Genomic DNA, 115,343 nt, shown 5'->3' on the forward strand with positions numbered 1-115,343 from the left:
AAAGCAGAGAAGTGATCATTTTTAACTGATCCCACTTCAATACTACCGCTATCCCGATAAACAACAGAACCAATGGAGTCATCATGTCTTTCATCATCAGAATAGATTCTGTCATAAATCCAGGAAGAGATTCCATATTCAACCCAAACAACAGAAAAGTTATCGCCACCAAAATGACCAAGTTTATCGGCTCTTGCAACATGGCCAAAAGCAGCTGCTTTATCTTCTGTCCATTCGATTGGGATACGAGTTCTTGATGCCTGTAAAACATCGACATGGCAAGCAAATAAGCAAAAATCAGGACGAACAGCTTATTTCCAATATCAGCAAGTGCTGCCCATGCCAAAACATCATCTCCCAAATAAGCTACTACAAATGGAAAACAAGTAAGGCCAGGTGCCAGTGAGGGCATCATCAGCATCATGGTTCTCATGGCAGGGGTTTTTGCTTCGATACCGAAGAATGGCATCAAGTATTTCATCGCACCAAGCATGATCAGATTGAACACCAAAGCCAAAACAGGTAAAAAGAACAGGTCCACATTGATTTCAATCTTCATCAAGGCCACAAAGATCATAGCTGGCAGCGCCATGTCCAGGACAATGGTTTTTATACCTTTTACCTGGTCTTCATTGACGATTTTCCTCTTTAGAAAAACTCCCAAGCCTATCAACACAATCAGCGAAAGTGTCTTTTGTAAAGCTAAACTCATAATAAAAAATCAGGCTTTTAAATTTTTGATAGTGCTTACAAACAACTCCATTTCTTCCATTGTCCCTACACTCACACGACAATAAGGCTGGTCTTCTATGGTAAACACCCTTATACCAACTCCCTCATCATACATATTTTTCATAAATGATTTTCCTTCCATTGAAATAGGGAAAAGCATAAAGCTTGTATAAGATGGTATCACCTCATAACCCATGGCAAACAGTTCACTTGAAGCGAAATCCCTGCATGCTGCATTTTTTTCTTTACAGCTCTCCAAAAATGACGTGTCCTGCAAACTGGCAATCGCCCCTTTGAGAGAAGTTACGCACAGCCCCATGGTACTTCGCACCTTATTGGTAATACTCTGGATTCTTTCTGGTTGAGCTACGATATACCCTATCCTCATCCCTGCCATACCGTGGATCTTGCTGAATGTTCTAGCCACAATCACATCTTTACTCTCCGAAACGAGCCCAACCATGGTATGGGATTCGGGATTATCCAGGAACTCCAGATAAGCCTCATCCACAAATACGGGAGATTTGGCAGAAACTTTTGAGCAAAATGCCCTTAATGCAACAGGATCTGTAATGGAGCCTGTAGGATTATTTGGATTGCAGACATATACCAATCGGGTATCAGCATCCACAGCTTGTTCCATGGCCGAGAGGTCATGCGAATAGTCCCCTTTCAGCTTGACAGGCTTCCAATTGGCTCCAAGGGATTCAGCGGTATGGATAATAGACATATATGCAGGATCAGCAGAAACTATATTCCCTTTTCCGTCCATAAAGCGTACAAAGGCTGTTTTTTCTAGCAGGTCTGAAGACCCAGGCCCCAACATGATGTGATCAGGGGTCACACCTTCTTTCTCTGCAATCATTTTGATCAATGTGGCCGCATCAGCATGCCCATACCTATTGCCGGAAGAAAGGGACGAAGTTACGGCTTCCAACACCTTAGGGGATGGACCATATGGATTTTCATTGGCCGAGAGCCGTGCAAGAATTCTTGATTCATTGAAAGAAAAGTCAGGAAGAACCTCCTTGATCACTGACCTGGCCTTTGATGATTCTTCTTTTGAAAATGAAATGGAAGGACCTACCGCAATGGCCCCTAAAGTCATTAAACCGGATTTGATCCAGTGTCTTCTATTCATGGTAATACTCATATTATTGATGTTTATAGGTATTTATTAAGCTATTCCAAAATCCGAGAAAATACTCTTTTCCTGTCCCATCACAGAACAGTCAATAGAAGTAAATTTTATTTTGGGTTTAGTTAATTTTGAATAGAAGGAATAAAAATCCCTGATTTTTCCTGATTAAATTCAGACAGGTATGAAGGGGACCTGTTTGAACTAAAATCGAACCTAATTTACAAATTAAGGTTAATAAAAAAACCAATAATTAAAAAATCATTGGTTTTTATTTGTTTATTGGTTCAAAATTTAACTCAAATCTTTAATCACAGGGATTTAAGAAAAAATCGAAAATCATTCGAAATTAGTTTTCCGGGAACATCCTTGATTGGTATTCCAATACACATCGGATAATTTAGTCAATATATAAAAGATCTTAGGCCGGATCAAAAGCAACTGTGACCAAGTAAGTTCGGGGACTTCCTTCTGTAGAAAGCTGCAATTCATTGTTGTTTTGGTCTCTAGCTTCATAATCATATACCCTACAACCGGTATCTTCTGAAAAGTTCACGATATAATTTAACTGTACCTCATTGTCCGGATTTAGCCTTATCACAAAGTCGTGAACCTCAGAAATACTCAAAATGGTCATTTGCCTCGAAAAAATATAAGGTGCTCCAATACTGCTGTTGTAAACCATGAAATCCACCATTTCCTCTTCATTTTCATCGTTTAAATAATAAATCTGGATTTCACTTGGATCAACTTCTTCAAAGGCCAGAATATTCTCGCCACTTTGGTCCACTACCTGCAATAGAAAGGGTGTAAAGTTTTCATTGCCGCAAGGATTCTCATCTTCGTCGTCTGCAGTACAGGAAACAATACAAATTACAAATAGAATTAGGGGTAAATAACTTAATAATTTTCGCATAAGAGCATTTAGTTTGAAATATAAAATGAGTTGAAAAACAACAATTACTGAACGGCAAAAGTAAGAAGAATGCTACACAGATCTTAGTTAAAGTATTTTAAGATAGACTGGATCATAAAAATTGACTGACTTCAAAGAGGCAGATCATCAGCCAAGACCGGTCTTAGCTCTAAGCATTTTCGGCCAAAGTAATCCGCATTGAAACTTTTCTCCTTTCCATCACAACATATTCAATACCCTCCCTTTTCGATTTTATGGAGGTTAAAACAAAACCGAAATTTGAATAGAAGTCGATCCGATCAGAACTTGCATAACACCATATTTTGGAAATATTCCTTTTCTCCATGAATGCAATCATAAACACCAGCAGTTTCGACCCATAACCTCTTCTTCTACATTCTGGCAGTGTGCCAAATTTTCTAAACTGTACTATTTTTCCTGTCTCGAAGGTAGATACAACTGATACCAACTCCCGGTTCACAAAAAGTCCAAAATGCATCGCCTTATGGTCATCAGGCAACATGACCAAATCAGAATCATTATCCTCCCAAATGGTTCTTTGCCTCACTGGCAAAGCGTCTTCCAAACAAATTTCCCTTATCAATATTAAATCTGTTAAAATTAGAATATCATTTTTAGGTATTATTTAATGTTATAAATTAAAACGAAATATTTATATTTTGTTTAACCGCTTAAAATACAGTTAGACCATAAATCAAAAATAAACCCGCAAAATTAGTTAAATAAACCCTTTGCCTTATGGGGTACTGTAAAAACATTGAATTGCAAAATACTCTCCACTTGCCAAACTGTACCTCAATTCAAACTTAAGAAGCTTGAAAATTTCTCTTTCAATTAAGATATCATATCGACTTAACTAAAAAGACCCACCATTATAATTTTTAAGATCTTTCCCATTTATATCATTAAACCATTCACTATCCCTCTTGGGAAATTTTTAATTTTGACTTGTCAAACAAATACGAAATTTTTTTACCATCAATAATATATTTTATTTAATTTCATGAGCTCAAACCTATGAATAACCTTATTGACACCGAAGTCCGTAGCCTGGTTACCCTTGTAAAGGCAGGCGATGAAAAGTCATACACAAGACTTTTCGATATGTTTGCTCCCAAGCTCATACATACTGCACAGCGTATGCACGTTTCCAAAGAAGATGCAGAAGGAATGGCCCAAGAGATTTTTTTATTTATTTGGAAAAAAAGAGAGCAGCTCAATCCCGAATTATCTTTCAATGCTTACTTGCTAACCATCCTAAAGTCAAAACTGTACCGACAGATTAAAGCTGATGCAAGAAAGATAGCTTTTCAAAAATACGCCATTCATTTTTCAGAAAATCTTTCTGTGCAAACTGAAAACCAAGTGAATTTTGATGAGTTGGTGGAGATTTCTTCCAAAGTCATTGAAAAATTGCCAAAACAGCAAAAGCAGATTTTTCTATGGAAGGGTTTTGAAAATTTCAGTTCAGATGAGATTGCAAAAAAATTGGGACTATCTAAAAGAACGGTTGAAAATCACTTTTACCAAGCATCCAAAAAATTAAGGGCTGAAGTGGAAAAAGAATACCAAATACCCATCAAAAAGCTGTTTATGCTTATTATGACATTTATCTCCAATTTTCATTGACTCATTAAATTCCGTTAAAGATATTTTTTTACAAATTTTATAACTTTTTCTATCACAGGACTGAGTAAATATTCCCCCATCAGACTATATACAATATAATATAGCTGAGAATCATATGCAGTTCAGATACGAGGATTTTGAAAAATTTCAAAAAGGATTGATGGAAAAGCAAGAGGCTGAACGCTTTTTGAATTGGATCAACAGCCCCGAGGGGGAGCAGGCAGCACAGGTTTGGATAGAAAAAGAATGGGAAAATTTTGACCATAAGGATGGAGCTACTGATCAAAAAATAACAAAAATACGGTCACTTCCTACACCTTTTAAGTGGAAAAATATTGCTGCAACTGTTTTGATCCTACTTTCCGCTGTTGCAGTATTTTACTTCAACAGCCAAAGTACACCTCCAGTAGAATACCAGCTCAGTGAAATCCCAAAAGAAATTACCAGGACCTCCCCGAAAGGAAAAAAACTAAAAGTCACTCTTTCTGATGGTAGTACAGTTCACCTCAATTCAGAGAGCAGTATTAGCTACAAATCCAATTTCAATGAGTCAAGGGTCTTGGAATTGACAGGAGAGGCATTTTTTGAAGTAATGTCAGACAGCACCAGACCTTTTAAGGTCATTACTAGAGACATTGCTACAGTTGCCCTTGGCACCAGCTTCAACATAAATGCATATGAAGAAAAAGAAGAAATCCTGATCAGTCTCTCAAGTGGAAAAATCAAAATCGAAGATACTGAAGACAATAGCAAAGAATCATTTTTTGTACAACCGGGACAATCAATCGGCTATGCCCATAAAGACAGGATTCTACGAAATAAGGACATAGCTATAGAAAAGGCCATTCAGTGGAAGAGTGGCATCCTGGAGTTCGAAGACAAGCCTCTTGAAGAGGTACTTTTCACCCTAGAAAGGTGGTATGGAGTAAGTTTTTCCACGATAAAAGGAAAAATCCCCTACCACAAATGTTCAGGAAAATTCAAACCCAACGAATACTTGGACAATGTATTGGAAGCACTATCCCACTCAATAGAATTTGAATATACAATCGAAAACAAAGATGTTAAACTAAATTTTAAATAATCAAGCCTATGAAACACAAGAAAAAAACAACTTTTGAAAGCATGATGCTTTCCCACATTCCAGATTTGGCATAAGTACTAAAATGCCGATAAAGGAGTATTACCATAATTATTAGTTTGTAAACAACAAAAAACCCAGAATATGTGTACCAAACTTTACAAAACAATGATTATGGTCTTCAAACGGGTAACGATTTGTTCCCTTTTCCTGACCATAACCACATCCCTAGCCTTTGCTGAAAGCAAAATGGTCCAGATCAAAAGCATAGATGAAGTTTTTGTCCGGCTTGAGATCCAGGAAGGAAATTTAGAAGAAATTCTGAATGCCATTGAATTAAAAACCGAATACAGCTTTTTTTACACGCACCGAAGCCTCAAAAACACAAACACCATTCGGCTTTCCCAGCGTGAAGGAAGAGTTTCTGACATCCTTTTGGACATTGCCAACCAAAGGCGGTTGCACTTCAAGCAGGTTAACAATACCATCAGTGTCAGACCTGTCAACTCTTCCAAGGGACCTGCCAATATAGAAATCCAGATCAACGAACAGGAGGTCGAAATTACAGGGCGAGTCACAAATCAGGAAGGAGAATCCCTTCCGGGAGTTGCCGTATCTGTTTCAGGAACCACCACAGGAGCCATCACAGACATTGATGGCAATTACAGTCTGCGAGTACCTGAGGGTGCTACGCTCGTCTTTTCATACATTGGCTATTCTACCCAGTTTATTGAAATAGGCAACAGGTCCGTAATAGATGTGGTCATGGTAGAAGACACTCAAGGCCTGGAAGAGGTAGTCGTCACTGCATTGGGTATTCAGCGTTCTGCGAGAAGTCTTGGATATGCTACTTCTACGGTGAAATCCGAGGAGCTTACTGTCAATAGAACTCCGAATATGATGAACGCTTTGGTCGGTAAAGTGGCCGGAGTAAATATTTCACCCCTTGGTACCGGTCCTGGTGGAACATCAAAAATCAGGATCCGGGGACAATCTTCTATTTCCGGCCAGAACAATCCATTGATTGTAATCAACGGTATCCCTATAGACAACACTAACTTCGGAACAAACCCAGGAAACAATGCCGCTGACAATTCAATTGGTAATAGAGGTGGTGGAATGACTTCAGATGGTGGGGATGGTCTTTCCAGTATCAATCCCGATGACATAGAAAACATGACGGTATTGAAGGGAGCAGCTGCATCTGCACTTTACGGCAGTAGGGCTAAAGACGGGGTGATCATGATCACTACCAAAACCAAATCGACCACCAAAGGGATAGGTGTTACATATAATGTCAACTACACCAATGAAAGGCCACTGGACTTCACGGACTACCAATATGAATATGGACAAGGTGAGGGAGGTATACGTCCGACTTCTCCCAATCCCACATCAGGGCAATGGTCTTTTGGTGAAAGGTTCCAACCGGGAATGACCCAAGTTCTCTTTGATGGTATCACTGTCCCTTATGTACCGGTCAGAGGAATCATCAATGACTTTTTCAGAAATGGACAGAACCTGACCAATACGATTTCCCTTTCGGCTGGAAATGAAAACGGAGGATTGACATTCTCATTCTCAGATATGAACAGCAAAGGAATTGTTCCAAACAATACCTTCAATAGAAAAACCGTTTATCTGGGCTTTGACTATAACCTGACTCCAAAACTCAATGTCAGAGGCAATGTCAACTACTCGCATGAGCAAAATTTCAATCCGCCCAACGTTGCAGAGCAAGACAATTCCATTCCTACGGCTATTTACAATATGGCCAATTCCATGCCTTTGGATTTGTTGAGGGAAAATTACCTTGATGCAGACGGAAACGAAACAGTCTATTCACGATTCAGGAACAGAACCAATCCATTCTTCACGCTCAACGAGCAGTTCCAGAATATCAAAAGGGACAGGATATTTGGAAATGTTGCTGTGAAATACGACATCACACCTTGGCTTTATATTCAGGGACGTGTCGGACAGGACTATTGGTCAAGAGATCAGGATTACAATAACTTCCCGCACGGACAGGCTTCCAGGCCACCGGCCCCAGCAGGTTTTGTTAATGGTTTGTACACCCAAGAATCAAGAAGGTTTAGGGAAATCAATGCGGACATGTTCATTTCTGCACAAAAAGACTTTGGCGACTTCGAACTTACGGGGACCTTTGGAGGCAACCACATGTACCGTTCTTCCGATAGAAATTCCGTTCAGGTAACTGACTTTATTATCAGGGATCTGTACACTGTTCAAAACGGAAGGGTCAAAGATCCGATCTATCAGTTTTCCGAAAGAGCGGTAAATTCTGTCTTTGGTTTTGCTGAGTTCTCTTACAAAAAGACCTTTTACCTAAACGGAACCTTGAGAAACGATTGGTTTTCAACCCTTTCTCCAGAAAACAGGAGCATCCTCTACCCTTCCATCGCTGCCAGTTATGTCTTTACTGAAAACCTGTCAACAAACAGATTTCTCAACTTTGGAAAATTCAGATTGGCTTATGCTGAGGTAGGAAGTGATGCGGATGTAGCTCCTTATTCCAATGTCCTTTTCTATGGGGTCAACGCCAACCTGTTTGATGGTCAACCGGTAGGATTTCCACTGGGATCTACCCTCCCCAATCCAAACCTACGACCAATGAGGGTGTCAGAGCTTGAAGCAGGTTTTGAGCTGACTTTCTTGGATGGACGTGTCAATTTGGATATCGCGGCATACAACAAAATCACCACTGACCAGATCGTAAGCGCCCAAATCTCTGATGCCTCAGGCTTTCAAACGACTTCCATCAATAGCGGACAAAGTAGAAACAGAGGCGTTGAAGGTCTCTTGAGAATCATCCCAATAGAAACCGAAAAATTCCTTTGGGAAGCTTCTATCAACGGTGCATACAACAAAACCAAAGTACTGTCACTGCTTTCAGATGAACCAGGTGAAAGAATCACTGTGGGTACCCACGTATTCAATGGTGAGTTAAGGCAAATTGTTGGTGAAGAAATGGGACAGGTTGCAGGTTTTGGATTTAGAAGAGATGATGCAGGTAATATTATCTATGGTGGAAATGGCTTGCCTCTAAGGTCAAATGACCTGATCAATTTTGGCTCGGCCCTCCCAAGATGGGTGGGTGGTATCAACAACGCCTTCAATTACAATGGCGTATCGTTCTCCTTTCTTGTTGACTTCCGTTTAGGAGGCACCATGCTTTCCGGCACCAACTTCAATGCTGTAAGACATGGCTTACATAAAATGACCTTAGAAGGAAGAGAAGGGGGTGTGGTTGGTCAAGGTGTCACAGAAAGTGGAGAAATCAATACTACGGCAGCACCTGTGCAAACGTATTGGGAAGTCGTAAGGTCACTTGGCTTGGTAGAGCCAGTTGTGTACAACTCGGGTTTTTGGAAGCTCCGACAGGTCACTCTGGGATACGACCTTAGCAGAGTCATCCCTCCCAACAGATTTTTCCAATCTATGCACTTAAGTCTGGTAGCCAATAATGTATTTATCCTCAAAAAGTGGGTGGATAATATAGATCCTGAATCTTTTGGCTACACCTCTGACAACTTGGTAGGTTTGGAAGCCACAGGCTTACCTAGCACACGGGGTTTAGGTTTCAATCTAAATGTTAAATTCTAACCGGACACTATCATGAAAAAGCGAATAGAATATATACTTATAGCTATGGTGATGATGGTCATTCCGTCATGCGACCAAAACTTCGACGACTGGAATACCAATCGGGTGGATGCCACAAGTATTAATCCGGCTTTCCAGCTTAACCAAGCCATCATCAACTCATCTGCTTCCTCATTTGGAACCATGGTTTATGAGCTTGGCATTGTACAGCAACTGATTTCGCCCAACTCAGGAGTTCTTACCGGGGCCAACTACAATCAGGACAACAGGGCTTCTACCCAAAATAACTGGCAGGTGTACTACCGGGAAGTGATCAAAAACACAAAAGATATCATTTCCAGGATCAAAGATGACCCTACCAGAAGTGATCTGTACCAAATGACGAGGATTTTACAAGCCAATGCATTTTTGGTTTTGACTGACACTTATGGTTCGATCCCTTATACCGAAGCCGGTGCTGGATTCTCCGATCAGGTTTTCTTTCCTGTATATGACACTCAGGAATTCATTTATGATCAGATCATCAGGGAATTGACAGAGGCCGGGAATGCTTTAGGAGCTGCCGGAAGCAACAATGAAACGGCAGAAATACTTTATCGGGGCAATATTGACCAATGGAGAAAATTTGCCAATTCCCTGCTGTTAAGAGCCGGAATGAGATTGAGTCGAGTGGACCCTTCCAGGGCCCAGCAAATCGCCCAGACTGCGTTTAGCAATGGGGTGATTCTGGAGAATGAAGACAATGCGGTAATCCGGCATGACAACAATTTCCTAAATCCGATCGGAAACACACTTAATGCCACCGAAGCTTCCAATGTCTTTATGACAGAGCCATTTGTCAATTACCTAAGGGAAAACAATGATCCAAGACTCCGGGCCATTGCAGTAAGGTATGTTGGTGCAGGCTCAGGGTCCGCCCAAACTGTAGACAGGCAGACATTTGACCCTGATCTTCAGATCGGCATGCCTATGGGACTGGACAATGCTACAGCAGTGCAGCGCGCAGCCAGCATGGGTCTGGTCAGCTTTTATGAGTTCAGCCAGATCGACAGAAGAAGGATTGCCAAACTAAATGCGCCCAATTTTATTGTGACGGCTTCCCAGACCAACCTTCTATTGGCAGAAGCTGCAAGCAGAGGCTGGATCAGCGGTGATGCAGCTGAATTTTACTCCAACGGTATCCGGCTTCATATGGAACAACTTGCTTCATATGACCCTCTATCCGAAATCCCTGAGGAAGATATCGCTGCATATATCGCTTCCAACCCCCTTAACAGCCAAAATGCTTTGGAAGAAATCAATACTCAGTATTGGGTTTCTTCCTTGATGAACGGCCCTGAAGCTTTTGCCAACTTCAGGAGGAGCGGTTATCCTGACCTCGAGCCCAATCCATATCCGGGCAGAGAAGTCGTTTTTATCAACCGCCTTACTTATCCTAACTCAGAAATTTCAGTAAATTCAGAGAATGTACAGCAAGCCATAAGCCAGCAGGGACCTGACAATCTCGAAACAAGGGTCTGGTGGCATACTCCATAAAAAATTATTGTGCAGGCTTGGGTCTTACCTAAGCCTGCATTTTTATTTATATTAACTCAAACCAATAACCAACATGATTAAAGTAAACCCTTATGCATTTGTTCTACTACTGTCGGTCCTCTTTGCCCAACAGGCATTTTCCCAACAGATCGAGAAAGAAGAAATGTTATTTCTGACTTCCAAATGGGAAGGAGAGCGGTACCCGGATGGCAGACCGAAAGTTTCAGATGATATCCTAAGAAGAATGAAAGAAGTGACCCATGAAGAAGCTTGGGCTGTGATGAAAAATGCAGGATACAAATACCAATATGCAGATGGATGGGAGACCATCAATCCCGACAGTGTCCTTGTAGGCCGAGCCGTAACGGCTACTTTTATGCCTGGAAGACCTGATATCCACGACGCTATTGATGAAAGGGGCAAAAAGGAAGGCAAACGCGGACAAAATACCTGGCCGGTGGACATCCTGATCAAAGATGATGTGTATGTGGCAGATCAGTTTGGAATACATGATGGAGGCCCTACTATCGGAGACAATGTTGGAAATGCCATTTTTGCCAAGACAGGAAAAGGTATCGTTTATGATGGAGCCCTGAGGGACATAGTGGGGCTCAAGGAAATCGGAAGCTTTACTTCATTTTTTACCAGCTACCATCCTTCCCATCACAATCAGCAGGGAGACCTCAATACCATGCTTATCGGGATCAACCGTCCCACTAAAATCCGGCAGGTAACTGTAATGGCCGGAGATGTAGTCCTAGGTAGGGACGGAGGGGTGTCTTTTATCCCTCCTCATCTAGCAGAAAGGGTCGTAATCACCTCCGAAGTGGTTCGTCTAAGGGACATGTTCGGACATGAAAGAATCCGCGCAGGAGTATATACAGCCGGACAGATTGACACAAGATGGTCCGAAGAAATCGAAAGGGACTTTTCTTCCTGGCTCAACGAACACATAGACGACCTTCCTGTAGCCAGGGAACAAATCCAGGAAATACTCAAAAACAGAACTTGGTAAATCCTAAACATCACTCCAAAATACTAACAAACCATGAACGAATTAAAAAATAGCAGAAGATCATTTTTACAAAAAGGCTTGATCGCCGGCCTCACCGGAGGAGCTCTCATCAGCAGTATGGGAGAGAGTTTGGGAAAGGCGGTAGAAGGCCAAAACAGTTATTCGAACCCCTCTGACCTGAAAATTACAGACCTTAAATGTGGATTTGTCCGGGGAGCATTATATGTAAAAATCTATACCAATCAGGATGTCTGGGGATGTGGAGAGGCCGTAGATGCCATTCATGGCACCTATCATTTGGTCCAGAGGATGGGAAATATGATTAAGGGTCAGAGCCCTTTAAATCCAAACAGGATTGCCGAGCAACTGAGAAAGGCCGCCTTCTTTGGAGGAGCACAATCCGGAGTGTATGTAGCCGTACTCACCGCGGTGGAAACGGCACTGTGGGACCTCACCGGCAAAGTGTACGGAGTACCCGTTTATCAATTATTGGGTGGCAAATTCAGAGACAAAATCAGGGTTTACTGTGATACTGCGCTTTACACAGCGACTAACCCACAGCCCTCTGATTATGCCATAGCGGCAAAAGACGCAGTAGCCTTGGGCTACAATGCTGTAAAGTTTGACGTGGATGATGGCAGAGATCCCAATAAATACGACAGATTCAATTGGACAGCTAGCCCTGCAGAAATTGACCGGATGTACAATGCCATCGCTGCTGTAAGGGAGGCCGTAGGTCCCAAAATAGATATCTGTGTGGACATGCACGGAAGGTACGATGCAGTCACAGGCCTTAAAATGGCCAAAAGGTATGAAGACTTAGACCTGATGTGGCTGGAAGAACCTATTCCCGCGGATAATCCGGAAGTTTACAAATCCATTACCAGTCAGACCACTACCCCTATCTGTACGGGCGAAAACATCTACCTTGCCTATGGATTCACCAGGCTACTTTCCGAAAGTGCAGTAGACATCATTATGCCCGACCTACAAAAAGCAGGAGGCCTTGGCGAAGGACAAAGAATAGCCAATCTGGCCAATCTTTACTATGTACCTTTTTCCCCTCACATGGTAGCTTCCTTCCTTGGCGCAATGGCTACCTGCCATGTCTGTGCTTCCGTACCTAATTTTCAAATAATGGAATGGCAGATTTATATGGACAAAGACGAAATGTGGAAAGACATTGTCACTTATGATGGTCCAAGGACAGAGAACAGTTTTATCACGTTGTCTGAAAAACCCGGTATCGGTGTGGAAATCAATGAAGAGGGAATGCGGAAATACGCCGTAAAAGATGTCCCATTCTTTGAATAAATACACTTAACAAGACCTTTTTTGCCGTAAGATTTTACGGCAGAAAAGTAAAATAAACCCTTTATCAACCAAAAAATCAGAATATGCAAAAGTCCCTTTGCAAATCCCTAATTATAGGGCTTGCCTTTATGATCAGCGGGCAAATAACCGCCCAACAAATCTCCCCGACCGTTGAACAAGTGAAATCCCTTTCACCCGAATGGACAGGAGAAAGATTTCCTGACGGAAGACCAAAAGTCCCTGACGCTCTCTTGAAACGTTTATCAGAAGTATCTATGGAGGAAGCCTGGGGATACCTGAGAAACAAAGGCTATCAAAATCAATTTGAAAACGACTGGATTATCATCGATGACGAAAGTGTGATGACAGGAAGAGCTGTAACCGCCCAGTACATGCCACTTCGGGCGGATTTTGACAATCTTGTCAAAAAAATAGGTAAAGAAGAAGGCCGTGTTCAATCAGGAGGAACCAATTCCTGGCCAATAGACATACTTCAGGAGGGTGACATTTATGTGGCAGACAGTTACGGGAAAATAGTGGATGGTACCTTGATAGGTGACAATTTGGGCAATGCCATATATGCCAAGTCCAAAAGAGGGGTCATCTTCTATGGTTCGGTTAGAGACATGGCAGGATTGACCGCCATAGAAGGCTTCAATGGATGGATCAAAGGCCATGATCCTTCTTATATACAGCAGATGATGCTTTCTACCATCAACTACCCCATCAGGATAGGCCGGGCAACAGTGCTTCCAGGTGATGCTGTCCTGGCCAATAAATATGGGGTTATTTTCATCCCAGCACACCTGCTGGCTGACCTGGTCATCAACGCCGAATTTATCATGCTAAGAGATGAATTTGGTATTCAGAGGTTAAAAGAGGGGAAATATGCTGCTGGAGAAATCGATAGCCGCTGGAATGAAACAATAGTGAATGATTTTTTGGAATGGCTCCGGACCAAGGAGGATTTGCCTATGAGCAGGTCAGAACTGGATGAATTTTTAAAAGAAAGAAACTGGTAATTCCCATACAGTCAAAAACAATTACAAAAACCCAAGATCCATGAAAAACAACTTAGAAAAAATCATTGAAGACAATAAGATCAGAGAAAACAAATATACCTTGGAAAGAAAGGCAGAAATAGAAAACCCAGGTACTTTGGCCAAACGCAGAGACTTTCTCAAAAAAACAGCACTGGGAGGAATGAGCCTATCAGCTTTGATGGGGCTTTCCCTTGGAGATACGCTGGCGGAAACCTCACGTGATGTCAATAGGTTTTCCAACCCAACAGACCTCAAGATCACAGACATGAGGTATTGTGTCACTTCAGTATTGGGAAGGACGGCCATCATCCGTATCGATACCAATCAGGGTATTTATGGGCTGGGAGAGGTAAGAGACGGCGCTGACCCCAGGTATGCCCTCATGCTCAAAAGCAGGATTTTGGGCGAGAATCCTTGCAATGTGGAGAAAATATTCAAGATCGTAAAGCAGTTTGGTGGCCCTGCAAGACAAGCGGGAGGTGTATGCGCGGTGGAGATGGCCATGTGGGACCTTTGTGGTAAAGCTTATAACGTTCCGGCCTGGCAGCTGCTGGGAGGAAGGTATAGGGATACTGTACGCCTGTATGCGGACACCCCGGAAGGGAAGGATACTAAAGACCAACAGGAAAAAATAAAATACCGCACAGAGACACAAGGCTATACTTGGCTTAAAATGGACGTTTCTATCAATGAGATCCGAAATATACCCGGATGTCTGGTGAATCCCGAAATCTTAAAATCAGGGGCCAGCCAATGGCAGGGTGGCTACATGTCCTATGCAAACACCATGCATCCGTTTACAGGTATACAGATCACAGAAAAAGGTCTGGATGAGCTTGCAAAAATTGTAGAAAATGTAAGGGCGATGGTAGGCCCTGAAATCCCCATTTCAACTGACCACTATGGACATATAGATCTTAATAACTGCATTAGGCTGGGCAGAGCTTTGGATAAATACCGCCTTGCCTGGCTGGAGGACATGGTTCCATGGCAACTATGGCAACAGCATAAAACCATCACAGAAGCACTCGAAACACCAACTACCACCGGTGAGGACATTTACTTGCTGGAAAATTTCAAAGACCTGATCGACAACCATGCCGTAGACATCGTGCATCCCGATCTGGCGTCTTCAGGTGGACTTTTGGAAACCAAGAAAATCGGGGATTATGCCGAAGAAAAAGGAATTGCCATGGCCATGCACCAAGCAGGCACTCCGGTATCCTTTATGGCAAATGTCCACTGTGCTGCCGCCACACAAAATTTCCTTGCTTTGGAGCACCATTCTGTTGACCTACCTTGGTGGGAAGATATGGTAAAAACTGTTGGAGGATTCAAAATGATAGAAAAGGGATACGCCAATGTACCGCTTACAGCTCCTGGCTTAGGCATTGAGCTCAATGACGAAGTAGTCAAGCAGCATCTCAACAAATCAGATCAAAGCTACTTTGAGCCGACTCCAGAATGGGATGAAAAAAGATCTCATGACAGGACCTACTCTTAAAAACCAATACAATTAAACCATCCCAAACTCATTGACTTGGGGTGGTTATTTTAATTTTAAAAACATTTCCCAACAAAACCAGAAAAGATTGAAAAGTAATTTTTATTTATGGACAGGGATTTCAGCAGCCCTTTTCGTTTTGCTCGCAATATTGACATGGATCCTAATAGATTTTCCTACTTCCGGTTATTTCTGGATTTTGGCACTTATTGCAATGAGTATAGCCATCCGGAAAAATAAGGAGCTCCAAGGATATACTTATACTGTTCTAATATTTGCTTCTGTTTTGGCTGCACTTTTTTACCCCAACTATTTTGTAGAGCTCAACGGGTATCAACTAAGCGGACTTATCGTCCCCCTTTTGCAGATCATAATGTTTGGCATGGGCACCTCTATGAGTCTGAATGATTTCAAAGGGGTATTCCAAATGCCTAAAGGGGTGATAATCGGCTTACTCTGCCAGTTCACCATCATGCCGTTTATAGGGTATGGCTTGGCCAAACTGAGCGGGTTCCCTCCAGAAATTGCCGCAGGACTGATTCTAATAGGTTGCTCCCCTAGCGGAATGGCTTCCAATGTAATGAGCTATCTGGCTAAGGCAAATCTGGCACTTTCTATCACTATTACTTCGGTAACTACGTTCCTAGCTCCCTTTGTCACGCCAGCTTTGATGGGGCTTTTGGCTGGAGAGTTTGTAGCCGTAGAAGCTTGGAAGATGATGATGGATATCATCAAAATTGTCATGATCCCCATAGGATTTGGCCTGTTGTTCAACAGGTTTTTCAAAGGCAAAGCAAAATGGCTGGATGAAGCCATGCCTGTAGTATCCATGCTGGGCATCGCGCTGATTTTGATCATTATCATTGCTGCGGGGCGCGACAGTCTGCTTACCATAGGACCATTGCTAATCGCGCTTGTGGTCATACACAATCTCAGCGGCTATACTTTGGGGTATTGGGCAGCAAGGCTATTCAGAATGCCTGAGCAAGACTGTAGGACCATTGCACTGGAAGTGGGCATGCAAAACGGTGGACTTGCTTCAGGTATAGCAAAGGAAATGGGTAAAATCGCCACCGTAGGTCTTGCTCCGGCAGTATTTGGACCATTGATGAACATTACGGGCTCTGTGCTGGCTTCATTTTGGCATAGGAAACCAGTGGAAACAGACCTGCAAAAGCCAAATAAGGAAACTGTAAAACCATGATTTATAAAAATTATAAACCTCTGAAATAGAAACATATTGACATTTTTATACTTAAATTACATTGCTCATAACTTTGTAACTTGGGTGGGCTTGGATGAGAAAAAACAGGATGTAAGTGAGTGAAATTTCTTCTGCTTGAAAGGATCTTACAAAATCTAAGGCATTAATTCGATCAATAGCCATGTTGGATTTAAGTTTGGATTTAAAAACAGCTTTGGGGGACTCCAAGCAAATGGCCTTGAAGGATATTCCTCAAGAAGCTTCATTTTCGCTCAAAGCCACTTTTTCGCAAAACATTCCAGGCTTCAAGTCCGGCACCTCTTTGTCCGTAGGTTTCACCATTTTCCATGACAATCAATTAAACCGCCCAAGACAACTTCATTTTGAAGAAAAACAATACTCACAGCTTCTGTACAGCATTAGCGGTGAAATGGACATAGACCTGATTTTTAATCTTTTTGGATTAAAGCTCGATGGAAAATACAGCCTTCTTTTTGCCAGCCCACATCCCAAAAATTCAATTTTGGATGAATGTGTAAATAAAGACCTTTCTTCTTTCCCTGTTTTTTTAAACCAAGAAGATCTGATTAACCTACCCGAACATCAGGTGCTAAGTTTTACCATTGATAGAGGGGCTGAATTGACCATGGATTTCTCTTGGTCAAATGTTCTCACGAGATCTATTTCCGGAATATCAGGACTTGGGATTGACCCCAAAACTTTGGTATTGGACATTAAGCCCAGCTTGTCTTTAGCCTTCAAGTATGCCATCAGTGACTCCCAGATGTTACTGGCTAAAAAATCGCAGATGGGACACCTTGAACTGGCACTGACCAGAGCTGATCAAATACAAAAGGTAGCCAACGCAGGTGTTAAGGTATCCCTGAACTTTTCTGACAACAAGCATTTTGAAGAACTTCTCCAAGACACAGGGAATAAAGTAATAGAAGCCATTCTAGGCACCAAATTAAGTCAACTCAACAATTTCCTTAAGGATAGTAATCAAAAGAAAGAAAACCTAAAAAAACAGGTTTGGTACCCCATATTTGGAAAGCTTGTCGATCTTGACAAATTGGAAATCCCCGACATCAGAAAAGAATTGGAAAAGGTGAAAGACAACATCATCACAAAAATTCAGTCTGCCATCCATAAAAACACCGAATTGGCCTTGCGCTATGAATACAGGAAAGTAGAATCCCAGAGTGAGTTGCTTCATTTTCAATTACCCGCCCCAAAAGTCCCTGATTACCATTCTTCTTTGGTCAATCTTAAGCTTGGGAAAATCCTAGAAGATTTCAAAACGAACAAACTTTCCCAGGACCTCTTTTTTCATTATTTAAACCAAAACACCCTTACAGTGAAAAGGTCTTTGGGACTGGGCCTTACCCTTTTTGACAAAAACCTTTTCAGTGTCTCTGGGAAAAAATCTTTCCACAAAACTGTATCCCAAAATCTTGTTGGACAAAAGTCTATACATTATCAGATAGGATCAGGTTACATGGGGGAGTTGGGAAATTGGTCTTCAGAATGGTTTTCAGAAAACACCTGCGCTATGGAAGGATTTTCCATAAGCCCAAGATTCAATGATGCAACCTTTGGACAGTACCTTAGCCAAAGCTCCGGAGGGAGAATCAGAAACATAGCTGACCTGGAAAACCATCTGGACACTGGAGTTATCTGGGGGAGTATCATGCCGGAAGAGAGAGCTGAATTGGCAAAGACCCATTTTGAAACCCTTCGAAATAAGGTAATTGAAGTCCAAAACACCATTCTGATTGCGGGAGAAGGTTACTTTTCCTTTTTGTCTCAGTTGGCAACTTTAATCAAAAGAAATCCGGCCCATTTAAACGGAATATTGGCAGAATCCCTTGCCAGTGCCCTCCCCTATCTTCCAGAAATTGAGTTCAGAAGAGACATTTCTAAAAGGTCTCAAGCATACAAAATGGCTTTTGTTCACTTGCTCCAACATGCAAGTCCAAGCGATCATGCCATGACAAATGCCATAGCCCAAAATATCCTGGAAATAGGTCCAATTAACAAGGAGAACCAAGCGCATGCGGATATGGAAAAGAGAAAGTTACCCGGGATGTTTTTAGAAATTCTTTCCCAAAATAGGGATATCAAGCAAAAATGGACCCGGATAGGAACTTTCTATGAACGGTTTTTTGATGCATTATCCAACAACCTTGAGATTGAGGGTAATTTTGAAAAGCTTGAAAAAGATTTACGTGAGATCCCCTCTGCCTCCCTTCACAGCAGGGCATTGGGAGCATTGATGCATTATTTTGCCAAAAACAATCCATCTATAAGCTCCCATACCATAAGATCAACAGAAATAATCGTAGCAGGAGAAAAAAACATTGTCCTGAGTGTGATTTGATTGGGAAGAATTGTTAAAAGCTATTTTTAAAATGGAAAACAGATAAAAACACACATTTTTTAAACTGTAATTACCTGTGTGTAAAATTTTTCAAAATGATCAATTGAGAGCTGTTCACCCTATAATGATTTTGTTGATGAAAAGAGGATAGTACTTATGAGTAATCGATAGAGTTTTTAATCTGGGATCTATTCTCCAATGGGGCTTGAGCCAGGATGCAGGGTGGCTCCCTCCTCCTCAAACAAAAAAGGCTGAGCATGTGCTCAGCCTTTTTGTGCAAAGGAGGAGGGAAATGAACCTTGCCTCTTATTTACTGATATTCAATTATTTACAACCATGTGACTAACCTGACTCACCGAATAGCTCACTTTGCAATTTAGGTATAAATTACTGGAAACCAATATTTTACACCATTTTTTAATTTTTGTATTTTTATATGATTTTAATGTACTTTTCATACTATTCAACAACTTCTCACAATGGAATTTCAAAGTATAAAAAAAGTCACAATTGGCGTCAATTGTGACTTGATTTTAAAGAGAAATCCTTTAAATCATTCGAGCTTTTTGTTGATATAAACAGTATGGCTTCTTCCATACTTATCAGCTTTTTTAAGTGAGGCAACTTCTATGACAAGAAATTTACTCCCTTTGAAATCTGTCAGATCATTTTCCAAAGCTTCTCTCAGGGCTACTTCAGAAATTGTAAGGCGGACAATTTCAAGGCTCTTTACCCTTGATCCTTTACCGATGAATTTTTTCTCAAACTTTTTCATTTTTTCATGCATTTAGATGGAACATTTGATGCTGGTCGTTAAGGAAAAATCACAAAACTGGACAAGGGTTTTTAGTGAAATCCGGGAAGGCTTCCTTTGGAAAGCCCTGATTTCACTAAAAACTATTGCTTGCCCTTGGGCAGTCAGTGATTTTTCCTAGCATTCAGCTTTCAAATAGACAGCAAATGCATATGTAATGAAAAATGAAGTCGTTAAAGGAAATGAGACTTTTTCCTTGAATACAGTCTTTCGGCTAGATACACATTGTCAAATTGATCAGAGATAATCTTCACAAATGGAATTTACAATAGCATTTTTAGCAAATCCTCACATAAGAAACAACCCTTGATGAATCCTTTGATATATTAAACTCTTTACTCCATCTTGGTATAAAATTACAATGTTGACCTGGTGAAACAGTAAAGGATAATTCTATTCTGATTTTTCCCAATACCGTTATAACTTCATTTTTCTATCTTTGACCAACTTAAACCTACATACACACAATAATTATTTTAAGTTAAGTTGATATGGCTTTACCCATCAATGTTTTAGATTTAATCAAAGGAAAAGCAGTAGAATCTGAACGAATAGAATATAAGAAAGGGTGGAACCCCGGCTCCATCTACAGGTCAATCTGCGCTTTTGCCAATGACTTTGATGACATTGGCGGAGGGTATATTATTGTGGGAATAGAAGAAGAAAATGGAATACCTCTACTACCAGTTGCAGGCCTTAACGAAGATGAGATTGACGGGATACTTAAGGTGATGCTTCAAATGAACAACCTGATCAATCCAGTCTATCATCCGAAAATAAGTGTAGAGGACATCGATGGAAAAAAATCTTGGCAATATGGGTCTTTGCAGGAGATAACAGGCCCTATGAAGTTCCTGATGAAATCAAGGCCAAAGAAAAGAAATATAATTACTACATCAGATACGGATCCAGTTCAATTAAGGTCAACAAAAGCCAACGAGAAGAATTGATCGCTCTGAGTGGAAAGACACCTTTTGATGACCGTGCCAACTCATTGATAAGCTTTGAAGAAATTTCATTGACTTTGATTCGGGAATATCTAAGAAAGGTAAAAAGTAAGCTTGTGGACGCAATGGATTCCTTGACAAAGGAACAGCTTCTTTCCCAAATGCAGCTCCTGTATGGCCCACCGGAAAGACGGCATCCCAGAAATGTAGCCTTGATGATGTTCACCGACAATCCAGAGATATATTTCCCTTATTCCCGGGTTGAGATTGTGCATTTTCCGAATGGTGAAGAAGCTGACGAATTCATAGAAGCCCCCTATATATCCGGACCTGTAGACCAAATGATCAATAAAACATTGGAATACCTAAAAATTAATGTCCTCCGTCAAAAAACCACAAAAATCAAAAATAGGGCTGAAGCTGTTAAGGTTTGGAATTATCCCTACCAGGCTTTGGAAGAGGTGATAGCCAATGCCCTTTACCACCGGGATTACCAGACAAGAGAGCCTGTTGAAATCCGCATTTACCAAAATAGGATAAGAGTGATCAATTATGGAGGACCAGACAGAAGTATAAAGTTAAGTGAATTCAATAAAGGTGCTGTCCTACCGAGAAGATATAGAAATAGAAGACTGGGGGATTTCCTCAAAGAGCTTGACCTCACAGAAGGAAAGGCCACAGGAATTCCAACCATTATCAAAGCCATGGAAAATAATGGGTCACCACCAGCAAAATTTGATACAGATGAAGACAGGTCCTTTTTCCATGTCGTACTTCCAGTGAATGATGCCTTTTTGGCCTCAACTAAAGTTCGGAGAAAAATGATTTCCAGTTCGGAGAAAATGGTTGAAACACCTTTTGTCAGTTCGGAGAAAATTATAGAGGAGTTCGGAGAAAATGCTTACAAGATACTCTTGGCAATCCAAAAAGACATGACAACTTCGGCATCTGACATAGCTCAAAAGATACTTTTATCAAGCCGGGGAGTAGAAAAAAACATTGCTAAATTAAAAGCAGCAGGCTTTTTGGAAAGAATTGGACCTGATAAAGGTGGTAAATGGAAGTTGTTGATCAAAATTAACTACAGTTAGGATGTCGAGTATTTTCAGTTCGGAGAAAACCAACTGAAGTTCGGAGATAAAATTGAGCTTTTCATCACCATGCCCCTCATGATTCCCTATGAGCAGGATTAGTATTCTTGATAAAATCAGATACAGCAACCTTAAAATCCCTCAGGGATATGATCAAAATCAAAAAAAACAATACCGCTTAGAAAGCGGCATTGAGGAACAGCATGAAAGCAGGATTCAATCCTTCACTTTCTTATTGATATAAACCGTATGACTCCTTCCATATTTGTCGGTTTCTTTAAGAGATGCTACCTCTATTACCAGATACTTATTGCCTTTATAGTCTGATAATTCATTTTCCAAAGCTTCTTTAAGTGCTTCTTCAGAAATCGTAAGCCGAATGATTTCAAGGCTTTTGACTTTGGTGCCTTTTCCGATGAATTTCTTTTCAAATTTTTTCATTGCTGCTGAATTTAAGTTAAACATTGAATGGTGCAGAATGGAAAAAATGTAAAGCTGTGGACAAGGGCTGTCAGGAAAAACCGGGAAGGCTTCCTCTGGAAAGCCCTGTTTTTCATGGCAGGTTTACGCACCCTTGGCAAAGCAGCATTTTTTTAACATTGCATCCTTTCAATGGACCTAAATTCAGCAATTGAAAGAAAGACAGTTGGAAATGGTAAAGTCAGGTTTTTCTGCCATATAATTTTATTGCCTGATATTCCACTCCTGTCATTCCAATAAACTGACCATTTGACTGACGGATAAATGACTTTCCAAATCTTCCACAGCTCAATGTTGTGGCCGCAAGAATTCTTCCTCCTTGTTTTATGATATGATTTCCCAATTCCCGTAGCGTAGCTCCTGGTGTAAACTGATCGTCTATTATGATATATCCAGCGCCATTATCCGGAATGATACCAGCAAACTGGATTTTATTGTACTTCCTTTTCATAAGGTTCAGTTTGGTATTGGGAAGACCCATCTCCTTTTTGATTTACTTCACTATTCCAATTCCCAGATACTTTCTCAGATGCATGGCATACGCCAGAGGGATCATGTTGTAGTCGTATGATTCCTTTTGGAAGACAGGAACTAAAAAGGTTTTTACAATTGCTTTGATGAATTACGGATAACCAATTCCGGCTTCAATATTTCATGACGATATTCATTTTGGTCAATATCTGAATTAAGTTGATCCAATAGGATTTTAGCAGATAATACCCCTAGATCATAAACGGGCTGCCAAACTGAAGTTAAAGATGGCTTAAAGTAAGTGCTGTACGGCTCATCATCAAAACCAACCAAGGAAATCTGATCTGGTATTAAAATATCTCTTTCCCTTATAACTGACATAGCCCCAATAGCAATAGCGTCATTGTAGCAAAATACTGCATCCGGTAACTTCTCCAAATTAAAAAGACTCTTCATCCCATCGACACCTGTTTCAGAGGTCGAATCTTCACCGAATATTATAAGTTCATCTTGAATATTCAACCCGTTTTCCAACAATGCATCTAAATAACCTTGCCTTCTATGCTTTGTGGTGGATAAATTGGAAGAACCTGTAATATGTGCAATTCTTTTGCATCCAGTTTTTACTAGATAATTCACAGCATCAAATGCTCCGGAATAATCATCAACAACAACTTTATCAACATCTAAGCCATGGCAATCTCTATCAAAAATTATTAAAGGGAATCCAGATTCTTTTATGGTTTTAATATGGTCAAAATCAACAGTGTTTGAAGAAGGTGAAATTAAAAAACCATCTACTCTTACGAGAGACATGGCCTCCATAAGCCTGATTTCTTCTTCAAATGACTCATTTGATTGACTGATCATCAATTTATATCCAAAATCACCAACTTTATCCTGAATCCCATTAATTGCAGTTGAAAAGTAATAGCTGGTAATTTCGGGGACAATTACGCCCAAAATCTTTGTTCTCTTATTCAATAAACTCAAGGCAAGCTGATTAGGCCTGTAGTTCATTTTTTTGGCGAAGTCCAATATTTCTCTTTTCCTTTCCTCACTAATAAAAGGACTATCATGAAGTGCTCTTGAGACGGTTGAAGGGGAAACATTTAATTCTTTTGCTATATCGGTTATTGTAACCTGATTTTTTTTCATGACTAATTAATCTGAATATTTTGGGTTTTTTCACTGATCCGATCTGGTAGAAAGTTAGGTAAATATTTCAGAATTAACCTTCGAAGTTTTAAAATACAGGCACAAAACTATTTAAAGATGTGTTTTTAAATTAATGAGCTTTTATTACATGACACAACATTATAAAATTTGATCTGAGAATTTATTATTAATAGCCAATACTTCATCCACCATTTTCTTTGATCCAATAATTAGTGGAGTTCTTTGGTGGAGTGACGTGGGCATGACATCTAAAATTCTATTTGTACCATTTGATGCTACGGCACCAGCTTGTTCTGCTATAAATGCTAAAGCATTGGCTTCATACAACAGTCTCAATTTTCCATTTGGTAAACTTGATGTAGCAGGATAGATATATATACCTCCTTTCAATAGGTTTCTATGAAAATCGGCAACAAGGCTTCCAATATACCTGGCACATAGTTTTCTAGATTTACACAATTGAAGGTAAGACTTCAAGCCTTCATCAAATTGATTATAAATCCCTTCATTAATACTGTAAATTTCACCATTCTGTGGCGCTTTCATATCTGGATGTGAAAGAAAAAACTCCCCCAAAGAAGGTTCATAAGTGAAGCCATTAACTCCACGGCCTGTAGTATAGACTAACATGGTGGATGACCCGTATATAATATAGCCTGATGCTACCTGGGTATTCCCGGCTTGCATAATATCTTCTGTTCGGATTTGACTTCCAATTGGAGTTACTCTTCTATAAATTGAAAATATTGTTCCAATTGATACATTTACATCAATATTTGACGAACCATCCAATGGGTCAATCGCAACGACGTATTTTCCGGATTTGTTTTTGAATTCAACAACTTCATCATCTTCTTCTGAAATTATTGCACATACTTCACCTCCTTTTGAGAGTGCCCTCATGAATCTAATATTTGCGATAACATCTAATTTTTGTTGATCCTCTCCCTGAATATTAGTATGCCCAAAAGATCCACTTATTCTGGAAAGACCTGCTCTATTGGTCTCCCTATTAACAATCTTAGCAGCTAGTGCTATATCTCTCAGTAACTGAGAAAGTTCTCCTGAAGCAAAAGTAAAATCATCTTGCTTTTTTTTAATAAACCTGTCAAGAGTAACGCCTACAGAATTAGCCAATCCGGATTGATCAGGGATATATTTCTTCACTTTCATATGTAATTAGATTTAATAATAAACCATCCTCAATGTACTTTCTAAGACTTTTTCCATCTTTTTAATCAGAAAATCAGGGATTAAGAATAGCTCTTTTGTTAATAAAGTCCCAACCTATTTAAGTTTGAAAAACTGATTCATTATTCTTCTTTTTTCCTTCTATCAGCATAATTGAAAGTAATATCAATGGCAAAACAAGGTTAGGCCACCTCAACAATACTTCTTTGTGCATTAACCACCCGAAACTAAGAAACCTTATCACAAAGGTGATCAAAACCCAAAATGATGCCCATGCATAAATAAAAACTGATGGAGAAAACAAGACAAGAGCGGCTACCAATATGTCGATGCCGCCTATAATTTTCATCATTAGAAGCGCCTGATCTTCATGAACGGGTATTCCTACATATTCAAAGCTATTGAGAATATATTCAGCAAAGTAGGGATGCGATTGGAGCGACTCCAATCCATGGATAAAAAACACCAGGACAACCCCAACTCTAAAAAGTTGGATCCCAACCTTTTTGGTGTTTTCAAACGTTAAAAAAACCAGTCCAAAAGGAAGTAAATATCTGGGAGAATGACTGATCAATGACCACTTCGTAAAAAAACCACCTCCAAAATCTTGCGTGAGATAGGCAAGAATAAAGGCCCCAATCCCTACTAAAGGTATACCATACCAGATTTTAGGCATTAAGCTTATGAAGCCTAATATCAAGAATATAGCAGCAATAGTTTTTTCAATTTGTTTTGATTGGTCAACCGGAACTCCGTAATCCATAAATAAAACAGACCCCAATACACTGCCTGAATTTAGACTTAGGTATAACCCTACCACATAAATGAATATTGAAATCCGTCCAAACATCAATGGTTCAAAAAGGGTAGTTTTATTCATAATTTCCGCGGTTGTCGTGAATATTCGTCTACTACCTTACCATTCTCATCAATTGCCTGAAGCTTTAACTCTTCAGTTGTCAAGCTGATCAGATGGACATGATTGGTACTCCCACCCATTCCCGGAGGTTGAATAAACCATAGAGTTGGATCAACTTTTCTTTGTGGTACGCCCAAGCCACCTTCACCAATATACACAATACCGTCTTTATTTTCTTTTCCTTCAAGGATGGGGACAGTCCTTTTCAGCACATGCCCATCTGACTCCAAAGCCAAGTCCACCAAATATTTGTCAAATATCGGAGTCCATGTTTGCCTTACTCTTGCAAATGTGAAATCATAGAAGTCCTTGGTTGCCGGATAGGCGGGTCTATGGTAATTAACCAACACCCATCTTTTGGAATGACGGTATTTTTCAAGTTCATCAATTAACCATTCTTTTTGTTTTCCACCTATTATCGTTTCGGTATTCAAAGTAATAATAACAGCATCCTCTCCTAATAGAGTCGTATAGTAATATGAATTTACATTTTCGCTGCTAATATCACCTAGCCAAAAATTCTCCAAAAACCCTATAGCTTCATCATGATTACCTTTGGATATAACCAGCGGCAAAATCCTGTTATCTTTGGTTGTAGTAAGTTGATGGTCTTCAAACCACCAATACAAATGCCTCCAGTTAGCTGTAGACCCATAATCAGCTCCATGAAATAAGGCGATGATGTCTGGATTTGATTCAAAAAGGATTCTCATCCTCTTATTCATATTCTGCCTATCTGTATGTGGAGTTCTTCCCGCATACCTGGGTTTTTCGCCTCCTAGCCTTGAATCTCCTCCCCATAAAAATTTACTTGAGGTAGAATTCCTAGAGCCGGTGATGAAATAATGCTCTTTAGAAACCGAGTCCCCGCTTTTAACAACAAAATAGTACTTTTTACCTGCTTCTAGTTTGTTGATTTCAGCGTGATTGTAGAAACCTTCAGGAACTCCCTCAGATTTGTCCATTGAGGTCATCGTTATCTTCCCTGATCTGACTTCTTTTTGCTCAAAATTATACCTACTTAGTTCTGCATCCCTGCTGACAGTATCGAAGTACAATATATTCTCTTGAGTTCTGGAAAAAGAAGTCCAGCTTACGATTGCATGGCTCGATGGATCTTCGGTAAAAACCACTCTGAGGTGTTTTACTCCTGAATCTTTAATTTCAGCACCATAAATTGCCCATGCGCCTGAAACACCGGCAGCCAATAAAAAAACAATAATCAAGGAATATTTTTTTTGCCTATTACTAAGTATCATAGTTGTGTAGTTTTTAGAATGAAATCATGAAGCTTATAATTTTCTATCATAGCTGGAAGCTTTTCTGCTCCGGGCCCGAACATCGCCAGTTCTACAAAAACTCCTGAATGTTCGTTATTTGCCCAGTGTACTGAGAAATGTTTTTCTTGAAAGTCCGCCAAAGATTTAAAAGGAAGTTGCCGGGGATTATACAATCCGGATTTTTCAATATTTTCATAGCTGGCCAATACTCTTTTGGCCTCAGAAACATTCAAAATTACTTTTTGGGAATTTTCAATTAAATCAATAACCTGTCCAGGCGTAAAAGATTTATCGATTTGATTTAAGACCCATTCATTAGAGCAAAGTATATTCTGAAGCCTATCAAAATTAGAATCTGCCTTATTTCCATAAAAAACACCTGGTTCACCGTTACCGTGGTCTGTTGTAATTACAACTAAAGTCTGCCCATCTTTTTCGGCAAACTCAATTGCTGCATTCACTGCATTGTCAAACTCCAATTGATCATATACAAGTGCAGGAGTATCATTTCCGTGCGCTGCCCAGTCCACTTTACCTCCTTCAACCTGAAGCATGAATCCATCGCTGTTTTTGCTTAGAATCTGAATTGCTTTTTTGGTCATTTCTGTCAGGCTTGGAGTCTGACTTTTCAGCTCAGTCTGATTCTCCCGGTCTACTGAATAAGGCAAGGCGTCATCAGCAAAAATCCCCAAAGCAGGTCCTGTTTTAAGTTCACTTAGCTCTTTTGTGCTTTTTACAATTTTATAACCCGATTCTTTAAAGCTATGATATAGATCAGTCCTGTCTTTTCTTTTACCGGGATTGAAATATCTGTCCCCACCACCAAACCAAAGATCAAACTTAAGATTTAGATAATCTTGGGCAATTCCTTCCTGATCATTTCGGTCATTATTGTTTACACAAAAAGAAGCAGGTGTAGCATGTGTAACAGGTACTGTGGTTACACATCCAACAGACTTACCCGCCTTTTGAAACTTTTGTAATATGGGCGTTGGCCTTTCCCCATTGGGACCAATATTCAAAGCACCATTATTCACCCTCATTCCACCTCCCCAGGCAGATCCTGCAGCAGCAGAATCTGTAACCATGGAGTTGGCTGATGCAGTATCCATCAGTGCTCTTGTCACTTTGTTTTTAGTATACAGGTCAACCCAGACAGATGGTTTACCATTCTTTCTCCGGTTTAAAATATCTGCCATATTCAATGTCCCGGGGCTCATACCATCGCTGACCAAAAAGATTACGTTTTTGGCAGCATCCCTTAATCCCCTGGGATGTCCAATTGATGATATTGAAGGAACCAGAGTCGTCCCCAGTGTTGCGAGCAATCCTCTTTTAAAAAACGATCTTCTTTTCATATTTAAATTTTTAGATTCCGACTTCAATCTGAAACCGTGTAATCATTTGTCTTTTGTTATCACTTCCATTTCGGAAACTGTTCAGGTTTTGAAGGGTAATATCGCTTTGTAGCTTTACTCTATGACCTTTTAAGTATTTATTTAAACCAATGGTATATTCCGAAACCTCTTCTTCCAAAAATCTGATTTCAGGAATAGGAACCAGTCTTGAAAACCTTCCCACAAATTCAAGATCAGAGGGTAATAAATATCCCATTTGGAAATTCTTCCCCTTTCCTGCCCTGACATATCTTAATTCATCTTCCTGCGAAAATGTAAGAGGGTCGGAAGTGTTTCTTTCTATGTATTCCGCGCTTAGTGAAAAACCATTGTATTTCAATAAAAAATCAGCCATCCTTGTCGCTATATCTCTCCTCTCGTACAAATAATAACCTAACTGCCCACCACTTCTAAGTGTATTGTTGTTATAGCTATAGGTGATACCAAGTGATACCTTTGGTGATTTTTCCCTCATCAAGTCCCCCTCAAAGTAATCTCCGCCATTACTGAAATGTCCAAAAGGAAGTACTTCTCCTCTCACTGTATATGCCAGTCCTGGATCTGTGCTAAGAATATTCCGGCCTTCACCGGTACTTAGTGCGCCCCTCAATACAAACCTGTTTTCAACATAGTAAGCCTGAATCCCAAAATCCCTGTCAATGTTAAATGCTGCATTGACTATTGATCTATCTGGCAGCTGTAAATCGCCTGAAGAATTCACTCTCTGCCTGTTTCCAGGTAATTTTGTCTGGCCTAGTCCCATAGAAAATTTTTCGTTAAACTGATAAATTACCATAGCATCCCTTATTATGTTCGGGAATTGGGTAACATCATAATCCATGTCCCCCCTGGTAAAAGAAAGCTGAATTACATAGGTCAGTTTTGGGGAATAAATAAACCCGTCCAGCCTCAATCTCAGCCTTCTTACCCGTGCTTCAATTTGGTCCAGTCCCACACCGTCTTCATAAAACGGTGAATAAAAGGCAAATCTATTTTGCATTCTGAACCTGATATTCATTTGGAAAAGGCTATCAGGTGCAGTCATTTCCAAACCTTTACTATACTGGAAGTAAGGTATCTGTGTCGGGGGAAGCTGCTGAGCGACCACCCCCGATAGCACAGACATCAAGCAAACTAAACTAATAAAGGTATTGGTGGTCAATGATTTGCTTGAATTCATTTATTCAAGGTATATTACTTTGATTGCTGTAAAATCTTAAGATCATTCCCGGCAATATCGGCCCAATCGTAATAATGGAAAGTTTTGTCTGTGGACATGACAACAAAGAGTCCATTCGGAAACTTTTTTCCAAAAGAGGCAGAACTCACTTCTGAACCGTCACTGTGCAAAGCCTTAACTTCTATTTCTTTTATCCATCTGTGATCATGTGGGTTCTCAGCAGTCCCTTCCCTAGAGTAAATCTGGAACTTATTCAACTGTTGATCTGAGGCAAGAATATAGCCTGTTCCATCAGGCATTTTGTAAATACTAAGCCCTTCTATATCCCTTCCAAAATCTTTGGTCCCGAACAATGCTAATTCATCATCCCCTTTTGAAGGGTCTGCATAATATTTCCTAATACCAAATACTTCATCAGAGTAGTAGACATAGCCTAATTCATTGTCTACGACAATTGCCTCTATTTCCTTAACACCACTATACTGACCAAAGGATCTTACTTTATCCATTGTAACAACTCCATTTCCGTCATCTTTTAGGTGATATTGCCACAAGTATGTGCCACTTGGGCCATCTTTACGGCCAACTATTGCAAAGATTTCCCCATCTGAAGGCCTTGTAAACAATGCTATACCCATTGGATCACGCATCTCCTCTCCTTCAAATACTTCAAGGCCCCCTCCGTCAATTGGTACAAGGTCAGGCATCCTGAAAATCCGGAGCATATCAGTATTACGTTCAGTTGCAACAGCAATATCCACTGATTCGCCACCAAGTTTAAATCCATATGCAATGTCCACATTGTTAGGTCTTCCCATTCCGGTAATTTTATTTACTATTTCACCATCAAGGTTGAACACATAAAGTCCTCCACCTTCAAGTTTGTCGGTACCAACAATTAGGGATTTTTCCGGATTGTCGGGATGAATCCAAATAGCGGGATCGTCAGTATCAAACTCAACAGTCTCAGTAATCACTTTAGGTTCAATAGCATTTTTTGAATGCAAAGGGACACCGTCAGGTGCAATTTTCAATTCTTCACCTGCTATATCAGTCCAATCATAAAAATGAAAAGTTTTATCATTTGACATTGCGACAAAGAGCCCGTTGGGAAACTTATCTCCAAAACTCGAGCTGGAAGTTTCAGACCCGTCACTTTCCTTGGCCTGAACTTCAACTATTTTCACAAGCTGGTGGTCATGAGGGTTCTCTTTAGTTCCCTCCCTGGAATAAATATGAAACTTATTAGATTGCTGATCAGAAACTAATATGTAACCGACCCCAGTTTCCAGTTTGTAAAAACTAATCCCCTCATGGTCACTCGCGAAACCCTCAGTTGCAAAGACCGCTAACTCTTCATCTCCCATATCAGGATCTGCATGGTATTTCCTTACACCAAATCCTTCATCTGAGTAGTATATATAAGCAAGTTCGTCATCAACAGCAATCGCTTCAATTTCCTTTTTCCCGCTGTAAAGGCCAAACTCTCTTATTTTTTTTCCGAAAATGATTCCGGATTCATCCATTTCCAGTTTATACTGCCATAAATACTTTCCAGATGCACCGGACTTCCTGCTTACGATTGCAAAAACCGCATCATCAGCTTCTCTAACATAAAGGGAAACTCCCATTGGTTCTCTATGTTCTTCACCATCAAATAGTGATATCCCCCCCCCATCAACAGGTTTCATATCCGGTACTGAAAACACCCTCAATCTATTGGCCATCCTTTCAGTTACCGCTGCTATATGAAACTTTTCACCTTTCATTTTAACTTTTCGGATATCTACATTATTTGGTCTTTTCAAACCTCTGACAGTTTTTTCCTCAATTACATTGCCTTTGAGATCAAAAACATAGAGTGCTCCATCTTCGTGTTTATCTGTTCCTAAAATCAAACTGCTTTCAGGATCCTCTTTATTATACCAAATTGCCGGGTCATCGCTATCGAACTTAACAGGACTCGTAACAATTTTAGGGGCTACAGGAGAAGAATTACTTTCAGCTTTATTACTTTGGATATTTGAACTACATGAAAATCCCAGCAATGCCCATATGGGTATCCAACACAAATTTTTACACATATTTTATAATAGTTTGATTAAAGGTTAAATCGTAAGCCCATCATTCCCCACCAACCATGAAATGAATTTCTATAGGGGTAAATAGGTCTTCCAAAATAATGGATATGCGAACTGTTTGTCAGGTTATTTAGATTTATGAAAGCATTCCAATTTCCTGTGATTTTCTGTGAAGCATTGAAATCCAGTTGACTAAAACCTTGAAAGAACCTATCCATGAAAATCTCTTGATTTTGCTCAATTGAAGGTAAGTTTGTGGATGCACCTACTTCATGTAACCATGTATCTCTCCAATTATATGATAGTTGTGCTGAAAAACCTCCCTTATCAAACTGCAGGGCTGCATTGAAAATATGTTTTGGCTGAAGAGGAAGAGTAACCGTACGAAATTCAGGCTCACTAACATTTGCTTCTGAAACTGCATAGGTATAATTCGAGTAAACCCCAAAATCTTTAAGTATTCCTGGAAGAAAACTCAATTTCTGTTGCCATGCAATCTCTACACCCACAATGGATGCCCCATCACCATTTTGAGGGGTAACTTGCATAAACCCATCATAGACAGACCCTGGGTCCTGGATCATAGTGACTTCGTTGAAAATAAAATTCCTGAACCTCTTATAAAATCCTCCTATGGAAACAAAGCCAACACTCTGGAAATAGCTTTCAAATGCAACATCTATATTTTGAGCATTGCTTGGATTAAGATCCGGGTTCCCTGTAGTAATTATTTCATTGTCCTGATTTATCAATCTAAATGGAACCAAAGCCGCAAAATCTGGTCTTACAATTGTTTCTGTATAAGCAAATCTCAGGTTTGTCATTTTATTAATTTCGTACCGGACATTCATCATTGGGAACATATTAAAATAACCTATATTATCAGCCTCCACCGGAATTGTTCTTACATAATTCCCATTGCTGTCAAATTCGACTTCATTTCCCGAATAGAAATTCTCTACTTGTTCACCACGTAAGCCTAGATTTAAATTTAGGTTCCCAAACTTCAGGTCAGTCATTGCATATGCAGCATAAATATCCTCCACCGCACTGAAATTGTTTGGATCTGAACTTGCTCTGGTTCTGTCCACATCCAAACCGAAGCTTGATTCATTTTGATTAAAAAATCTTTTTCCAGACTCCCAATCAATATCCCCATATATTGGGTACCTCCCTCCTATCAGTCCGGCAGAGTTTGGGACAAAGAAGTTTTCAAAGGTCAAAGGTTCAGTCCCAGAATAACTTGTCCATCTTTGTTCAAGCATGTCCCTATCTTTGGTTTTTCTCCACGCCTTGGCTCCAACTTTAAAGAACCCTTTTCCTGAACCCAAATTATATGGTGTCCTTAAGTTTATTGTAGCAAACATATCTGTATCTACAATGTCATCCCTCCTTCGTTCATAGTACCTGAAGCCCATTTTACTGGGATCATTTAGGTTAACATCGTTAGTGACTTGATATTCTCCAAAATTCCGGTTTGATATATCGTAAGAATAATCAGGTCTTTCACTGTGACGAAAAGCATAATATTCTCTTAAGGGAACGTTAAATGTACCTCGGGAATACCCCATGTTATAATCCAACGTACTTTTCCCAATGTCATTTTGCCCTCCAAAATTCAGGTTTATCAGGTTAGTAATCCGATTGTACTCCCGCATAACTTTTTCGAATCTTGCCCTTTCAGAAACTCCGGGTGCAGTGAAATTTCCATCATCAATACCATGTCTGGCATCATTTCTTAATTCATATTCATCAAATCTATTATAAACTGCCCTTAGATATAATGAAGACCTTTCACTTATACTATAATCCAATTGGGTACCAATACTCGCTCTAATTCTTTCAGTTTCATATAGGGAAGGTCTTAGACCAGCTAATACATCTTGATTACCATTGCCAAAATCTCTCACATCCCAATCATGTCTGATATCTTCAGTAGCCCTGTTATCTTTCTGGTAATTTCCGCTCACTACAAAATCAAGTTTGCCCACTCTTTTACTGTAGGTCAAAGAGCTCAACCACTGTGGTCTTCCAGACATCGCATTGTACCCAGTTGCAATCTGCCCTCTAACAAAAACTTCATCTCCAACGGGTCTTGTGGTAATCAGGTTAATAGATCCTGAAGTTGCATCAGCATCCATGTCTGCAGTTGCTGATTTGATCACTTCCATAGAGCTTATCATCCCTGTAGGAATGATTCTTGTGTCAGTTTCTCTGTCATCTCCGGTTGCAGACATCCTTTGTCCATTAAGGGTAACTGTATGCATGCCGGAAGGTAAGCCCCTAATCATGACACTTTCAGCTTCCCCTCTGGCAGGCTCGGTTACTACACCAGGCACACGCTTGATTGATTCGGCAATATTAAGATCTGGAAACCTTTCCATTTGCTCATATGAAATAACACTTTTCATGTTCAAAGCTTCTTTTTGAACATTAATGGATCTTGACTGACCTTTTCGAAATGCAACTATGGTAACTTCCTCCATCCCTTCCATGCCCGAATCAAGCCGGACATTCACAGTTACAGACTTATTCGGTTCTACTTCCACATTCCTGGTCAATGTTTCAAAACCGATAAATGAAAAGATAAGTACTTGAGGTCCTTCAGGTATTCCCTGCAATCTATAGCTACCTGTATTATCTGTTACAGTCCCATGATTTGAACCTAGTCCTTGGACCCGAACAGTAGCACCAATTAGTGGTTCTCCGGTATCTCCATCAAAAACTTTCCCAATGACCTGACCATTTGCTACTTTATAAATGAATGGACCTTCCATTCCTCCACCTGAAGAGAAACCAAACAGGCTTCTTTCAGCGTTCACTGTGGTAATCATGACTATCGTAGTCAAAAGCGAATACAGTAATTTTAATTTCATGGTTATTTTGGATGTTTTGGTTAATGGTTTATTAAGGCAATAAGACTCCATGGTCAAAAAGTTTTGGCTTTTTGACAAGTCTGGTTTGTATTAAAATTGATTGGATGGTGTTTAAATTATTATTCTTATAAGAACACTTTAACTGTTTACCTGAATTTTATTTTGGCGCCAAATAATTTTTCAGGTTAAACTGTTTACACGCAGGATTATTTGAATTTTCTAATACTATATTAGATATAATTTTACTGACTCACAAAATAAGTTATGCAAAGGTTTGCAGAGCGAGTAAAGTTCTATTCTGTTGACCTAAGCTTTACAAAAAGACACATAACTATTTCATTTACAGAATAATGGAAGCGTTTTTCCCAATTTCCTCAATTTGAACTGGTCTATTTTCCTCTACTGACTTTTGTGCAGCTAAAGCTATAAGTAAAGCCTTTAATCCATCAGTACCTGTCACTGGCATTTCAGAATTGGTATTTATGGCTTTTATAAACATTTCCATTTCCATTTGATAAGACATCGTGTATCTATCCATGAAGAAATTTAAGGGCAAAGAACCATGAGCTCCATGCTGATTATACAGCACATGGGTATCCGGCTTGTTATTATCCACTTTAGCCATTCCGTTTGACCCGAAAATCTCCAACCTCTGGTCATATCCATATACTGCTTTTCTACTATTATCAATTACAGCCATTGTTCCATCATTGAACTTTAGGGTCACAACAGCAGTGTCAAAGTCTCCTGCTATTTCCACATCCTTGGATACAAAAGCTCCTGCTACGGCAAATACCTCCTTAACTTCCTTGCCCATGATGAACCTTGCCATATCGAAATCATGGATTGTCATATCAAGAAACATTCCTCCTGAACTTTTAAGGTATTCTAAGGATGGAGGAGAAGGGTCCCGGCTTGTTATTTTCAAAAGGTGAACATCTCCAATTTCACCCATTCCTATTAATGATTTAATCTTTTGAAAATTTGGGTCAAATCTCCGGTTAAACCCAAGCATAAGCTTGACTCCAGCTTCATGGACCTCATCAAGGGTTTCAATTACCCTATGAATTGATAGGTCATGGGGTTTCTCACAAAATATATGTTTCCCTGCCTGAGCTGAGGCTGAAATGTAGTCAGCATGAGTATCGGTAGGTGAACAAATGATTACTGCATCAACTTTTTTATTATTAAAGACCTCATGAGCATCGACATTAGGGATCCCGAGATCTGAGTCAAAGTAAGGATCCGATATTGCTACCACATCGGCATTTTCTATCTGATTTTTAATATTTGCGTAATGGATTTTACCGATTCTGCCCATTCCGATTATTCCAACTCTCGTTTTTTCCATAATTTTAAAGTTTGATTAAAGTTTTTTCTTTTAAAGATTCTGTTGCTTTTAAAGCAATCAAAGTTGCTTTGTAAGCTTCATGAATTCCACATTTAGGAGCTTCGTCCTCATGGATATTTTTGATAAATGCTACTAGTTCATTCTGAAAAGCCAAATAGAATCGATCTGCAAAATCTGTATAGCACTCTCTTCGAACTCCACTACCATCCAAAATTTCAAGTTGATGGGGTGAAGGAACAGATCCTATTCGTATAGTCCCTTTGGTTCCAATGATTTCAGTTTCAATATGGTAACCATGCTGAGCTGTTCTTCCTGCCATTATAAAGGCCATACTTCCATTTTCGTACTGCATTAAAGAGGTGACATTATCCCCTTCACCAAATTCTTCAAACTCCCTAAATGAAAATGAATTACAGCACGAATAAATGGTTTTGGGAAAAGCATCAATTAACCAATTAGCCATATCAATATCATGAACCGCCATGTCTAAAAACTGTCCGCTACTTGAGGGGAGAAACTTTAAAAAATTATGTATTTCAGATATAGGATCAAGACTATACCCCCTAAATAGTATTATCTCACCAATGTCTCCATTTACAATTTTCTCTTTTGCCTTCATATATACAGGGTCAAACCTTCTCATGAAGCCAACTTGGCAAACTAGTCCTGAATTTGTATTCAGAATGTCAAATAGATTTTGGATTTTCTCTTCCTTTACGGCTAATGGTTTTTCACAAAACACATGAATTCCTAAAGATAATGCCAAGTAGGTTTGATTAAAATGATATGATGAAGGAGAAGCAAGAACAACCGCATCTAGCTTTGCTTCATCAAGCATTTTTTCAAAATCTGAAAAACAACAAGTTGCGGAAAGACCTAGCTTGGAAACAGCCCAGGATTTTTCCTTATCATCCAATGTGCATACTGCTACCAAATCTACATTAGAGATTTGACCGGAGAGTATTTCAGCATGGATTTTACCCAATCTACCCAAGCCGACTAGACCAATCCGCAACATTGTCATCATAACCCAAGCTTTTTGATATATCTTCTATTGTGATCAGCACACTCTAACGGACTCCCCATACCTGGTAAAACATCCTGCTCGACAACGACCCATCCCCTGTAATTTTTTTCTGTAAGAATTTTAACAATAGAAGGAAAATCAACCGCCCCCTCACCAAGCTTACAGAATACCCCTTGTTTTACAGACTCAAAGTAATCCCAGCCATTTTCTCTACTTAGAGAACCAACTTGCATATCATAATCTTTGAAATGTACATGCCAAATTCTATCATAATATTTTTTAAGGATTTTTACAGGGTCTGCTCCTCCAAACATACAGTGCCCCATATCAAGACATAAGCCCAACAAATTTGGGTCTGTCATCTCCATAAAATTATCTATCTCGGCTTCGGTTTCAACAAAACCGGCACAATGGTGATGGAAAACAGTTCTTAGTCCATATGTTTCTTTAATTGCTTTCGCGACTTTATTTGCCCCATTTGCAAATACCTTCCACTTTTCAGGACTTAAGCTAAGCTCTGAAGTAATTCTACCTGCATTTTTTGTCCTTTCTTCAACAGATCCATTTTCGTCTGAAAGCACTATGAATGCATCATTAAATCCAGCATCTACTAATAGCTTGGCTACTTTTAAAGCCTTTTCAATACCAGCATTATGATTTTGTTCTTCAGAAAGTGCTATAGGAACAAAAGCTCCCGGAATTCGAAACCCTTTTTCTTCAATAACCATTTTTAATTTTAATGGGTTGGTTGGCATAAATCCCCAATCTCCCAGCTCTGTGCCTGTATAACCAGTTGTATGCATCTGAACAAGCACTTCCTCATAACCCAGCGCTGTACCTTCTAGGTCAAATTCCAAGGCGCCCCAAGAACAAGGCGCATTTGCTATTTTTATCATCTTTATTTGAATTTAAAATTTCCTTGTCCACTCCTTTGGCCATCTTTCTATGACAACTTTTGTTTGGGTGAAAAACTCTATCCCATGCCTTCCCTGGCCATGTAAGTCCCCAAAAAAACTGTCGTTCCATCCACTGAATGGGAATTGTGCCATCGGAGCTGCGACTCCGATATTTATTCCTATATTACCGGCATCAGCCTCATTCCTGAATTTTCTTGCACTTGCCCCACTACTTGTGAAAATACAAGCCATGTTGCCATAATTATTCCCATTGATAAACTCCAAAGCCTGTTCAAGACTGTTCATAGGAAGAAGGCTCATTACAGGACCAAAAATTTCAGTTTTAACCAGATCACCGTTGAGAGGCAATCCTTCTAAAATCGTAGGATGTAAAAAGTTTCCTGTTTCAAATCCCTTGATGCTACAATTCCGTCCATCAAGTATAACTTCAGCACCTTCCCTTTCCCCCCGATCAATTAACATTTCAACTCTTGATTTACTTTGAGAGGAAATTACTGGTCCCATATCTACCAACTCATCAAGGCCATAGCCGGTCCTTTTTAATTTTGCCGCTTCAAAAAGACTTTCTTTAATCGTCCCACTTACATCAGATACTGTTATGATATTGGAGGCAGCTAGACATCTTTGACCGGCACAACCAAAAACACTGTCTGCTATGATTTTTGAAGTGACATCCAAATCTGCATCTGGCATGATTACAACAGGATTTTTGGCACCACCCTGAGCTTGGACACGTTTCCCGTATTTTGCTCCTTGAGAATATATGTATCTCGCAACAGGAGTTGAACCTACAAAGCTGATGGCTTTCACTTTAGGGTGTTCCAGCATAGCGTCTACTGTTTCCTTACCACCATGTACAAGACTTACTAGTCCTTTTGGCAACTCAATATCCTCCATTAATTCAAAAACTCTCATCATCGTCAAAGGAACCTTTTCAGAAGGTTTCAAAACAAAAGAGTTCCCACATGCAATTGCATATGGTAAAAACCAAAATGGAATCATTCCCGGAAAATTAAATGGGGCAATGCAACCACAAACTCCGAGTGGCTGCCTGATCATAAACTCATCTACCCCTCTGGCAATATTCTCCGAAAACTCACTTTGGATCAGAGTTGGAGTGGCACATGCCGTTTCTACATTTTCAATAGCCCTTTGGAGTTCAGCTCGTGATTCATGGATTGTTTTTCCACATTCTAAAGTGATTAGCCTTGAAATTTCTTCACTATTTTCTTCCAAAAGTGTTTTAAGTTTGTATAGAGGTTGAACCCTTCTCATAACTGGCACATTTCTCCACTCTAAATATGCAGCATGTGCATGATTTACAGCGCTATCCAAATCTTTCGCTGTATTGGGTCCAATAGGTACTCTTCCCAAGACTTCCTGGGTTGCCGGATTGATTACCGGAGTTGTTTGATCTTCCGAGCTTATGGACCAATTTCCGTTAATGTAGTTTTGTAATTTTTCCATGATATTGATTAGTGATTTAAATTGTTCCAAAAACGATATATACAACTACAGTTATAATTACAAGTGTTGCCGATACAAGTCTTGCATAACGCCATCCTTTCACTTGATGGTCACTGTATTTAAAAATGTTGTTGATTTTAGGTTGAGAAGGCCAGAGGTATGATACCAAAACCATAATAAAACAATTCAGTAAAAACTCTATCCCCCAGATATGGACAAAATGAATATTAACTTCCAGGACAAATGTCATAATTATGTAAAACAGCAGACCAAAAACCAATGCTGCTTTGGCAGCCAACGCAGTAGTTTTTTTAAAGAAAAAACCAGCCAGAACAATGGATGCGATAGGAATGAAGAATATCCCATTCAGTTGCTGCAAGAGCTGAAATAAACCTTCCGGTGCATTAGCTACCAAAGGAGCTGTCAGAATAGAGCTTGTCGCCAGTACTGCCGCAGAAATTTTACCTACTCTTACAAGCCTTTTATCTGATAATGAGGGGTTTATTATTCTTTTATAAATATCAATACTAAAAATCGTTGAGGCGCTGTTAAGAACACTGTTGAATGTGCTTAAAACTGCACCCATTATTATTGCAGCAAAAACTCCAGTTAATCCCACGGGCAATACTTTTTTTACCAGTGCAGGATAAACCAAGTCCTGATTATCCATAAAAGCATCTCCAAAATAATAAAACCCCAAGACTCCTGGAAGGACAATTATGAAAGGCACAAACAACTTTAAGGCTCCTGTTAAAAGTAATCCCTTTTGTGCTTCTTTAAGGTTTTTTGCTCCCAAGGCTCTTTGTAAAATGGTTTGGTTCATACACCAGAAATATATCTGATTGATAATTAAACCAGTAAATAGTGTTTCAAAAGGCAATACTGAATCTTTCGCACCAACTACGTTGAATTTCTCAGGACTGTGCGTAAACACTTTTGCCATTCCTGTTATGGGGTTGCCATTTCCAATCATAAACAAAGCTATTAAAGGTACTAAAACACCCCCTAGCATTAGCCCGTATCCATTAATTGTGTCAGATACAGCAACAGCTTTTAAGCCTCCAAAAACCGCATAAATTGACCCTATTAATCCAACGCAAATAACTGTTATCCAAAGACCTTCCTGATGAGTTACATTTAATAATTTTGAAATTTCAAAAAGGCTTTCCAGATTTATGGCACCAGTAAATAAGACAATTGGTAGCAATGTTACAGCAAAAGAAACCAATAGAAAAAATGCCACTAAAGATCTGGTTCCAACATCAAACCGCTTTTCCAAATATTGGGGAATGGTTGTCAACCCCATTTTTAGGTATTTAGGAACAAAATAAATTGCTGCTAAGATTAAAGCTAAAGCAGAAGTAACCTCCCAAGCAATGATAATAAAACCGTTTTTATATGAGGATCCATTCATACCTACCAAATGCTCAGTTGAGATATTGGTCATTATCATTGATCCGGCGATAACTACACCTGTAAGACTTTTTCCTCCAAGAAAATACCCATCTTGGGTACATAGATTTTCTTTCCTGGTTTTTTTCCAGGCGTACCAGGCTACGAAAAGCGTAAAGCCCACAAAACTGATTAAAGTCAGTGTCATTTAAGTTGGATTTTTGGGTTATTAAGAATAAGGCGCAGGAAATTAGATCAGATAAAATACCTCTGCTTTTTCTGGTTGTCTCTCATTTTCTTAAAGGCTTCCTGGACAGCTTTCTGCTCTGAAATTTCAGAAACAGGAACCTCCCACCAAGCATGCCCATAGCCTGCCAACTTTCTTTCAGGTTTTGTCTCTACATAAATTACAGTGGTCTTTGTATTTTTCTTCGCTTTGTATAAGGCTTTATTAAAACCTAAAATATCTTCAGGAGTCAAAACTTCCGCTCCAAGACTTCTTGCATTTTCAGCTAAATCAACAGGAAGAATATCACCATCAAGCTGTCCCGACTTTGGGTTCCTATATTGATAGTTTGTTCCAAACCCCTCAGTTCCCAAAGATTTAGAAAGCCCTCCAATACTGGCATATCCATTATTATTGATTAAGATTATTGTGAGTTTATAACCTTCCTGAATGCTTGTAACTATTTCACTGTTCATCATTAGATAGCTACCATCCCCAACCATAATATAAATTTCACGGTCAGGACATGCCATTTTAGCTCCTAATCCTCCAGCAATCTCATACCCCATGCATGAGAAACCATATTCCAAATGAAAACCTTTCGGATCTTTAGTCCTCCATAACTTGTGAAGGTCTCCAGGCAAACTACCCGCAGCACACAAAACTACATCTTCAGGATCAGAGAAGTCGTTCACAGCACCTATAACCTCTGATTGATAAGGTATACCTTCAGAATCCGGAAAATATGCAGATGACACTTTATCATCCCAACTCCTGTTAAATGCAGCTATCCTCTCCCTATATGCGCCTTCAGTTGTAAATTCCCCTAATATTTTACCTAAAGCCGAAATTGTTGATTTTGCATCTCCTTTTAAGGAAAGTGCTCCGTGTTTAAATGCATCAAAGGCTGATATATTGATGTTGATAAACTTCACATTTCGATTTTGAAATGCAGTTTTTGAGGCTGTTGTAAAATCACTGTATCGCGTTCCGATTCCAATGATCAAGTCAGCTTCTTCACTTATACAATTTGCTCCTTCAGTACCTGTTGCTCCTGTTGCTCCCAGGTTAAGTGGATGGTTAAAGGGTATGGAACCTTTTCCTGCAAAAGTTTCACCTACGGGGATACCTGATTTTTCAATAAACTTTTCAAGCTCCTGAGTGGCTTCGCTGTAAATCACTCCCCCTCCTGCTATTATCATAGGCTTCTTTGACTCTTTTATAAGATCTGCAGCTTTATGAAGAAGTTCCAGTTCTGGAATAGGCCTTGTTATCAGCCACACTCTTTCATCGAATAAATAACCAGGAAAATCAAAGGATTCGGCTTGTACATCTTGAGGTAAGCAAATTGTTACAGCCCCTGTTTCTTCCTGAGATATCAACACCCTCATTGCGGCAGGTAAGGAACTAATCAATTGTTCAGGCCGGTTGATTCTGTCCCAATATTTTGAAATGGGTTTAAAACAATCGTTTACTGAAATATCCTGAGTATTTGAAGATTCTAATTGTTGCAAAACAGGATCAACTTTTCTAGTTGCAAAAATATCGCCCGGCAAAAGCAAGACTGGCAACCTGTTTATGGTAGCTCCAGCTGCGGCTGTTAACATATTAGTGGCACCAGGACCAATTGAAGATGTACAAGCAAAAGTTGAAAGTCTGTTTTTCATTTTCGCAAATGCAGCCGCAGTATGAACCATTGCCTGCTCATTTCTAGACTGATAGTACTTAAATTCGGGAGTCTGAAACAATGCCTGTCCCAACCCACCTACGTTTCCATGGCCAAAAATGCCAAAACACCCGGCAAAAAAACTTTGGATATGGCCATCTCTCTCAACTTTTTGATGTTGAAGGTATTTAATTACCGCCTGGGCAACTGTTAATTTCACACTATTCATAAGATTACTATTTTGGGTTTAATCGTTATTTTTGTTAGTGCCTAGAAACCGCCGTTCTCTTCAATAAATTGTAATGATTCTTCTAGCGTAGGCATAAAATTCGCACAACCGGGTTGCAGCACTACCTGAGCTCCACTTGCATTTCCCATTCGACAGGCCTTATACAAAGTCCAACCATTGAGAAATCCGTAAATAAATCCAGATGCAAAAGCGTCTCCTGCTCCAAGTACATTTAAGGGGACAACAGGAAACCCGGGAACTTCTGTCACTCTTCCATTGGCTTCATAAATTGACACACCGTTCGATCCTCTTTTAACCAAGAGTATTTCAACCCCTAAAGCTAGAATTTCATTAATTGCTAACTCTATATCGCCAGTGATAGTAGGAGCAGAAATCTGTTGGTGTTCAATCGTAACCTGAGAAGGATCTTTTAGCATTGCGGCCAGAATTTCTTCCTCTGTTCCTATAGCAATTTTTATTTTAGGTAAAATTGCTCGGATGTTTAACCCAAATGCTCTGACATCATGCCATTGGTCAGCTCTGAAATCAATATCAAGAACTGTTGGCAAATGATGTTTATTCGCTTGTTCAATCGCAAAAAACACAGTTGACCTGGTGGGCTCAATATTTAGTGCAGTGCCTGAAACCTCAATCAATCTGAATTTTTCATAAGGTACCCGCATTGCATGATCTATTGTGATTTTTGAATCTGCACAATTGTCTCTGTAATAAACTAAAGGGAATTTATCTGGGGGTTGTATTCCAAGGATAACAGCACTGCTTCTGGCACCTGGTATAAATGGAATATATTCTGTAATAATTTTTTCATTCTTAAGAAAATTAAGAATAAAGTCACCTACTTTATCTTGTCCTACACCGGTAAAAAGTGCTGTCTTAAGCCCTAACCTACTACAACCGGTAGCAATATTTAAAGGAGAACCTCCAACAAAGGCATCAAATCCTTTTATGTCCACAAAATCAGCCCCAACTTGCTGGCTATAAAGATCTATTGAAGACCTTCCTATTGTTAATACATCCATATTATATCCCATTTTTTCCATTCATTTTAGCAGTTACCATGGGAATTCTTTCATCCTTCCCTTTCCACGAATCAAAAATCCACTCATGATCCGGATCTGGGGTGTTGGCTAGTGATTGGTCACTACCAGTCAAAAAGTTTAAATAGTAAATATTATAACCATGTCCAGCGACCACTGGATGATACCCTTTCGGGACCAAGACTACATCATTATTGCGTGCGACAGCTATTTCATCAAGGCTTCTATCTTGGGTATATATTTGTTGTATTGCGAAGCCCTGAGGTTTATCTGTTTTATAGAAATAAGTCTCCTCAAGGCGAGCTTCAAGAAGATTGCCCTCATTATCTACTTTTCGTACATCATGCTTGTGAGCGGGGAAAGAACTCCAATTTCCTGAAGGAGTATACACTTCTACTGTCACTAGCCGATGGCAATTAGAACCCGGGCCCAGTAAGCTATTTATTTGCCTAGTTGAATTGTCTCCACCTCTTATTTCTATTTCAACCATTTCAGGAGTTTTGAAAATTGGAGCAAAATCCAAATCAGTTTCGCACCAACCATAAGCAATATCTAATACGTCTGAGGTAGCCTCCAATTCAAAAGAAGTATGCCTAGGGAGATACAGAGTATGAGCAATTCCAGAAAACACATCCTTTCTACCATTTAAGGTTTCCCATCTTCCTTTATCTGATATAACTTTAAAGTTCCCTGATAACAGGATTATAGCATATTCATTATCTCCGGTAAATCCTTTCCATTTTTCTCCCTTTTCCATGAGCCTGGCTTCAAAATTCAGAAACTCCCAATTTCCATCTTCTTTTGTTACTCTCTGGTAAACACCTTCTGTCTTTATTGGCTTGGCAAGCAAGGGGTATAAATTATCCTTTTTCATGAGTTTATTTGTTAAGTGTAATTCCTTCATCTATTACTTCAGTAATTCCTTTAGCCATTCCTTCAGATCCCAACATTTTGAACTTCTTCAATAAAAAATCAATCAATTCATTTTTATAGATCTTTCCTGGAATCAAAGGATCAAAACCATCTGGTTGATTTTGAAAAAAATCTCTATGTACTCTTGTCCACAACACCCTCAAATCAGTGGCAATATTTATTTTACAGACTCCAAAATTTATGGAGTTTTGTATTTCCTTGTCTGAAACACCTCTTGATCCTGTCTTTAAGGCACCTCCAAAAGAATTTATCTTATCAATTTCTTCGGGATCCACTGATGATCCACCGTGCAATACTAAAGGGTACCCTGGTAATAAATCCTGGATTTCTTTTAATATGTCAAACCTAATCCCTTGCTTACCGGAGAATTTGTAAGCTCCATGACTTGTTCCAACTGCAATGGCTAGGGAATCACAGCTAGTTCGATCTACAAATTCTACCACTTGCTTCGGATTTGTAAACTTTGCAAACTCATCTTTGACTTCAATATCATCTTCCACCCCACTTAAAACTCCTAATTCAGCTTCTACAGAAATGCCTTTAGCATGTGCCAATTTGACAATATTGCAGGTCCTCTTTACATTTTTTTCAAAATCATCATGAGAAGCATCAATCATTACTGAAGTATATTCACCGGAATCAATTGCATGAATTAAGTGTGATTCATATCCATGATCTAAATGAAGAGCGTATACAACTTTAGGAAAAATCATTGCTGCAGCTTTTGTCATTGAGACTAAGATGGCTGGATTTGCATAATCCCTTGCAACAGGGGTAGTTTGGATAATTACAGGTGAATCTGCTTTTTGAGCAGCTTCAAATACTGCTAAAACCTGCTCCATTGTAAATACATTGATTGCAGCAATACCATATTTTCCGTAGCAATTTTGAAATAATTCTTTGGTTGTGATTTTCATCTTTTTATTCAAATTGATATCACAATACAACAGGAAAAAACTAAGACAAAAAAGGGAACAAAATTAAAATCGAACGCAAAGGTTTGCATTGTTGAAATTAAATTTCATACACATCATATTTGCAAAATATAATTCTCCAAAAAAATTAGAAGGCACTTCTTATAGTTCGATCAATAGTCACCAAAAAGATCTTTTTATGGCTATTTGAAATGATGCTCTCCAATCGGAAAACAACAATTTCTTTGATTACATTTCGACACAGTTCCATGGCATAGTCTTGATATTGTTGTATCTGCTCCCCATCCAGCTGACGGAGAACAAACCCAAGATTTTCTGAAGTAACCAAAATGATGTTGCAGACTTTCCACTCCTTTCGCTGGAGCTTTTGATGGCTAATGATGAACCATCTGTCTGCTTGTCCATGCTCTGAGTGCATGGTAGAACGGAATAAATCCTCCTCAGAAAACTCCTCCTGTTTAAGTCCCTTGAAAAATCTACACCATCACATCAGACACATGAGCAGAGACAGGCATAACTTGGAAGACATTAGTAAGAAAAATAAGCTTTAGCCTACAATTTTAGTTTAAACTAAAAATCAAAGCCCTTTGAGTACCGCCGCAGCCTTTTCGGCAGTCAGGTCCCTTTGGGGGTTGGCCAACATTTCATAACAGACCATGAACTTCTTTACCGTCGCTGATCGCAGCAAGGGCGGATTCTCTTACAAAAGCGAGCCTTTGTTGAAATAGCATTTCCAACTAAGGATTATATTTATTCTTAATCTCTAAGTTTAAAAAATAGTTTGAAAATAACAGAACACGTTCCAATATTAAAAAAACCACTGTTTCAGAAAAACAGTGGTTAAATAAATCACCCAATCAAGTAATTTTAATACATTTTATTGGTACTCAAGCCAAGCTGTGGCATTGCAATTTTCATTTGACTTAAATCGAATCCATCTGGCCTGAAATCCATCAGGAAATTCATAATTAAACATCTCTCCTTGACCGACTTTAACTTTCTTGTAGTTCATCCAAGGTCCATGTCCAATTGGTTCAATTTCAATTGTAAATTCAACTTCTTTATCAAGGTCATGGCTTATTTCGAGTGTTTTTTTGTCATAGTATCCGATCAGATATGGGTCGGAAGCGACCCCTTGTTGTACTTTGGAATTTTTCCAAGGCCCACCGTGTCCTTTTGGTTTTCCCAATTTCCAAAGATCGTCGATAACACCTGCCCAAACTGCTGCTTGTCCATCTTCTGATCTGAAGATATGTTCATTTTCAACCTGATTTCCAATTCCTGTCATAATCAAGAGTCCCCTGTAAGATGCATAATCATGGATTTGTAAATTATGTGAGGATATGGGTCTAATTTTTGCGTATCCATCAGCATTTTCTGCCGGCAATTCATAAAAAGTACCATGCGCATTGAACAGGTCTCTTTCTGTAGCTACCTCTCTGCAAATTCTCAATAATCCATCATTTGTTAATTGGGTATATGATGGATCACCTAAAGGCAATCTCCATCTACGGTCTTTGTCATCGATTATCAAAACCGAAGATTCCTCTACAATGATGGCATCTTTGGGTATTTCAAATTTGGTTTTAATAAAGTTGCTTGTTTCATTATCGGTTTTTAGAATAAGCTGCATTTTTTCATCCAACTCGTAATATCCTGATTCAGTGAACCCATTCTTATCTATAGTGCCTGAGACTATTCCCAGTGCTCTTCTGTTATCACCTAATCCATACAACAATCCACCTACTGAATGCTCCTGATCAACTTTAGCAACACCATTGAATAATTCAGATTTCCCAAAAGATTCGGATTTTCCGCCATTGTTGTAAGAAAAATGAACTGTCGCCTTGGTATCATTATCGGCTCTCACCCTAATCCACTCTCCTCTTTCATTGGTCTTAAATGGAATAAAGTAAGATGCTCCTGGCCCCACTTTTTGGGACAGAAGCTTTTCCCAATTATTATCACCATACAAATCGATCTCAAAAATAAATTCAGTTTCAGATCCCCCTTCATTTTGAATCCATACAGACCTATTGGTCCATCCAGCAAACAGAAAGGATTCTGAAACTTCTCCTGCCTTTACATTTTCTGACAACCAAACAGATCCGTTTGCTTCAGAGGGTCCTAGTTCGTCAGGAAGGCCTGTGGAGGTAAACCAAAGGTTTGAATTGGATTGACCTGGGCCTTCAATATTGCCTTTAGCCTTTCTGACATTTAAAAACTCTTTCTGAGCAGAATCATCAGTTCCAAAAACTAATTGGTCTTTCCATCTGGTGAAATCCCCAATGATTTTGAGATAGGCTGACCTAGGTCTAATTCCGGCAGTGTTCTTTGAAGAGAAACCACTGGGGAATTTCCAAAACATCCCATGCATGGTCATCAAATAATCAGGAGTGTCAGGTGTCCCTATATCTCTGATTCTTGGCCATTCGGTGTTCCAGCCATGAGCTCCATCATAGCTGTGACTGGCTTTAGGCAGTCTATAGAAAGACCATTCCCCCCTATCTCTTACCCCCACCAAAATCGATTTATGATCCCAACCTGTAGCCCAGATTGGGTCGGTATCAGGATTTGGATTTCCATAGATTCCTCCTGGACCTGTGACCTCCACAAACTGAGCTCTTCGAACAGTTTTCCAATCCTTCCCATCCCATTCAGCCAAAACCCCGGATTCTATATCAAACTGCTCTAAGGCTTTTTCTCCTGATTCGCCATTATTGCTATAGACCAAGACACCCTGACCGGAATACGCACCTTTACCATGCGCTCCCAAAAGAAGAGAGCCTGGAGGGTTGGCTTCTGTATCTTTTCCCTTTTGTATGGTTACATTAGCATCTTCATAAAGCATGGTAGGCGTGAGGGTTCTTACATCCACTTCATAAAAACCCTCTTCCATGGTAGCATAATAGATTTTATTTTCAGGATCAAACAGGTGTCTTGCATTACCGGTATGTCTACCCGGCATGATGTCATAAGGAATTGTCCTGACCTCACCTTGGTGGCTGATTGCATAGGGTCCTATAAAGAGCTGATTTGATTCCTCATGGATCATCCTGTTTGCAGGAGTACCGCCGATACTTTCTTCTCGGACATTCATATTTAAATCATTATCGATTTCATAAAGTTTGTCTGAGGAACCAAAAGGCAAATGAGGCCCATAGGTGATTACCCAAAGTTTATCTGCCCAGGGAACCACTGCTCCTGTGCCACATTCTCCTTCTTCGTTATAATATGCTAAATGGGGATAAATACCACTTATCTGTATCCAATCAGGCTTGTCTTCAGCATGCTGGTTTTGTTCAGCGTTGCATGCAACCAATACCCATATTATAAATAATATATTCTTAAATGCTTTCATCAATATAGTTATGTAGTTTCAGAAAAGATTTCTAGTAGCCCGGGTTTTGGGTCAAGTTTGGGTTTAAAAACCTATCCGAAGCAGGTATTGGCCACAGGTACATTCTTTGTTCATCAAAGCTATAGGTCTGTAGAAGGCTTGCGAAATCCCTTGAAATCAATTGATCACTTTCAAATAATACTACACCATCATTATCAATTACGGGTAAAATCTGATCATTAAAGGGCCATTGATTCCTGTCTTGGGTGGTAGGTTGGGGCATTCCCAGAACCTGTCTTGCAATTGCTTTATTTCCAATTCTCCATCTGATAATGTCCTGATAACGTAAGCCTTCTCTCATAAACTCCACCCTCCTTTCACGTCTAAGTCTAACCCTTAAACCCATTTGATCAGTTTCAGTAATAACAGGATACAAGTCTGTTTGATCTGCCCCAACACCATACGCACGTGCTCTGACCTGATTAATTAAATTTCTGGCAGTTGACAGATCTTCATTAAGTTCAATTAATGATTCGGCATGCATCAATAAAATATCTGCATACCTCAAAACAGTCAGATTTGGATCTGCCAATCTTGGATTATCTGCCCAGCGCTGTTCAATCCCTTTTTTCCAAAGCATACCTGTGAATGATGCAAAAATTGCAACTCCCCTTGAATCGTTATTTGTCACCCTGGAATTATTTAAGACATTAAGAGTTGTGACAGAATCAGGATGAGGCTGGTAAATAAACCCTAACCAAGGAGTACCAAACTCCACTATGGTCTCTATTAATCTGGGATCCCTATTTTCAAAAGGATTTCTTGGATCGTACAAAGGTGAGTTGTCTATTGTGTTGCCATCAGTACACTCAAAAACGTGTATGGCCTCAAAAGTGGGTAAAGCAGCTCCAAAACCTCCGGCATTTCGAGGAATAAAATCCCTGGTTAATGAGTTGTCAAAATTGACATTGAAATCCTGGCTTTGCGGAATAAAGTAGATATTTTCTCTGCTTGCTGCCCCTTCTTTTAGGAATAACGTCCTGAAGTTATCATCCAGTTCATAAATCCCCAGGTCTATTACTGCTTGGGACGCAGCCTTTGAAGTTTGAAAATCTCCTAGGTACAACGCTATCCTTGCTTTTATCCCCAAGGCAAAACCCTGGTTGGCCCTATTTTCATTATTTCTTGGCAACAGTATTGCCGCTTCGTCTAATTCACTATAAATAAAGTTTTTCACTTCCTCGACACCAGTTCTGGTCACGTCATAAGCTTCATTCAAGGGAATATTGGTGGTCAATAGTGGAACATCACCAAACTTTGTTACCAAAACCCCATAAAAATAAGCTCTAATTGCCCGCGCCTCTCCTTCAATTCTATTAAGTTCATTTTCACTTTCAATCCCCCTCAGGTTTTCTAAAGCCTGAAGAACTGTATTTGCTCTTTTTATTCCATCGTACAAATCAGTCCAATAGGAACCTGGGATGTTAGACTCAGAATTGATATTAGCGGTTACAATGTCATTTGTAATTGGAAAACCTCTATGGAACATATCATCAGTCCACCAATCCTCATCGATTTTCCAAAGTCTTCTTTCATAAAGAGCATTCAACCCAATTTCCAGCTCAGGAAGATTTCTGAAGAAATTTTCTGTTGAAATTCCGGTCTTAGGAGTAAGATCCAAATCAGCACATGCATTGAATAATAATGCCGTAAATGTTATATAAATTATCCTTATTGAATATTTCATGATTTTATCCTTTAAAGTTTAAAACTGGACTTGAAATCCAACAATGACTGACTTCATAATTGGGTAGCTCGTATCCCCAGCCTCGGGGTCCCACCCATCCAAGAAGTTTCTTTCAATCGTAAAAAAGTCTCTTAAACTCAAATAAGCCCTAACCCTATTCAGTTTAACTCTTTCGATAACCTCTAAAGGCAGGGAGTAACCCAAGGTAATATTTTGAATTCTTAAGAAGCCACCGTTAAACAACCAAAAATCCGAGTTATCATAGTTCCTAAAAGAAGTTTGGGATAACCTTGGATAAGTTGCGGCAAGATTTTCTTCGGGACTATTTTCAGGGCTCCAGAAGTTACCTACAATATTGAGTGGAATATTCCCAAAAGCTTGATCAAAAGGTCTTACCTGAAAGCCTTCGTATCTTCTTGTATGCTTTCCAACTCCGTAGGCTACAAGGTTAAAATCAAAATTATTATAACTTAGGGATATTGACCCACCATAATTTAACCTTGGCAGAGAAGGCCCTAATGGCACTCTGTCCTCTTCATTGATAATTCCATCGCCATTTAAATCCAGAATTTTCACATCGCCGGCACTTGCTCCAGTTCCATAAAGGTCTGCTTCTTCTTGGGTTTGAAACAAGCCATCAGTTCTAAACCCAAACCATTCATTGTATGCGTATCCAGGACGATTTATTAAAGTCCCTCCTCCGGAGAGAAAGAAATCTCCTCCAAGGTTTGTTACCAAAGTATTGACAAAAGCAGCATTACCATTTATTGAATAATTCAACCTTCCAAAATTGCCTCTGTAACCTAACTCAAGATCAAGCCCCGAAGCTTCCATAGAAGCTACATTTGTTCTGGTATTTTGAGGAAAACCGAGGTAATTTGGAATATCCAACAAGTCAATGATATCGTCTGTTCTTCTCACATAGTAATCAGCTGACAGTGTCAGCTTATCATCAAAAAAACCGAAATCAAGCCCTGCATTGATCGTTTTGGTTTTCTCCCACTGGATCAAATTATCTGATAAGAAGTTTTGAACCAGTCCTAAGGCAGGCGAGATTTGGTTGTTATTGAAAAACAAAATATTTGTTATCGGCTGAAATATTCCCTGGTATGGATAAAAATTAAAGAATTCAGCACCGCCAGTTCTCGCATTACCGACCCTTTCATTTCCAACCTCCCCATAAGAAGCCCTAAACTTTAGAAATGAAATAAATCCCGGCAATGTGAAATCTTCATTCGATATCACCCAACCAACAGATGCCGATGGAAAAAATCCCCATCTTACATCAGTGGCAAATCTGGAAGATCCATCTGCCCTGAAATTGGTTTGAAAATAATATTTACTCTTATAATCGTATGAGAACCTCCCGAAATAGGATTCCAAGGCATTTTCTGATGCAAACTGTTGATTTGTGGCCAAAGATCTGTCACCGAATGCCAAAGCGGGTAACCTTACAGAAAGGTCTCTGGCTTGCGCATTAACCTGTTCCCAACTAGTCTTGAAGGACTCATACCCAATCAATGCATCAAAATTATGGTCATTTACCGACTTTTGGTACGATGCAAATAGTTGGTTGGTCAAAGAAAATACTTTCTGATTTCCTAATGATAAGTTAAGCTGATTTTGTGGAAAAAACCCCCCATCCAATCTGGGGATTATTGGTGGAGTTCTAAAAGTTTCGAATTGTCCAAATTCATAAACAGGAGACACGTTGGCTCTTATATTCAGACCTTCAACTGGGGTAAGTGTAAAGCCTAAGGTCGCATTGAAAACATCTCTTCTATTTTGGATATTTCCGCCTTCTACTACTTCTGCATAGGGATTATCACCATCCTTACCTTCTCCCCATTGTCCATCCTGACGAATGCCGGAAAACCAAGCAGGGTATCTCCTTGCCTCTGCTACGGCTCCTCCTGGAAATGCCGGATTTGTGGAATTCGAACCTCTATACCCAAGATCTACGTTTGCACTTAATATCTTCGAGAATTTGATATCATTGTTGACTCTAAATGTAATCCTGTCAAAACCAATATTATCAAAAAGGCCATCTTCTTTCATGTAGCCAAAAGATGCTCTTGTAAATAAACGCTCAGTTCCCATGGCAAGGGATAGGTCATGTCTTTGCCTTAAAGAAGGATTATTATTGAAAATAAGTGCTTGCCAATCTGTATTTGGATACCTATCAGGATCCTCTCTATTTAGCTGCTCGTAGTTTTGATTTACATCAGGGTCAAAAATTATTCCGCCCCCATCATTTAAAGACCTTTCATTACTCAGCTCTCTAAAAGTTTTTGCATCTGTAAATTTTGGTAAGGTTGTAGGAGAATTAAAGCCAAAATCTGAATCATAATTAATTTGTATTTTACCCTCTTTCCCTCTCTTTGTAGTTACTAAAATAACGCCTGCAGCAGCTCTGGCGCCATAAATAGCCTGAGAGGCTGCGTCCTTGAGTACCGTTATATTTTCAACATCATTGGGGTTGATATCCTCCAAACTTAATCCCGGCACCCCGTCAACAATTACCAGCGGATCATTCACATTTAATGAAGTTACCCCCCTAACTCTGATAGTTGATTCCTGACCAGGAGCGCTTCCAGTTCTTGAAACTGTTACGCCTGCCATCGCACCTTGAAGTGCGTCTGACAATTGAATCGCTTTTCGATTGTTTATACTTTCATTATTGACAGTAGAAACTGATCCAGTCAAGTCCTTTTTGGTTTGAACCCCATATCCCACAACCACAACTTCCTGAAGGGAACTAGCATCCTCTACTAGTGTGACATCAATGGTTGAATTATTTCCTACCACTACCCTTTGTCTCTCAAAGCCAATGAATGAAAAAATCAAAACTCCATTTTCCGGAACATCAAGACTATAATTTCCATCAATATCTGTTACAGTCCCTAAAGAGGTACCTTCAATCGAAACGGTTACTCCGGGAAGGGGCTCACCTAACTCATCTTTGACAGTACCAGTAATCAAGATAAATTCTTCATTTCTTACAACCACTTCAGTATCCTTTTTTCTAGAAGCTTTCACATGAATGTTCTCATTCACTTGCTTAAAACTTAAGGAGGTCTGTGTAGCTATATCAATCAAGAGATCATAAACTGTCTTCCCATTGCCTTCTAATGTAATTACCGGCAAATTTTTAGTTTCCCTTCTGGCAAATACAAAATTATATCCGGTTTTTTTTTCAAGTTCTTTAAAAGCCCCTTCCACATTTACATCCTTAAGGGAAAGGTATACGGTAACTTCCTCTATGCTTTTGACCTGAGCAGTTCCATCATTTGCAAGGAGCAAACTCATGGACAAACTTAGAAACAGGAAAGCAATGGTAAATAATTTGGTCATGTAGATAACATGCTTAAGTATACTTTTTTTCATATCTTTACTTCGTTTATTTAGGCTATCGCTAATTGTTTAAATGAACACTTGTCGGAAATGAGATTGCCGTCTCTTTTCCGGTGTCCAGAGGGCTGTAAGTGTAATCCATTTATGGCCCTTTTTACTTTATTTTTTTTACCATAGGCATCTTTTATTTAAAGGTTATATTAACTCGGTCATTTTGTATTTCAAATGCAAACCTGGCAGAATAACTCAATCCTTCAAGTACATCTTTAAGACTCTGATCCTTAAATTTTGCGGATATTTCAAGATCCCTAGCTGGCTGATTCATGAATCGAATTTCCAATCCGTACCAATTCTCCAAAACCCTTTTAACCTCAACCATCTGCGCTTGATCAAAAACTATGGTTTTTTGTGTCCATGCCAAGACTTTATTGGAATCGAATTGACCTTTCCGGATATTTTGATTTTCAGCTTTAAAACTCAATGCTTCACCAGGAGTCAACCTGATTTTTTGTGGGATTTCCAAATCCACTGCGACTTCTACTTCCCCTGTTAAAAGTGATACTTCAAGGGTTTCATTTTCAAATGCTTTGATATTGAAAGAGGTACCTAAAACCTGCGTGGAGACCTTACCCGTCCTCACGATAAATGGACGATTTGGATCCTTAACGACTTCAAAATAAGCTTCCCCTGTCAGTTCAATCTCTCTTTTATGAGTTTCGAAATTTTTAACGTACCTCATCGTACTTCCCGAATTGAGAATTACTTTAGATCCATCCACAAGCGTCAGACTGGATTTCATTCCAGGAGAGACAATATGTTCCTGGTATTCAATTGGGATTTCACTGTAAAGGATGGCTTTCGGTTGAAAAATATATTTAAAAGAGATCGCCAACATAAAAGCAAGAACCAGAATAGCTGCTATTTTAGAAAATTGGTCGAAAACAAATGCCTGTCTGGTTGGAGCCGCATATTTTTTTAGGCTGCTTTGGGAATCCATTGGTATAATACTTCCTATAAACTCTTTTGAATCCATAGTATCTATTGACTTTTCAATATTTGTCCAAGCATCTTGAACCCGCTCTTCTGAAACCTTTTTGGTTTTCCTTGAAAGGTTCAAAAGTAATTTTCTGGCCAATACAATATCTTGGTATTTAGAAGGATTTTTTTTCAAATACTCTTCCCAATAAGTTTTGGTCTCCACATCAGGATTCAATACCCACTTTTTGAACTCCGGGTCCAAAACAAAATCTTCTACGCTATATTCAGATTTACACATAATAAAAGGTCTACAAATAAATGAGACAAAAAATTGATAAAGTTATCCGTGATTAAGCAAAAAATTTTACTTTTTTTTTTGACAGGTCTTCCTCTTTGGGTAAACTTTAAAAAATAACGGAATGATATGAGCATATTTTCCAATAAAACACTACTTATGGGCAAATCTGAGCAGGTTTAAAAATCAAATTATTTGGAAAGACATTAGAATTGTTCCTTTCATCTATTTGATATACAAAACAACACATTGTCCACTTATTAGAATTTATATAAGAAATAAAGAAATCCCCTTTGTCAGCTTTAAATAGCAGATAGAATTAAGAGGAAAATTTTTTTTCATAGGTAAAGAAGTAGCCAATTCAATAATTGATACACTTATAGAAATTAAAGCTTCCTCAAATAAAAAAATTACAAAATAAAATTATTGATGAAAAAGTTTTTTTAAGGGTTGAAATTGCCTTCCAGGCCAAAGTGTAGACAGACCTAAGGTTTATCCCCATCATCTTAGACACTTCTTCGTAGGAAAAATCTTCAAAGAAGAGGTAAAGGATTACTTCTTTTTGTCTAGGTGGAAGGTTCTCCAAAGCCCCCGCAATTTTAATTTTCAGATCTTCCTCCTTTTGATTTTCAATAATTCTGGGTTCGACAGATTCTATGTAGAAATCCCGGGTATTGCTTTCTTTTATTTGCTCTTTATTCCATTTTTTCTCTTTATTGATTTCCCTGCTTATTTTCCTGGATAGCGATTTAAAAATGTAAACTTTCACATTGTTGGCAGGCTGAAGTGTCTTATGGTATTTCCACAAATCTATAAAAACCTCCTGTATACAATCCTGAATAAAATCCTCATCGGGCAATATGGACAATCCAAACCTGAATAGATCCATTGAATAAACTTTATACAAGCCTTCTAATCCTTTCCGATCTCCGGAAATCAATAATAGCCAAAAATCATTTGGCCCTTCCTGGGAGGGTAAAATAGTCGAATTTGGTTTCAAGGAATATTTTGGGCTTGATAATTATAGGAAACAATATAAACAACAAATAGAATATAGCAAACTCTAATCGTTTCAATAGACTAATAAAATGAAATATTATATTGAAAAACACCCCAGCACCTAACAATCAACCAAAAGTTTTGAATTTTCAATCTAAAATTATGATTCAAAAGTAATGCAAAAAATAGCGGTCAATACCTTCCAAAAACAACAGAAACCGGGCTTAAAACATATCTTAAAATAAGACTTGAAAAACTGATTTTAAGCACTTGGCTTGAAAATGCATCCCAATGGATTGAAATTATTGACAATAAGGTTATTCCTTCAAAGGAAATGAGTAATCCTGCCATTCTTGAAGCGATTAAAAATAAAACACCCAATCGGTTTTGGATATTGGTTGCGGAGAAGAGTGACTGTGTAGGGAATTAAACGAAATAGGAATAAAAGTCTTTGGATTGGAAGGTACGAAGAGTTTGATATTTGTTTTAGGACCGCAAAGCTCAACAAATCACTTTTAGAAGATTCAGGCAAAAAAGGAGGCACCCCTCCCTCCACTTTCCATTACTTCTTGCCTTCGTCTGCAAAGCTGATTAAGCACTTCAGTAAAAATGATATGGTCCAGCACGATGATGTCCAGGTGTTTCCCGGCATCGGAGAGTTTCTGGGTCAGTCTTTTGTCCTGTTCCGAAGGTCTGATATTTCCTGAAGGATGGTTGTGCACCAGGATCAATGAGCAGCTCTGGTTTTCCAAAGCATGTTTAAAATTCTCTTTGGGGGTTTGAGATGGTGCTATTTGTTCCACCGCTGCCCATCTTTATTTTTCTCATGACCTGGTGGTTATTGGTTTATCAACTGGTACAGCGAAGTATTCCCGATATTTGATTTTTTAAGGCTAATCATTAGGTGAAAATCTTTTGCCCAAGATTTTAACATAATGGATTCACATACCTGGAATTTATTTTTCATTGAAAATGACAAAAGTCTCAATGTGGGGCTGAAAACATCATTATTTTCAAAATACAACTTTTTTAAATTTCGCTATCAATTCAAATCTTCCTCACTTAATTTAAATTAATGTACCATGAAACTATTAAATGAAAACAAAGAGGTAGGTTTTCTACCTACCTTAATCTCAGACTTATTGGATAATGACAGTATTTTCAGTCCTACTGGATTGCAACTTGAACTTCACAAGAAATTGCCAGCTGTAAACATCAGAGAAAGTGGCAAAGAATTCAACATTGAGTTTGCTGTCCCAGGATTTGATAAAAAGGACTTTCATATTGAGATTCAAAACAGTTTAATGACTGTTCTGGCTAAAAAAGAAGTTGAAAAAACAGAAGAAAATGAACATTTCACAAGAAAGGAGTTCAGTTTGAATTCGTTCAACAGGTCATTTACCCTTCCAAAAAATGTCGATACTGACAAAGTCCATGCAGAATACATTGATGGAATCCTCAAAGTAAGGATGCAGAAAAAAGAAGAGGAAAAAGCAATTCCTTCCAAAGAAATAAAGATAAAATAAAGAAAAAGACCACTGATCAAGGCTTTCTCAAGTTATTAAACTTGAGCTAAGCCTCTTTTAGATAAAACCTTCGGATTTCTTTGCATCTAAAGCAATCCAACAAATCTCCATTTTTGAAATAAGCAAAACCTGAAAACCAATTTGAGGTTATAGTCAAAAGAAATTTGACTTTTTAAAATTGAGCATTTTCCTCTTAATAGCAGTCCTATTTTCAGGTCCGACCATATAACTTGCCAAAACTCCGGTTAACATACCAGCTAACAAACTTAAAATCGACTTCATTATTTTCATTGCTTCTCTATTTAAGTTAACAATTTTTTCAATCTTGCATGGATACTGTTTAAGTAAAGTAAAGAATCATTACAAAAGCATTGCTCATGAACTATCTGACCGTCAATGGATTCAAAGGGCTGATGTTCCTTAGATCTATTTCTATAAACGGTGACACCCTTAGCCCCTCCGTACCAGGCCATCTTAAAAGCCCAATCAACTTCCGTCATCGTAGCAGATTCTGGAAGGTTAATGGTTTTTGAAATGGCATTGTCGGTATGATTCTGGAAAGCCAGTTGATGTTTCAAATGGATTTGAAAAGGAACTTCCTGTGCTGTTTTAAACAGTTCTTTTAAATCTTCAGGTAGACCGGGTATATTTTTCAGTTTTCCTTCTGCGCAAATTCTATCAATTATTCCTTTTGAATACAGACCTCTTGAGGTTAAAATTGACTCAAGAGCAGGATTTAAACTCTGTGGAGTTTGGTTTTTCAATTGGTATTCTTGCCTGTTGTTTAAAGTAAATAAAGGTTCAATAGAAGGGGAAACTTCAGCAAGAAAAGAAATGGATCCAGTTGGGGCAATTGCAGTACAAGTCGCATTTCTCAGTGGCTGCATTGGATAATAGATACTCTTTTCCCAATTGGGAAAAGGTTCTCTTTCCAAAGCCAGGTCAAAGGATGCGTTCCATGACTTTTCTTTAATAAATTTCATGATTTTGGAAGCCAATTCTATAGCTTCATTACTTGTATAGGGGATCCCCAAACGAATCAGCATATCGGCCCAACCCATCACACCTAATCCAACCTTCCTATTGCCTTTGGCCATGAATTCAATTTGGGGTATTGGGTAGTTATTCACGTCAATTACATTATCCAAAAAGCGAATTGCGGTGTTTACAGTTTCCCCAAGCTTTTTCCAGTTTATAAAGGAGGATTTTGAGAATGGTAAAGCGACCATTTTTGCTAAGTTGAGGGATCCTAAGTTACACGCCTCATAAGGTAATAAAGGAACTTCCCCACAAGGGTTGGTCCCTGTTATTCTCCCTAAGCTTGGCGTCGGATTATGTCTATTAATCTCATCCAAAAACAGTATTCCTGGATCACCATTCCACCATGCTTGGCGGACAATTGATTTCCATAAATATTTGGCTGGTATTTTTCTTATTACTTCACCACTTTCTGGATGTATAAGCTCAAAAACTTTGTCCTGGAACATGGCTTGCATAAATTCATCCGTGATCCCTACAGAAATATTAAAATTTTGGAAATCACTTCCTGAAACCTTAGCATTTACGAACTCTTCAATATCGGGATGCGAAACATGCAAAGCACCCATATTGGCTCCTTTTCTTCTTCCGGGCTTCATTATGATTTCTGTCAAAGAATCTATCTGTCTGATAAAATCTATAGGCCCTTTGTATGACTCCCCTTTTAATGTTGTTTCACCCCTTGGATTCAGACCTGATAAATCGTAACCTGTCCCCCCGGAATTTTCCTGAATCATAGCAGAAACCCTCATGCACTCGTCCATTGCAGCTTTGTCATCAGATACCGGCAAGACAAAACAGGCACATAATTGCTGAAAAGGCTTACCGGCATTGATCAAGGTTGTTGAATTTGGTAAAAACAAATAATTCCGCATCAATTCGAAAAATCTACCTTCCCAAAAACTTTTACTTTGATGAGTTCTGTAATTCTTCTCCGCATTGCCCACCGCTACCGCTACCCGACTAAACATTTGTTCAGGGGATTCCAAGCTATGGCTTTTAACATCCTCCAATAGATAGCGACTTTTCAGGAGAGTGTGTGCTTTATCGGTAATTTCTTGCATGGTGTCCAGTCCCGGTTTATTCTGGGACTAAAGGTATTTGCTTTATCTAAATTACATAATGACAAATCTTATGAAGATAAAAGATTTTTGAAGTTTAAATTATGATAAAAGTCATATTAAGTAACATCATTACTCATTTTATTAGATTTATACAAAATATAATTTTGTCATAGAATTATGTTTTGTTTAGGGTTATTATTTGTTTCCGGGGATAATCATGATGGTTTTGATCAGGCATAAAAAAAGAAAAAAACTGGTGCTTCTGGCTGGAGTCCTTATGCTTTCAGGATTTTTTATCTATGAACTTTTTCCTGGCAACAAACTGATTACTTTATCCTATTTAATAGTGCTTCCTTTCATTTTGCTTGCTCTGGAATCTAAAAAAGAAGCATGCTTTATCGGATTAATCACTACAGTTTTTATCGCAGTAGGGTACTTGAATTCCGACTTCAATGGAAAAGCCTTTTTAACCAACAACAGGTTATTAGCCGGTGTAAATGTATGGGTGATTGTATGTCTGGGTATTTACATAAAACAAACCCTAAGAAATGAAAAAACAGCAAGAAATCATTTAAATGCCATATTTGAAAATTCGACAGAAGGAATTATCGTGGTCAATCCAAAGGGTGAAATAATAATGATCAACTCTCAGGCAATAAAAATATTCGGATATCAAGAACAAGAGCTAAAGGCCAAGATCATTGATCAATTTATATTGGAAAGGTTCAGCAATAACCATGATTTATTAAGAACAAGGTTCCACCAATTTCCCCACCATAGAAATAAAGATAAAGTTCTTGAGCTAGGAGCCAATCGCAAAGATGGGACTGGGTTCATTTCGGAAGTCAGCATGGCCAATTTTTTCGGAAATGACGGGTTGATGACCATTGTTTTTGTAAATGATATAACCGACCGGAAAAATGATCTTAAAAAGATCCGGCAATTAAATGAAGAATTGGAAATCAGGGTATTGGATAGGACCAAAAAGCTCACAGATGCATTTTCAAATCTGGAAAAGATGAATTCCGATCTCCAAAGAGAAATTTTAGCTAGGGAAAAAGCAGAAAAGAGACTTATAGAATCCCACAAGCTATATAAAGCTATGGCCAAGCACTTTCCAAGTGGCATTATTGGTATTGTAGACAAAAATTTAAAGCACTTACTGGTCACTGAAGAGGATAGCCTGGAAATCAAACTTCAGGACAAATACCTTCTTGATGGAAAAATTTTCACATTAATGAATCCTGTAGAAAAGCAAAAATTAAATTTAGAGTTGAAAAAGGCTTTTTTGGGTAAAACGATATCTCTCGAGATCGCAGTTGAAGAAAATTTTTACAATTTAAAAGCTGTCCCACTACCTAAAGAAAACCAAATTATTGACAAAGCTTTAATTGTCATTTCAGATTTCACAAACATTAAAAAAAATGAGCTTGAGCTCAAGAAAAACCTTGAAAGAGAAAAGGAATTAGGAATCATCAAAACAAGGTTTATTTCGACAGCTTCGCACGAATTCAGAACTCCATTGGCGACCATTTTGACATCAGCCTACCTATTAAAAACTTTTTCAGGTGAAGCCTTAAACCAATTAAAACTTATGCACCTTAACCGAATAAGCAAATCTGTGAATGACCTTACAGACATCCTTGATGATTTTCTTTCATTGAGCAAACTGGAAGAAGGAAAGGTCAAGGTTGAATATGTCCAAATAGAGCTGGATACATTTTTGAAAGAGATTGTTAAGGAAATGGAGCTTCAGGTGAAAAACCATCAGGTTTTGGATTATAAACATAAAGGAGAAAAGTATTGGTTAACCGATAAAAAAATTTTGAGAAATATTGTTGTCAACCTACTTTCCAATGCAATCAAATATTCGCATCCACACAGTTCAATTAAATTTAGTTCCTCTATTTTACCGGGTAAGCTTACACTGACTTTCCATGACAAAGGCTTGGGTATTCCAGCCAAGGATCTCCCTTTGATTTTCGAACGTTTTTTCAGAGCTGAAAATGTATCCCATATTCAGGGTACCGGTTTAGGGCTCAACATTGTAAAGAAATTTATAGAGTTGATGGGAGGTACTATTAATATAAAAAGTAAAGAAAATATAGGAAGTACTTTCTCGGTATTACTTCCGGATCCAACAAATTCAAGTACCCAACACTTAAATTAACCTGTCATGAACCAAAAAATTCTTGTAATTGAAGATAACAGAGAGATGTTGGAGAACATTTCTGATATCCTGAAGCTTGCCAGTTATGATGTTATTGGTGCTTCAAACGGCAAAGAGGGAATTCAATTGGCCCAAAGCTCTTCGCCTGATTTAATTCTTTGTGATATCGTGATGCCTGAGCATGATGGTTATGAAGTTTTACACATTTTAAACAAAAACAAAAAGACATCAGATATTCCATTCATTTTTTTAAGCGCAAAAGCTGAGAAATCAGATTTTAGGACAGGGATGAACTTAGGTGCTGATGATTATTTAGTCAAACCTTTTGACGGACATGAATTACTTACAGTCATCGAAAAATCCATTCAAAAAAATCATATGTTAAAAACTTCCTTTAGAGACACAGTTTGGGGACAGGGTTTTATTGAATTTAAGGACAGGGAATCAAAAGAATTGAGTAAACTAATAAAAGGAAAACAAAAAAGAACTTTTTACAAAAAGGAAATAATTTATAATGAAGGTGACACTGCTCATGATATTTTTTTTATTTCGAATGGTTTGTTAAAAACATTCAAATCCTCAACAGATGGAAAAGAGTTGATCACAGGACTGCATGGCCCGGGATCATTTTTAGGGTATGTATCTATTTTGGGAAATGTTGCTTATACAGAAAGTGCTTTCACTATGGATGAATCCGAAGTTTTCCAGATCCCTAAAAATGAATTTTTGAACACCTTAGGTACCAATAAAGAAATTTCCACTTACTTTTTAATGCAGTTATCAAACAGACTGATAAAGAGTGAGGAATTTATGGTTGATTTGGCATATGCTTCAAACAGACAGAGAACGGCTTCGGTATTGAACAGACTTCATGAACAATTTCACAATTCCCAGGACCTAAATTCATTCATAGAATTATCCAGAAAGGATATTTCTTATCTTGTAGGAACTGCAACAGAGTCCCTTAACCGTTGTCTTGCCGAGTTCAGGGATGAAAAAATAATTGAGCTTTGTCCTGAAGGAATCAGAATTTTAGACTTTCCGAAATTGAAAAAAATCATTTATTGAAAATTGTCTGCTAAATCGCTTGATCCAAGTGCAGCACTGAGAGCCCTTGGTTCTACCTTATAGGGATATGGTTTATATTGCATGTAATTCGCGATAGAATTTAAGTAGCATCTGGCCTTCAGCAGGTTATTGGTAAATTCGGTTTTATTTCTACATTCACTGGCACGGATGAAAAGTACTTTTGCTCTAATGTTTGCCCTGTAACATTTGTAATAGTTCAGAATTTCAAAATCTTCTTTGTTCAGAAGTGCTCCTGTAATCAAATTGTATTCATATATAAAAGAAGCACTCAATCCTTTTTGCTTATAAAATTCCATATCCATCGCCAAAAAAGCTATTTCACTCAAAACATCGATGGTCCTTAGAGAATCGTCAAATTCAATGCAATCAAACAGGACAGGTGGATCGAGGATGAAAACATTTCCCGAATGAAGATCTCCATGAACCAACCTTACAAAACCTAGGTTTGATCTTTGGTGAATTCTTTCAGCATGCTTGCTCAGGAAATCATTGCTCCAGGCGACCGAACTTTTTACAATCTCCCTTGCCCCTGTCCCTAGATACTTTGCTGCTAAAGGTTCAATTTTTGTCAAATCATTAAAAAGAGAGTTCATTTTCAATATACTGATTTCAGATTTTACTCTTTCAGCTTTATCATGGATTTTTGCAATCACCCTTGCTAAGGATCTGACATGTCCAATTTTCAACATATTGGTATCCAACATGATATCCATTTGGGTATTAAAATCCATTTTTTTCATTTTTACCGCATAATCCAAAATCCTCCCTCTCCCTCTTCCTATATGCCATGTGCCATTCTTTTTTTTTATGGGTAAAACACCTAAATAAATGTCTGAATAAAGTCGGTTCAGTACATACTCCCGATAACAAAAATGCTTCCTCAGTGGCAAAGTGGAGAAGTCTAGAAAACCGAGTTTGACAGGCTTTTTGATTTTAAAAACAAATTCTTCACCAACCAAAACCCAGGAAATGTGCGTTTCAATTAGATTTGCTTTTAAAGAGATGCCATTATAGTAGGCATTATTTTTTAGATCCAACAATTCTTCAGTCCTCATTTCAGGTTACATTAATATAATTAACTGCCTCTTCCAACATATGAGTTATATTATCGCTAGAAGATCTGAGCTTCAGACAGGGTAAGGACATTTGCTCAAACTCCGCCTTGATTTTTTTAAAAGCCAAAAAGTCAGCTTCACTATCAGCCCTAGGCCTTTCCAATCTTTTTTTTATCAAAGAAATTGGAGCTGAAATAACCAGAAATTTGACTGCCACTTGATGCTTTTGTCCCAAATTCAGAAATAGTTGTCGTGTACTGTTTAAATAAAAAGTTGCATCTACCACCACTATTGCTTTGCCTTCCAGTAAGCCTTCGGTAATATTAGCAAGCCATTCATATACAAACATTTTATCTTCCAGGTTATACCTTCCCTTTAAATGGAGCATTTCCCTTACCTTATCACTGCTCAAATAAGACGCATTGAGCTTTTCAGCCAATAATCTTGCAAAGTAACTTTTCCCGGAACCTGGCAAACCCATTACAATAATGATCATACCCATAATCAATTAACTCAATCAAAAATGATTAAATCAATATTTCATTTTCATGACATTTGCTTTCAAAAAGCAAGATTTTTTTCATTTACGAAAACAGTCAAAACACTTGGACCTATAAAGGGCACCTTACTTCTTTCAAAAAACTCTACAGGAGTTATCACTTACAAGTAGCATATAGGCACCCGAATTATACTTTTAATGAGAAAAATCTTAAATATCAAAACTTTTATCATCAAGGGTCTATTTCCTTGTCTGTAATTTCGATCCAACATAATGAAAGTCTCATAATCAGGTCAGCCTTCAGAGATTTTGTTCACATCAACTGAAAGTCTGATAGGTCTGCAAACACAGAAAATCTGTACTGAATTTAAGCCCAGCATTGTGTAAACCTTGACAAAATACAGCCGATCAAAAGAAATATTCTGTCATAGGTTCTTAAAGCGGGAAGTCAAACCCCCGCTTTTTGTTTTTACAATCATGATATTTCAACCATAAACCAAATAACTCCAAGATAAAATCTTATCTAAACTCTTCAAATCCCTTTAAAACATCTGTTCAAACTTTAGCCAAAACAACAAAATGATGAAACCTGAATATGTTATGTTTTTTGAGGAGATTGGAATTCTGGACAGCAAATTAGTTGGTGGAAAGAATGCTTCTTTGGGAGAAATGTTTACTCAATTAAAATCAAAAGGAATAGCTGTTCCTGATGGATTTGCTTTAACATCAGATGCCTACCGATGCTTTCTCCGATCAAACAACTTGGGAATACCTCTTTTTGATTTGCTGGACACCTTGGATAAAATAGAGTTCTCAAATCTTTCTGAAGTAGGATCTCAAGCAAGAGCTATGATTATGAATGGAAAGTTTTCTGAAGAAATTCAGAATTGCTTATTCCATGCTTACCGAAAACTTTGCCAAAAAACAGGTGTGGACAACCTTGATGTTGCAGTTAGAAGCAGTGCTACCGCGGAGGATTTACCAAGTGCCAGTTTTGCCGGCAGGATGGATTCTTTTTTAAATATTAGGGGTGAAGCACAATTGTTGAGTGCAGTCCACCGATGCTACGCTTCCCTTTTCACTGACAGAGCAATTAAATACAGGTATGAAATGGGTTTTGAATCTGATGATTTGGCAATTTCGGTAGGGGTCCAACAAATGGTAAGAAGTGATAAGGCTTCTTCTGGGGTAATTTTCACAATTGATCCAGATTCTGGATTCAATAATGTAGCAGTCATCACCAGCAGCTGGGGTTTAGGTGAAAACGTCGTTCAGGGAAAAGTTACACCTGATGAATGGATAATATTCAAACCTACACTTTTTGATGAAAAACTAAACCCTATATTAAAAAGTACATGCGGAAGAAAAGAGATGACACTGAGCTATGCTCAAATTATTGGATCCAATGATCCGGAAATGTCAACGGTAAACATTGAAACACCAAAGCAAAGACAAAACACTTTTACTTTGAATTCAAATGAAGTAATCCAGCTGGCCAGGTGGTCATGTTTGATTGAACGTCACTATGGAATGGCAATGGATATTGAATGGGCTAAAGATGGCGTATCAGATCAATTGTATATACTTCAGGCCAGACCGGAAACAGTCCATAAGAAAAAAAACAATCAGGTTCGAATTACATATAAGCTAAAGTCAAAAAGTAAATTAATTACATCAGGAATAGCATTAGGTGAAAAAATTGCAGCTGGAAAGGCTAGGATAATAACGGATCCAAAAATGGGATACCTATTGAAAAAAGGCGAAATTTTAGTTACGGACATCACCAACCCAGATTGGGATCCCATTCTAAAAAAGGCTGCAGCGATTATTACCAATAAAGGAGGAAGGACAAGTCATGCTGCCATAGTTGCCCGAGAGCTGGGCACTGTTGCTGTAGTAGGTTGTGGAAACGCTCTTGAATCTATCAGGGATGGGCAGGACGTAACCGTATCCTGCTCAGAGGGCAAAAAGGGGAAAGTTTACCAAGGAGTATTGGAATGGGATATTTCAGAAGAGGTGATACCACATATGAATATGCCCAAAACAGCTGTCATGTTGAACTTGGCAGATCCTGATAGGGCTTTTGAATTGAGTCAATATCCTAACAGCGGTGTTGGTCTGATGCGCCTCGAATTTGTTATCAGTAACAGTGTACAAATCCATCCTTTGGCACTATTGAATTATGATAAGATCAACGATGAGGATGTCAGGTTAAAAATTAAAGAATTGACTACAAATTTTACAAAAAGAGAAGAGTATTTCATTGATAAAGTAGCTGAGGCGGTATCAATTGTTGCAGCGGCATTTTATCCAAAAGACGTCATAGTCCGACTGAGCGATTTTAAAAGTGATGAATATGTAAATTTAATTGGGGGAGATATTTTTGAACCTAAGGAAGAAAATCCAATGCTAGGGCTGAGAGGTGCTTCCAGGTACTACAGCGATTTTTATAAGGATGCATTCGCTTTAGAATGCCGTGCAATTAAAAAAGTACGGGAAGAAATGGGCTTTTATAATGTCAAATTGATGATTCCTTTTTGCAGAACACTGGAAGAAGGTAAGTTGGTCATTTCCGAATTAGAATTGAATGGACTTTTTCAAAACGAAAAAGGTCTTGAAATCTATGTCATGATTGAAATTCCTGCAAATGTAATTTTAGCAGATCAGTTTGCCGGTATTTTTGATGGATTCTCAATAGGGTCTAATGATCTGACCCAGCTCACCTTGGGCATTGACCGTAATTCAGAGAGCCTCAATTACTTGTTTAATGAAGAAAATTTAGCAGTCAAATTCCTTATTAAGGAGAGTATCCACAGCGCAAAAAAATCTGGAATAAAAATCGGATTATGCGGACAGGCCCCCAGTGACAATCCCGCTTTTACCAGGTTTCTAGTTGATGAGGGGATTGATAGTATTTCCTTCAGCCCCGATGCTTTGCTGAAAGGAATTAAAAGTATAACAGAGGCAGAACGCCATATAAAAACTCCAAAATGGATGCTTTAAATTCATTAGCGAACTACTATGTTTTTATAACCTACGTTTAGATTAAATTTTGGTAGTCATATTATTTTTCATGATTATCCGCTTCTTTGCCAGAAGGTTAATTTTTAGGGTTAAACTTTGCGACTGACTCAATATCCATGAATATCAAGTATTCATTATTATCAGATTTTATGCAAATTCAGCTATTATATTGGTTACTGGTAAAGTTCTGGATATACATATTATTTTTTTGGCTCTATCATGACAAAAATCTCAGATACCACACATAATTGTCATTATTGTTTAGCTGCATAAATCTGAAATTTGAATTAAAGTATTTCGGTATGAAAAATTTGCTTTTCGACAAATTTGAAATTTTAGAATGAAAACTAAGATACCTGGCTATACTTTGATTTTTAATTGATTGTTCTCGATTTAACCACAAAATCCTGATGAATATCAAAAAAAGAACAAAGAGGAGAAACTACACTAAAGTGGTTGAAAACTATTATGAATTTTCAAATAGCTCCAATAGACTTCTATTCAAATTTGATACTAAATCAAATGGTATAATAGCATCTGATTTAAATTTGAAAAACACAAAAAAGAAATTGATCTGGTCTTCAGATAGTAAAATCATACCTTTAAGAATTGGTTGTTCTTTAAGGTATTTCAATTTCAGTTTTCTTCAAAAGAGGAGAATTTATTCAATTAGGATTTCTCTTAAAAAGATAAAAAGCTTACTTAAATATGTCCCAGAAGACATTAAAGAAACAGCTTCCAAACAGGATACAGTTCTACTGAGAGTTCCAGAAAACCCAATTCTTTCTCCAAGCACTTCAAACCTTTGGGAATCTCAGGCTGTATTCAACCCTGCATCTGTATTGTTGAAAAATCAGGTTCATTTTATCTATAGGGCTATTGGGGAATCCGGTATTTCGGTGTTTGGTTACGCTTCAAGTAAATCAGGCACCAAAATAGATAAGAAGTCTGATATTCCAAGTTTTGTGATCAACCGCCTGGAATCAGAGATCCCCCTTCCCCCACATCCTTACGCCACCAAATCAGGAGGCAGTTTTTATGGCTGCGAGGATCCAAGGCTTACTGTCATTGAAGACAAGGTCTATATGACATTTACAGCTTTCGACGGACATACCCCGCCAAGAGTAGCGTTGTCATCGATTAAAAAAAGTGACTTTCTAAAGAAAGAATGGAATTGGTCGATTCCAAAATTCATTTCAGCACCGGGAATAACCAATAAGAACTGGGTGATTTTTCCCGAAAGGATTCATGGAAAATACGCCATTCTTCACAGTATTAATCCTGTGATATCTATAGCCTACCTCAATTCTCTTGACTTTGAAAGTGGGCAATATATCCAAAGCCAATACAGTCCGGGAGGTAGAGAAGGACATTGGGACAATTGGGTCAGAGGCGCAGGACCACCTCCCTTTAGAATTGATGATGGCTGGATGGTTATCTATCATGCCATGGATAAAAGGGATCCGGATAAATACAAGCTTGGAGCGATGATACTGGACAGAAATAATCCTGAAAAAATTCTTTATCGTTCGGAAGCTCCCATCCTCGAGCCTGAGCTTTGGTATGAAAATGAAGGGCATAAAAGAGGTGTAGTATACAGTTGTGGAGCTTCGATAATCAAAAACAAACTGATTGTTTATTATGGAGGATCTGATAGTTACATATGTGCTGCATCTTGTGATTTAAAAGGCCTGATATCAAAAATCAAAGGTGATAACAAGCATACTGAATTGAAAACCATTAAAATGAAAAGATATGCAACAGTTTCATCGGGTTAAGGAGAACCCTATTATCAGGCCTGATAAAAACATCGAATGGAAAGCCGCAGCGGCATTTAATCCTTCGGTAGTAAAAAAAGAGGGCACCTATCATTTGCTTTTTAGGGCTATTGGCAATCCTGTGGCCATCAACAGTTCCTTGAATATCCCCATATCCACCATTGGCTATACTTGCGGTGATAACGGACTTCATTTTGGTTCCGAAAGACAAATTATAAAACCCGAATTTTCATGGGAAATGTTTGGTTGTGAAGACCCAAGAGTGACCTATTGTGAAGGCAAATATTATATTTTTTATACAGCATTGTCTGATTACCCTTTTTCAGCAAAAGGAATTCATATCGGCCTCGCCATTACCCAGGATTTCAAAAAATTTGAGAAACATGAAATTACCAGGTTCAATTCAAAAGCGATGGCTTTGTTTCCCGAAAAAATCAATGGAAAATTTGCTGCTATTTTAACTGTCCATACCGATATTCCGCCGGCAAAGATTGCCCTTGCATTATTTGATAAGGAGGAAGATCTATGGTCACAAACTTATTGGAATGATTGGTACAATAACCTCAATCTTCATGTCATTCCCCTCCTGAGAGACGCAAATGACCACCTTGAAATAGGAGCCCAACCTGTGAAAACAGAAAAAGGTTGGCTACTTATTTACTCTTATATTCAGAATTATTTTTCTCCGGAAAAGAATTTTCGCATTGAAACAGCCCTTCTGGATATTAAAAACCCTATGAAAGTAATTGGCAAATCTCCAGAACCACTTATAGTTCCTTTGAAAAAATATGAACTGGAAGGAAATGTTCCCAATATTGTCTTTCCGTCAGGTGCTCTATTGGAGGATAAAAAATTGCTCCTCTATTATGGGGCAGCAGACACCACATCTTGTGTCGCTATCGGGGATTCAGAAAGTATAATAGAAGATTTAAGCTACAAAAAACCATTCGGTTTTATCCAAAGCAAATGGATCAAACAAAGTTTCAAGCGGTTTGATCAAAACCCGATTATAGCTCCCCGGCCTGAGTTTTCATGGGAGGCTAAAGCTACTTTCAATCCTGCTGTAATATATCTAGACAACAGGTTTCATATTATTTACAGGGCCATGTCCTTGGATGATACTTCAGTTTTCGGATATGCTTCCTCAAAAGACGGGCTAATTATAGACGAGCGACTTCCATACCCAATTTATGAACCAAGGGCAAATTTTGAGAAGAAATTGCGCCCTGGGAATTCTGGTTGTGAAGATCCAAGAATTACAAAAATGGGAGATATTTTATATATATTTTATGCAGCTTTTGATGGCTATACGCCTCGGGTTGCATTTACCTCTATTAAAGAGGAAGACTTCCTTAATAAAAGATGGAACTGGACAAATCCCAAGGTAATAACACCACCGAATGTTGCCGATAAGAATTCCTGTCTGCTCAGCGAAAAAATAAATGGTGAGTATGTGATTTTTCACCGACAAAATGATTGTATTTGTATCAATACAGAAAAGAACCTGGAATTCAGCGAAAACAAATGGATGGTACACCGAAAATCATTGATCGAGCCCAGGAAAACTTATTGGGACAATTCTAAATACGGTATTGCTGCACCACCGATCAAAACAAAACATGGATGGCTGATGTTTTTTCATCGGGCAACTATTCCTTCACCAACAATTTACAAGGTAGAAGCCGCTCTACTTGATTTAAACAATCCATTTGATGTCATAGCACAAACAGATGCAACCCTACTAGAACCCGAGATGGACTATGAAATAGAAGGGATTGTAAACAATGTAGTATTTCCATGCGGAGCCGTACTCCTAGATCAAACCGTTTACTTGTATTACGGAGGTGCTGATAAAGTAATTGGGGTTGCCAAAATGGAATTGAGTGACATTATGAAAAGATTCGGTATTTGTGATTGACAGACATGAATTAAACGCCCAAATCCCAAGCCTCCAGCAATGACTGACAATATACAATATTGGTAGTATTTTTTTATGGAATATCCGAAACTGATTTATTCCTATATATCTTGCTTCTCTTGTAATCGGTTGGCGTCATTCCAGTATGCTTTTTAAAAGCAGTATTAAATGCAGTCTTGGAACTAAACCCGGCCTCAAAACCAATTCCAACCATGGATAAATGATTCAGGTTTTCATCCATGATTAATTTCTTGGCTTCCTCCACCCTATAGCCATTAATCAATTCAAAAAAGCTTTTTTCCAAACATGTATTTATGGCCTGAGAAACCAAATATGGTGGATGTCCAAGATGTTCTGCTACTTCTTTTACTGATAGGCCCTCTTGAATATACAGTTTATCTTGATCCATGGAATTTCGGAAAAGCATCGCAATTTCTTCCAACATTTCATTGGACTCCTTTTGATCAATTTTTTCAAAAGACTTTTCCCCTAATTGTGGATTTTCAATTTGCCTTAATTGGTAGACTGCCGGATTGAGTTTTCCTTTTATGGTGATATAGTAGGCAAAAACAGTATAAGCTATCGTATTGGCAATGCCGTGATATGGAGAATAAGATTCCTTAAATGTATAATTGATAAACAGCAAAATAAAATCAATTACAATAAGAAAATACCTGCCATAAATCATCTGCTTTACCCAAGAAGTCCCTAACCTCAATTCATCTGAAAAATTCTTCCTAGCAATCTTCAGATAATTTTGATACTCTTTTATGGTAAGTAAAAAATATATGATGTAGATAACAACAATGGCTACCAAGCTGAAATATTCAAAATTAGTACCCAAAAACTGGTAGTAATACTCATCCTCTTCAAGGTTTGACAACCGGATCTGACTTCCAATATAAATCCTTAAAGAATCAAAGGCCATCACCAAAATATGCCACCATTGTTTCCTCCAATTAATGTCTTTGTAAAGACTCTTGATATAAAGATATAAGGAAATCAAACCCAAAAGCTGAAAGCTAAACAACAGCCAATCATAATGGTGATTTAGCCATTCTGCAACCCGGTTGATAATTAAAAGATGACCGATGGAAAATACAAAAAGGCTTAAAAGAATATTAGACACCCTGTTTTCCCTCGGATAAAAAAGAATTACTGCTGCAAGAATAAATGCCTGAATAGCTCCAAGGAAACTAAACAAGACTTTAAAGTTCTGTAAAATCCAATCTGCAGATTCAGTAAAGTTCACGGACAAAAGGTTGAATAATCAAAATTAGGTATACCTGCTACTTTTCCAAATAGTTTTTAACATAGAAACAAACATTCATAACAGCAATTACCTTTGGATTTACCTAATTTTTAGAACCCAAAAGATGTGCAGTTTTTAAAACCCGAACTTCCAAACAATACAAAACGCAGTTATTTGGGTGTCTGAATAAATAATTAGCCGAGACATGAAGAAGGAGACCAATATCCGTAATTTATTCATTTTCATTGTGATTGCCCTAATAATCGGTTGGGCAGGAGTAGGTATAGACTCAATTTTACCTGAGCAGGAAGGGGATGAAAGTTTGGGAATGGCCATATGGCTGGTTTTCCCCTTATTGACGGTCATTGTCCTAAGGACATTTATGGGTGACGGATGGAAAGACGCTGGTCTCCTTCCCAATTTTAAAGGAAATGGACGATGGTATTTCGTCGCCTTGATCATTTATCCACTGGTGACGGCAATTTGTCTAGGAATAGGTGGACTGACAGGTTGGATTGATTTCAGTGCATTTGAAATCAGACCTTTCTTATCTGTATTCTGGACTTTATTGGGTGTCAATGTCATCAAAAATATATTCGAAGAATCTGTGTGGAGAGGCTATCTGACAGTAAAACTAGTCAAGCTAAAGCTTTCTAATCTCCAACTTTACCTTATCATAGGATTGGTGTGGGGGCTTTGGCATGCCCCATATTACATGGTTTTTCTACCAGAGGGAGATATTCAAACCGTGCTTCCGGTGGGAAGGATTCCTTTCACCATCATAGCCGTATTGAACATGATTGTTTGGACAGTGATGTTTACTGAAATCTACCGTCTGACCCAATCTATTTGGCCGGTAATTCTGATGCATGCAGTAGAAGATGCATTGATCAACCACCTGGTCATTGATGGCTACATCCTTATTGAAAATGGCTTCCAGATTTGGATCTCTCCTATCTGTGGGATTATCCCTAACCTGCTTTATTTACTGATCGGACTTTGGCTGAGAAGGAAAAGAATTCAGTCAAAGTATCCGCTGTAATTTTGAATGAAAACCAACTAATTATAAACCACAATTAAAATGAAAAAACTAAACCAACTACTTGCTCTTTTCCTGCTCCTTATTTCAATTCCATCCTTTTCACAAAGTTTGGTCTGGGAGCAGGATACCGGAGCAGCTATCCATGCAAGTCCGGAAATAGAGGATGAATACCTGTATGTAGGAAATGCTCAAGGAATTTTCTTCAAACTTGATCAAAATACCGGAGAAGTCATCTGGAAATATGACAGCAAAGCCCCCATCTTTTCGGATGCCGCAGTTTGGAATGATCTGGTGCTTTTTTCCAATGAAAAAGGAAATTTAATTGCCCTGAAAAAAGACTCTGGTAAGCTGGAATGGATAGCAAGTGGAAATCCTACTCAAGCCATTGACCTTTGGGATTATTACCGTGCCGGACCTGTGGCAGGAAAGGATAAAATTTACTGGGGAACAGAAGATGGAAATCTGGTAGCTCTTGAACCAAATACAGGTAAAGTCATATGGGATTTTCCTACCAATGGGGCAATTCATATGAGTCCGGTTTTGGTTGACAATAAGGCCTTGGTTGGGAATTTCAAAGGGAAGGTTTTTGCCATTGATGCCAATACTGGAAGTCAAATCTGGACTTACCAGGCTAAAGGTTCTGAATATTTTCCTGATGCTGAATTCCAGAAAACCCCAACTGTTGCCCAAGGAAAAGTCTATATTGGATCCCGTGATACCCGACTCTATGTATTGGATTTGGAAACAGGCAAGGAAATCTGGGATTTTACTGAAACCGGAGGAAGTTGGATCATTGCAAGTCCCTTGATTTTTCAAGATAAAGTGTTTTTTGGTAGCTCAGATACCTACAAATTTTATGCATTGGACAGAAATTCAGGAGAAGAGATTTGGAGCATCCGGACCTTCACCAGATCCTATGCCACCCCTATCCCCTACCAAAATACTGTTTTAATGGCAGGTTTTGACGGAAAAATCAGAGCTATTGAAGCTAAATCTGGGGAAATAATTTGGGAATATCAAACGGCTACCAGTAAATTCAATTTTGGAAATTTGTACAATCCTGAAGGAAAATTCAGAAATGATTTAACGATCAATTCAGCTGAAGAAGGTGAAGCCCTAATAAATTCTCTCGGGCCAATAATAAATACTCCGGCAATAAAAGATAATATACTTTTTTTCACAAGTTTGGATGGAAAAGTTTATGCTATAGGTTTAGAGGATGTCAATACATAACCATTAATCAATTGCTTTTAAAATCAAAGTGAGACCAAACATACTATGACCTACTGATACAAAAACCATTAATTAAAATGATCATCAACTCAATCTGAAATGATTGGATATATTTTATGTTAGCCTGGCGTAATTCCCATATGCATTTTAAAAGGTTAAACCAAAATCAAAAATACCCATATAAGAAGAATGATTGGGAGAAATATAATCAAATCCTTATTGATCTTTGCTGCGGTAAAAAGTCCGCATGCCAATAACAGTTCCTTTTCTTTCGGATCCAAATGATGAAAATCCAGGTTATTATCAATACGTTCTAAGGATATTTTCCCTTGCCTTAATACCCAATTCCCATTAAATATCCCCTTAAGGGAAAATTGAAATGGGCCTTCTTCCACAAGATTGATTTGTGCCAAATTCCTTAATGCATGAAAATGAATATACCCTATGGATTTGCCTTCCCTATAAACTCTGAAAGAGTTACCCATAAAATCTAAAGAGTGAAATTCATAGAGTTCTTTCCCGGAATAAAATGCCGAATTATTGAAAAAAGGTATTTTCAATGTTCCAAATATTCCTTGGGAATCCTGTACATAGGTAATTTCTGAAACCGGATTTTTCCTTTGTATTCTAATGCTTTTTTTATTTCTCATATTCAAATTTCCCTTTAGTCAAAACCTCCCATTCAGGTTCATTAGCCAATAATGAAAGCTGAAAGGAAGGTTGGATGGAACTGTCAAATTCTATTTGGTTTTCTCGAATGAAATGTTTCTCAATCTTCCCACATCTTTGATAACAAAACCATTAATATTCTTTCGGATATCTCTTGTGAAATAGATCTCCCCCAGCTTTTCAACTTTGAACCTATCCCCATCAATATGCTCCAAGGGAAGGTTTTCCAATCCCAAATAATACTTCATAGTCCTGGGCATTACCAATATGGGCACATCATTCTTCAAAGTGATTTGATAAACTGCATTCAGATCAGTACTGAAATAATTCCCTAAAAGCTCATCTTTGTCAGGAGCAGGAACAGGCAAAGTCCCGTCATCCTTCTTACCTGGAAAACTTTTTCCGCCTTGGTACCAGATCAATTCATTGACTTCTCCGTTGCTGCCGATCAAAAACTCAGTTTGTGCTTCAAATGCTTTCAGGTAAAACTTAGAGGGCGAAGACGCAAAAAGCTCAAATTCAGGTGCATCAGGAATTAATAGGAATAGTTTACCTTCTTTTTCCTTAAAAGTCAGCACCATTCCATCTTCCATTTTAAACTCCCCTTCAAACTTTCTCAATTGATTTACCGGGAGTTCTATATCTTCATTTTCTGCCAAAGACGCTTCAACAAAATACTCAGACAGCAAAGTTTCCGTCACCAATCTGGAAATTGTTGCGGTACTGATATTTTGATTATTGGCAGCCACTGCTACAAACATTTTATGTTCTGGATACCAGGTGAAATAAGCCGAAAATCCCATGGTTCCTCCGGAATGACTTACAAGTCGAATACCTTTATAGTCTACTAAATTTAAACCGTAAGTATATTTTAATTCAGTACCATCTACCAGTTTGGCCGTTGAAGATTCTAATCTTGGTCTGATTTCAGATGAAAATAGAGTCGGTTGGAAATAATGCCTTCCCCAAACCAACATATCCTCCAAGCTCATGAAGATATTGGTGCCACCTGCCACAGACTCAGATTCGGTAATCGTTCTTTCCAATCCATTATCAGTTTTTTTATACCCTACGGCCCTATTGGGAATGGTTTTTCCAGGTCTGGTATAAGCAAAGGAATTGCTCATTCCCAATGGAGCAAAAAGTTCATTTTCAACATAAGCGTCATAGGCTTGTCCACTTACATTTTCTATGATTTTGGCTAGCAATCCGTAGCCGGCATTAGAATACAAGTATTCATCTCCAGGATTGAAATTAAGAATTCTATAACTTTTTATCAGCTCGAATTCATCATCAGCAGTCCAAGGCTGTTCTAAGGATATCCCTGCGAAAAGGCGGACATTATCTGTTGAACCCAATCCACTGGTATGAAAAATCAAATGTTTCACCGTGATCTCTTTTCCATAATCCGGAAGGTCTGGAATATATTGATGAACAGGGGCATCAAGATCTATTTTACCTTCTTCTTCTAATTTAAGTATCGCAAAAGCAGTGATATGCTTTGAAACAGAAGCCAAATTAAAAGTGGTTTGATTGGAATTCGGCATTTGGTAATCCAGGTTCATCTGACCGTAAGCCTTTTGAAAAATCACATCATTCCCTTTAGTGACCCCGACAACAAAGCCCGGCTGGCCTTTCCCTGTTAATGTCATGGCAAGGGAATCCATTTTACTTTCAAGGTTTTGGGCAAAGACTTCGAAGGTCAGCAGAATTGAACCAATCACCATTAATAATTTCTTCATAATTGCTTTTTTTTATGTTTTACGAAAAGCAATTTTAAAGCTCAAAGTGATGATAAAAGTCCGACTTTACGAATCAGTACTTCTTTCAGGTATAAAAATCAAACAATAAAAAAAGCTGACACTATAGTTGCACCAGAAATCAGTTTCCCACCTTCGGACAAAATCAAGGTGCCTGTCAGCTGAATTCCGGCCAAAAAAAGAGAGCCTCCCTCCACTTTCCATTACTTCTTGCCTTCGTCTGCAAAGCTGAAGTAAGCATGATCTGTAAAGATGATATGGTCCAGCACAATGATGTCAAGGCACTTCCCGGCCTCAGAGAGTTTTTTGGTCAGTCTCCTGTCCTGCTCTGAGGGTTTCAAGTTTCCTGAGGGATGGTTGTGGACCAGGATCATCGAGCAGCTCTGATTTTCCAAAGCATGTTTAAAGATCACTTTGGGATCTGCAATGGTGCCGCTTGTTCCACCGGTGCTGATCTTTACTTTTCTTATGACCTGATTGCTTCTGTTAAGAAGGATGATATAGAAATGTTCCACCAGTTCATCCAAGAGGTCTGCTTTCATGATCTGATAGATATCCGAGGAGCAGCATATCTTTATCTTCCTTTGTTCGGGTTCCCTTATTCTTCTCCTACCTATTTCAAAAGCCAGTACCAATGCCGTTGCTTTGGCTTCACCAATACCTCCTACCTTCATCCAGTCATGCAGGGAGTATTTGGCCAAAGCTGCCAGACTGTAGTTTTCAGCCGCAAATATTGCCTTTGCTTGTTCTGAGGTAATCCCACCTATTGCAGCAATCAGGTGAAAATCGGAAAGGGCTGATCTTCCTTTGGTGTAAAGGATTTCAGTTTCTTCTCTGAGGATGTTTCTGGAAGTAGCTATGATATTGTTGCAGACTTTTCACTCCTTGCCCTAGAGCTTTTGTTTAGCCCCTCCCCCAGGAGTCTGCAAACCACTGAAAGCAAGGTGGAACGGAATAAATCCTGTTCGGTATACCTTTCCTATTTATGCCGTAGTCCCTTGAAAAATCTACACCATCACATCAGACACATGAGCAGAGACAGGCATAACTTGGAAGACATAAGTAAGAAAAATAACAAATTACTTTTTAACCTACTCTCCAGCTTTTAATTGTTCAGCTCCAATTTATTTTTTACAAAAGCTTTAAGTACGAAGCTTTGGTATTGAATGGCATCGCTTTATTCTTAAGTTTGGTCCTGGCCTTTGCCTGCTTACCATTTATTTCTAGCTACTTAGGATTTTCAAGCGTTCAGTTCCAAGAGACACTCATTCAATATGCTTGGTTAATCATATTGTTCTGGTTAGGGGTATCACTCCTATCTGGCTTTTTCCCGTCCCTTTACCTCGCCAAACTGAGGCCCCAGCTTATTTTAAAAAACTTTCGCTTTAGCCCAAGCGGGGGTTTTGTCAGGAAATACCTGGTAGGCTTTCAATTTTTCCTTTCCGGGGTTTTGATTTTCTGTTCTATCGCAGTTTATCAGCAATATCAACACATGACCAACTTGGATATGGGCTTTGATACTGATGACCTTTTGGCCATCAAAATGGAAGGTATCAAAAATGAAGAAGCCTTATATCATCAAGTGGCACAAATAGCAGGAGTAAAATCTATTACTACAAGCAGGTTTTTGCCGGGTATTGAAGGGGGGTGGACGCCATCTGTAGAATTCGAAAGGAATACCCCTTAGGATATTCGTTTTATGAATGTACAATTTGTAGGCCCTGAGTTTTTTAGCTTTTTGGGTGTAGAAATGATAGCAGGTAGGGAAATCCTAGACCAAGTAGCCGACCTTGGGGAATTCAGTCAGATGCGGGACCAATTCCCACAAATCGATGGTTTATCCGCAGTAGTAAATGAGTCTGCTTTGAAAGTCATGAATAAAAGCAAGGAGGAGGCCTTAGGTGCAGCTGTGAGGGTATTTACTGAAGAAAATGGTCAGCTATTCAGTAATTATAAAGGGAACATTGTAGGTGTAGTAAATGACTACCATACCAAAGACTTGAGGTATCCCATTGTCCCAACCGTATTTATACCGATCAACGATTTCAAGCCGGAATATCTTTTGGTCAGAAGTAAACAAATGGATTCCTCAGACTTAATTAACCAATTGGCTGATACCTGGAAGAGTGTAGAACCCATAAGACCTTTTGAATTCTCAGTTTTGAACGACCGCATACTTATGCAATATGAGGAACAGGAAAAAGCTTCATTTTTAATAGGGCTGTTTTCTTTGATTTCCATTGTAATATCAGGATTGGGGATTTACGGTTTGGCCTTATTTGTGGCAGATTCCAAAAGAAAAGAGGTTGGGATACGAAAAATTCTCGGTGCTGGAATCTTATCTGTTCAGAAAATGCTTTTAGGGGAATTTCTCCGTCCTGTTTTGTTGGGTGCAATCATTTCTCTGCCACTTGGATATTATTTGATGAATTATTGGCTAAAGCAATTTCCTGAAAAGTTAGAACCGGGGATAGGGATTTTCCTACTAACTATTCTTATTTCAAGTTTGCTTATGGCCTTGACTGTAAGCTGGCGACCTTTTCAGGCCTCTACAGTTAATCCTGTAGAAACTTTGGAAAGAGATTGATTTCGATAGTTAAATGTCGACTGATCCCAAAAATATAAACTCTAAGAACATCCATCACACCCACACCCCTTATTCTTTTTTTTAGCAAAAAATAAGTTATAAACAGTAAAGCCTAATACCAAAATAAACAAACCAAAAACCAATATCTCCTGCCACATGCTAAACTAGGGTCTGATAAGTGATCAATGCTGCCAAATATGCTACACCTGTCATTACCAAGGTTTGTAGGATTGGCCATTTCCAACTCTTTGTTTCTCTTTTTACTACCGCTAATGTACTCATACATTGCATGGCAAAAGCATAGAATATCATTAAAGAAAGCCCTGTAGCTAAATTATAAACTTTTTCTCCTGTATCCGGTCTTTTTTCCTGCGCAAGCTTTTCTCTTATGGTCAGTTCATTATCTACATCACCACCAATACTGTATATGGTAGCGATGGTTCCTACAAAAACTTCCCTTGCAGCAAAGGAGGTTATCAGGGCAATTCCTATTTTCCAGTCGTATCCCAAGGGACGGATAACAGGTTCAATGGCTTTGCCCATAATCCCCATATAGGATGCTTCTAATTTCTTGGAGGCAAAAAGTTCTTCAATTTCCGCTATTTCTTCAACAGATTGCGTATTGCTCAAAAGATTTTCTTCCTCTTCATATAAAGAATTCATTGTAGAAGGAGGTCCATAGCTGGCCAATACCCAAAGGATAATTGATATAGCAAGGATGACCTTTCCCGCTTCCAATACAAAAACCTTTGACTTACCATACATTGTCATCAGTACGGCTTTCCATCTTGGGAAGCGATAGACCGGCATTTCTGTAAGTAAATAGCTTTTCTGCTTTTGGGTAAAAACGAGATTAAGTAAAAATGCGCCAAGTAGAGTTGCCACAGTTCCCAAAAGATACATACCCAGTAAGGCCAAAGCCTGTGCATTGACTCCCAAAATCGTCTGTGAGGGAATAATCAATCCTATGATAATGATATAAATGGGTAATCGGGCAGAGCAGCTCATCCATGGAGCTACCAATATGGTAATCAACCTCTCCTTATTATTGCTGATTGTTCGAGTGGCCATTACTGCAGGTATAGCACATGCCATACCTGAAATTAGCGGAACCACACTTTTGCCGTGAAGTCCAAAGGGCCGCATAAACCTGTCCATCAAAAACACGACTCTGGATAAGTATCCGGTATCCTCCAGAAAAGCCAAAAAACCAAATAACATAGCAATTTGTGGTATAAAAATAACTATACCTCCGATACCTGGCACCAACCCTTCGGCTAAAAAGTCAGTAAATACGCCTTCAGGCAAAGTTTGTGTAATCCAAGCTGCTAGCCCGGCAAAACCTTCATCAATCCAATCCATGGGAACTTCTGCCCAAGCAAAAATAGCCTGAAAGATCAATAACATGATACCTAAAAATATGCCATATCCTAAAACCGGGTGCAGCACAACCTTATCCATTTGGTTACCAAAAGATCCTTTACCAGAATCCACTTTAGATACTGTTTTCTCCAAAATGGCCTTTATCTTTTTGTTTCTGATTGTTGCCTCTTCAAGCTTGGCTTTGTGGATGTCAAACCCAAATTCAAGCCTTCTATTCAAAAGCCAACTTCTGTCCTCCACATTCAGGGTATTGTCTTCCTCTGCAAAAACCAATAATTGAAAAGCTTTATATGGGGAAGTAACGTTAAAGTACTCCATAGTGGCTTTCAACAAACCTTCGGGGATAATATTTTCAACACTTATAAATGGGTCTACTTGGTTAAAAGTTCTTTGTATTAAAAGTGACTTCACCGCTTGAATGCCTTCTGACTTCCGGGCATCTGTCAAAATCAAAGGCACATTCAAAGCTTGGTACAACTCATGGGTTCTAAGTTTTACACCACTCTTTTCCGCCATGTCCTTCATGTTCAGCACCAAGGCTAGGGGAAGCCCTAAATCCATAACCTGCGTGGCCAATAACAAACCCCTTTCCAGATTGCAGGAATCCAAAATAACCAAAGCAGCATCCAATTTTCCATCACTTTCAGATAGAACCCTATAGGCAATCAATTCATCTTCTGATTTTGGATATAAGCTGTACGTTCCTGGAAGATCAATTAATTGCAATTCATTGGAAGAATCTCTCAGGTAGCCTACGGTTTTATCTACAGTCACCCCGGGATAGTTTCCAATTTTTTGGTTCAGGCCTGTTAGTTGGTTAAAAACACTGGACTTTCCGACATTTGGATTCCCTATTAAAGCAATAGTTTGGGTCTTTTTGATCACAGAGGATGACGCCATTGAAATTTAGGTTATTTATGACAAGATTAATATTGATTTCATTAGATGGCAGAATCCAAGGGTTCGGTAATGATCAGTTCAGCTTCACTGGGTCTCATACATACCATATTCCCATCTACTTCGAATGCTATGGCACCATGAAGTGGAGCTTTATGTCTGAGAATAATAGATTTCCCCACCATTATACCGATTTCTACCAGATTGATCTGTAAATCTGAATCTTCAAATCCCAAGATGTGATACTCTTTATCCTGCACTATGTCCGAAGCTTTGATTTTTAAATTCATGGGAATTGTTTAAATAGTCTATTCTGTAAAAATGATCATAACGGGTCAATTTTACAATTTATTAAGATTAATTTTAAATAGTAATTTAAATATTAATTCGTTTGAAAAGAAACTCAAACTCTTGAAAGATTATGAATGCAACCCAATTTTATTTTTTTTCAAAATTTTCAACCTTCATTTCATTATGACTAAACCTTAGATGCTCAATAAGGCTTAAAAATGTGACATTACAACTTTGAGCTAAATTCCATGTATAGATTGACTGAATAAATTCATTTATCCCCAATTGTTTTATCAATTTAAATATTTCCACGGCACCTTTGTTTGCCTCCAAATAATCCGCCCCATCAGCATAAATCAATGCTGGCTCTTGGTTGGCTTCACTGTTTTTGTCCTTGGCATACTTGTCGCTTTTTTTCTTGAGCATTATGTCTGTTGCATCCTTGCCGAGTTCTTTTTCAACAAAAGTCAAGGCCAATGCTTCGGGTAAGGCTACTCTTAACATATCTGCTCCCTGAACGTTGGCTACTGAAATGTGTGACTGTATCCATTGCTTGATGATTTGACTGGAAACAGTTTGGTAGATGTAGGCTCTTTCTTTCATAGCATCTGTTTTGGCGTACCAACCTTCTTTTTCTGAAATGGCTATGGCATTCGGGAAGCTATAAAAAGGCTTTTGATAGTACGGAATTTCGTAAATACGAATTTGTTGGGATGGAAATTCGCCAAAACTTTCACTTACAAACTGTATAGCCTTAGTTGCTGCTTCTTTATATAACTCAACATTAAAAAGGTGTTTGGGGTCGTGGTAGATTTCTAATGTTACGTCATTGGATACAAGTTCAGCTTTCCCGTATTCAGCCGAACCAAGATACCAATTGAAAGGTTGGGGTTTTAAAATTTCAAAAATTGAATAGGTTCGTCCTTTTTCGGAACAAGACTTTATAAAGTTTCCCGGAGCAATGACGGTTTGATTCTCTATTGTGGAAATTTCAATTTTTCCTTTTACCCAATCCGCATCAGGAGAAAAGGCATCTTGGCTCAAGGCTATTGAGTCATCAAGAGAAGCCATTCGGGAAGTCAATTTTGGTAACCCATAATCCGCACGCTTTCTGTTCTCATTTAATTCCCGATCGTAATCATACCCGATAGTAGGCAGAAAATCTTTGATACTTCCAAAAGAACCATTGAACATCAAATCGGGCTGCGGGTCTTCACCACCTTGTGTAAAGCCAATATATTGTTTCTGTGCTTGTATGGTTACATTAAGAACACTATCTGACTTGTTGGAAATGAGATAGGCAGAAATTTTTAAATCGGTATCTTGAAAAATTGGACTTAGTTCTTTTCCTGCAATACTTAGTTTTTGCACGTCTATAAAATCACTCCAATTTAAATATAAAGTGTCTGACGAATAGTTGTTGCTAAGCGTTATTTCTGCTATATAGACGGCTTTGCGTTCATCAGGATAAAAATCGAACTTTAAATCCAGCATTTTATATTTTGGATGCACATACGATTTCAAGTAGCTGTATTTTTTTTCATAGTCGGCTTGTTCGTGTTCTTCTGTTTCGCTTAACTCAAAATTCCCTTTACCATTTACTTCGTTGATGATATGAAGTTTTGTTGCCACAAATCCAATCAGTAAAAACGCCAAAGAAATTTTACCAGCCCACGATAATTGCTTATTAAAAATAGAAAATGAACTTAAACTGCTTTTACTTCCCCTTTGCCAAAACCATATGCCAGTAAGAATGAAGCAAGCACCCAATAAAGCCCACATCAAAAAGTACCATTTAGCTGCCATTGTCCAAATACCATAACCTGAAACTTCGGAGTAATCTTCGAGACCGGGTACTGCTGCAAAAGCATAAATGGTTTGCTCCGCAAGTCCAAGTTCAAAACTTAAAATGGTTATAAATAAAATACCAACAGAGATAATGTGAGTGGCAATTCTGTTTTTTGTCAATCCCGCAATAAAAAACACCAATGAAATCTGCAAGACATAAGTAAGCCAGCCCCAATTGTAACCGAGTATATCATAAGCATAAAGTTTTAAATCAATCAAGCTTGTACCGCCCGTGATAGTCTGAACAAATATTCCGGAACACATAAAAGTAAAAGCCAAAATGAATGCTACCACACTCATAGCAATGAACCTTGAAAGTGTAATCGTCCAAACGGGAACAGGCAAGGCATCAGCTATCTGCCAAAAATTAACAGTTCTATCTTTAAAAAATAGCTCCACTGACCAAACCATTAAAAGAATCATAATAAATATTCCGTAGGAAAGTCGAAACTGAGTCATTGTAAAAGTTAGTGGTTCGGTAGGACCTATGTAATAAGAGGCATTCCACAAAAGGTTTTGCAGAATATTCATCAGCACCACAATACCAAGAATAACTTTAAAGCCTGATGGTCGAACTACATTTTTAATTTCAAGGATGGAGAGCGAGAATAGTTTTTTGAAACATTCTTTTAAGCCAAATTCGAATGTTAGATTTTCTGATGTGATAACATTTGTCTTTTCTACCGAGTTGCCAATAGCATTTGCTACTTTATCACTTTTCCCCTTATTGTCAGTTTTCAAAAAACCTTTGAAACTAAATTTACGGTAGGCTGAAAAGATGAGGAGTACACTTAAACCCACCCAAAACAGTCGATTGTATAGCAAATAATTGGTGAATTTTAAGTAGCCGAAATTACGTTCTTCCACACTCAAAAAGTCAATGGCGTTATCTACTGCCACATAACCAAAAGGATCTGCAATCATCAAAAATGGAGTAGCTCCCGAACTTTCGGCTGTAGTTTGCATCAATAAAAAAGCAATAACCGTGATGATTACAGCCAAATACCCCGCAGCCATTTTTTTAAAGTACACCAAAGCGAAAAACACCAAAGAGGTTAACAACAATAAATTGGGAAGTAAAAGAAAAAAATAGCCGTGCATTAATTGTCCAAAAGGAGCATCACCAAATTGGTGTGAATCGCCAATACCTGAATAGGGAACGAGCAACATACCAATGATATAGCCTAAAGCTACAAATGAATTGATTGAAAATGCCGCAAAAAAACGACCCAAAAAAAACTTCTTCTCATCAATAGGATTGGTAAACAACCATTGTCCCGTTTTATGTTGAATTTCTTTAAAAAGTATAGGACCTGTAAGCACAGCGACAATGATGATAAGTAGAATGCCGCCGCCAGCAAGGTTCTTGTAAAACACAGCAGCAGCATTCATCAAAAGGTCTTCGTTTACATAATAATCAAAAGTGCCTTTGGTGTACCAAATCCCTTGAAATATCAGAAGCCCATAGAGCAGAAAAATAGACCAATGGCTGAATCTATTTTTGATTTCGTGTTTTAAAATGCTCGCAGTCATACCAATTCAGCTTTTTTTTGGTCAAACAATAAATTAAAATAGGCATCTTCTAATGTTGGTGCTTTACCTGAAAACTCCCCACTTGGAAAATCATCAGCCACCACCGTAATCATCATTCTGCCCATATAGAAGCGTTGGGAAATGACCTTGTATTTTTCTTCATATTCGGGTAATTCAGACTTTTCAATAGGCAATTCAAATACCTTCCCCTGCAAGGCTTCTTCAATTTCATCAGGTTTGCCTTTCATCAGTACTTTACCATTGCCAATAATTGCCATATCATTGCAAAGTGTACTTACATCTTCTACTATGTGTGTGGAAAGGATTACCACTGTATTTTCACCAATTTCCGAAAGTAGGTTGTAAAAACGGTTGCGTTCCATTGGGTCAAGCCCTGCTGTGGGTTCGTCAACGATTATCAATTGCGGATTGCCCATCAATGCCTGTGCAATCCCAAAGCGTTGTTTCATACCACCTGAGTAGCCGTCAAGATGTTTTTTGCGGACATCATAAAGATTTACTCTGTTCAGTAATTCTGAAACGATTTCTTTTCGTTCGTTTTTGTTCACTATGCCCTTCATATCGGCAATATGAAGAAGCAATTCTTCGGCTGATACATTAGGATAAACCCCAAATTCTTGTGGAAGATAGCCTAAAACCTTACGCAGTTCTTCGGGCTGCTTCAATACATCAATACCATTGAAAGTAATGCTGCCACTATCCCCATCTTGTAGCGTGGCAATGGTTCGCATCAATGTTGATTTGCCCGCGCCATTTTGCCCCAGCAAGCCAAACATTCCTTTGCCAATGGATAAGGAAACATCTTGCAGGGCTTTGACACCGTTGGCGTAGGTTTTAGAAAGGTTTTTTATTTCCAAATTCATAATATTCAAATTAAAGTAGTTTGCTTTCTTAAAAACATTTCTTTCAGGATGCTGAAATTTCTGACGATTAAAAACAACACTAGTAATAATAGCACACTATCAAAAATGAGATAGAAAGTATTTTTCGAAAAGAAAATATGAGTGTTCAGCAGGCAAAGCACAAGCGGCACCAACATTACACTACCTAATAAATAGGTTCGTTTGAAAACAAGTAGTACGCCACAAAGCAATTGAAAGAAACCCACAAAATAGAGATAGCCCGCCTTTTGCAACAAATCATAAAACTCAAAAAACAAAGGGTCACAATCAGCTGCATTGGCTCTGAATACACTTGGGTCATAAGCAAGAAAAAGTTTCTCAACCCCTACCCAAATGAATAGCAGCGCCAATAAAAAGCGGATTATGTAAACAGCTACTCTCATACCTTAGACTTTTCATTTTGACCATTAAATTTCCAACCGCTTGCGTTTTGCTGGGTATTCCAAAGCTTAGCATAATATCCCCTTTGATTCAAAAGCTCTTCGTGTGTTCCTCTTTCTGCTATTTTCCCCTCTTTAAGGGCTAAAATCTGATCAGCCTCTTGTATGGTGGCAAGTTTGTGTGCAATTACCACCACTGTTTTTGTTTTGATAAGTTCTTGGATTGCCCTTTGGATATAGATTTCATTTTCGGGATCCAAGCTTGCCGTAGCTTCATCCAATAAAACAATGGGAGCATCTTTTAACATGGCACGTGCTATTGATATGCGTTGCTTTTGACCTCCTGAAAGTTTACTTCCGGATTCTCCTACTTTGGTATGCCATCCTTCCGGAAGTTTGGATATAAATTCCATGCATTGAGCCTTATTTAATACCTTCTCTACCTCTTTATCTGTTGCATTAGGTTTACCTACTTTCACGTTATTATAAATACTGTCATCAAAAAGATAGACATCTTGAAAAACCTCAGAGAATAGTTGATAGAAATGATCCATGGAAATAGACCTGATATCTATCCCTCCAATAGTAATCTGCCCTTTATCAACATCCCAAAATCGAGCTAATAAGCTGCAAATGGTTGTTTTTCCTGATCCTGAAGCTCCGACAAGTGCTGTCATGGTATTTTGGGAAGCTGTAAAGCTGATATCATTAAGTACAGATCTTTCATCGTATCCAAAATGGACATTCTTAAATTCAATTGGGAAGGATGTTGGTAAAGGTTTCGATTCGTCATTTTGTATCGGGCTTTCCAATAATTCACGAATCCTGCTCAAGCTCACGTTCATGTAGCGTAAAATCACATACTCTACTGTTAATACCTTTAAGGGTTGATATAGTGCATAGCCCAGAATTAAGAATGCTATCCAAACTTGAAGATCTAAAGATCCCCCTTGGAAATAATATAAACCTAGAGCAATACTGAGTAAAAAGAATATTTCAAAAACAACACTAGCGGTTAGGACAATCGGACCGGGAATAGCTTCGACTTTGATGCTCTGTTTTTTCAATTCCAACAAAGCTTGATCAAGACTTTTAAACCTGGCACCCGTTTGACCAAAAGCCTTGAGATGTCGAATTCCTTGAACATACTCCAAAAAACTACTGCCTGTTTTATTTCTGGCTTTGACATGCTTTTGTCCAAACTTGTTGACTAAATAATTTGAAATCCATATAAGTGGATAAACAAGAGGAATAGCCACGATCAGACAAATTGCCAAACGCCAATCAAACCAAAAAAGAAAAATGGATAATGTAAATGTGCCAAATATGGCTGAAGCTATATTTGGTATGGCATGCGCAAATATGTTTTCAAAGTTAGAGACATCTTGCAAGACCACGGAAGCAATATCTCCGGGATCTCTCTTCTTGAAATAGCCCATCGACATTCGCTGAAGATGATTTCCTATTTTTAACCTTAACCAATTGGAAAGTTCAAAGGAAAACTCGTTTGATTTCACCATTGACTTTGATGCAAAGTAAAACTGCACCAGTAGCATAACTGTCATCATGGCTACGACAGACCAAATAACTTGGTAATTGGGGAATTCCTTAAAAAGCTCCCAAATTATCACCATCACTATACCTAAAGGTGCCGAAACAAATACACCATGTATCATTTCCCAGATCAGAACACGTATGAACTCTGCTTTTTTCTCTTTAATTACAAACCAGATATTATTGATCATGATATTCTAATTTTTCGATATTGTAAATTCCTTTGCTCTTTGATGGGCACTCCACATCTTTTGGTAAAGACCATTGCTGATTAACAAATCCTCATGCTTCCCTTGTCCTTCAAGTTTGCCTTCATCAAAGACTAAAATTTGATCAGAATCTGTAATGGTACTTAGCCTGTGAGCGATGATGATGACAGTTTTATCGTGAATCAGCGCACTAAAAGCTTCTTGAATTTTAGCTTCATTTTCCGGGTCAGCAAAGGCGGTAGCTTCATCCAAAATTAAAATGGGCGCATCTTTCAAAATTGCTCTCGCAAGTTGAATTCTTTGTTGTTCCCCTCCACTAAGATGGATACCGCTTTCTCCAAATCGTGTATCATAACCATCAGGAAGCTCCTGAATTTTATCATGTATTTGAGCAGCTATTGCTGCCTCGATCATCTGTTTTTCTGATTTATCCATGCCCATCATAATATTCTCCCTGATGGAAGCCTGAAAAATAAAAGAGTCCTGGAAAACAAAAGACACAGTTTTCATCAGCTCCTCTAATGGAATGTCTTTAATGTCAATACCCCCTATAAAAATCTTCCCTTCTTGTATGTCCCAAAACCGGGCAATCAATTGAGCTACCGTACTTTTACCTGCACCGGACGGCCCCACAAGAGCTGTTAAACTTTTTGCTGGAAGGCAGAAATTAATATCTTCTAATGCTTTTATGGTATTGCCATAGGAAAAGTGGACATGTTGAAATCTAATATCATATGATTTAGGACTAAATGATATTTTACTTTCTTCCTGTTCCCCACTATTAAGGATTTCATCAATCTTTTTTACCCCTTGGTTAATTACAGTCAATTGACTCCCCATATTAGCCAAAGCAAAAACAGGTTTAAGATACCCTATTCCCAAAATCAGAAAAAGCAGTAGAGTCGCTAGGCCAATTCCATTATTCATGTACAGCCAAATACCTAGTACAAGTACCGGTAATAAAGCATTGCTCATAAAACTCATAAAAATGGCGAACGGAGGGCTTGTTTTTCGAGTCCATTCCTTGACAAATCCATCGAACTCCTTTACTGTCTTTCCATACTTTTCAAACTCATCGGCATTTTGACCGAATATTTTCATCACAGGCATGGCACGAACGTATTCAACAATCCCACTGTTCATGTTTTCCAATGATTGATGAAAGTGTCCCATCAATTCCTTGTTCTTTTTACTGTTAAAAATTATAGGCATCCAAATCATCAAAACCAATAATGGGATGAAGCTGATGATGGCAAGCCTCCAATCCTGAGTAAAAAGGAAAATTATGGTCGCAATCGGAACCACAAGACCTTTGACAAAATCCGGGATTTGATGGGCAATAAAATTTTCTATCCGTTCTACATCATCTGATAAGACTTTTTTTAGCCCCCCTGAGGTGCGGTCATTTAGAAATCCCATAGGAAGCTTACCCAGCTTGTGGGCAATCGATTTTCTTAATTGATACAATATATCAAATGCAGCCACATGAGAAGCCATACCTGATGCATACAATATGGCATAACTTAAGGTCACGGCAATTCCGGCATACCATAAGTAATTAATTACAAGAGACCTATCTATTTGATCCGAGGTAAGCTCTTCAAGTATGAAAAATACCAAGATATAAGGTATCAATAGCAACAAAGCATGTACGATGGCCAAAGCACAGGACAGCAAAAGCAATCCTTTTTTAGTACCGGCTATTTCCAACAATCTGAGTATTCCTGATTTTCTGGATTCATCCATTATCTTCTTGATTAAAAATTTCTGTTAACCAATCCTTTGCATCTTTTTCTTTCAAGAAAGCTTTTGACGGGAATCCAAATGCTTTTTGAAGATCTGCTTTTGACATAGAGTTGAAAAAAGGCTCAGGCACCACCATAGCTATACCTTTTACCCATTTTAATCTAACCCTATTTTTTTGTAGCCACGCTTTACCCGCTTTTGCTGATTCTGATGAATGTTTAAAACTATCTGCATCTCTTACAGAAAGAATCAGAAACGGAGTTTCTTTATCTAACCAAGATTCCCACTCCTCAAGTGATTTAGCGTATTCTTGGAAGCTTACTTCACCTTCGCTTTTTTGGTAAACCAAAGGAAATTCTGAACTATCACTAATTATCGGCATAAGTAAAAAATTTAGAATTTTACACTCAGAGTAGAACCAAAAGTCCTTGGCGCACCCAACAGGTAGTTTTCGAAACCGAGAAATGAATAACCAAACTGAATGTATTCTGTGTTAGCAATATTCCTTATCCAAAAGTCCAGATTGAAGCGATTATAACTTAATCCTGTCCTTGCATTAAAAAGTGAATATGCCTCTTGCAGAGAATTGTTTTCAAAGTCAAAATATTGTTTTCCAAGGGCGCGCCATTCCCCTCTAACAAAAGCATTAATATTGTTTGAAAGTTTGAAATCATACTGAACTATCCCCATGGAGGTATATTGTGGCTGAAAGGGCTGGAAATTGCCCTCAAAATTCAAGCCCTCTGCAACAGGTAAGTCTTTGAATACAGCATGGGTATAGCCAAGGTTATAATCAAGACGAAGGTTTTTTACTGGCAAATAGGAAACTTCCATTTCAAATCCGCTTGCATCCAAGAGGCCTGTGTTCAGGATGGCTGTTTGAAATCCGCCTCCCTGGCTTGGGAGTACTGTGGTCAACTGTTTGTCACGCCAGTTGATCAAAAATACATTTGCATTGACAATTAGCCGATTTTGAAGAGAGATAGATTTTAATCCCAACTCATAATTATTGGAAAATTCAGGGTCATAGACCCGAAATTGCGGATCTGGGTTATAAACATTCATTCCTCCAGCCCGGAACCCTTGAGCAAAAATGGCATAAAAATTCAGCCTTTCATTCATTTGATGCTGTACGGTAAACTTTGGTGTTACAGCATTAAAATTTGCACTTATAGTGGCTTCGGGCTGCATGTTGATCGGTGGATTGGGCGGAAGCTCGAAATCAAAACTTGTGGTTGCTTCTCTAGATTCATAGTCGTAACGGATACCTCCTGTAATTCTCCATTTGGGGTTAATTGACCACTCTACTTCCCCAAACCCTGCCAAACCATAGTTTTTTTCTTCGGCAAAATTTATAAACCTACTCCCCGGGATAGGGTCTTCCTCTGATTGGGGTGGTGGAACGTCTTGCCCATAAACGGTTACAATTCCCTCATCCTTTTTTTGGAAAAAGCCATTCAAACCGCCAATCCATTTTACTTTGGAAGAAGATGGATGTGATGAGAACCTAAATTCCTGCATGGCTACCTGATTTGTGAATTTATCCCTAGGCATTTCAAAACTTAAAAAATCCAATGGAGAAAAATCTCCTTCCCATCTGGTGCCTTTTAATCTTTGTGTTCCTACAGAAATGGAGGAAATGGACGTGAATTCCACCTTATTGCCAAGTCGGCTTAATTGAAGTGTGTTTCTATTGATCGTTCTTTTATAAGCTTGTTCTTCATTGAGATTAATGGTATAGCCATTTTCTCTCAATTGCTCAATAGAAGTGTGGTAAGGATAAATGCCATCATGGTCATCTACATTATAGTTGAAGGAAAATACAGCTTTCCATTTGTCATCAATGTTCCATTGCAGAGAGGCATTGCCTGCATATCTTTCAAATCCATCATAGATTCTTCCATCATAGGCATTGGTAAAAAAGCCATTTCTTTTTTCAAACATGCCTGATGTCTTGAGGTATAGCTTATCTTTTAATAAAGGTGTATTTATGGCAATGCCGTGCCTTTGGTGTCCGAAATTCCCAAACCCTGTGAAAACTTCCCCACTGAAAGTATTCGTCGGCTGCTTAGTGATAATATTAATTACACCTCCGAGGGCATTTCTTCCATACAATGTACCCTGAGGGCCTCGGAGTACTTCGACACGTTCTACATTGATTAATTGTTGGTTAAGAAAATTACCATCAAGTTGTACTACTCCATCAACATATATTCCCACCGCTGGCTCACCACCATAAGCATTGAACCCTCTAATGGATGGGATAATTGAATTTGGTGCACCAGCATCAACTAAGTTAAGGTTAGGTGCTAATGCCGGCAAATCTGCCAAAATCCTCAGCTCACCTCTTTCAATTTCTTTACTATTGATTACCGTCACAGGAGCAGGAATATTTTGTAGTAGATCATCCCGTTTTTGGGCAGAAACTGTCACTGCTTGAAGCTCCTCTTCTCTAAAATTCAGGGTAATGGTCACTTGGCCATTGACCAAATCAATTTTATTGACTGTTACAGATTCGTACCCTAGTGCGTTGAATGTCAAAAAGTCTTCAATCTCAGGCAAGGAGATTTGATAACTTCCATGCATATCTGAGATTGAACTCATACCGCTGTTTTTCCATTTGAGGGAAGCAAATGGTATGCTCTCGCCTGAATCATTTTGAATTTTCCCCTGTATTTGGGTAAGGGTCTGTGCGTAATTATAAGCCGGAAGGGCTATTAGCAAGGAGACAATGAGTAGGTATTCTTGAACTTTCATAAAAGATTGTGTGTGATTTGTTTAGAATCAATCTAAATTAATTAACTTGAGGCAAAGTTAGGTTGCAGTTAAAAAATCAGCCTACGCCAAAAGGAAAAGAACATACGCAGTACGGAATAAATGAAGACCAGATTACACAGCTCAGATTTGCAGGAACTCTTGGTAGAGAGTGTTTATCCTGCCAATTTCATAGCCGACAATTCGGGAATTGAGGAGCGTAAATATCAGACTGAAACAATCTTTGGGACTGGATGCTATCGAGAGCTGTTTTTTGAAGGTGTTCATATTGGTTTTGGTGACATTGCATTGAACAAACCAACACGGTTATTTGTAGAAAGTGATATGGAAACCGTTGAAATGCACTTCACACTTTGCGGAGATTCCTTCACAAAAAACAATGATACCGGAACTTCATTTGAGTTTGGTTGCAATCAGCACAACGTCTTCTATATTAACGGTTTTAAAGGGATTAGTGAATGGAGCAGCCACAGTAAAATGCAGGTTTTTGAAGTAAATTTAATGCCTTCCTTTTTTGAGAAGTATTTACCCCACAATACCAAGGCCTTTGAAGATTTTAGACGTCAGCTATACGAAAGCAGACAGTCAATCCTTTGTAAACATAATTTACAGATTACTCCTCAAATGCTTTTCATTATCAAAGAGATATTGGAATCCCAACGCCATGATGCTTTTAAAAGAATGTTTGTTGAAGCAAAGGTAATTGAGCTATTGATGTTACAACTAGAGCAAATTTCAGAACACCATTGTGATACTTTTTGCTCTTTAAAAAAGGCTGACATTGAAAAAATGTATAAAGCTAAGGAAGTCATTTTAAATAACCTATCCACTCCTTGCTCTTTAATCAACATTGCTCAACAAGTCGGCACGAATGAATTTACCTTAAAAAAAGGGTTTAAAGAAGTATTCGGCACCACCGTATTTGGTTTTTGGAATGATGTAAAGATGCAAGAGGCAAAACGCCTTTTATTAGATCACTCCATGAGTGTTTCCGAAGTATCAGAACAAATTGGTTATAAGAACCCTCAACATTTTAGCACAGCTTTTAAAAAGTATTTTGGGACAAGTCCAAGTCAACTTAAGACTTATTAATAACCTTCTAAAACTGCTTCAAAAAGGTCAATTTTCCGATCAGTTCTTGCTGCCTGAATCTGCTTTCCAACAAAGCCGGCTCAGCTACATTGCTGTTGAATACTACAAACAGATAAGATAAAGGACGGTACTCCCAGGAAAACCGTACGTTCCAGATATCTCGGGATGCAGCAGAGTTCCATTGGTAATTGGTAATCAACTGAAGTCTAGGATTTAAGCCAAGCCTAAGTGTGGAAATCCATAAATGGGCGTCCAAATCCCTGCTTTCCTTTCCCAAACCTCTTATCCAGTTCAGCGTGTAGGCCGATATCAACTCCACATGTGGAATCGGAGACACACGAACATCAGCATAAATTTGGTTTAATAAGCCATCATAATATCCTCCGGTTTCATACCGCATTTGGCCTGCTATTTTCCTGCTGAAATCAGTGGTAAAACCTACATCGTAGCGCATAAATTCGTAATATCCCGGGGCGATGGCCACACCCAAAGGACTGAAGGTATTGTCCAAAAACTGCCATTCAGGTTTCAGTCTGAACTCGATGTCCCCGCCTTTGTCAAACTCAAAATCAATGGGAGCAAAGTTAATAAAAGCCTGCTGGAATTGCCCGTCAGAGGCCCGCCAAAATATATCGGCTCCGAAGTCAGGACCATACTGCCTGATATAGGAAGGCAGCCAACTAGGTCTCAGATCCAGATCAAACGCAGGGCTGACCAATACATAATCATTAAAGGCCAAAAAGCCTGAACGTGGATTGTATTCGGGGGAAACATATTGGGTTATCAATCCAAGATAACCCCAGTTTTTTTCCTGTGATATCCAGGTATGGGCAGCCAGGCCATTGCCCGAAAAACTATCGAAAGAACTGCTGACCATCCCTTCTATATTGATCGTTTGGGTAGGCCTCAGAAAAGCATTGGCCGTAGCGGTGGTATTGCCTCTTCTTTTAAGGGACGTTACCCCATTGTCCAAGGGGGCATCCTCCCGATGGGTGACCATCAGCCCTACCCTATTCTGATCCGAAAAGTTTCTAACGTAACGACCGACCAGAAAATGGCTGCCCGGGTTGGTTCCGGATTCCCGCTGCCTCATAGCCAATATCCCAAAAGTATTTTTAGTAGTTTGGGAAGTCAGTCTGAGTCCACCATCCAAGGGAAGAGGCATGCCTTCATCATCCAATCCGATCCTTCGACTGAAAAAGGGCTGGATAAAGGAAGATATGGATGTCTTGAAAATATTGGCATTTTCAAGAAAAAACTGTCTCCGCTCAGGGAAAAGCACAGAGAAGCGTGTAAGGTTCTGCACCTGCTGATCCACGTCAGCTTGGGCAAAATCAGTATTGAAAGTAGCATCCAATACGGTATTGGGATTAATGGCCCATTTGACTTCGCCCCCGGCTTTAAGGCCTTGTTGCGCTGTTTCTTCATTCCCCTGTTCGGTTCTGCCCCTATTGCCCAGAAGGTAAGGATTCACCTGAAGGTTGGCCGAAGGAGGAGGAAGCTCCAGATCCGTCAGCCTGGCCGCATAAGCCATCCTAAAATGGGAGAAAGCACGGGGATAGGCAGGAAAAGTGACGGTCTCGTTTTTCCTTCTGATTCTTCGGGTAAAGGAAACCAAAAGTTCTGTGGTGCCTTCACGGTAACGCAGGGTTTTCCATGGAATGGCCATTTCAGCCACCCAGGCCGTATCTGAGATCTGTGTTTTCACATACCATAAGCCATCCCAGTCACTGTTGGCATCCCATTCGGAACCATCTATGACTTGAAGCTCCCGTTGCGAACCATAAGGGGTCACTTCGAAACCAACCGAATTCTGTCCATCCAGAAAAGCATCAATGGCCACCCCAAAACGGTCGTTTTGAAAAGAACTAAAATCTCTCCGCATGTTCAATACCCTGATATTGGATTTTTTACTGAGATCATCCCTGCAAATGGCCCCGATGTAAAGGTATTTTTCATCATACAGCATCCTGATTTCGGTCTCTTCGGTGGCGGGCTCTCCCTGAAAAGGATCTCTTTGGGTGAAATTGGAAAAAGGGACGGCCTGTTGCCAAACGGCTTCATCAAGAATCCCGTCCAAAACAACCGGAGCACCAATTTTTGTAGCATGGACAATTTCTCTTGCCTCGGGAGGAGGAAAAGCGGACTGTCCAAAAAGTGCAGATGGAATCAGCGCTAAAAAAGACAGGTAAATCAATAATTGCCAAAAAAACCTCATATCCTATCCTTTTACTGAACTAATCTTAAAAGAATAAAACCAATCTACCTGTATCATACTCTAGTTTAACCTTAGTAAAACATCAATTACCACCTGTATTTTTCGCTTCCATTTTGCCTGTTCCTTTATAAACTTTTTAGATTACAGGTTTAGAAATGGAATTTTTATTTTGGCCAATACCCTTTGAAGAAGGTCTATTCTTAGTCGCTTTTTTTCTTCGTCCCCACCAAATGTAAAATCCTGTAATAGGTAGGCTGGCAGCAACTAAACTGGCGAAAAAGGCAAGAATTTTACCAGGCAATCCTAAGATCAAGCCTGAATGTATGGGATAGTTTAACCTGAGTATTTTTTCACCAAGATTTTTATCCTTGAACTGTTCTATTTCCACCAATTCGCCCGTCAAGGGATGAAAATGAAACTCATCAGAACGAACGTAATTTTTGTCTGATGCTACGATTTCAACAGGGTTTGGATCTAAAGTGGGCTCATGCACTGTGAATTGCTCAATTTCCGGATTTTCAATTCTGAATTTCGAATAAATCAAGTCAAGCGTTTGCATGGCTTCCATTTGGTTATAATCATCAAGTAATGATGAAAAATCCGTATGTTCTGTTTTAGGCGCTCCACCCGAAGCCACAAAATAGACTGCATCTCTCATCCAATTGTAAGCCATGACCAAACCGGTCAAAGCTATCAATAAACTGAAAATCAGGGAGTAAAAACCGAAAACATTATGCAGATCGTAATTTTTCCTTCTCCATTTGGTAGTACCTTTCCATTTAAACCACAGTCTTTGACCAGTACTTTTCCTGTTTTTAGGCCACCACAAAATCAAACCGCTAATAAGTAGAACAACAAAGAAAATGGTGGATATCCCTATAACATCCCGTCCAATTTTACCCATCCAAAGGGTAGTATGCAAATCGTCAATTCTTCCAAAAAAATCATCTTTAAAGTTATTTTTCCATTCAAAAATCTTGATCACATCTCCATTGTATTGATTTACATATATCCCATAGTAATTTTCAATGGCAGGATCATAAGCCCAAAAAAGAAGGGACCGGTTAGGATCTTTTGATTGTCCAAAGTACAAGGTCTTTAACTCCTGTCTTGGTAATACCTCTCTTACATTTTTGAATAGTACACTTGGAAGTACTTCTGATTCGGCTTTATTTTCTTTTGAAACAAAACGCCAATCATGATAAAAGATATCTTTCAATTCTTCTTGAAATACCAACAAACAACCTGTAATGGCAACAACAAACACCACCAGCCCGGAAGCTAACCCGAACCAGAGGTGTAGTTTTGCTATGGCTTTTTTAATGTTCATTGATCTAAGGGATGGACATAAATCCCATTTAGGCGGAAGTTGCTCCCTTCTAGTTCAGCTCCTTCTTTAAAGGCATCGGCACCACCGCTTGGATCTATTTCATAAATATGGGCTTTTCCGCCAACCGGCGCCACTGGCCAATAAACCTTGCCGTTATGGACCGCCATCAGGCCAAAGCGTAAGGGGCTTAATGGTAAATCCATATTGGTAATTGTTTTGTTGTATAAATCAATTTTGACGACAGAAGTGTTATTTCCATTTGAAAAAACACCCCACTCATTTGTAGCATCTTCGTTCCCCAAACGTCCATAAGCAATACCATGCCCCACGTATTGCATACCAATCAAACTAATCGTTTCCGAATATTTCTCAGACACATCAAAAACATAAGAATCATCGTAGCTACCATTGGAAATTTTACTAATCAATGTAGGCTTATCTTCAGCAGTACCCATATTATACCAATGCTTACTACGAATATTTACCTGATAGATATCTCCTTGTTCATCTTTGACCATGCTATGTGGCATATAGGATGAAGTTGCCCCTAAAGTTGCAGTAGAAGTCAAAAAAGTGGGGTTGGTAAAAGAAGGGTAATCGTAAACCAGAGTAACTAACGAGTCTGGAAAGGTGTCCCAAGTAACACGGTTGCTATACATGGTGCCAAAGTAAATTTTGTTGTTGGAAACAATGCCTGGCCCCCCAAGTTCAACAGGTTCATAGTTCCCAAGCTTTGGAGCATCAAAAGTCCCATAGCTTTCTACTGTAAATGAAGGGATACTGATAAAAGCATAGGTTACCTCATTATCAGCATTTGGCCAATTCGTAAAAAGGAGTTTTCCCGGCTCTACCTCAGAAACATTTCTGGATCCATTGGGTAATATGGTAGCTGCTGAAATAGAGGTTATTTTAACATAACCGGTGGCGGTCATTTCCATTTGATCAATGGTATTTTCATTGCCGTTAAACAAATAGAGGAATTTTCCGACAGGGATAGCCATGCCGAAAGAATGGGTCTCTACACCCCTTCCTACCGCGGTGATTTTTCCCTCCATCAGGTTATCTGTATTCACTAAATATTCGGTGCCATCGATACCCAGGTTCACACCAAACATTACTTCACCAGTATTTGGCGAGGGACCGTTTCCATTATCATCGGAACATGATGAAAGCAGTACAATAGATAAGGCCAACACCATCAGCAAACCCTTTCCAGAGAATTTATTAGTCTTCATTGATTTTATTTTTAAACTGTTCATATTTATATAATTCGAAATGTTGCTTTATTATGATTTTTCAATAGTTTAAATAATTCTATAAGTTAATTTTATAAACAGGGCTCTTCCAGGCTTTTGAAGCATGAAGTTGTCGTACAGCTGCTGGTTAAATAGATTAAAGACATCAAAAGCAAGTGCTACTTTTTCCTTTGGGAATTGGTAACCTATCCCAACATCATTTGCCAGTTGGGAAGGGATGACGGCCTTTTGGTTGGCAGCACCGAGACTTGGCCAGTTTAGAAAAAACTCATGTACATAGCCCACCTGCCAATAGGCAGTAAGTTTACCAGCATCTTTAAAAACATCTTCTCCTGTATATCTTAACCCTGCATTGGCCATAAAATAGGGAGTGTTGCGCAATCTGTCTCCGAATACGGCATTGGGGACTGCGGGATTTTCTGCATCCCACCTTTGGGTATTTCTCATATCCAGAAAGGTGCTATTCGCTGTGAACTCAAAATCATGCTTCCGAACTTTTTGGTTAAATCCCATTTCCAATTCTAGTCCTTTACCAAAGGTTGAAGACACATTTTGAAAAATACCGTTCCCGTTAGAAGCGGTTATGGTAAAGAGAAGCAAATCTTCTGTATCGCGTAAAAAGCCACTCAAACCAATTTTAAGGTTCTGAGCATCATTGATCCTCTCTTTCCAAATACCACCCAAATTGAAGTTCAAACTCTGCTCTGGACGGATATTGGGATTGCTTTGAATTGTAAGTCCATCGCCTAAAGTTTCTACTGTGGTAGGAAGCCTGGTACTCCTTTCTATAGAAGATTTTAATAAAATCTGGTCGGAAAGCCTGTAGGATACAGCATAACCGAGGCCAAGATTATCGGTACTACTATCGATTACACGGTTGATATATTGCTGTTCACCCTGTGAATTTGTTGTAAGGAATGATTCATTAACCTCAGCGGAGAAACCGTAATACTTAGCAAACAAATCAGATATAAATTTGTCATTAAAAAGTTTCGTCTGCCAACTTACTCCACCCACTTGTGTCTGAAGGGATTGAGGTTCGAGAAAAGATGTTCTGTACCAAGGCTGAAACTCATCCTTTCCATTTCGGACAACATTGTTCATCACATAGTTGATCCCTATTGCATGTTTGTCGTTGATGGTGTAGGTAGCATTGACCCTATTGACCCATGCGTTTTCAAAAAGGGTAAAAAGACTCCTCCCTCTTCCCTGACTCAGTTCTCCACCATTTCCTCTTCTTGTAATTATTTCTCCTCTCCAATCAAAGACATTTCGGGATGTATCCACATTGATGCCTTCTTTGATAGAATATGCCGAAAACACATTGACATCCAAGCCCTTTTTCCCTAAATCGCTTTTCTGATAACTCAGGTATGGAATAATTGTCTTTTCCCTGTAGCGGGCATCTCCATAAACGAAAGCCATGGTCTGCCCTGTCTGTATACCACGGTCAAGGTCTGAAATTATAGTTCCCAAAAAAAACTGGTTTGCCCATTTTTTATCTGTAAATCCGATATCAGCTTTCACATTGGCGGTTCGGAAGTCATCATTAAATCTTTCTGCTGGATTGTCTTTTGTAAATTCAACAGGTCTGAATCCGGTGGATTCATCGGCAAAAGTGACCCCAGGTCCCCAGACTTTGTAATTGTTCTCGGAGTAATTGTAAAATCCTGAAATACGTGCAGTAAAATTTGTGTTTGGTTCTACCCATTGGCCGTACACGGTAGCCATATGGGTATTGAATGATCCATGGGAATAAGAAAATTCCAAATGATCTTTCACATCGTTTCTTGTAACCATATTTACTGCTCCCCCAAGAGCATCCGAACCCAGACTTACCGGAACTACTCCTTTATAAACTTCTATCCTACTCAATAGGGAGACCGGAAAATTATTGATGGAATAGGATGACCCAAAATAATCCATAGGAATTCCATCGATAAAAAAACGGATGGACCGGCCTGAAAGACCATTGATCATAAATTGGAAATCCGACCCTATACCGCCAGATTGTCGGACCCTTATACCAGCAGTTCTATCAAGAACTCGATTTAATTCTACTGTTTGGGTTCGAATGGATTTGGTTTCGATTGCTTCTACACTGAATCCTCTTTCCTTGATTTCAGTGGCAATGGATTTCCCCTGAACCGACACTTCGGTAAGCTGTTGGGTATCCTCTTCTAGCCGAAAATCCAGACTGAGACTCTCTCCCTTAAAGATCATAACTTTTCGTTGCTCCTTTACAAAGCCTACTCCAGAAACCACAAGGATGTATTCTCCGGGCTTAATGCTGCTTATGACAAAACTACCCTCTGAATCAGTTGCGGTCCCTTTGGAAGTCCCAATAACCATTACTGAGATTCCGGGAATGGAAACTCCATTTTTATCATAAACAACTCCTCTGATTTCACTTTCAGGATTAAAGTTATTTTGTTGGGCTTTTATCGCATGGGATGAAAAGCAAAATACCAAAGCCAACAGGGCAAGAGAAAATTTAGATGGCATTTATAAATTAAATTTTCTGATTTGTTGAACTTTATGATACACAGCAGGAGGAAGGTCATGAAGGTATCCTTCCAGATCACATACAATAAGTTCATCTGTGCCTGCTTGATGGTTTAAGGCAGCGTATTTCTTGCCTTGTTGAATAGTAACTATTTGGGTATTGGTGGAAGTTGCCGATCTACCCGAAATTAATTGGACTTCCTTTCCAGATGCAGTTTTATTATTGATCAATATTTCACCTTCAAATACAAGCTTATTGCGTTCTGGTGAAACTTCGCTTACTTCATAAATGCTCCCAAAGGGGCTAGCTTTATAGGTTAAGCTACCTGGACCAATTAATTCTGGATTATTTAAGTTGTTAAGCTTTTGCTGAAAAATTAAATATCCTGTCAAAACCAAAATTCCACCAAGACTTGCGGCAACCGAATACCTTAAAAAGGGGATATTTATTTTGAAAATGCTTTTGCTTTTAGAAGGGAGTTCTTGCCGAATGCTTTCCCACATCCTTCCTTCGGCTTGAGAAAATTCCTCCGCATATAAATCCATTTCTGGTACTTCGATATCATCCAGCCAAAGTTCTACTAATTCTTTTTCTACTGGAGTACATGTACCTTCTATATATTTTTTGATTAATAATGGGTTGAAGTCCATAGTTTATCAGGGTTTTTTTATTAGGTAGTCGAACGAGGTGACAATAACCCTAGTGGGAAAATGGAAAAAATTGAAATAGTTTTTTTATAGGGAATTGTGAATTGTACTTTATCATACCTACAAAAAAGAAATAGAATGATAAAGAATAAACGGGCTAGACTAATTTGGCCTTTGGAAAACAGGTGCCAAATCAATACCAATTAAGATTATCCTATTTGTAAACTATCTTTTAAAAAACGTAAAGCCTTACCCATATGATATTCAACAGTTTTCAAGGATATATCTAGCCTTTCTGCAATTTCCTTGTTGGAAAGGCCTTCTTCTCTGCTTAGTTTGTAGACTTCTCTGCAATGACAGGGCAACATATCCACAAGCTCAGAAATTTGTTGATGCAATTCATTGAAAGCAAGGGTATCTTCGGTACAGTTTTCTGAAAGGCAATATTCCTGCATGGCGCAGGCTAAGTGCTTTTGGTCCCGCTGTTTTTGTCTGAAATAATCTATTACTTTTAATTTGGCTGACCTTATCAGATAATGTTCAAGAGGTTCGCGAAGGTCAATTTTATTTCTCCTTTCCCAAAGGGAACGAAAAATATCCTGCACGATTTCCTCTGCAATCTCCCTGCTTTTGATCTGACTTCTGCATACCGCATATACTTTTGAGGCATATTGCCTGTAGGCATTTTCGAAGCCTTTTAAAGTTTTTATATCGAGAAAATTGAAGTCAGCCACTTAATGTAAATATTTATATTAAAGTTACTTGACACAAAGTTGCACGATGAAAATGGATTTTAAAAATTATTTAGATTAAATCTAAATAGTAATTATCTATTGAAAAAAGAATAGCATAGTAAAGATTGCAATACCCTTCAATTTGATGGAACGTGGCAGCTTCAAAAGAATTACCTAAAAAAACCCAATTATAAAAATCAAGAAGATTTGAGTGCGACCCAACCCTGATAAATGGTAGATTGGTAAAATCGGGTTGGGTTTTTAAATCCTGCCAATTCCAGTAATTTTTTCAGCCGTTTTTCTGTAACATAATGAAGGTCATTTTCTATTCTCTCAAGTCGTTTTTGAATGATTTCTTTATCTAATTCAATGGGCAAATGATATTTTAACAGCTTCAAGTTCTTTCGAATCATACTTTTACTGCCTGTAATATCCAGGAGAAATATGGGTGATCCAGTTTTCATTCGCCTACCTATTTCCTTTAATAAATTTAATTTTCCCCCATCATCTTTTAGAAAGTGAAGCACTAGGAATAAAGTAGCCGTATCAAATTGTTCGGAATCAGGCAAATCGCTCACCTCCCCTTCCAATAGTTGAACATTAGGGTTTGATTGAAGCTTACCTTTTGCTTGACTGATCATTTCCGGAGAAGGATCTATTCCTGTAATTTCCCATCCCTTTCCCGATTTTATCATTTCAATGATTTCATTTCCAGTACCACAGCCTGCTACCAAAATACTTTTCGGATCAAAATGGGGAAGAATCTTGGGAAATTGATTTAAGAAATAATCATATCCGGGTATCCAAATAGAGACAAATCCGTCATAATTTGATGCCCTCTCATTTTCAAAGATTTCTATATTTTTCATTTTGAATTGTTCATATTTTGGTTCTCTTGAACCAATTCGGTAACCTATAACTCTTTATTGACCAAATCTTTTACTTCCAATAGCAAAAGTGTCTGCCCGATCAAATCCTGGAATTCCTCAAACTGTTCCCTGAAAAAGTGAAATTCATAATGGTGGATGTAAGAATAGATGGTCAAATAGTTAAACTCTCCTTCGCATTTACAGTGCTTATCGTAATCAAGGTTAAGAATTTGATTGCCCCATTCCTTCAGAGCAGGAATAGTAAAACCAAAGACATAAATCCCATCCTGAATCTGAACACAACTACAGGTATCACAATATGTACTGAGATAGGCGTCAGTCTCTACCAAAATTTGACAATTACAATCCATAAGTTTTTAAATTATGGGGAGGGCCATATGTCATTAACCCTCCCCGAGACAATCAAAAAATCAACCGTTTAAAATTTGAAGTATTTCCAACTCAGTTCTGGCTTTCTCGAATAGCTCGGAAAGTTGTCTATGTTCATATTCTTTAATGACAAACTGGATACTTTGATGGCAAGTATTGATCACTATAAATCTTCCACCTTCTTCTGTTTGCCAACTTTTTATATTAAAATCTATGGTTTGAAAGGATTTACTGAAAACAAGAAAATCCTCTTCCAGAAATGTAACCATCAGATTGTTAAAATACCATCTTACACAACCGGATTCAAGGCATTTGACCACATTGCTGTTGGGCATTTCAGCCAAAAGAACACTTTCAGAGTTTTTCATAATCTTTCAGTTTAAATTAGTGCCTGGAATCCGGAATTGCTTCAGTTACAAATAAACCCTATTTATAAAACCAATAGCTCCGGATCCAGGACTTTAAATATTTTTATGATTACCATCTATCTGACCAATAAGGGTTTTTTCGTTCATCCTCAAATTCACAATTCAGATTCCTCTGTGTTCAATCATGCCAAGTGTTGAGGCTTTGGACTTACTTATTAATCCAATGGTCAAAGTGAGTCCCTCTTATCCACTAGTCAAACCAACGTACTTTTCAGAATTCTTGCATTCAAATTGGAAAGCTTGAAAACCTTTCAAATGAATAATGCATCCGATAACCCTATTCATTGGCCAATTCTAGCTTGTTGATTACAATTCTTAAACCTTCACGGGCTTTTGAAGTGGGTAGCTTTTTTCGTTTCTTGTACGTCCTTCCGTACCAGATATAAAATCCACTGACAGGTAAAGAAGCGGCCAAAAGGCTGGCCATAAATGCTATAATTTTCCCAAGAATGCCAAAGCCCCTACCTGTATGAATTTCATAATTGGCATGTTTATAGATTTCACCCGCTGTATAGTCTTTATAAAGCCTCGTCTCAACAATCTCACCTTTTGCTGGATGATAGAAAATCTCATTTCTTTTCTTATATAGTCCTGATGGATATTCCAACCGGATTCTGGAGGCAAGTCCAATATTTTTTCCTTTTTCGATGTGGGCTGTTTTAGCTCCTGGATAGCGTAACATTGAGGTTTCAAAAACCTCGTCCAGAACCTGTTTATTTTTCCAATCCAAACTTGAATTCAAATCATCGATCATTACTGGATTTGGTTTTTCGTACTTCTCTCCCAGTAATCCAAAGACTGTTTGTTTGTACCAATCGAATGACCACCACATGCCGGTAAGTGTAATCACCAACAAAACCAACAAACCGTAGAACCCAAGTACACTGTGCAGATCATAATTTAGCCTTTTGAATGACCCGTTTGTTTTCAGGGAGAATGCCTGTTTTCTCCTGGCTTTTTTGGCAGGCCACCATAGGTAAATGCCAGTTAATAGCAGGATTAAAAATACCAGGATATTGATCCTGATAACCCATTTTCCAAATTCTCCAAGCAATAGTGAAGTGTGCAGCTTTTCTACATACCAAAGCCAATCCGGATCGTGGACATCACTCATATTCCCATCATAAGGATTTATATAGGCCCGCCTCCCTTCCTCAAGATGTACAGTATAATTTCTGTTAGCCTCGGGATACCAATCAATTTTTTTCACTTCAGCCCCTACCGCAGACTTAAAGACAATTTCTGAAAGGGTTCCAACGGAAAGTTTTTGAGAATCGGGAATATGGCCCAATTCATAGCGGTCTTGGTATTGGAAGGAACGGATTTCCTCTTCGAATACATAAAGGCAACCTGTAACACTGACCAGAAATACAACCGCACCACTAACCAATCCCAGCCACAGGTGAATTTTCCCAAATAGTTCCTTGACCTTACCCATGTGATTAAAAACTGTAATTCAAACCAACACTGACTAATCTTCCCGGAGCTTCCTGTACCCTGTTACGAACCTGGGCAGCTGTGGTCTCAGTTCTTATTTTGCGGTTGGTTGCAAAAGCGTCTACAAGTCTTACATTTAGGCTGGATCTTCCTTTGAACAGGCTTTTGGAAGCGGCAAAGTCCCAAAATGCGATGGTGTTTTCAGTCCTGTCAAAAGCTATTTTCGGCCCTACAGCGTTATATGCGGCTTGTATAAATATCCCGGGTTTGTCAAAAACCAAATCTCCGATGAATTTAAATGACCAGGCAAATTGATCCTGCAGTGCGCCATCCTGATCTTCTCCTTTTATCGCTGAAGCAAACCTTGAATAGTTGGTGTTGATATTTAACCACTTCAAAGGCTGGATGGCAGCCAATATTTCAATCCCCTGGATATAGGCTTCACCAATGTTTTCATCTCGTTCCATTACCACCCCAGGTTCTACATCAGTGATTACTTTTTGAATCACATTGGTCAAATCCCTTCTGAACAGGTTGGTCCCAATATTTAACAATTTGAAATTCTTCATGTAGCCTATCTCATAGGCCCAAGCGAATTCCGGAAGCAGATCTGGATTTCCGGCTTTGATTTTGGAAGGATCAGAATTGTCCTCGAAAGGATTCAATTGGTTCATATTGGGTCTTCTGATCCTCCTGCCAAATGAAAATTTCACAAATTGAGTGGTGTCAATATTGTAAAAGGCATTGATTGTAGGCAAAGGCATGTGATAAGAAGAAACCACTTCATCATCAGTCAGGGTCGCAAGAGAAGCGTAGTTCACATATTCATGCCGGTATCCGATTTCAGCTCTTAATTTATTGAGATTGAATTCATTGTTTACAAATATGGAATGAATCGTTTCATGGTAATCGAAATTATTTCTCCCATCAGATTCAGGTAGAAATATGTTTTCCACATAGTCAAATCGCTCAATTAGCTGGGCTGAGTTCCTTGACCTATTAAACAGTTTATAACCTGATCTGAAATTGAGGTTCTTAGATATCGGCTTAAAGACCATCGCCTGAAAAAAGAAATTGTTGTCATTAAAACTCTCATTGTTTCTCTGGATACTTGGCTGATTGTTTAAGTGTTCTCCAGACTCGGAAACCCTTTGGTCAATTTGGTCCCTTTCCTTGATTTGCGGGGAATACACATAATTACCAAACACTTCCAAATAGCCACTGTTTTTGAAATTCAGGAGATAGTCCAACCCAAATTGGTGAAATGCAAGGTCTTCAATCCTATCCTCTACCCTCAAAGTCCTGTTGTTAAAAGACTCGTCTGCCCTAAGGTTTCTGGTATCAGTATTTTTGATCCGGTTTTCCCATTGGCTGCCATAGAGATATTCTGCACCTATTACAGACCTTTTGGTTGGATAAAATTTTGCTCCTGTTTTGAAATTTTGTGAAAGCAGATCCCTGTATTCTGTAGCATCTACTTTCCTAAATCCATTTATTTCACCTTCCCTATATTGTATCTGCTCTTCTGTCTCTACCATTAGGGAATTATCCCTGAAAAAAAACTGATTTCTATCAAAATGGGTATACAGATCCACATTTCCTACTTTATGTGAAAGGGAAGCTGAAAGATTGTATCCGCCCCGGTTGTCATAAAATGCTCCTATGTTTCCATGTGTGCCAAATTGCGCATCTTTTTTCAGAATTATATTCACTATACCACTGATGCCATCCGCATCATACTGTGGGCCTGGATTGGAAATGATCTCAATGCGCTCCACAGCAGTGGCGGGAATCTGATTGATGAGCGTTTCCCTACTGTTACCCTGGATTCCGGAATTCCTGCCATTGATCAAAACCAAGGTATAGGACTTTTCCAATCCCCTATAACGTACATCCCTAGGAATACCTGGAGGTCCCCCCATCCCTACAGAAGGCATAAGTTTCAGAATGTCCCCGGCAGTACCTCCCTGTGCCACTGGGAGGTCCTTAGCGGAAAACACGGTCTTCTGAGGACTAATTTCTGTTATTCCAATAGAGGCTGACACCATAACCTCTGAAAGTTGCCTGCCCGGATTTTGCATGGAAATATTTCCCAGTTCGAGCCTTTGCTTGTCTTCATTTAGTTCTATGCCTTGAACAAATAGATGCTCATGACCCACTTCGGTCAGTTTTAGATCAAATTTCCCAAAAGGAACCCTCTCTAAAAAAAACCTCCCATTTTCATCAGAAAAAGTTTTAGCCACTTCTTTCTCCGAATCGTGGTCAAAAAGAAACACATAGGCAAAGGGCACTGGGTTTTTCGTACCAGAATCCAATACCCTTCCGGAAATATTGCCCTGTTGAGCTACTGCATTGGTTCCAAAGGCCAACATTAGAGCCATTATGGGGTAAATAATTGAGTATATCTTTTTCATTTATTTAGATTAATTAAAAACAATACAAAAATGAGGTTCTAGATTTAAAAATCAAATTTATTTAGATTAATTCTAAATTGATTTTTTCTATGGGATTTCAGAAATAAATTTTTAGTTGGTTCTACTGATAGTTTGAAAAAAAGTCTTTAGTAAATTGATAAAAGGTTAAGGTATAAATCCTCAATAAGCATATATTATTATGGCTAGAAAGTTCAGTTTGAAGTTTGACAAAAGGCCTGCAAAATTCCATAAGCAAAATGACAAGAAGATTGATCAGCTCTGAGTTCCGCAAAATATAGAAAATTGGCATAAACCTAATGTCGCTTAAGTTTTTGTTGATGGAACTGGTAAGCCAGGAAAAGATGCTCAAGGAATTGTATGAGGAAATATTACAATTATTATGAATCTTGATTTCTATTTATGAGAAAATTATTAACATTTTTCTCCAAGTTTATAAGCAATTAAATAGGGTCAATAATAAGTGATCTGAAAAATATATTCAATCTGACTACATGATGTATAGAATGTTTTTTTGGAAGGAAAACAAAATTTGGATCATTGTAATGAGCCTTACCAGAGTAAGATTTAAAAAACTGATTTTAAGTACTTGGCTGGAAAATGCATACCAATAGGTTAAGATTATTGACAACAAAGGTATTCCTTCAGGAGAGGTAAGTAAACCTACCATTCTTGAGCAATTAAAAACATAAATTCCCAACCGGTTTTTGATGTAGGTTATGGAGAAGGCTGGCTGTGTAAGAAATTTAACGAAATAGGAATAAAAGTCTTTGGATTGGAAGGTACGGAGAGTTAGATATTTGTTTTAGGACCGCAAAGCTCAACAAATCACTTTTAGAAGATTCAGGCAAAAAAGGAGGTCCCCCTCCCCTTTCCTCTACATCATGCCTTCATCTGCAAAGCTGAAATAGGCACAGTCTATAAAGATGATATGATCCAGCACGATGATGCCAGGTGCTTCCCTGCCTCAGAGAGTTTCCTGGTCAGTCTTCTGTCCTGCTCTGAGGGTTTCAAGTTTCCTGAGGGATGGTTGTGGACCAGGATCATCGAGCAGCTCTGGTTTTCCAAAGCATGTTTAAAGATCACTTTGGGATCTGCGATGGTGCCGCATGTTCCACCTGTGCTGATCCTTACTTTTCTGATGACCTGATTTTTTCTGTTCAGAAGTATGATATAGAAGTGTTCCACCAGTTCATCCAAGAGGTCTGTTTTCATCATCTGGTAGATATCCGTAGAGGAGCATATCTTCATCTTCTTTTGTTCGGGCTCCCTTATTCTTCTCCTTCCCATTTCAAAAGCCAGTACCAATGCCGTTGCTTTGGCTTCACCAATACCTCCTACCTTCATCCAGTCATGTAGGGAGTATTTGGCCAAAGCTGCCAGACTGTAGTTTTCAGCTGCCAGTATTGCCTTTGCCTGTTCTGAGGTAATCCCACCTATTGCAGCAATCAGGTGAAAATCGGAAAGGGCTGATCTTCCTTTGGTGTAAAGGATTTCAGTTTCTTCTCTGAGGATGTTTCTGGAAGTAGCTATGATATTGTTGCAGACTTTTCACTCCTTGCCCTAGAGCTTTTGTTTAGCCCCTCCCCCAGGAGTCTGCAAACCACTGAAAGCAAGGTGGAACGGAATAAATCCTGTTCGGTATACCTTTCCTATTTATGCCGTAGTCCCTTGCTCCCTTCAGAAAACCCATCAGCCATGTGTGGTTTCAGGACTCCTATATTTGGCTTTCAAAAGGCCGGAAGTAAATAATTGAAATTTTTAAAAATTCTGTATGACTACTTCCCTGGATAAAAAATAATGTTTAAAATATAGACACAAAAAAGTCAATAATATCAACAATGGATATTTTCGAAATTCTTACCCTTATGGATGAAAAAGAAATACAGGTCAATAAAAAGCTGGAAAGCATCATTTCATCCAATCCGGATCCCTTTCCCTTTGAGCGGATCAATAAAGGAAAGTCACTCTTAAAGCTTATGGAAGAAATCAGGAAGTGCATAGAAACGGATCAATTGCTGCTTGCGGGGATGAAATTAAAAGAGCTGGAATATCATGGGATACAGCTCCTGTTAAAATGAACGCTATGACATGCTATCAAAGTTATCGCATATAGATACATGAACCCTGTTCAAGTTTGATTTCTTTCTGGCATATACAAAAGGTTTTACCTTGAACTAATTTAAATAAAAGGCTAATTCTAAGTTATTTGTGTGAGGGATAATACCGGGCAAAACTTACAACTCCCAATCCACAAAAGTAATAACATAGGTTCCTATTAAATTTTCATGGTTTTAATTTGGGAAACAGGCCGGACTTTTTTCCTTGCCCTTTTCTTTTTTAACTTATTGATCCAGATCAGTGTTCCTGTCACGGGAAGACTGGTTGCAATCAGGCAGGAAAGAAAATATAGCAATTTACTGAACTGTCCATAAACATCTCCAACATGTAGGGCCTTTATGGAACTTGAAACCCTGACATTGAAAGGCTTTTCTCTGAAAATATCCTTCTCTGTTAGGTCAGCTGTTTCCATATCAAGGACTACTCTATCCGAAGCAGCAGGGGCAAAAAATCCAATTTTTGATTTTTGAATGTTCAGGTTTTTGCCTCCTCCTTGTGGAAGGGATATCCTATAATTTCCAGGGTAATCCAACACTGCATCGGCACTGCTGATGTACTCAAAAATTGACAGGGGTAATTCTGATTCTTTTCCAGTGGAAGGCGCCTGTTGGCCTCTTCTTCCCTGACCGGCGGATGGGTTACCGGGGCCAGGTCCCTGTCCGGGTCCCTGTTCTACTCTTGGCTTGTAGGTTCCCAAAGTTTTTTGAAGTCCTTCTCTGTACCAGGGATACGACCAAAACGGACCTGTTACCCCCATCAGAAACAATATGATACAGGAATAGAAGGCAAGGGTATTGTGAAGGTCATGGTTGGTTCTCTTCCAGCTTTTACCAAACTTAACCTTGAGTCCTTGTCTGAAATTCCTCACCCTCTGGGGAAACCAGATCACCATGCCGGTAATCACTCCCAGAGTAAAAAGAATGGTAGCTGCCCCTGTTATATAACTCCCAAGTGTTCTGTTAGAAAGCTCCCCTATGAGTGGGTTTTCAATTTTATCCAGCAAGAGCCACCTGTGGAGGCTAAAAAGGTAGCCCATAAATTCTGCTGCGCTGTTGTGCTCATTGCTATTTCCAAGAATTGTCCCCTTATAAGGATCTACATAATAGATGGTTCCAAATCTACTTTGAGAACCTTCTTCTCTTACGGTAATCTGATAGGGCCTTTTTTTGCTTTCCTCAATCAGGATGGTGGTCACTGCCCCTTGACTTTGTTGCCTGACCTTTTCAATGGCTGATTCAGGAGTAATTTTTCCCAGGCCTTTCTGATAGTCCACTTTGTACAAATGGTTCGCCCCCAGCTCCCGGATTTCTGAGTTGTAGACATATATTGTTCCTGTTAAGCAGACCACAAATACCACCAATCCACTGATAAGACCTGCCCAGAGGTGGATATCGTTGAAGAATTTTCTTGTTTTAAGCCAGTAAGAGTTATTTGCTTTTTCCATGGGTTTCAGTTTTGCTGCTGTTGTCATTGAATCATGTTATTGTAGTATGCCTAAGGCATCCACCAGATTTTACCCCTGGTCATGTCATCACTCCCCTGAGCCTGTACCTGTTGGTTGTTAGTCCCTATTTCTGTCTCAGGATACATCAGCCTTTGAGGTCTTCCTGTCACCCCGCTTGCCACTGTTCCCGGGATTTCAGGAATTCCCAATCTTCTGAAATCAGACCATGCTTCAAAGCTGTTGATACTGTTCAGTGCAAGCCATTTCTGTAGAATGATATTTCTCAAGGGCTCATTGGCTGAGGCAAGTGATACTGTTTGCTGGGAGTAGTATTCTTCCAATTTTTCAATAGGTACCTTCAGGTAATCAAATGATTGGGCAATGGCATTTTTGTACAACGTCTCGGTATCTGACTGTATCCACCCTCTATGGGACGCCTCAGCCTGCAAAAACAGACTTTCAAAATCGCTCAACATCATACTGGACTGGTTCCAATTGTGAAATAGGCCCGTAGCTTGTCCCCCATTTTCCACAGGCCCTAAAAAAGCAGACGTTGAATCTCTGTCATACTGTGCATTTCCCCCGTCCATATTTCCAAAAAGCACTCCTTTATAGGATCCGTTTACAGGCAAGTAAAGCTGAGAAATGCGGGGATCCTGTAAACGGGAATATTGTTCGAGCAAAAATGTGGTCGGTCTGATGATTTGGTAATTCAGCAGGGTGTTTCCCTGCACATCGCGGTAGTAAGCTGCCCAGAAAGGATTTAATTTCCCCGCAGTGTTCAGGTATCCAGGGTTTACGGTTGCACTTTCCCCAATGTCCAAAAACCCACTTCCTTCATTGGATATTTTTAGAATTTCATTTTGGATGTAAGCATGATCCCCTTGTTGGCTTTGTCTAACCAATGCCCTGAGCTTAACTGTATTTCCAAATTTCGCCCACAATTCCTTATCCCCTTCAAAAAGAATATCTCCATGGGTCTGTGGTAAAATTCCGGACATTTTCACTTCCTCAATACCTAGGCTGATCAGTTCCAGGGATTTTTTATACACCTCCTGTCCTGCTTCATATTTGGGATTTAGAATGTTGTTTCCCTGAGCGGCCTCATCAAAAGGAATGTTGTTGTACACATCTACCAACCTAAGAAACAGCCATCCCTGCATAATTTTGGAAACTCCGGAATAGAAAAACTGCCCACTTTCCAGGGCTTCCTCTTCAATCAGTTTGAAGAACAGTATGTTGTTGAATCCATTTTCCCAAACCGGTATGCCTTCTCTTTGGCTTCTGATATTGAGTCCATTGTATGTTTTCAGGTCAAAAAACTGGTTGATCCCTTCATTGTTGGTCCCCCAATACCCCGCCCAGAAAGCACCCATAGAGTTCAACTGAAGGCTCTCCTGATTGACCGTTGAGACCAGAGCTCCCGGCAATTTGGCACTCAGGGGCAAGTTTTCAGCTATTGGGCTGTTTGGATTGGAGTTCACATCCAAAAATGTATCACAGGCAACCAGCCCGGTCAACAAGACAAATGACAAGATAATGTTGTGTATATTTTTCATAGCGATTCAAATAAAGTGGATGGTTTAGAAGCTGGCCAGGAAAGTCATACCATAAGTTCTCATGGGCGGTAACTGTCTAAAGCTGTAGTACCCATCGGTATTGTTGTATAGGTATTCAGGATCTCCGATATTATTGTCTTTGTGGCGAATGATAAACAGGTTGGTCGCGACAAGGCCCAAACTTGCTTCTGAGAGGAAGCCCATTCTGTCCACCACAGCCGGGGGAAGGCTATAGCTCAAATTTAGCTCACGTAGCTTAAAGAAATCGGCTTTGGCCGCAGTGTTGCTCTGTACAGCCCCCTGCCTGGTCCAGAACTCCTTACCTCCACCTGAAGTAAGCAGTTCGGTGTTTTCAACATATTCCCCGGGAGAAACCTCAATGACTGAATTGGGCCAAACAAATGCTTCTCTTCCATACTGGGCAGTGATGGGATGTGTCCCAAATTCATACATAGGCGGAACAGTCTCTGAGTAGAACCAACCACCAAGTCTTGATTCAAACTGGGCCGCCAGGGTGAAGCCTTTATAGTTGACTTGGGTACTTAATCCGAAGATGTATGGGGGGACCATTGGTCCTAGAATCACATTCTCCTCAGCGACAAGGGGATCTCCGGTCTCTGCGTCCACCACTACCCTACCCTGTGGGTCTCTTTGGTAGTCACTTACCCACAAAGTGG

88 protein-coding genes (2 of these 88 only partly in view) are annotated in these 115,343 nt (G+C 38.9%); 24 read left to right on the plus strand and 64 right to left on the minus strand.

The window, feature by feature from the left end; translation table 11 throughout:
• From EGN73_RS16990 to EGN73_RS17005, 4 genes are all read right to left on the minus strand, one after another.
• Positions 1–712: the 5' portion of an AEC family transporter gene (locus tag EGN73_RS16990; RefSeq protein WP_219292639.1), read on the minus strand. The gene continues 404 nt to the left of window position 1, outside the view; 712 of the gene's 1,116 nt are visible here — the first part of the coding sequence; the start codon lies at positions 710–712; the stop codon falls past the left edge of the window.
• 9 nt (positions 713–721) lie between these two features.
• Positions 722–1,885 carry a pyridoxal phosphate-dependent aminotransferase gene (locus tag EGN73_RS16995; RefSeq protein WP_219292641.1) on the minus strand — a complete coding sequence of 388 codons (1,164 nt, stop codon included), beginning with the start codon at positions 1,883–1,885 and terminating at the stop codon, positions 722–724.
• Positions 1,886–2,291: 406 nt separating this feature from the next.
• Complete coding sequence (locus tag EGN73_RS17000; protein ID WP_219292643.1) at positions 2,292–2,786, minus strand: hypothetical protein; 495 nt, start codon at positions 2,784–2,786, stop codon at positions 2,292–2,294.
• 169 nt (positions 2,787–2,955) lie between these two features.
• Entirely contained in the window at positions 2,956–3,390 is a 435-nt protein-coding gene (locus EGN73_RS17005; RefSeq protein WP_246611637.1) for a GNAT family N-acetyltransferase, read from the minus strand.
• Positions 3,391–3,824: 434 nt separating this feature from the next.
• On the opposite strand from EGN73_RS17005, the gene EGN73_RS17010 reads away from it, so the two are divergent.
• The 10 genes from EGN73_RS17010 (at position 3,825) to EGN73_RS17055 (ending at position 19,140) form a co-directional block, all read left to right on the plus strand.
• The gene (locus EGN73_RS17010; protein ID WP_219292645.1) at positions 3,825–4,436 is read left to right on the plus strand and encodes an RNA polymerase sigma factor; all 612 of its coding nucleotides are present in this window, start codon (positions 3,825–3,827) and stop codon (positions 4,434–4,436) included.
• A gap of 115 nt (positions 4,437–4,551) precedes the next feature.
• Positions 4,552–5,520 carry a FecR family protein gene (locus EGN73_RS17015; RefSeq protein ID WP_219292647.1) on the plus strand — a complete coding sequence of 323 codons (969 nt, stop codon included), beginning with the start codon at positions 4,552–4,554 and terminating at the stop codon, positions 5,518–5,520.
• A gap of 141 nt (positions 5,521–5,661) precedes the next feature.
• Positions 5,662–9,144: a SusC/RagA family TonB-linked outer membrane protein gene (locus EGN73_RS17020; protein ID WP_246611638.1), complete on the plus strand. Its 3,483-nt coding sequence runs from the start codon at positions 5,662–5,664 to the stop codon at positions 9,142–9,144.
• 12 nt (positions 9,145–9,156) lie between these two features.
• On the plus strand, positions 9,157–10,680 hold the full coding sequence (locus tag EGN73_RS17025; RefSeq protein WP_219292649.1) for a SusD/RagB family nutrient-binding outer membrane lipoprotein: 1,524 nt from the start codon (positions 9,157–9,159) through the stop codon (positions 10,678–10,680).
• 73 nt (positions 10,681–10,753) lie between these two features.
• Entirely contained in the window at positions 10,754–11,695 is a 942-nt protein-coding gene (locus EGN73_RS17030) for an RraA family protein (protein ID WP_219292651.1), read from the plus strand.
• 33 nt (positions 11,696–11,728) lie between these two features.
• A complete protein-coding gene (locus EGN73_RS17035) occupies positions 11,729–13,009 on the plus strand; it encodes a mandelate racemase/muconate lactonizing enzyme family protein (protein WP_219292653.1) in 1,281 nt (426 codons plus the stop codon).
• 83 nt (positions 13,010–13,092) lie between these two features.
• Positions 13,093–14,031 carry an RraA family protein gene (locus EGN73_RS17040; RefSeq protein ID WP_219292655.1) on the plus strand — a complete coding sequence of 313 codons (939 nt, stop codon included), beginning with the start codon at positions 13,093–13,095 and terminating at the stop codon, positions 14,029–14,031.
• A gap of 40 nt (positions 14,032–14,071) precedes the next feature.
• Positions 14,072–15,556: a mandelate racemase/muconate lactonizing enzyme family protein gene (locus EGN73_RS17045; RefSeq protein WP_219292657.1), complete on the plus strand. Its 1,485-nt coding sequence runs from the start codon at positions 14,072–14,074 to the stop codon at positions 15,554–15,556.
• Between the two features lie 88 nt (positions 15,557–15,644).
• Positions 15,645–16,760: a bile acid:sodium symporter family protein gene (locus EGN73_RS17050; RefSeq protein WP_219292659.1), complete on the plus strand. Its 1,116-nt coding sequence runs from the start codon at positions 15,645–15,647 to the stop codon at positions 16,758–16,760.
• A 181-nt stretch (positions 16,761–16,941) separates the two neighbouring features.
• Positions 16,942–19,140 carry a hypothetical protein gene (locus tag EGN73_RS17055; RefSeq protein WP_219292661.1) on the plus strand — a complete coding sequence of 733 codons (2,199 nt, stop codon included), beginning with the start codon at positions 16,942–16,944 and terminating at the stop codon, positions 19,138–19,140.
• Between the two features lie 553 nt (positions 19,141–19,693).
• Here EGN73_RS17055 and EGN73_RS17060 read toward each other — a convergent pair.
• Positions 19,694–19,915 carry a hypothetical protein gene (locus EGN73_RS17060; protein WP_219292662.1) on the minus strand — a complete coding sequence of 74 codons (222 nt, stop codon included), beginning with the start codon at positions 19,913–19,915 and terminating at the stop codon, positions 19,694–19,696.
• A gap of 530 nt (positions 19,916–20,445) precedes the next feature.
• On the opposite strand from EGN73_RS17060, the gene EGN73_RS22560 reads away from it, so the two are divergent.
• Together EGN73_RS22560 and EGN73_RS22565 are read left to right on the plus strand one after the other, a co-directional pair.
• Positions 20,446–20,904: an AlbA family DNA-binding domain-containing protein gene (locus EGN73_RS22560; protein WP_246611639.1), complete on the plus strand. Its 459-nt coding sequence runs from the start codon at positions 20,446–20,448 to the stop codon at positions 20,902–20,904.
• A gap of 338 nt (positions 20,905–21,242) precedes the next feature.
• Positions 21,243–21,992 carry an ATP-binding protein gene (locus EGN73_RS22565; RefSeq protein ID WP_246611646.1) on the plus strand — a complete coding sequence of 250 codons (750 nt, stop codon included), beginning with the start codon at positions 21,243–21,245 and terminating at the stop codon, positions 21,990–21,992.
• 216 nt (positions 21,993–22,208) lie between these two features.
• On the opposite strand, the gene EGN73_RS17070 is transcribed toward EGN73_RS22565, so the two are convergent.
• From EGN73_RS17070 to EGN73_RS17200, 27 genes are all read right to left on the minus strand, one after another.
• A complete protein-coding gene (locus EGN73_RS17070) occupies positions 22,209–22,433 on the minus strand; it encodes a hypothetical protein (protein ID WP_219292666.1) in 225 nt (74 codons plus the stop codon).
• A gap of 220 nt (positions 22,434–22,653) precedes the next feature.
• Complete coding sequence (locus EGN73_RS17075) at positions 22,654–22,923, minus strand: hypothetical protein (RefSeq protein WP_219292668.1); 270 nt, start codon at positions 22,921–22,923, stop codon at positions 22,654–22,656.
• Positions 22,924–23,075: 152 nt separating this feature from the next.
• The gene (locus EGN73_RS17080; protein ID WP_219292670.1) at positions 23,076–24,101 is read right to left on the minus strand and encodes a LacI family DNA-binding transcriptional regulator; all 1,026 of its coding nucleotides are present in this window, start codon (positions 24,099–24,101) and stop codon (positions 23,076–23,078) included.
• A gap of 159 nt (positions 24,102–24,260) precedes the next feature.
• On the minus strand, positions 24,261–25,295 hold the full coding sequence (fbp, locus tag EGN73_RS17085; protein WP_219292672.1) for a class 1 fructose-bisphosphatase: 1,035 nt from the start codon (positions 25,293–25,295) through the stop codon (positions 24,261–24,263).
• A 118-nt stretch (positions 25,296–25,413) separates the two neighbouring features.
• The gene (locus EGN73_RS17090; protein ID WP_219292674.1) at positions 25,414–26,193 is read right to left on the minus strand and encodes a hypothetical protein; all 780 of its coding nucleotides are present in this window, start codon (positions 26,191–26,193) and stop codon (positions 25,414–25,416) included.
• The gene (locus EGN73_RS17095; protein ID WP_219292676.1) at positions 26,190–27,491 is read right to left on the minus strand and encodes a fibronectin type III domain-containing protein; all 1,302 of its coding nucleotides are present in this window, start codon (positions 27,489–27,491) and stop codon (positions 26,190–26,192) included. The genes EGN73_RS17090 and EGN73_RS17095 overlap by 4 nt, the downstream gene beginning before the upstream one ends.
• Complete coding sequence (locus EGN73_RS17100; RefSeq protein ID WP_219292678.1) at positions 27,488–28,870, minus strand: alkaline phosphatase; 1,383 nt, start codon at positions 28,868–28,870, stop codon at positions 27,488–27,490. Before EGN73_RS17100 ends, EGN73_RS17095 begins: the two co-directional genes overlap by 4 nt.
• A 10-nt stretch (positions 28,871–28,880) precedes the next feature.
• Positions 28,881–30,089, minus strand: coding sequence for a porin (locus EGN73_RS17105; RefSeq protein WP_219292680.1), 1,209 nt, complete (start codon positions 30,087–30,089; stop codon positions 28,881–28,883).
• A gap of 14 nt (positions 30,090–30,103) precedes the next feature.
• The gene (locus tag EGN73_RS22570; protein WP_246611640.1) at positions 30,104–32,173 is read right to left on the minus strand and encodes a phytase; all 2,070 of its coding nucleotides are present in this window, start codon (positions 32,171–32,173) and stop codon (positions 30,104–30,106) included.
• Between the two features lie 17 nt (positions 32,174–32,190).
• On the minus strand, positions 32,191–35,046 hold the full coding sequence (locus EGN73_RS17115) for a TonB-dependent receptor (RefSeq protein ID WP_219292682.1): 2,856 nt from the start codon (positions 35,044–35,046) through the stop codon (positions 32,191–32,193).
• Between the two features lie 340 nt (positions 35,047–35,386).
• Entirely contained in the window at positions 35,387–36,397 is a 1,011-nt protein-coding gene (gene iolG, locus EGN73_RS17120) for an inositol 2-dehydrogenase (protein ID WP_219292684.1), read from the minus strand.
• Positions 36,398–36,401: 4 nt separating this feature from the next.
• Positions 36,402–37,424, minus strand: a complete 1,023-nt coding sequence (locus EGN73_RS17125) for a Gfo/Idh/MocA family protein (RefSeq protein ID WP_219292686.1) — start codon at positions 37,422–37,424, stop codon at positions 36,402–36,404.
• Positions 37,421–38,320 (minus strand): sugar phosphate isomerase/epimerase family protein, encoded by a 900-nt coding sequence (locus EGN73_RS17130; protein ID WP_219292688.1) that lies wholly within the window; start codon positions 38,318–38,320, stop codon positions 37,421–37,423. Before EGN73_RS17130 ends, EGN73_RS17125 begins: the two co-directional genes overlap by 4 nt.
• A gap of 12 nt (positions 38,321–38,332) precedes the next feature.
• Positions 38,333–39,808, minus strand: a complete 1,476-nt coding sequence (locus EGN73_RS17135) for a CoA-acylating methylmalonate-semialdehyde dehydrogenase (RefSeq protein ID WP_219292689.1) — start codon at positions 39,806–39,808, stop codon at positions 38,333–38,335.
• A 16-nt stretch (positions 39,809–39,824) separates the two neighbouring features.
• Positions 39,825–41,408, minus strand: coding sequence for a solute:sodium symporter family transporter (locus EGN73_RS17140; RefSeq protein WP_219292691.1), 1,584 nt, complete (start codon positions 41,406–41,408; stop codon positions 39,825–39,827).
• A 47-nt stretch (positions 41,409–41,455) separates the two neighbouring features.
• Positions 41,456–43,321: a 3D-(3,5/4)-trihydroxycyclohexane-1,2-dione acylhydrolase (decyclizing) gene (iolD, locus tag EGN73_RS17145; RefSeq protein ID WP_219292693.1), complete on the minus strand. Its 1,866-nt coding sequence runs from the start codon at positions 43,319–43,321 to the stop codon at positions 41,456–41,458.
• 41 nt (positions 43,322–43,362) lie between these two features.
• Entirely contained in the window at positions 43,363–44,382 is a 1,020-nt protein-coding gene (gene iolC / locus EGN73_RS17150) for a 5-dehydro-2-deoxygluconokinase (protein WP_246611641.1), read from the minus strand.
• Positions 44,363–45,253 (minus strand): 5-deoxy-glucuronate isomerase, encoded by an 891-nt coding sequence (gene iolB / locus EGN73_RS17155; RefSeq protein ID WP_219292695.1) that lies wholly within the window; start codon positions 45,251–45,253, stop codon positions 44,363–44,365. The genes iolC and iolB overlap by 20 nt, the downstream gene beginning before the upstream one ends.
• Before the next feature lie 4 nt (positions 45,254–45,257).
• Positions 45,258–46,229, minus strand: a complete 972-nt coding sequence (locus EGN73_RS17160) for a class II fructose-bisphosphate aldolase (protein WP_219292697.1) — start codon at positions 46,227–46,229, stop codon at positions 45,258–45,260.
• Positions 46,230–46,374: 145 nt separating this feature from the next.
• A complete protein-coding gene (locus tag EGN73_RS17165) occupies positions 46,375–46,665 on the minus strand; it encodes a hypothetical protein (RefSeq protein ID WP_219292699.1) in 291 nt (96 codons plus the stop codon).
• A 159-nt stretch (positions 46,666–46,824) separates the two neighbouring features.
• On the minus strand, positions 46,825–46,935 hold the full coding sequence (locus EGN73_RS22685) for a hypothetical protein (protein WP_281422296.1): 111 nt from the start codon (positions 46,933–46,935) through the stop codon (positions 46,825–46,827).
• Between the two features lie 189 nt (positions 46,936–47,124).
• Complete coding sequence (locus EGN73_RS17175; protein WP_246611642.1) at positions 47,125–49,608, minus strand: hypothetical protein; 2,484 nt, start codon at positions 49,606–49,608, stop codon at positions 47,125–47,127.
• 31 nt (positions 49,609–49,639) lie between these two features.
• A complete protein-coding gene (locus tag EGN73_RS17180) occupies positions 49,640–51,334 on the minus strand; it encodes a RagB/SusD family nutrient uptake outer membrane protein (protein WP_219292703.1) in 1,695 nt (564 codons plus the stop codon).
• A gap of 18 nt (positions 51,335–51,352) precedes the next feature.
• Positions 51,353–54,721, minus strand: a complete 3,369-nt coding sequence (locus EGN73_RS17185; RefSeq protein ID WP_219292705.1) for a SusC/RagA family TonB-linked outer membrane protein — start codon at positions 54,719–54,721, stop codon at positions 51,353–51,355.
• 151 nt (positions 54,722–54,872) lie between these two features.
• On the minus strand, positions 54,873–55,964 hold the full coding sequence (locus EGN73_RS17190; RefSeq protein WP_219292707.1) for a FecR family protein: 1,092 nt from the start codon (positions 55,962–55,964) through the stop codon (positions 54,873–54,875).
• 394 nt (positions 55,965–56,358) lie between these two features.
• Positions 56,359–56,961, minus strand: a complete 603-nt coding sequence (locus tag EGN73_RS17195; RefSeq protein WP_219292709.1) for an RNA polymerase sigma factor — start codon at positions 56,959–56,961, stop codon at positions 56,359–56,361.
• Positions 56,962–57,484: 523 nt separating this feature from the next.
• Entirely contained in the window at positions 57,485–57,763 is a 279-nt protein-coding gene (locus tag EGN73_RS17200; RefSeq protein ID WP_219292711.1) for a JAB domain-containing protein, read from the minus strand.
• A 279-nt stretch (positions 57,764–58,042) separates the two neighbouring features.
• Between EGN73_RS17200 and EGN73_RS17205 the strand changes: the two genes are divergently transcribed.
• Positions 58,043–58,486 carry an Hsp20/alpha crystallin family protein gene (locus EGN73_RS17205; protein WP_219292713.1) on the plus strand — a complete coding sequence of 148 codons (444 nt, stop codon included), beginning with the start codon at positions 58,043–58,045 and terminating at the stop codon, positions 58,484–58,486.
• Positions 58,487–58,788: 302 nt separating this feature from the next.
• Here the strand turns inward: EGN73_RS17205 and EGN73_RS17210 are convergent, their stop codons facing one another.
• The gene (locus EGN73_RS17210; RefSeq protein WP_219292715.1) at positions 58,789–60,588 is read right to left on the minus strand and encodes an adenosylcobalamin-dependent ribonucleoside-diphosphate reductase; all 1,800 of its coding nucleotides are present in this window, start codon (positions 60,586–60,588) and stop codon (positions 58,789–58,791) included.
• A 217-nt stretch (positions 60,589–60,805) separates the two neighbouring features.
• Between EGN73_RS17210 and EGN73_RS17215 the strand changes: the two genes are divergently transcribed.
• Positions 60,806–62,758 (plus strand): sensor histidine kinase, encoded by a 1,953-nt coding sequence (locus tag EGN73_RS17215; protein WP_219292717.1) that lies wholly within the window; start codon positions 60,806–60,808, stop codon positions 62,756–62,758.
• Positions 62,759–62,764: 6 nt separating this feature from the next.
• Positions 62,765–63,826, plus strand: a complete 1,062-nt coding sequence (locus tag EGN73_RS17220; protein WP_219292719.1) for a response regulator — start codon at positions 62,765–62,767, stop codon at positions 63,824–63,826.
• Here the strand turns inward: EGN73_RS17220 and EGN73_RS17225 are convergent.
• A complete protein-coding gene (locus EGN73_RS17225) occupies positions 63,820–64,902 on the minus strand; it encodes a hypothetical protein (RefSeq protein ID WP_219292721.1) in 1,083 nt (360 codons plus the stop codon). The genes EGN73_RS17220 and EGN73_RS17225 overlap by 7 nt on opposite strands.
• A 1-nt stretch (position 64,903) precedes the next feature.
• Complete coding sequence (locus tag EGN73_RS17230) at positions 64,904–65,398, minus strand: P-loop nucleotide/nucleoside kinase family protein (protein ID WP_219292723.1); 495 nt, start codon at positions 65,396–65,398, stop codon at positions 64,904–64,906.
• A 585-nt stretch (positions 65,399–65,983) separates the two neighbouring features.
• Between EGN73_RS17230 and ppsA the strand changes: the two genes are divergently transcribed.
• The 3 genes from ppsA (at position 65,984) to EGN73_RS17245 (ending at position 72,121) form a co-directional block, all read left to right on the plus strand.
• Complete coding sequence (gene ppsA, locus EGN73_RS17235) at positions 65,984–68,404, plus strand: phosphoenolpyruvate synthase (RefSeq protein WP_246611644.1); 2,421 nt, start codon at positions 65,984–65,986, stop codon at positions 68,402–68,404.
• Positions 68,405–68,973: 569 nt separating this feature from the next.
• Positions 68,974–70,203 carry a glycoside hydrolase family 130 protein gene (locus EGN73_RS17240; protein WP_219292725.1) on the plus strand — a complete coding sequence of 410 codons (1,230 nt, stop codon included), beginning with the start codon at positions 68,974–68,976 and terminating at the stop codon, positions 70,201–70,203.
• Entirely contained in the window at positions 70,181–72,121 is a 1,941-nt protein-coding gene (locus EGN73_RS17245) for a glycoside hydrolase family 130 protein (protein WP_219292727.1), read from the plus strand. Before EGN73_RS17240 ends, EGN73_RS17245 begins: the two co-directional genes overlap by 23 nt.
• Before the next feature lie 73 nt (positions 72,122–72,194).
• On the opposite strand, the gene EGN73_RS22755 is transcribed toward EGN73_RS17245, so the two are convergent.
• Positions 72,195–73,373, minus strand: a complete 1,179-nt coding sequence (locus tag EGN73_RS22755) for a helix-turn-helix domain-containing protein (RefSeq protein WP_219292729.1) — start codon at positions 73,371–73,373, stop codon at positions 72,195–72,197.
• Between the two features lie 205 nt (positions 73,374–73,578).
• Here EGN73_RS22755 and EGN73_RS17255 point away from each other — a divergent pair, with 205 nt between their 5' ends.
• Positions 73,579–74,415, plus strand: coding sequence for a CPBP family intramembrane glutamic endopeptidase (locus EGN73_RS17255; RefSeq protein ID WP_219292731.1), 837 nt, complete (start codon positions 73,579–73,581; stop codon positions 74,413–74,415).
• Positions 74,416–74,454: 39 nt separating this feature from the next.
• Positions 74,455–75,648 carry an outer membrane protein assembly factor BamB family protein gene (locus EGN73_RS17260; RefSeq protein WP_219292733.1) on the plus strand — a complete coding sequence of 398 codons (1,194 nt, stop codon included), beginning with the start codon at positions 74,455–74,457 and terminating at the stop codon, positions 75,646–75,648.
• A 155-nt stretch (positions 75,649–75,803) separates the two neighbouring features.
• Here EGN73_RS17260 and EGN73_RS17265 read toward each other — a convergent pair whose 3' ends face one another.
• The 3 genes from EGN73_RS17265 to EGN73_RS17275 form a co-directional block, all read right to left on the minus strand.
• Positions 75,804–76,298 carry a hypothetical protein gene (locus tag EGN73_RS17265; RefSeq protein ID WP_219292735.1) on the minus strand — a complete coding sequence of 165 codons (495 nt, stop codon included), beginning with the start codon at positions 76,296–76,298 and terminating at the stop codon, positions 75,804–75,806.
• A gap of 90 nt (positions 76,299–76,388) precedes the next feature.
• Complete coding sequence (locus EGN73_RS17270; protein ID WP_219292737.1) at positions 76,389–78,059, minus strand: serine hydrolase; 1,671 nt, start codon at positions 78,057–78,059, stop codon at positions 76,389–76,391.
• Positions 78,060–78,280: 221 nt separating this feature from the next.
• On the minus strand, positions 78,281–78,940 hold the full coding sequence (locus tag EGN73_RS17275) for a JAB domain-containing protein (protein WP_219292833.1): 660 nt from the start codon (positions 78,938–78,940) through the stop codon (positions 78,281–78,283).
• A gap of 629 nt (positions 78,941–79,569) precedes the next feature.
• Here EGN73_RS17275 and EGN73_RS17280 point away from each other — a divergent pair.
• Positions 79,570–79,764 carry a hypothetical protein gene (locus EGN73_RS17280; RefSeq protein WP_219292739.1) on the plus strand — a complete coding sequence of 65 codons (195 nt, stop codon included), beginning with the start codon at positions 79,570–79,572 and terminating at the stop codon, positions 79,762–79,764.
• A gap of 12 nt (positions 79,765–79,776) precedes the next feature.
• Positions 79,777–80,664 carry an FtsX-like permease family protein gene (locus EGN73_RS17285; RefSeq protein ID WP_219292741.1) on the plus strand — a complete coding sequence of 296 codons (888 nt, stop codon included), beginning with the start codon at positions 79,777–79,779 and terminating at the stop codon, positions 80,662–80,664.
• Positions 80,665–80,705: 41 nt separating this feature from the next.
• Here the strand turns inward: EGN73_RS17285 and EGN73_RS22845 are convergent, their stop codons facing one another.
• From EGN73_RS22845 to EGN73_RS17335, 10 genes are all read right to left on the minus strand, one after another.
• Positions 80,706–80,822 (minus strand): FeoB-associated Cys-rich membrane protein, encoded by a 117-nt coding sequence (locus EGN73_RS22845; RefSeq protein ID WP_219292743.1) that lies wholly within the window; start codon positions 80,820–80,822, stop codon positions 80,706–80,708.
• Between the two features lies 1 nt (position 80,823).
• Positions 80,824–82,947, minus strand: a complete 2,124-nt coding sequence (gene feoB, locus EGN73_RS17295; protein WP_219292745.1) for a ferrous iron transport protein B — start codon at positions 82,945–82,947, stop codon at positions 80,824–80,826.
• Between the two features lie 41 nt (positions 82,948–82,988).
• A complete protein-coding gene (locus EGN73_RS17300) occupies positions 82,989–83,234 on the minus strand; it encodes a FeoA family protein (protein WP_219292747.1) in 246 nt (81 codons plus the stop codon).
• Positions 83,235–83,382: 148 nt separating this feature from the next.
• Positions 83,383–86,616 (minus strand): ABC transporter permease, encoded by a 3,234-nt coding sequence (locus tag EGN73_RS17305; RefSeq protein ID WP_219292749.1) that lies wholly within the window; start codon positions 86,614–86,616, stop codon positions 83,383–83,385.
• A complete protein-coding gene (locus tag EGN73_RS17310) occupies positions 86,613–87,500 on the minus strand; it encodes an ABC transporter ATP-binding protein (RefSeq protein ID WP_219292751.1) in 888 nt (295 codons plus the stop codon). Before EGN73_RS17310 ends, EGN73_RS17305 begins: the two co-directional genes overlap by 4 nt.
• 5 nt (positions 87,501–87,505) lie before the next feature.
• A complete protein-coding gene (locus EGN73_RS17315; RefSeq protein WP_219292753.1) occupies positions 87,506–87,922 on the minus strand; it encodes a hypothetical protein in 417 nt (138 codons plus the stop codon).
• A complete protein-coding gene (locus tag EGN73_RS17320; protein ID WP_219292755.1) occupies positions 87,919–89,664 on the minus strand; it encodes an ABC transporter ATP-binding protein in 1,746 nt (581 codons plus the stop codon). Before EGN73_RS17320 ends, EGN73_RS17315 begins: the two co-directional genes overlap by 4 nt.
• A 6-nt stretch (positions 89,665–89,670) precedes the next feature.
• Positions 89,671–91,428, minus strand: coding sequence for an ABC transporter ATP-binding protein (locus EGN73_RS17325; RefSeq protein ID WP_219292757.1), 1,758 nt, complete (start codon positions 91,426–91,428; stop codon positions 89,671–89,673).
• Positions 91,421–91,810 carry a hypothetical protein gene (locus EGN73_RS17330; protein WP_219292759.1) on the minus strand — a complete coding sequence of 130 codons (390 nt, stop codon included), beginning with the start codon at positions 91,808–91,810 and terminating at the stop codon, positions 91,421–91,423. Before EGN73_RS17330 ends, EGN73_RS17325 begins: the two co-directional genes overlap by 8 nt.
• Positions 91,811–91,821: 11 nt before the next feature.
• Positions 91,822–94,185, minus strand: coding sequence for a TonB-dependent receptor (locus EGN73_RS17335; RefSeq protein ID WP_219292761.1), 2,364 nt, complete (start codon positions 94,183–94,185; stop codon positions 91,822–91,824).
• 120 nt (positions 94,186–94,305) lie between these two features.
• Here EGN73_RS17335 and EGN73_RS17340 point away from each other — a divergent pair, with 120 nt between their 5' ends.
• Positions 94,306–95,295, plus strand: a complete 990-nt coding sequence (locus EGN73_RS17340) for a helix-turn-helix transcriptional regulator (RefSeq protein ID WP_219292763.1) — start codon at positions 94,306–94,308, stop codon at positions 95,293–95,295.
• Positions 95,296–95,302: 7 nt separating this feature from the next.
• Here the strand turns inward: EGN73_RS17340 and EGN73_RS17345 are convergent, their stop codons facing one another.
• The 12 genes from EGN73_RS17345 to EGN73_RS17400 form a co-directional block, all read right to left on the minus strand.
• Positions 95,303–97,513: a carbohydrate binding family 9 domain-containing protein gene (locus EGN73_RS17345; protein ID WP_219292765.1), complete on the minus strand. Its 2,211-nt coding sequence runs from the start codon at positions 97,511–97,513 to the stop codon at positions 95,303–95,305.
• A gap of 136 nt (positions 97,514–97,649) precedes the next feature.
• Entirely contained in the window at positions 97,650–98,843 is a 1,194-nt protein-coding gene (locus EGN73_RS17350) for a PepSY-associated TM helix domain-containing protein (RefSeq protein ID WP_219292767.1), read from the minus strand.
• Entirely contained in the window at positions 98,840–100,102 is a 1,263-nt protein-coding gene (locus tag EGN73_RS17355) for a hypothetical protein (protein ID WP_219292769.1), read from the minus strand. The genes EGN73_RS17350 and EGN73_RS17355 overlap by 4 nt, the downstream gene beginning before the upstream one ends.
• 45 nt (positions 100,103–100,147) lie before the next feature.
• The gene (locus tag EGN73_RS17360) at positions 100,148–102,604 is read right to left on the minus strand and encodes a TonB-dependent receptor (RefSeq protein WP_219292771.1); all 2,457 of its coding nucleotides are present in this window, start codon (positions 102,602–102,604) and stop codon (positions 100,148–100,150) included.
• Positions 102,605–103,255, minus strand: a complete 651-nt coding sequence (locus EGN73_RS17365; RefSeq protein WP_219292773.1) for a hypothetical protein — start codon at positions 103,253–103,255, stop codon at positions 102,605–102,607.
• Positions 103,256–103,461: 206 nt separating this feature from the next.
• Positions 103,462–103,986: an RNA polymerase sigma-70 factor gene (locus tag EGN73_RS17370; protein ID WP_219292775.1), complete on the minus strand. Its 525-nt coding sequence runs from the start codon at positions 103,984–103,986 to the stop codon at positions 103,462–103,464.
• Positions 103,987–104,183: 197 nt separating this feature from the next.
• On the minus strand, positions 104,184–104,855 hold the full coding sequence (locus EGN73_RS17375; RefSeq protein WP_219292777.1) for a class I SAM-dependent methyltransferase: 672 nt from the start codon (positions 104,853–104,855) through the stop codon (positions 104,184–104,186).
• 44 nt (positions 104,856–104,899) lie between these two features.
• The gene (locus EGN73_RS17380; RefSeq protein ID WP_219292779.1) at positions 104,900–105,226 is read right to left on the minus strand and encodes a hypothetical protein; all 327 of its coding nucleotides are present in this window, start codon (positions 105,224–105,226) and stop codon (positions 104,900–104,902) included.
• 60 nt (positions 105,227–105,286) lie between these two features.
• The gene (locus tag EGN73_RS17385) at positions 105,287–105,613 is read right to left on the minus strand and encodes a DUF6686 family protein (protein ID WP_219292781.1); all 327 of its coding nucleotides are present in this window, start codon (positions 105,611–105,613) and stop codon (positions 105,287–105,289) included.
• 337 nt (positions 105,614–105,950) lie between these two features.
• Complete coding sequence (locus EGN73_RS17390) at positions 105,951–107,111, minus strand: PepSY-associated TM helix domain-containing protein (protein ID WP_219292783.1); 1,161 nt, start codon at positions 107,109–107,111, stop codon at positions 105,951–105,953.
• Positions 107,112–107,115: 4 nt separating this feature from the next.
• Positions 107,116–109,524 carry a TonB-dependent receptor gene (locus EGN73_RS17395; protein ID WP_219292785.1) on the minus strand — a complete coding sequence of 803 codons (2,409 nt, stop codon included), beginning with the start codon at positions 109,522–109,524 and terminating at the stop codon, positions 107,116–107,118.
• 936 nt (positions 109,525–110,460) lie between these two features.
• The gene (locus tag EGN73_RS17400; RefSeq protein ID WP_246611645.1) at positions 110,461–110,916 is read right to left on the minus strand and encodes a JAB domain-containing protein; all 456 of its coding nucleotides are present in this window, start codon (positions 110,914–110,916) and stop codon (positions 110,461–110,463) included.
• A gap of 467 nt (positions 110,917–111,383) precedes the next feature.
• Between EGN73_RS17400 and EGN73_RS17405 the strand changes: the two genes are divergently transcribed.
• Positions 111,384–111,623: a hypothetical protein gene (locus EGN73_RS17405; RefSeq protein WP_219292787.1), complete on the plus strand. Its 240-nt coding sequence runs from the start codon at positions 111,384–111,386 to the stop codon at positions 111,621–111,623.
• A 197-nt stretch (positions 111,624–111,820) separates the two neighbouring features.
• Here EGN73_RS17405 and EGN73_RS17410 read toward each other — a convergent pair whose 3' ends face one another.
• The 3 genes in view from EGN73_RS17410 to EGN73_RS17420 are tightly spaced (at most 50 nt apart) and all read right to left on the minus strand, a layout consistent with a single transcriptional unit that may run on beyond the window.
• Complete coding sequence (locus EGN73_RS17410) at positions 111,821–113,107, minus strand: PepSY-associated TM helix domain-containing protein (protein WP_219292789.1); 1,287 nt, start codon at positions 113,105–113,107, stop codon at positions 111,821–111,823.
• Positions 113,108–113,157: 50 nt separating this feature from the next.
• Positions 113,158–114,666, minus strand: coding sequence for a SusD/RagB family nutrient-binding outer membrane lipoprotein (locus EGN73_RS17415; protein WP_219292791.1), 1,509 nt, complete (start codon positions 114,664–114,666; stop codon positions 113,158–113,160).
• 24 nt (positions 114,667–114,690) lie between these two features.
• Positions 114,691–115,343: the final stretch of a SusC/RagA family TonB-linked outer membrane protein gene (locus EGN73_RS17420; RefSeq protein ID WP_219292793.1), read on the minus strand. 2,407 nt of this gene lie beyond the right edge of the window; the window shows 653 of its 3,060 coding nt (coding positions 2,408–3,060); its start codon lies off the right edge, out of view; the stop codon is at positions 114,691–114,693.

The organism is Arthrospiribacter ruber (genome assembly GCF_019343195.1).
GTDB lineage: Bacteria > Bacteroidota > Bacteroidia > Cytophagales > Cyclobacteriaceae > Arthrospiribacter > Arthrospiribacter ruber.

Bases quoted from the DNA above. Each gene is read 5' to 3' on its own strand.
- EGN73_RS17340 (WP_219292763.1), top strand. From the start codon at position 94,306: ATGAAGACCAGATTACACAGCTCAGATTTGCAGGAACTCTTGGTAGAG.
- fbp (WP_219292672.1), bottom strand. From the start codon at position 25,295: ATGAAAGTGAAGAAATATATCCCTGATCAATCCGGATTGGCTAATTCT.
- EGN73_RS17125 (WP_219292686.1), bottom strand. From the start codon at position 37,424: ATGATGACAATGTTGCGGATTGGTCTAGTCGGCTTGGGTAGATTGGGT.
- EGN73_RS17350 (WP_219292767.1), bottom strand. From the start codon at position 98,843: ATGAACATTAAAAAAGCCATAGCAAAACTACACCTCTGGTTCGGGTTA.
- EGN73_RS17055 (WP_219292661.1), top strand. From the start codon at position 16,942: ATGTTGGATTTAAGTTTGGATTTAAAAACAGCTTTGGGGGACTCCAAG.
- EGN73_RS17245 (WP_219292727.1), top strand. From the start codon at position 70,181: ATGCAACAGTTTCATCGGGTTAAGGAGAACCCTATTATCAGGCCTGAT.
- EGN73_RS17300 (WP_219292747.1), bottom strand. From the start codon at position 83,234: ATGAATTTAAAAATCAAAGCTTCGGACATAGTGCAGGATAAAGAGTAT.
- EGN73_RS17255 (WP_219292731.1), top strand. From the start codon at position 73,579: ATGAAGAAGGAGACCAATATCCGTAATTTATTCATTTTCATTGTGATT.
- EGN73_RS17210 (WP_219292715.1), bottom strand. From the start codon at position 60,588: ATGCAAGAAATTACCGATAAAGCACACACTCTCCTGAAAAGTCGCTAT.
- EGN73_RS17000 (WP_219292643.1), bottom strand. From the start codon at position 2,786: ATGCGAAAATTATTAAGTTATTTACCCCTAATTCTATTTGTAATTTGT.
- EGN73_RS17280 (WP_219292739.1), top strand. From the start codon at position 79,570: ATGACCAACTTGGATATGGGCTTTGATACTGATGACCTTTTGGCCATC.
- EGN73_RS17185 (WP_219292705.1), bottom strand. From the start codon at position 54,721: ATGAAAAAAAGTATACTTAAGCATGTTATCTACATGACCAAATTATTT.
- EGN73_RS17095 (WP_219292676.1), bottom strand. From the start codon at position 27,491: ATGATACTTAGTAATAGGCAAAAAAAATATTCCTTGATTATTGTTTTT.
- EGN73_RS17375 (WP_219292777.1), bottom strand. From the start codon at position 104,855: ATGAAAAATATAGAAATCTTTGAAAATGAGAGGGCATCAAATTATGAC.
- EGN73_RS17355 (WP_219292769.1), bottom strand. From the start codon at position 100,102: ATGAACAGTTTAAAAATAAAATCAATGAAGACTAATAAATTCTCTGGA.
- EGN73_RS17395 (WP_219292785.1), bottom strand. From the start codon at position 109,524: ATGAAAAAGATATACTCAATTATTTACCCCATAATGGCTCTAATGTTG.
- EGN73_RS17330 (WP_219292759.1), bottom strand. From the start codon at position 91,810: ATGCCGATAATTAGTGATAGTTCAGAATTTCCTTTGGTTTACCAAAAA.
- EGN73_RS17360 (WP_219292771.1), bottom strand. From the start codon at position 102,604: ATGCCATCTAAATTTTCTCTTGCCCTGTTGGCTTTGGTATTTTGCTTT.
- EGN73_RS17175 (WP_246611642.1), bottom strand. From the start codon at position 49,608: ATGAAAGCATTTAAGAATATATTATTTATAATATGGGTATTGGTTGCA.
- EGN73_RS17180 (WP_219292703.1), bottom strand. From the start codon at position 51,334: ATGAAATATTCAATAAGGATAATTTATATAACATTTACGGCATTATTA.
- EGN73_RS17115 (WP_219292682.1), bottom strand. From the start codon at position 35,046: ATGAAATTAAAATTACTGTATTCGCTTTTGACTACGATAGTCATGATT.
- EGN73_RS17010 (WP_219292645.1), top strand. From the start codon at position 3,825: ATGAATAACCTTATTGACACCGAAGTCCGTAGCCTGGTTACCCTTGTA.
- EGN73_RS17135 (WP_219292689.1), bottom strand. From the start codon at position 39,808: ATGGAAAAATTACAAAACTACATTAACGGAAATTGGTCCATAAGCTCG.
- EGN73_RS17405 (WP_219292787.1), top strand. From the start codon at position 111,384: ATGGATATTTTCGAAATTCTTACCCTTATGGATGAAAAAGAAATACAG.
- feoB (WP_219292745.1), bottom strand. From the start codon at position 82,947: ATGGCGTCATCCTCTGTGATCAAAAAGACCCAAACTATTGCTTTAATA.
- EGN73_RS17230 (WP_219292723.1), bottom strand. From the start codon at position 65,398: ATGATCATTATTGTAATGGGTTTGCCAGGTTCCGGGAAAAGTTACTTT.
- EGN73_RS17320 (WP_219292755.1), bottom strand. From the start codon at position 89,664: ATGATCAATAATATCTGGTTTGTAATTAAAGAGAAAAAAGCAGAGTTC.
- EGN73_RS17415 (WP_219292791.1), bottom strand. From the start codon at position 114,666: ATGAAAAATATACACAACATTATCTTGTCATTTGTCTTGTTGACCGGG.
- EGN73_RS17410 (WP_219292789.1), bottom strand. From the start codon at position 113,107: ATGGAAAAAGCAAATAACTCTTACTGGCTTAAAACAAGAAAATTCTTC.
- EGN73_RS17100 (WP_219292678.1), bottom strand. From the start codon at position 28,870: ATGAAAAGAAGATCGTTTTTTAAAAGAGGATTGCTCGCAACACTGGGG.
- EGN73_RS17205 (WP_219292713.1), top strand. From the start codon at position 58,043: ATGAAACTATTAAATGAAAACAAAGAGGTAGGTTTTCTACCTACCTTA.
- EGN73_RS17335 (WP_219292761.1), bottom strand. From the start codon at position 94,185: ATGAAAGTTCAAGAATACCTACTCATTGTCTCCTTGCTAATAGCCCTT.
- EGN73_RS17035 (WP_219292653.1), top strand. From the start codon at position 11,729: ATGAACGAATTAAAAAATAGCAGAAGATCATTTTTACAAAAAGGCTTG.
- EGN73_RS17265 (WP_219292735.1), bottom strand. From the start codon at position 76,298: ATGAGAAATAAAAAAAGCATTAGAATACAAAGGAAAAATCCGGTTTCA.
- EGN73_RS17160 (WP_219292697.1), bottom strand. From the start codon at position 46,229: ATGAAAATCACAACCAAAGAATTATTTCAAAATTGCTACGGAAAATAT.
- EGN73_RS17080 (WP_219292670.1), bottom strand. From the start codon at position 24,101: ATGAAAAAAAATCAGGTTACAATAACCGATATAGCAAAAGAATTAAAT.
- EGN73_RS17305 (WP_219292749.1), bottom strand. From the start codon at position 86,616: ATGACTGCGAGCATTTTAAAACACGAAATCAAAAATAGATTCAGCCAT.
- EGN73_RS17130 (WP_219292688.1), bottom strand. From the start codon at position 38,320: ATGATAAAAATAGCAAATGCGCCTTGTTCTTGGGGCGCCTTGGAATTT.
- EGN73_RS17285 (WP_219292741.1), top strand. From the start codon at position 79,777: ATGAATGTACAATTTGTAGGCCCTGAGTTTTTTAGCTTTTTGGGTGTA.
- EGN73_RS22570 (WP_246611640.1), bottom strand. From the start codon at position 32,173: ATGTGTAAAAATTTGTGTTGGATACCCATATGGGCATTGCTGGGATTT.
- EGN73_RS17165 (WP_219292699.1), bottom strand. From the start codon at position 46,665: ATGCACTCAGAGCATGGACAAGCAGACAGATGGTTCATCATTAGCCAT.
- EGN73_RS22565 (WP_246611646.1), top strand. From the start codon at position 21,243: ATGATCAATAAAACATTGGAATACCTAAAAATTAATGTCCTCCGTCAA.
- EGN73_RS17385 (WP_219292781.1), bottom strand. From the start codon at position 105,613: ATGAAAAACTCTGAAAGTGTTCTTTTGGCTGAAATGCCCAACAGCAAT.
- EGN73_RS17260 (WP_219292733.1), top strand. From the start codon at position 74,455: ATGAAAAAACTAAACCAACTACTTGCTCTTTTCCTGCTCCTTATTTCA.
- EGN73_RS17090 (WP_219292674.1), bottom strand. From the start codon at position 26,193: ATGAATAAAACTACCCTTTTTGAACCATTGATGTTTGGACGGATTTCA.
- EGN73_RS17345 (WP_219292765.1), bottom strand. From the start codon at position 97,513: ATGAGGTTTTTTTGGCAATTATTGATTTACCTGTCTTTTTTAGCGCTG.
- EGN73_RS17365 (WP_219292773.1), bottom strand. From the start codon at position 103,255: ATGGACTTCAACCCATTATTAATCAAAAAATATATAGAAGGTACATGT.
- EGN73_RS17105 (WP_219292680.1), bottom strand. From the start codon at position 30,089: ATGAATTCAAGCAAATCATTGACCACCAATACCTTTATTAGTTTAGTT.
- EGN73_RS17190 (WP_219292707.1), bottom strand. From the start codon at position 55,964: ATGTGTAAATCTGAATATAGCGTAGAAGATTTTGTTTTGGACCCGGAG.
- EGN73_RS17030 (WP_219292651.1), top strand. From the start codon at position 10,754: ATGATTAAAGTAAACCCTTATGCATTTGTTCTACTACTGTCGGTCCTC.
- EGN73_RS22560 (WP_246611639.1), top strand. From the start codon at position 20,446: ATGGCTTTACCCATCAATGTTTTAGATTTAATCAAAGGAAAAGCAGTA.
- EGN73_RS16995 (WP_219292641.1), bottom strand. From the start codon at position 1,885: ATGAGTATTACCATGAATAGAAGACACTGGATCAAATCCGGTTTAATG.
- EGN73_RS17075 (WP_219292668.1), bottom strand. From the start codon at position 22,923: ATGAAAAGGAAGTACAATAAAATCCAGTTTGCTGGTATCATTCCGGAT.
- iolD (WP_219292693.1), bottom strand. From the start codon at position 43,321: ATGAATAGTGTGAAATTAACAGTTGCCCAGGCGGTAATTAAATACCTT.
- EGN73_RS17045 (WP_219292657.1), top strand. From the start codon at position 14,072: ATGAAAAACAACTTAGAAAAAATCATTGAAGACAATAAGATCAGAGAA.
- EGN73_RS17390 (WP_219292783.1), bottom strand. From the start codon at position 107,111: ATGGGTAAGGTCAAGGAACTATTTGGGAAAATTCACCTGTGGCTGGGA.
- iolG (WP_219292684.1), bottom strand. From the start codon at position 36,397: ATGGAAAAAACGAGAGTTGGAATAATCGGAATGGGCAGAATCGGTAAA.
- EGN73_RS17140 (WP_219292691.1), bottom strand. From the start codon at position 41,408: ATGACACTGACTTTAATCAGTTTTGTGGGCTTTACGCTTTTCGTAGCC.
- EGN73_RS17220 (WP_219292719.1), top strand. From the start codon at position 62,765: ATGAACCAAAAAATTCTTGTAATTGAAGATAACAGAGAGATGTTGGAG.
- EGN73_RS17310 (WP_219292751.1), bottom strand. From the start codon at position 87,500: ATGAATTTGGAAATAAAAAACCTTTCTAAAACCTACGCCAACGGTGTC.
- EGN73_RS17025 (WP_219292649.1), top strand. From the start codon at position 9,157: ATGAAAAAGCGAATAGAATATATACTTATAGCTATGGTGATGATGGTC.
- EGN73_RS17040 (WP_219292655.1), top strand. From the start codon at position 13,093: ATGCAAAAGTCCCTTTGCAAATCCCTAATTATAGGGCTTGCCTTTATG.
- iolC (WP_246611641.1), bottom strand. From the start codon at position 44,382: ATGGAAAAAATGGGATATAATATGGATGTATTAACAATAGGAAGGTCT.
- EGN73_RS17070 (WP_219292666.1), bottom strand. From the start codon at position 22,433: ATGAAAAAATTTGAAAAGAAATTCATCGGAAAAGGCACCAAAGTCAAA.
- EGN73_RS22845 (WP_219292743.1), bottom strand. From the start codon at position 80,822: ATGTGGCAGGAGATATTGGTTTTTGGTTTGTTTATTTTGGTATTAGGC.
- EGN73_RS17060 (WP_219292662.1), bottom strand. From the start codon at position 19,915: ATGAAAAAGTTTGAGAAAAAATTCATCGGTAAAGGATCAAGGGTAAAG.
- iolB (WP_219292695.1), bottom strand. From the start codon at position 45,253: ATGAAAAAGGATAATTTATACCCCTTGCTTGCCAAGCCAATAAAGACA.
- ppsA (WP_246611644.1), top strand. From the start codon at position 65,984: ATGAAACCTGAATATGTTATGTTTTTTGAGGAGATTGGAATTCTGGAC.
- EGN73_RS17215 (WP_219292717.1), top strand. From the start codon at position 60,806: ATGATGGTTTTGATCAGGCATAAAAAAAGAAAAAAACTGGTGCTTCTG.
- EGN73_RS17270 (WP_219292737.1), bottom strand. From the start codon at position 78,059: ATGAAGAAATTATTAATGGTGATTGGTTCAATTCTGCTGACCTTCGAA.
- EGN73_RS17225 (WP_219292721.1), bottom strand. From the start codon at position 64,902: ATGAGGACTGAAGAATTGTTGGATCTAAAAAATAATGCCTACTATAAT.
- EGN73_RS17315 (WP_219292753.1), bottom strand. From the start codon at position 87,922: ATGAGAGTAGCTGTTTACATAATCCGCTTTTTATTGGCGCTGCTATTC.
- EGN73_RS17380 (WP_219292779.1), bottom strand. From the start codon at position 105,226: ATGGATTGTAATTGTCAAATTTTGGTAGAGACTGACGCCTATCTCAGT.
- EGN73_RS17020 (WP_246611638.1), top strand. From the start codon at position 5,662: ATGTGTACCAAACTTTACAAAACAATGATTATGGTCTTCAAACGGGTA.
- EGN73_RS17325 (WP_219292757.1), bottom strand. From the start codon at position 91,428: ATGGATGAATCCAGAAAATCAGGAATACTCAGATTGTTGGAAATAGCC.
- EGN73_RS17015 (WP_219292647.1), top strand. From the start codon at position 4,552: ATGCAGTTCAGATACGAGGATTTTGAAAAATTTCAAAAAGGATTGATG.